The sequence below is a fragment of the Rhizobium sophorae genome (assembly GCF_013087515.1).
GTDB classification, from domain to species: domain Bacteria; phylum Pseudomonadota; class Alphaproteobacteria; order Rhizobiales; family Rhizobiaceae; genus Rhizobium; species Rhizobium sophorae.
On record NZ_JABFCN010000009.1, the window covers coordinates 282,428 to 371,000 of the forward strand.

At 61.2% G+C, this 88,573-nt stretch carries 85 protein-coding genes, 2 tRNA genes and 1 pseudogene (1 of these 88 only partly in view); 42 read left to right on the forward strand and 46 right to left on the reverse strand.

Going from position 1 to position 88,573, the window contains the following annotated elements; translation table 11 throughout:
- Positions 1-1,472 carry the 5' portion of a protein translocase subunit SecDF gene (secDF, locus tag G9X64_RS06090; protein WP_171376193.1) on the reverse strand. 1,069 nt of this gene lie to the left of the window's left edge, so 1,472 of the gene's 2,541 nt are visible here — the first part of the coding sequence; the start codon lies at positions 1,470-1,472; its stop codon lies off the left edge, out of view.
- A 45-nt stretch (positions 1,473-1,517) separates the two neighbouring features.
- Entirely contained in the window at positions 1,518-1,865 is a 348-nt protein-coding gene (yajC, locus tag G9X64_RS06095; protein WP_003539006.1) for a preprotein translocase subunit YajC, read from the reverse strand.
- Between the two features lie 309 nt (positions 1,866-2,174).
- Between yajC and G9X64_RS06100 the strand changes: the two genes are divergently transcribed.
- Complete coding sequence (locus tag G9X64_RS06100; RefSeq protein WP_168308676.1) at positions 2,175-3,047, forward strand: ATP-binding protein; 873 nt, start codon at positions 2,175-2,177, stop codon at positions 3,045-3,047.
- 115 nt (positions 3,048-3,162) lie between these two features.
- Here the strand turns inward: G9X64_RS06100 and G9X64_RS06105 are convergent, their stop codons facing one another.
- The 13 genes from G9X64_RS06105 to G9X64_RS06165 form a co-directional block, all read right to left on the reverse strand.
- The gene (locus G9X64_RS06105) at positions 3,163-4,764 is read right to left on the reverse strand and encodes a M23 family metallopeptidase (protein ID WP_168308675.1); all 1,602 of its coding nucleotides are present in this window, start codon (positions 4,762-4,764) and stop codon (positions 3,163-3,165) included.
- Positions 4,765-5,005: 241 nt separating this feature from the next.
- The gene (locus G9X64_RS06110; protein ID WP_027684913.1) at positions 5,006-5,659 is read right to left on the reverse strand and encodes a protein-L-isoaspartate(D-aspartate) O-methyltransferase; all 654 of its coding nucleotides are present in this window, start codon (positions 5,657-5,659) and stop codon (positions 5,006-5,008) included.
- Entirely contained in the window at positions 5,656-6,429 is a 774-nt protein-coding gene (gene surE, locus G9X64_RS06115; RefSeq protein ID WP_128402539.1) for a 5'/3'-nucleotidase SurE, read from the reverse strand. The genes G9X64_RS06110 and surE overlap by 4 nt, the downstream gene beginning before the upstream one ends.
- A 4-nt stretch (positions 6,430-6,433) precedes the next feature.
- A complete protein-coding gene (gene serS / locus G9X64_RS06120) occupies positions 6,434-7,717 on the reverse strand; it encodes a serine--tRNA ligase (protein WP_168308674.1) in 1,284 nt (427 codons plus the stop codon).
- A gap of 201 nt (positions 7,718-7,918) precedes the next feature.
- Positions 7,919-8,746, reverse strand: coding sequence for a twin-arginine translocase subunit TatC (gene tatC / locus G9X64_RS06125; protein ID WP_168308673.1), 828 nt, complete (start codon positions 8,744-8,746; stop codon positions 7,919-7,921).
- Positions 8,743-9,354: a Sec-independent protein translocase protein TatB gene (gene tatB / locus G9X64_RS06130; RefSeq protein ID WP_168308672.1), complete on the reverse strand. Its 612-nt coding sequence runs from the start codon at positions 9,352-9,354 to the stop codon at positions 8,743-8,745. Before tatB ends, tatC begins: the two co-directional genes overlap by 4 nt.
- Positions 9,355-9,405: 51 nt before the next feature.
- Entirely contained in the window at positions 9,406-9,597 is a 192-nt protein-coding gene (locus G9X64_RS06135; protein ID WP_003538990.1) for a twin-arginine translocase TatA/TatE family subunit, read from the reverse strand.
- A 183-nt stretch (positions 9,598-9,780) separates the two neighbouring features.
- Complete coding sequence (scpB, locus tag G9X64_RS06140) at positions 9,781-10,497, reverse strand: SMC-Scp complex subunit ScpB (protein ID WP_168308671.1); 717 nt, start codon at positions 10,495-10,497, stop codon at positions 9,781-9,783.
- The gene (locus tag G9X64_RS06145; protein ID WP_168308670.1) at positions 10,494-11,351 is read right to left on the reverse strand and encodes a segregation and condensation protein A; all 858 of its coding nucleotides are present in this window, start codon (positions 11,349-11,351) and stop codon (positions 10,494-10,496) included. Before G9X64_RS06145 ends, scpB begins: the two co-directional genes overlap by 4 nt.
- Before the next feature lie 18 nt (positions 11,352-11,369).
- Positions 11,370-12,383 (reverse strand): beta-N-acetylhexosaminidase, encoded by a 1,014-nt coding sequence (nagZ, locus tag G9X64_RS06150; RefSeq protein ID WP_168308669.1) that lies wholly within the window; start codon positions 12,381-12,383, stop codon positions 11,370-11,372.
- Positions 12,384-12,493: 110 nt separating this feature from the next.
- Entirely contained in the window at positions 12,494-15,697 is a 3,204-nt protein-coding gene (locus tag G9X64_RS06155; protein ID WP_171376194.1) for an SPOR domain-containing protein, read from the reverse strand.
- Positions 15,698-15,759: 62 nt separating this feature from the next.
- The gene (gene argS, locus G9X64_RS06160) at positions 15,760-17,517 is read right to left on the reverse strand and encodes an arginine--tRNA ligase (protein WP_168308667.1); all 1,758 of its coding nucleotides are present in this window, start codon (positions 17,515-17,517) and stop codon (positions 15,760-15,762) included.
- Positions 17,518-17,582: 65 nt separating this feature from the next.
- The gene (locus G9X64_RS06165) at positions 17,583-18,800 is read right to left on the reverse strand and encodes a deoxyguanosinetriphosphate triphosphohydrolase (RefSeq protein ID WP_168316608.1); all 1,218 of its coding nucleotides are present in this window, start codon (positions 18,798-18,800) and stop codon (positions 17,583-17,585) included.
- A gap of 222 nt (positions 18,801-19,022) precedes the next feature.
- On the opposite strand from G9X64_RS06165, the gene erpA reads away from it, so the two are divergent.
- Together erpA and xth are read left to right on the forward strand one after the other, a co-directional pair.
- Complete coding sequence (gene erpA / locus G9X64_RS06170; RefSeq protein WP_003538958.1) at positions 19,023-19,355, forward strand: iron-sulfur cluster insertion protein ErpA; 333 nt, start codon at positions 19,023-19,025, stop codon at positions 19,353-19,355.
- Between the two features lie 155 nt (positions 19,356-19,510).
- Positions 19,511-20,302: an exodeoxyribonuclease III gene (xth, locus tag G9X64_RS06175; protein ID WP_168308665.1), complete on the forward strand. Its 792-nt coding sequence runs from the start codon at positions 19,511-19,513 to the stop codon at positions 20,300-20,302.
- A 44-nt stretch (positions 20,303-20,346) separates the two neighbouring features.
- Here xth and exoR read toward each other — a convergent pair whose 3' ends face one another.
- The 6 genes from exoR to G9X64_RS06205 all read right to left on the reverse strand — a co-directional run bounded on the left by exoR (position 20,347) and on the right by G9X64_RS06205 (position 28,301).
- A complete protein-coding gene (exoR, locus tag G9X64_RS06180) occupies positions 20,347-21,150 on the reverse strand; it encodes an exopolysaccharide production regulator ExoR (RefSeq protein ID WP_168308664.1) in 804 nt (267 codons plus the stop codon).
- A gap of 19 nt (positions 21,151-21,169) precedes the next feature.
- Positions 21,170-21,781 carry a hypothetical protein gene (locus G9X64_RS06185; RefSeq protein WP_246270906.1) on the reverse strand — a complete coding sequence of 204 codons (612 nt, stop codon included), beginning with the start codon at positions 21,779-21,781 and terminating at the stop codon, positions 21,170-21,172.
- A gap of 89 nt (positions 21,782-21,870) precedes the next feature.
- Positions 21,871-23,151: an OmpP1/FadL family transporter gene (locus G9X64_RS06190; protein ID WP_168308662.1), complete on the reverse strand. Its 1,281-nt coding sequence runs from the start codon at positions 23,149-23,151 to the stop codon at positions 21,871-21,873.
- A gap of 398 nt (positions 23,152-23,549) precedes the next feature.
- Positions 23,550-26,393: a valine--tRNA ligase gene (locus G9X64_RS06195; protein ID WP_168308661.1), complete on the reverse strand. Its 2,844-nt coding sequence runs from the start codon at positions 26,391-26,393 to the stop codon at positions 23,550-23,552.
- A 115-nt stretch (positions 26,394-26,508) separates the two neighbouring features.
- Positions 26,509-27,381: a PopZ family protein gene (locus G9X64_RS06200; protein WP_171376195.1), complete on the reverse strand. Its 873-nt coding sequence runs from the start codon at positions 27,379-27,381 to the stop codon at positions 26,509-26,511.
- A 254-nt stretch (positions 27,382-27,635) separates the two neighbouring features.
- Complete coding sequence (locus G9X64_RS06205) at positions 27,636-28,301, reverse strand: protein-L-isoaspartate O-methyltransferase family protein (protein ID WP_171376196.1); 666 nt, start codon at positions 28,299-28,301, stop codon at positions 27,636-27,638.
- A gap of 465 nt (positions 28,302-28,766) precedes the next feature.
- Here G9X64_RS06205 and G9X64_RS06210 point away from each other — a divergent pair.
- Positions 28,767-29,065, forward strand: a pseudogene (locus G9X64_RS06210) (hypothetical protein).
- Positions 29,066-29,135: 70 nt separating this feature from the next.
- Here the strand turns inward: G9X64_RS06210 and G9X64_RS06215 are convergent.
- Positions 29,136-29,209: transfer RNA gene (locus G9X64_RS06215), tRNA-Cys, on the reverse strand.
- Between the two features lie 262 nt (positions 29,210-29,471).
- On the opposite strand from G9X64_RS06215, the gene G9X64_RS06220 reads away from it, so the two are divergent.
- The gene (locus G9X64_RS06220) at positions 29,472-29,810 is read left to right on the forward strand and encodes a KTSC domain-containing protein (RefSeq protein ID WP_168316602.1); all 339 of its coding nucleotides are present in this window, start codon (positions 29,472-29,474) and stop codon (positions 29,808-29,810) included.
- Here the strand turns inward: G9X64_RS06220 and G9X64_RS06225 are convergent.
- Entirely contained in the window at positions 29,807-30,145 is a 339-nt protein-coding gene (locus G9X64_RS06225) for a hypothetical protein (RefSeq protein ID WP_168308859.1), read from the reverse strand. The genes G9X64_RS06220 and G9X64_RS06225 overlap by 4 nt on opposite strands.
- Before the next feature lie 96 nt (positions 30,146-30,241).
- A complete protein-coding gene (locus G9X64_RS06230; protein ID WP_168308658.1) occupies positions 30,242-30,559 on the reverse strand; it encodes a hypothetical protein in 318 nt (105 codons plus the stop codon).
- 117 nt (positions 30,560-30,676) lie between these two features.
- On the opposite strand from G9X64_RS06230, the gene G9X64_RS06235 reads away from it, so the two are divergent.
- Positions 30,677-30,751, forward strand: a tRNA-Asn gene (locus G9X64_RS06235).
- A 4-nt stretch (positions 30,752-30,755) separates the two neighbouring features.
- Here G9X64_RS06235 and G9X64_RS36175 read toward each other — a convergent pair.
- A complete protein-coding gene (locus G9X64_RS36175) occupies positions 30,756-30,935 on the reverse strand; it encodes a hypothetical protein (RefSeq protein ID WP_210259625.1) in 180 nt (59 codons plus the stop codon).
- Here G9X64_RS36175 and G9X64_RS06240 point away from each other — a divergent pair.
- Together G9X64_RS06240 and G9X64_RS36975 are read left to right on the forward strand one after the other, a co-directional pair.
- Positions 30,934-31,188 carry a hypothetical protein gene (locus tag G9X64_RS06240; RefSeq protein WP_168310208.1) on the forward strand — a complete coding sequence of 85 codons (255 nt, stop codon included), beginning with the start codon at positions 30,934-30,936 and terminating at the stop codon, positions 31,186-31,188. The two genes, G9X64_RS36175 and G9X64_RS06240, sit on opposite strands and share 2 nt — an antisense overlap.
- A 170-nt stretch (positions 31,189-31,358) precedes the next feature.
- Positions 31,359-31,481, forward strand: a complete 123-nt coding sequence (locus G9X64_RS36975; protein WP_281360121.1) for a hypothetical protein — start codon at positions 31,359-31,361, stop codon at positions 31,479-31,481.
- Between the two features lie 70 nt (positions 31,482-31,551).
- Here G9X64_RS36975 and G9X64_RS36410 read toward each other — a convergent pair whose 3' ends face one another.
- On the reverse strand, positions 31,552-31,734 hold the full coding sequence (locus G9X64_RS36410; protein WP_168310207.1) for a hypothetical protein: 183 nt from the start codon (positions 31,732-31,734) through the stop codon (positions 31,552-31,554).
- Between the two features lie 331 nt (positions 31,735-32,065).
- Between G9X64_RS36410 and G9X64_RS06245 the strand changes: the two genes are divergently transcribed.
- From G9X64_RS06245 to G9X64_RS06255, 3 genes are all read left to right on the forward strand, one after another.
- Positions 32,066-32,962, forward strand: coding sequence for a hypothetical protein (locus tag G9X64_RS06245; RefSeq protein WP_168310219.1), 897 nt, complete (start codon positions 32,066-32,068; stop codon positions 32,960-32,962).
- A 185-nt stretch (positions 32,963-33,147) separates the two neighbouring features.
- The gene (gene katE / locus G9X64_RS06250; RefSeq protein WP_168316599.1) at positions 33,148-35,265 is read left to right on the forward strand and encodes a catalase; all 2,118 of its coding nucleotides are present in this window, start codon (positions 33,148-33,150) and stop codon (positions 35,263-35,265) included.
- Positions 35,266-35,416: 151 nt separating this feature from the next.
- Positions 35,417-35,776 carry a low affinity iron permease family protein gene (locus G9X64_RS06255; RefSeq protein WP_171376197.1) on the forward strand — a complete coding sequence of 120 codons (360 nt, stop codon included), beginning with the start codon at positions 35,417-35,419 and terminating at the stop codon, positions 35,774-35,776.
- On the opposite strand, the gene G9X64_RS06260 is transcribed toward G9X64_RS06255, so the two are convergent.
- Positions 35,773-36,180 (reverse strand): low affinity iron permease family protein, encoded by a 408-nt coding sequence (locus tag G9X64_RS06260; protein WP_168310204.1) that lies wholly within the window; start codon positions 36,178-36,180, stop codon positions 35,773-35,775. The genes G9X64_RS06255 and G9X64_RS06260 overlap by 4 nt on opposite strands.
- 212 nt (positions 36,181-36,392) lie before the next feature.
- On the opposite strand from G9X64_RS06260, the gene G9X64_RS06265 reads away from it, so the two are divergent.
- From G9X64_RS06265 to G9X64_RS06295, 7 genes are read left to right on the forward strand one after another with little or no spacing between them, the layout of a single operon-like run.
- A complete protein-coding gene (locus G9X64_RS06265; protein ID WP_168310203.1) occupies positions 36,393-37,484 on the forward strand; it encodes an extracellular catalytic domain type 1 short-chain-length polyhydroxyalkanoate depolymerase in 1,092 nt (363 codons plus the stop codon).
- Between the two features lie 56 nt (positions 37,485-37,540).
- Complete coding sequence (locus G9X64_RS06270) at positions 37,541-38,674, forward strand: ABC transporter substrate-binding protein (protein ID WP_171376198.1); 1,134 nt, start codon at positions 37,541-37,543, stop codon at positions 38,672-38,674.
- 4 nt (positions 38,675-38,678) lie between these two features.
- Positions 38,679-39,743 (forward strand): FecCD family ABC transporter permease, encoded by a 1,065-nt coding sequence (locus G9X64_RS06275; protein WP_168310201.1) that lies wholly within the window; start codon positions 38,679-38,681, stop codon positions 39,741-39,743.
- Entirely contained in the window at positions 39,740-40,498 is a 759-nt protein-coding gene (locus G9X64_RS06280; protein WP_168310200.1) for an ABC transporter ATP-binding protein, read from the forward strand. The genes G9X64_RS06275 and G9X64_RS06280 overlap by 4 nt, the downstream gene beginning before the upstream one ends.
- Positions 40,495-41,112, forward strand: coding sequence for a hypothetical protein (locus tag G9X64_RS06285; protein ID WP_168310199.1), 618 nt, complete (start codon positions 40,495-40,497; stop codon positions 41,110-41,112). Before G9X64_RS06280 ends, G9X64_RS06285 begins: the two co-directional genes overlap by 4 nt.
- On the forward strand, positions 41,109-41,729 hold the full coding sequence (locus tag G9X64_RS06290; RefSeq protein ID WP_168310198.1) for a hypothetical protein: 621 nt from the start codon (positions 41,109-41,111) through the stop codon (positions 41,727-41,729). The genes G9X64_RS06285 and G9X64_RS06290 overlap by 4 nt, the downstream gene beginning before the upstream one ends.
- Complete coding sequence (locus tag G9X64_RS06295) at positions 41,726-42,232, forward strand: hypothetical protein (RefSeq protein WP_168310197.1); 507 nt, start codon at positions 41,726-41,728, stop codon at positions 42,230-42,232. The genes G9X64_RS06290 and G9X64_RS06295 overlap by 4 nt, the downstream gene beginning before the upstream one ends.
- A gap of 41 nt (positions 42,233-42,273) precedes the next feature.
- Here G9X64_RS06295 and G9X64_RS06300 read toward each other — a convergent pair whose 3' ends face one another.
- Both G9X64_RS06300 and G9X64_RS06305 read right to left on the reverse strand, forming a co-directional pair.
- Positions 42,274-42,573 (reverse strand): DUF6074 family protein, encoded by a 300-nt coding sequence (locus tag G9X64_RS06300; protein ID WP_020049661.1) that lies wholly within the window; start codon positions 42,571-42,573, stop codon positions 42,274-42,276.
- Positions 42,574-42,681: 108 nt separating this feature from the next.
- Positions 42,682-44,607: an adenine deaminase gene (locus G9X64_RS06305; protein ID WP_168310196.1), complete on the reverse strand. Its 1,926-nt coding sequence runs from the start codon at positions 44,605-44,607 to the stop codon at positions 42,682-42,684.
- A gap of 224 nt (positions 44,608-44,831) precedes the next feature.
- Here G9X64_RS06305 and G9X64_RS06310 point away from each other — a divergent pair, with 224 nt between their 5' ends.
- From G9X64_RS06310 to G9X64_RS06335, 6 genes are all read left to right on the forward strand, one after another.
- Positions 44,832-45,872: an ABC transporter substrate-binding protein gene (locus tag G9X64_RS06310; RefSeq protein WP_168310195.1), complete on the forward strand. Its 1,041-nt coding sequence runs from the start codon at positions 44,832-44,834 to the stop codon at positions 45,870-45,872.
- Positions 45,873-45,975: 103 nt separating this feature from the next.
- Positions 45,976-46,800, forward strand: a complete 825-nt coding sequence (locus G9X64_RS06315; protein ID WP_168310194.1) for an ABC transporter permease — start codon at positions 45,976-45,978, stop codon at positions 46,798-46,800.
- Positions 46,797-47,588: an ABC transporter permease gene (locus tag G9X64_RS06320; protein WP_017964016.1), complete on the forward strand. Its 792-nt coding sequence runs from the start codon at positions 46,797-46,799 to the stop codon at positions 47,586-47,588. The genes G9X64_RS06315 and G9X64_RS06320 overlap by 4 nt, the downstream gene beginning before the upstream one ends.
- A 7-nt stretch (positions 47,589-47,595) precedes the next feature.
- Positions 47,596-48,654 carry an ABC transporter ATP-binding protein gene (locus G9X64_RS06325; protein ID WP_168310193.1) on the forward strand — a complete coding sequence of 353 codons (1,059 nt, stop codon included), beginning with the start codon at positions 47,596-47,598 and terminating at the stop codon, positions 48,652-48,654.
- 17 nt (positions 48,655-48,671) lie between these two features.
- Entirely contained in the window at positions 48,672-50,069 is a 1,398-nt protein-coding gene (locus G9X64_RS06330; protein WP_171376199.1) for a dipeptidase, read from the forward strand.
- Between the two features lie 165 nt (positions 50,070-50,234).
- Entirely contained in the window at positions 50,235-51,500 is a 1,266-nt protein-coding gene (locus tag G9X64_RS06335; RefSeq protein ID WP_168310191.1) for a glycerate kinase type-2 family protein, read from the forward strand.
- A 20-nt stretch (positions 51,501-51,520) separates the two neighbouring features.
- Here the strand turns inward: G9X64_RS06335 and G9X64_RS06340 are convergent, their stop codons facing one another.
- Both G9X64_RS06340 and G9X64_RS06345 read right to left on the reverse strand, forming a co-directional pair.
- On the reverse strand, positions 51,521-52,477 hold the full coding sequence (locus G9X64_RS06340) for an NAD-dependent epimerase/dehydratase family protein (protein WP_171376200.1): 957 nt from the start codon (positions 52,475-52,477) through the stop codon (positions 51,521-51,523).
- A 93-nt stretch (positions 52,478-52,570) separates the two neighbouring features.
- Positions 52,571-53,527, reverse strand: coding sequence for a lytic transglycosylase domain-containing protein (locus G9X64_RS06345; RefSeq protein ID WP_168310190.1), 957 nt, complete (start codon positions 53,525-53,527; stop codon positions 52,571-52,573).
- Positions 53,528-53,747: 220 nt separating this feature from the next.
- Here G9X64_RS06345 and G9X64_RS06350 point away from each other — a divergent pair, with 220 nt between their 5' ends.
- Complete coding sequence (locus G9X64_RS06350) at positions 53,748-54,470, forward strand: glutathione binding-like protein (RefSeq protein WP_168310189.1); 723 nt, start codon at positions 53,748-53,750, stop codon at positions 54,468-54,470.
- A gap of 155 nt (positions 54,471-54,625) precedes the next feature.
- On the opposite strand, the gene G9X64_RS06355 is transcribed toward G9X64_RS06350, so the two are convergent.
- The 7 genes from G9X64_RS06355 to G9X64_RS06385 form a co-directional block, all read right to left on the reverse strand.
- On the reverse strand, positions 54,626-55,285 hold the full coding sequence (locus G9X64_RS06355; RefSeq protein WP_138329881.1) for a peroxiredoxin: 660 nt from the start codon (positions 55,283-55,285) through the stop codon (positions 54,626-54,628).
- A 293-nt stretch (positions 55,286-55,578) separates the two neighbouring features.
- On the reverse strand, positions 55,579-56,577 hold the full coding sequence (locus G9X64_RS06360) for a TRAP transporter substrate-binding protein (RefSeq protein WP_171376201.1): 999 nt from the start codon (positions 56,575-56,577) through the stop codon (positions 55,579-55,581).
- A gap of 13 nt (positions 56,578-56,590) precedes the next feature.
- Positions 56,591-58,423 carry a TRAP transporter large permease gene (locus tag G9X64_RS06365; protein WP_168310187.1) on the reverse strand — a complete coding sequence of 611 codons (1,833 nt, stop codon included), beginning with the start codon at positions 58,421-58,423 and terminating at the stop codon, positions 56,591-56,593.
- 117 nt (positions 58,424-58,540) lie between these two features.
- Positions 58,541-59,524: an ABC transporter permease gene (locus G9X64_RS06370; RefSeq protein WP_072638700.1), complete on the reverse strand. Its 984-nt coding sequence runs from the start codon at positions 59,522-59,524 to the stop codon at positions 58,541-58,543.
- On the reverse strand, positions 59,521-60,516 hold the full coding sequence (locus G9X64_RS06375) for an ABC transporter permease (protein WP_171376202.1): 996 nt from the start codon (positions 60,514-60,516) through the stop codon (positions 59,521-59,523). The genes G9X64_RS06370 and G9X64_RS06375 overlap by 4 nt, the downstream gene beginning before the upstream one ends.
- A complete protein-coding gene (locus G9X64_RS06380; RefSeq protein WP_168310185.1) occupies positions 60,513-62,051 on the reverse strand; it encodes a sugar ABC transporter ATP-binding protein in 1,539 nt (512 codons plus the stop codon). The genes G9X64_RS06375 and G9X64_RS06380 overlap by 4 nt, the downstream gene beginning before the upstream one ends.
- A 77-nt stretch (positions 62,052-62,128) precedes the next feature.
- Entirely contained in the window at positions 62,129-63,268 is a 1,140-nt protein-coding gene (locus tag G9X64_RS06385; RefSeq protein WP_168310184.1) for a sugar ABC transporter substrate-binding protein, read from the reverse strand.
- Positions 63,269-63,496: 228 nt separating this feature from the next.
- Here G9X64_RS06385 and G9X64_RS06390 point away from each other — a divergent pair, with 228 nt between their 5' ends.
- The 7 genes from G9X64_RS06390 (at position 63,497) to G9X64_RS06420 (ending at position 73,705) form a co-directional block, all read left to right on the forward strand.
- Positions 63,497-64,501: a LacI family DNA-binding transcriptional regulator gene (locus tag G9X64_RS06390; protein WP_168310183.1), complete on the forward strand. Its 1,005-nt coding sequence runs from the start codon at positions 63,497-63,499 to the stop codon at positions 64,499-64,501.
- Positions 64,502-64,586: 85 nt separating this feature from the next.
- On the forward strand, positions 64,587-65,174 hold the full coding sequence (locus tag G9X64_RS06395; RefSeq protein ID WP_168310182.1) for an ANTAR domain-containing response regulator: 588 nt from the start codon (positions 64,587-64,589) through the stop codon (positions 65,172-65,174).
- A gap of 34 nt (positions 65,175-65,208) precedes the next feature.
- Entirely contained in the window at positions 65,209-66,489 is a 1,281-nt protein-coding gene (locus tag G9X64_RS06400; protein ID WP_171376203.1) for a CmpA/NrtA family ABC transporter substrate-binding protein, read from the forward strand.
- Between the two features lie 481 nt (positions 66,490-66,970).
- Entirely contained in the window at positions 66,971-68,239 is a 1,269-nt protein-coding gene (locus tag G9X64_RS06405) for an MFS transporter (RefSeq protein ID WP_168310181.1), read from the forward strand.
- 17 nt (positions 68,240-68,256) lie between these two features.
- Complete coding sequence (gene nirB, locus G9X64_RS06410; protein ID WP_168310180.1) at positions 68,257-70,707, forward strand: nitrite reductase large subunit NirB; 2,451 nt, start codon at positions 68,257-68,259, stop codon at positions 70,705-70,707.
- A gap of 4 nt (positions 70,708-70,711) precedes the next feature.
- Positions 70,712-71,047, forward strand: coding sequence for a nitrite reductase small subunit NirD (nirD, locus tag G9X64_RS06415; RefSeq protein ID WP_017960132.1), 336 nt, complete (start codon positions 70,712-70,714; stop codon positions 71,045-71,047).
- Complete coding sequence (locus G9X64_RS06420) at positions 71,048-73,705, forward strand: nitrate reductase (protein WP_168310179.1); 2,658 nt, start codon at positions 71,048-71,050, stop codon at positions 73,703-73,705.
- Between the two features lie 36 nt (positions 73,706-73,741).
- Here the strand turns inward: G9X64_RS06420 and G9X64_RS06425 are convergent, their stop codons facing one another.
- The gene (locus G9X64_RS06425) at positions 73,742-74,419 is read right to left on the reverse strand and encodes an HAD family hydrolase (protein ID WP_168310178.1); all 678 of its coding nucleotides are present in this window, start codon (positions 74,417-74,419) and stop codon (positions 73,742-73,744) included.
- A gap of 115 nt (positions 74,420-74,534) precedes the next feature.
- Entirely contained in the window at positions 74,535-74,852 is a 318-nt protein-coding gene (locus G9X64_RS06430) for a hypothetical protein (protein WP_168310177.1), read from the reverse strand.
- 212 nt (positions 74,853-75,064) lie between these two features.
- Here G9X64_RS06430 and G9X64_RS06435 point away from each other — a divergent pair, with 212 nt between their 5' ends.
- From G9X64_RS06435 to G9X64_RS06455, 5 genes are all read left to right on the forward strand, one after another.
- Positions 75,065-75,391 (forward strand): hypothetical protein, encoded by a 327-nt coding sequence (locus tag G9X64_RS06435; RefSeq protein WP_168310176.1) that lies wholly within the window; start codon positions 75,065-75,067, stop codon positions 75,389-75,391.
- A 156-nt stretch (positions 75,392-75,547) separates the two neighbouring features.
- A complete protein-coding gene (locus G9X64_RS06440; protein ID WP_171376204.1) occupies positions 75,548-76,993 on the forward strand; it encodes a cryptochrome/photolyase family protein in 1,446 nt (481 codons plus the stop codon).
- Positions 76,990-78,324 carry an NAD(P)/FAD-dependent oxidoreductase gene (locus tag G9X64_RS06445; RefSeq protein ID WP_168310174.1) on the forward strand — a complete coding sequence of 445 codons (1,335 nt, stop codon included), beginning with the start codon at positions 76,990-76,992 and terminating at the stop codon, positions 78,322-78,324. The genes G9X64_RS06440 and G9X64_RS06445 overlap by 4 nt, the downstream gene beginning before the upstream one ends.
- Complete coding sequence (locus G9X64_RS06450) at positions 78,321-79,172, forward strand: DUF1365 domain-containing protein (RefSeq protein ID WP_168310173.1); 852 nt, start codon at positions 78,321-78,323, stop codon at positions 79,170-79,172. Before G9X64_RS06445 ends, G9X64_RS06450 begins: the two co-directional genes overlap by 4 nt.
- Positions 79,173-79,371: 199 nt before the next feature.
- Positions 79,372-80,631, forward strand: coding sequence for an SAM-dependent methyltransferase (locus G9X64_RS06455; RefSeq protein ID WP_168310172.1), 1,260 nt, complete (start codon positions 79,372-79,374; stop codon positions 80,629-80,631).
- Here G9X64_RS06455 and G9X64_RS06460 read toward each other — a convergent pair whose 3' ends face one another.
- Both G9X64_RS06460 and G9X64_RS06465 read right to left on the reverse strand, forming a co-directional pair.
- Entirely contained in the window at positions 80,632-81,465 is an 834-nt protein-coding gene (locus G9X64_RS06460; protein WP_168310171.1) for an SDR family NAD(P)-dependent oxidoreductase, read from the reverse strand.
- A gap of 99 nt (positions 81,466-81,564) precedes the next feature.
- A complete protein-coding gene (locus tag G9X64_RS06465) occupies positions 81,565-82,224 on the reverse strand; it encodes a ChrR family anti-sigma-E factor (protein ID WP_171376205.1) in 660 nt (219 codons plus the stop codon).
- 226 nt (positions 82,225-82,450) lie between these two features.
- On the opposite strand from G9X64_RS06465, the gene G9X64_RS06470 reads away from it, so the two are divergent.
- The 4 genes from G9X64_RS06470 to G9X64_RS06485 are packed head-to-tail and all read left to right on the forward strand — an operon-like array spanning position 82,451 to position 85,686.
- The gene (locus tag G9X64_RS06470; RefSeq protein ID WP_168310170.1) at positions 82,451-83,488 is read left to right on the forward strand and encodes a cysteine synthase A; all 1,038 of its coding nucleotides are present in this window, start codon (positions 82,451-82,453) and stop codon (positions 83,486-83,488) included.
- Between the two features lie 6 nt (positions 83,489-83,494).
- Positions 83,495-84,232: an alanyl-tRNA editing protein gene (locus tag G9X64_RS06475; protein ID WP_168310169.1), complete on the forward strand. Its 738-nt coding sequence runs from the start codon at positions 83,495-83,497 to the stop codon at positions 84,230-84,232.
- Positions 84,233-84,250: 18 nt separating this feature from the next.
- On the forward strand, positions 84,251-85,120 hold the full coding sequence (sseA, locus tag G9X64_RS06480; RefSeq protein WP_168310168.1) for a 3-mercaptopyruvate sulfurtransferase: 870 nt from the start codon (positions 84,251-84,253) through the stop codon (positions 85,118-85,120).
- A gap of 5 nt (positions 85,121-85,125) precedes the next feature.
- Complete coding sequence (locus tag G9X64_RS06485; RefSeq protein WP_168310167.1) at positions 85,126-85,686, forward strand: GNAT family N-acetyltransferase; 561 nt, start codon at positions 85,126-85,128, stop codon at positions 85,684-85,686.
- Positions 85,687-85,716: 30 nt separating this feature from the next.
- Here G9X64_RS06485 and G9X64_RS06490 read toward each other — a convergent pair whose 3' ends face one another.
- Positions 85,717-85,953, reverse strand: a complete 237-nt coding sequence (locus G9X64_RS06490) for a hypothetical protein (protein ID WP_050565063.1) — start codon at positions 85,951-85,953, stop codon at positions 85,717-85,719.
- Positions 85,954-86,031: 78 nt separating this feature from the next.
- Between G9X64_RS06490 and G9X64_RS06495 the strand changes: the two genes are divergently transcribed.
- Positions 86,032-86,535 (forward strand): DUF1203 domain-containing protein, encoded by a 504-nt coding sequence (locus tag G9X64_RS06495; RefSeq protein WP_115156898.1) that lies wholly within the window; start codon positions 86,032-86,034, stop codon positions 86,533-86,535.
- Between the two features lie 126 nt (positions 86,536-86,661).
- On the opposite strand, the gene G9X64_RS06500 is transcribed toward G9X64_RS06495, so the two are convergent.
- The 3 genes from G9X64_RS06500 to G9X64_RS06510 all read right to left on the reverse strand — a co-directional run bounded on the left by G9X64_RS06500 (position 86,662) and on the right by G9X64_RS06510 (position 88,372).
- Entirely contained in the window at positions 86,662-86,946 is a 285-nt protein-coding gene (locus G9X64_RS06500) for a DUF1330 domain-containing protein (RefSeq protein WP_028757378.1), read from the reverse strand.
- A gap of 60 nt (positions 86,947-87,006) precedes the next feature.
- Positions 87,007-87,555: a flavin reductase family protein gene (locus tag G9X64_RS06505; protein WP_168310165.1), complete on the reverse strand. Its 549-nt coding sequence runs from the start codon at positions 87,553-87,555 to the stop codon at positions 87,007-87,009.
- 67 nt (positions 87,556-87,622) lie between these two features.
- Positions 87,623-88,372, reverse strand: coding sequence for an SDR family oxidoreductase (locus G9X64_RS06510; RefSeq protein WP_168310164.1), 750 nt, complete (start codon positions 88,370-88,372; stop codon positions 87,623-87,625).
- Positions 88,373-88,573 lie beyond the last annotated feature (201 nt).

Sequence of the window (88,573 nt, forward strand, 5' to 3'; positions counted from 1 at the left end):
CCGCGGATGGATTCGCTGCCGAGGAAGAAGAGGATGATGGCGGCAATGAAGATCGTCACATTGGCATCGACGATCGTGGCGAATGCGCGCGAGAAACCGCGACCGGCGGCCTCTGCAAAGGAATGGGTGGTTTTTTCCTCTTCGCGGATACGCTCATAGATCAGAACGTTCGAGTCGACCGCCATGCCGACGATCAGCACGATGCCGGCAATCCCCGGCAAGGTCAGCGTCGCGCCGGCAAGGCTGAGCACCGCGACGATAAGGATCAGATTGAGGAAGAGCGATGCGACGGCGATGAGGCCGAGGATGCGATAGAGTGCGATCATCAATGCCGCGACCAATACGACGGCGACGAGGCCGGCAACAAGACCGTTGAAGATGGAATCGGCGCCGAATCTCGGGCTGACGCTGCGTTCCTCAACGCTGGTCAGCGTCGCCGGCAAGGCGCCGGCGCGCAGCATGATCGCAAGGTCGCGGACGCCATCCTCGGAGAAGTTTGCAGAAATCCTGCCCTGGCCGCCGGTGATTGCCGCATCGATGATCGGTGACGACATCACCTGGTCGTCGAAGACGATGGCAAGGTGCTTGCCGATATTCTGCCCCGTCGCCTGCGCCAGCCGCTGCGTGCCTTCCGCATCGAGACGATAGGCAATCGAGGTATCCTGCGTCTGTTGATCGACGACAGGCTCGATATCGACCATGTTGCTGCCGGTGATGAAAGCCGTGCGGTCGACGAGGTACGGCACCGGCGGATCGTCGAGCGAATAGAGCACCTGCGATGTCGCCGGCCAGCGGCCGTTCAACGCCTCCTGCCCCGACATGCTTTCGTCGATCAGATGAAAGGAAAGCTTGGCCGGCTGGTTGAGGATGTTCTTCAGCCGCTCAGCATCGACCGATCCCAGCACCTGTACGACGATCCGGTCGGCGCCATCGGGGCGAACGAGGAAATTATCATAGCCGAATCCGGCGATGCGGCGGCCAACGATATCGAGCGAGCGGGTCCGGGCGGAAGCGACATCAGCGGTAATGCCGGCGTCGGAAATCTGCAGCGAGAGCTGCCCCTGGTCGCCTTGTTGCAGCGTGACCTCAGGTCCTGAATGTCCGCCGGCCGTCGTCAAAGGCTTCAGGAGATCGACCGCCGCCTGTGTCTGGGCCGCATCGGTGATCCGGACGGTGACGGTCTGGTCATTGCCGGTCAGCCCGGTATAGCGGATGCCGGCGCCGCGCAGCGCGTTTCGTACATTCGCGACCACCTCTTCCAGGCGGTCCCTGACGACATCGGAACGCTCGACCTTCAGAACGATATGCGAGCCGCCCTGCAGGTCGAGACCAAGCACCACGCGGTCGTGCCGCAGCCAATCCGGCAGGGAGGATCGCTGCGCCTCAGTCAGCAGATTGGGCGCAGCCATGACGATGGCCGCAAACGCAACCAGCCAAATCAGAAGTGTTTTCCAACGGGAAAAATGCAACATTCTCTCGACGATCTTCCGATCCGGCGGTCCTGCCGTTATCGCTTGTTACGCCGCGTCGGCCTTGACCGGTTCACCCTTGACGCGAATTTCGGAGATGCCGCTGCGGACGATGCGCACGCGCACGCCGTCAGCGATCTCGACTTCGACTTCCTTTTCGTCGATCACCTTGGTGACCTTGCCGACGAGACCGCCGCCGGTGACGACCTGGTCGCCGCGACGGATCGCCTTCAGGGTTTCCTCACGCTTTTTTGCCTGTGCGCGCTGCGGACGGATCAGCAGGAAGTACCAGACGACCATCAGCGGCACGAACAGGATGATCATTTCGAAACCGGAGCCGCCGAATCCCGTTGCGGTATCGGTCGCGCTCTGGGCGAATGCCGGGGTGATGAACATGCTAAACTCCTCAGGCTTGGGCGGCGGAACTCCGCCTCTCTTTTCAGGTTGCCGGACTATAGTTACCGCTTCGATGAATGCAACAGAAACAGCCGGAAACAGTACCGATTCCGCTGCCTCATAACCTTTCCGCCGTCAAAACGCCATGCTAAAGCGCGTCGCATCGAACTTGATTGATGTGACGCGCTTTAGCTCTTTTGTTTTCAAGCATGTCGTTATCCCGGAACCGCTCCACACTTCCGGGCGAATGCATTAGCGACATCGAAAGATCAAAGCGGATTGCCGCAGCGAGAAATCAGGAGGCCACCGATGACCGAGGAAATCAACACAGCCCTGCTTGCCGAGCTGAAACGGCTCGCAGACGCCGTCGAGCGTCTCGCCGGACCGGCACCCGCCCTCAACGACTGGGATGCTGCCGACTGTTTCGTCTGGGCGCCATTGCGCCAGCATCTGCAGCCGGTCAAGAGGCCGAACCGGGTGGCGTTGACGCTCATCCGCGGCGTCGATCACGTGCGCGACATCCTGCATGAGAATACGGTGCGTTTTGCCGAGGGGTATGCCGCCAACAATGTGCTGCTCTGGGGCGCGCGCGGCATGGGCAAATCCTCACTGGTCAAGGCCGTGCACGAGGATGTCAGGCGCGAAAACAGCGCCTCGCTGAAACTGGTCGAAGTCCATCGTGAGGATATCGCCAGCCTTCCCAATCTGCTCGACCTCTTGAAGGACACGCCGTACCGCGTGATCGTCTTCTGCGACGATCTCTCCTTTGATCACGACGATACCGCCTACAAGTCGCTGAAGGCGGCACTCGACGGCGGCGTCGAAGGGCGGCCGGACAATGTGCTCTTCTACGCCACCTCCAACCGGCGCCATCTCCTGCCGCGCCACATGATGGAAAACGAGCAGTCGACGGCGATCAATCCGTCGGAGGCGGTCGAGGAGAAGGTTTCACTTTCCGACCGCTTCGGCCTCTGGCTCGGCTTCCACAAATGCAGCCAGGAGGACTATCTCGGCATGATCGACGGCTATGCCGATCACTTCAAGCTCGGGCTCGAACGCGACAAGATGCATGCCGAAGCGCTGGAATGGGCAACGACGCGCGGCGCACGCTCCGGCCGCGTCGCCTGGCAGTATATTCAGGACCTGGCCGGACGCATGCGGGTTCACATCGACCGGGCCTAGTCTTTGATTTATGCATGTCGTTATCCCAAAACCGCTGCACACTTTTGGGCGACATGCATTAAATGACAAAAGCCCGGCTGGTGGCCGGGCTTTTGCGTTTCCTGGCACGCTGTACCTATTCCAGGAAAGTCATCGGGTTGACTGGGGACGCATCCTTGCGCACTTCGAAATGGACCTGCGGCTGCTTGACGTCGCCGCTCATGCCGGAGACGGCGACGGTCTGGCCACGCTGGATCTTCTGGCCGCGGGTGACGCTCAGCGTGTCGGCATTGCCGTAGACGGTAACGGTGCCGTCGTCGTGACGGACGAGAACCGTGTTGCCGAGTTCCTTCAGGCCGTTGCCGGCATAGATGACGACGCCGTTTTCGGCAGCCTTGATCGGCGTGCCCTGCGGTACCGAGATGTCGATGCCGTCATTGCGGTTGCCGTTGACGTTGGCGCCGTATGAAGCAATGACCTGGCCGCGCACCGGCCAGCGGTATTTGCCGATGCCGGTCGATTCCGGCGCGTCGGAGCTGACGTCCGACTTCTTCTCGACATCGTCGACGGTCTGAGTGGCGGCCGGTGCCTTATAAGGCGCGGGCTGAGCGGAAGCCGTCTGCTGGGCAGCCGCCGGCTGGGTCGGCTTCGGATCGACCTTCTCGGCCGGGATCGAGGCGGTCTTAATATTGTCGGCGGTGCCGTTCGGGATCTTCAGAGCCTGACCGATGCGGAGCGAGCTGGCCGAAAGATTGTTGGCGGCCTTGAGGTCGTCGACATTGCTACCGGTCGCCTTGGCAATCTTCGCCAGGGAATCGCCTTGCTTGACGACATAGGTGCCAGCAGGCGCCTTCGGATCCTTGCCGGCGCCGGCGGGAAGTTTGCCGGTGACATCGCCACTCGCCAGCGTCTTGTCGCGAGCGGAATTGGCGCCCGGAACGACGGCGACGTTCTGCTCAGGCGCCTTCGGCGCCGGCATCTTGCCGGGCTTGGAAAGGTCAGCCGCCTGCGATGCCGCCTTGGCGGCATTGCCGCCGTTGAATGTCGGGATCAGGATCGCCTGGCCGGGCTGGGCGGCAGATGCCGTCTTCAGAGCATTGACGCGCAGGATTTCCTTTTCCGGTACGCCGAAACGCCTGGAGAGCGTGGCGATGCTTTCACCCGGACGCAGCGTCACCGACGGAGCGTTGGTCGCGGACCAGCCTGAAACCTTCGGCGTCGTGCCTGTCGTCAGCGTATCAGGCGTCACCTTCGGCGCAGTTGGCGCCACCAATCGAGGCCTTTCGGCCTGCGGCGCAGCTGGGAAGGGCTGGGCGAGCGCAACTTCCTTTTCCCGCTGCCGGGACGGTGCCGCCGCCGTCGGCGCGGCCAGTTCGGAACGCTGCACCGAAACCGGCGCGGAAGCGAGACGTGCGCTCGAGCTCGACGTCCGGGTCGGATCGTAACCCTGACGGGCGGGATAAGGCTGGTTCAGCGCGTCATTGCCGCCACCGTAGCCGGACTGGCTGGCAACGGCCGAACTGCTAAGATCGGCGCGGGGCACCGGATCGCCCTGAGAACCGTTCATATTCCTGCGCGGAATGGAACTTGTGGTGATCTGGTCCTGCCCGGAGGAGGAAAACAAGCCGCCAAACCGTGTCACATCGGAACTGCAGCCCGTTGCGGCACTTGCCAGCAGGCCAACAACCAGAAGATTACCGGCCGACTTTCCGAACTTTGGCGAAAGACTGAAACGCATGACTCGACCCACTGAGAACGCAACCATTTGTGAGTCTATTAAAACGCGTTAGTATTACCACGCGGTTAAGATGCTGGAATCAGTGCAATATTTTTGAGAAGTTGATAACCATAGCTTTACGGGTGAAAAATCGCAGTGTGCCGCGCAGGATGCCAAAAGAGCCTGAGCGGCTTTCCGCACGACTTCATGCTCTTTTTCTGATTGTCAGATATCAGGCCGATCGGCCCGACACTATCCACGTCTAAAGCAGCGAGGCAAGGCGCGGAACGATCGGCAGATAGGGAGCTTCGAACAGTTCCTCGCGTTCGAAACGGCTGCCGGTTTTTGTCAGCCGCACCATGCGACACTCGTTCTCCGAAATCATGAGCGGCGCGATCATCGAGCCGCCGGAAACGAGCTGGTCGGTATAAAAGCGCGGCATCGCGTTGAAGGCCGCCGTCACCAGGATGCGGTCGAAGGTGCCCTCACCCTGCATGCCGGCACTGCCGTCGGCATGGCGAATGATGACGCTGCGCAGACCAAGCGATTCCATGCGCCGCTGCGCGGCTGATGTCAGCGTCTTGTAGCGGTCGATGGACAGCACACGCTCGGCCATGCGGCCCATGACGGCGGCGGTAAAGCCGCTTCCGGTGCCGATCTCCAGGACGCGCTGGCCGGGCTTGAGCTTCAGGTGATGCAGGATGCGGACGGCAAAATCGATGCCTTCGAGAAAGGAACCGCATTCGATCGGTATCGTCCGGCTCGAATAGGCGTCGTCGGCAAATTGCGGCGGCACAAACAGGGAGCGCTGCGTCTGCTCGACCGCCGTCAGCAGATCGAGGTCGGAGATGCCTTCGGCACGCAATCTGAGGACGAGCGCAGCAAAGCCCTCCTTCTCCGCCAGTCTTGCCGTCAAACTTGTGCTCCGTATCCCAAGGCCCGCGCCACGCGGTCCGTCACGGAATAATCGGTCAGATCCAGTTTCAAAGGCGTTACCGAAATCTTGTTATGCTTCAGGGCGTGAATATCGGTGCCTTCGACGAAGGCGCCGGCGCGTTCGCCAAACTTCAGCCAGTAGTAGGGAAAGCCCCGGCCGTCGGAGCGGGCGTCGACCTGCAGATTGAAGGCGAGCTTGCCCTGCATCGTCACCTCGGCGCCATTGACTTCGTCGGGACGGCAGTTCGGGAAGTTGAGATTGAGGAACGTACCCTCCGGCAGGTCCAGGACCATCAGCTTTTCCAGAAGAGCCGGCGCATGCGTCTCGCAGACCTCCCAGGGCACGATGCGCGCGCCGTCCTCATAGAGATAGGCCTGGCTCAGCGCAAACGAGCGCACGCCCTGCATCGTGCCTTCGATGGCGCCGGCGATCGTGCCGGAATAGGTCACGTCGTCGGCAACGTTCGAGCCTGAATTGACGCCGGACAGGACCAGATCCGGCTTGATGTCCATCACCTGCCTGATGCCCATGATGACGCAATCGGTCGGCGTGCCGCGCAGGGCGAAATGCTTTTCGGAAATCTTGCGCAGCCGCAGAGGTTCGGAGAGGCTCAGCGAATGGGCAAGGCCGCTCTGGTCGGTCTCGGGCGCGACGATCCAGACATCGTCAGACAGCGTGCGCGCGATCCGCTCCAGCGCGGCAAGGCCTTCGGCGTGAATGCCGTCGTCATTCGTAAGCAGGATGCGCATCGCCTCAGGCCGCCCGTTCGATCTTGGTCAATCCGCCCATATAAGGCAGCAAAACGTCCGGAATCGTGACGGAACCGTCCTCGTTCAGATAATTTTCAAGGACAGCAATCAGGCAGCGGCCGACGGCCGTGCCAGAACCGTTCAGCGTATGGACGAACCTGTTGCTCTTATCGTCCTTGCCGCGGTAGCGCGCATTCATTCGCCGGCCCTGAAAATCGCCGCAGACCGAGCAGGAAGAGATTTCACGGAAGGCATTCTGTCCCGGCAGCCAGACTTCGAGATCGTAAGTTTTGCGCGAGCCGAAGCCCATGTCGCCGGTGCAAAGCGTTATGGTGCGGAAATACAGGCCGAGGCGCTTCAGCACTTCCTCGGCGCAGGCGGTCATGCGTTCATGCTCGGCAACGGCGCTCTCGGCATCGGTGATCGAGACAAGCTCGCATTTCCAGAACTGATGCTGGCGCAGCATGCCGCGCGTATCGCGGCCGGCGGAGCCTGCTTCCGAACGGAAGGACGGCGTCAGCGCGGTAAAGCGGAGCGGCAGCTTTTCCTGATCGAGGATTTCCTCGCGCACCAGATTGGTCAGCGTCACTTCGGCCGTCGGGATCAACCAGCGGCCGTCCGTCGTCCTGAAGAGATCCTCGGCGAATTTCGGCAGCTGGGCGGTGCCATAGACGGCCTCGTCGCGCACCATCAGCGGCGAGCTGACTTCGGTATAGCCGTGCTCACTGGTGTGGAGATCGATCATGAACTGGCCGAGCGCGCGCTCGAGCTTGGCGAGCGGACCGGTCAGAACCGTGAAGCGCGAGCCGGAGAGCTTGGCGGCGCGCTCGAAATCCATATAGCCGAGCGCTTCGCCGATTTCGAAGTGCTCCTTCGGTGCGTGGTTCCAGCGCGGCTTTTCGCCGACGGTGCGGGTGACGACATTGTCATGCTCGTCCTTGCCGACCGGGACGTCGTCGAAGGGGATGTTCGGGATGCGCGAAAGCGCGTCGTTGAGTTCGGCAGTCAGTTGCCGGTCCTCTTCCTCGATCGCCGGCAGCAGGGTCTTGAGTTCAGAGACCTCCGCCTTCAGCTTCTCGGCCAGCTCGCTATTCTTCTGGGCCATCGCCGCGCCAATCTCCTTTGAGGCGAGGTTACGACGGGACAGCATGTCCTGCGCCTTCTGCACGGCGGAGCGGCGCTTTTCATCGAGGGCAACGAGACTTTGGGCAAGAGGCTCGGCACCGCGCTTGGCTAGGGCGGCATCGAGCGCTTCGGGATTCTCACGGATCCATTTGATATCGAGCATCGTCGTTCCAGGTCTTTGCAACAGAGGTGGCCCGGCCAAAGCCTGATCGGGCCTCGACCGGATGTTACAGCGCCGCCCTGTCCTTTCAGACGCGCAAAGGACACCGCAACACTTTGAATTTCTGCCTAATTCCTTAAACCGATTCCGATTTAAGGATTACGCAGTCGACGGCGTTCATGAAGGGATTTCCGGGATCGCCGCTCAGACGCTATCCGTCTTGGCAACGTCTGCGGATCCGGTTTCCTTTTCGACCGCCTGCCGGGCACGCTGGCGCTCCACGAGTCGCGCCGCATAGATGGAAATCTCGTAGAGAAGGATCGTCGGTATCGCAAGGCCGATCTGGGACATCGGGTCCGGCGGCGTCAGCACGGCGGCGACGACGAAGGCGAGGACGATGGCAAACTTGCGCTTTTCGGCGAGCCATTGCGACGTCAGAAGACCGACACGGGCGAGCAGCGTGGTAATGACAGGCAGCTGGAAGACGAGGCCGAAGGAGAAGACCAGCGTCATGATCAGGCTCAGATATTCCGAGACCTTCGGCATCAGCGAGATTGCTATCTCGTCATGACCCGGCGCCTGCTGCATCGACAGGAAGAACCACATGACCATCGGCGTGAAGAAGAAATAGACGAGCGCGCCGCCCATCAGGAACAGAACCGGAGAGGCGACCAGGAACGGCAGGAAAGCCTGACGCTCGTTCTTGTAGAGGCCGGGCGCCACGAACTTGTAGACCTGGGCGGCGATGATCGGGAACGCGACCACAAGGCCGCCGAACATCGCCACCTTGACCTGGGTGAAGAAGAATTCCTGCGGCGCGGTGTAGATGAGCTGGGCCTTCTCGACGTCGAGATGCGCCCACACGACCGCTGTCTTGTATGGGATGACCAGATAATTGAAGAGATCCTTGGCGAAAAAGAAGCATGCGATGAAGGCGACGAAAAACGCGCCGATCGACCACATCAGCCGCGTACGCAGCTCCATCAGGTGCTCGATCAACGGCTGCGGCTTGTCTTCGATGTCACCGCTCATGCCTCGTCCTTCTTTGTCTGCGCAGTCTTCGTCGGCGTTGCAGGTTTCCTGACTGCCGTCATACGTTTCGGTTTTTCCACAGACACGGCAACGGCGGCCGCAGCATCGACCTTGTCGGCAGGCTTGGCGCGCGGCTTGCGCACGACCTTCGGCTTGGCGGCAACCGTATCGGCCTGCGCAATCGCAGCTGCGACGGGCTCCGACGGTGCCGGTGTCGCTACCAATGGCGGCGTTTCCGGCAGGCTCATCGATGGCGTCGGGGCTGCGACAGCATCGGCCGGCACCTCGGTCTTGTTCTCCGTGACCGTGGTCGCCTTCTGCAGGTCCGCCTTGATCTCGTTGCCCATCTGGCGGAGCGGGTTCATCGCCTCGCGCAGGCTGTTGACCGGGTTGAGCTTCTGGGCGTCGCTGATCGTCTGGCGGACATCGTCAAGCTCGGCTTCGCGTAATGCTTCATCGAACTGCGCACGAAATTCACCCGCCACCTTGCGGGCGCGCTGCGTCATCTTGCCGAAAGCGCGCAGCATCGGCGGCAAATCCTTGGGACCGACGACCACGATCAGTACGACCGCGATGACCAAAAGCTCGGTCCAGCCAATATCGAACATGCAAGGCTCCTGGACGGGAAGCGCGGGGGCGGCGCTTTTTCCCGGACTTGGTTACTTCGTTTCGTCGGCCTTGTGATCGACGGTCTTTGCCGTATCCGGCGCGTCTTCGTCCGTCATGCCCTTCTTGAAGCTCTTGATGCCCTTGGCAACGTCGCCCATCAGTTCCGGGATCTTGCCGCGACCGAACAACAACAGCACGATGACCAGAACGATCAACCAGTGCCACATGCTAAAAGAACCCATTACGCTAACTCCCTGTTTCTATGTTCCCACGATGTAAGGATTTCCGACACCGTTTCCAACATCAAGCCCTTTGAACTGCGCTTAATGTCACGGTATCGCCCTTTGTGACAAGTCATTGACCCATCGAAAAGTGGTGGCCACCATTGTTTTCGCCATGCATGGCAAAAGCAAGACGCAAGCCCGTCAATCTTCGGGGGTGCCGCGCGGCGCCAACAACCCCAGTTCCTCGAGGTCCATCTGGGTGATCGGGTCTTCGTCCTCGGTCAGTTCGTCGTTCATCAACGGCGAGGGAATGTTGAAATTCGCCGGAATGCGGCCCGACAGCAAGCCCGCTCCCTTCAACTCTTCGAGACCGGGCAGGTCACGCAGCTCTTCGAGACCGAAATGGTCGAGGAAATCGCGCGTCGTGCCCAATGTCACCGGCCGGCCCGGCGTGCGCCGGCGGCCGCGAAACCGCACCCAGCCAGCTTCCATCAGCACGTCGAGCGTGCCACGCGAGGTCTGGACGCCGCGGATATCTTCGATTTCGGCTCGTGTCACCGGCTGGTGATAGGCAATGATCGCCAGCACTTCCAGCGCGGCGCGCGAGAGCTTCTTCACCTCATTGTCATCACGGCGAATGACGAAGGACAGGTCGGCGGCGGTGCGGAAGGCCCAGGCACCTTCGACCTGCACGAGATTGACGCCGCGCGGCGCATAGTTCTCCTTCAGCCGCAGCATGATGGCACGCACGTCGGTCTTCTCAGGCAGGCGCTCGGCGAGGAAGCCTTCGGAGACCGGCTGCGACGAGGCGAAGACCAGCGCCTCAGCGATGCGCTCGGCCTCGATCTCGGCCTGCAGGTCGCGGCTCCTGTCTTCGAAATTGCCTTCGAAATCCTCTTCGCCCTTGAGATCGATCAAACCGGCCGCTCCTGTTCGACCACCTGCAGCGTGGCATGCTTCGGACCGCGGCGCATGTAGATCGGCTGAAAGGCGCCGTCCTGGCGGATTTCGAGCTTGCCTTCGCGCACCAGCTCCAGCGAGGCGGCAAAGGCGCTGGCGATTGCCGTGACGCGCTCTTCGGGCGCGGCGAGATAACGCAGCAGATAATGTTCCATCGCCGTCCAGTCAGCGATCTCGCCGATCATCTGGGTCAGCAGCTCACGGGCATCCGTTAGCGACCAGACCGTGCGCCGCTCGATCGTCACCTGGGTGACGGCATGGCGCTGGCGTAGCGCGGCATAGGCGGTCAGGAGATCGTAGAGGCTCGCCGCATAAGCGGATTGCTGGCGATCGGGGATATGCTCCGGAGCGCCGCGCACGAAGATATCGCGGCCAAGGCGATTGCGATTGACGAGGCCGTCTGCAGCCTGCCGCATGGCTTCGAGACGTTTCAGGCGGAAGGCGAGTGTTGCCGCCAGCTCCTCGCCGGAAGGGCCGTCATCCTTGACCTGCTGGGGAATGAGCAGCTTCGACTTGAGATAGGCAAGCCAGGCTGCCATGACGAGATAATCGGCGGCAAGCTCGATGCGGATACGCCGGGCGCTTTCGATGAACAGCAGATATTGCTCGGCGAGCGCCAGCACCGAAATGCGCGACAGGTCGACCTTCTGGTTGCGGGCGAGATAGAGCAGCAGGTCGAGCGGGCCTTCGAAGCCGGCGACGTCAATTACTAGCGCCGGCTCGTGGCTGGCGCGCTCGGCACCGTTATCCTGCCACAGCTTGTCCATCGGCGTCGCCGCCTGCGGACGTTCCGTGCCCTTGACCGTGTTCACCTAGCTGCCCCCTTACGATCAGATCGTCGCAAACATCGCCTCGAATTCCGCCCTCAATTCCGCCTCATCTGCAGTATGCGGCGCCGGGAAGCCTGCTTCCACCGCTTTTGCGCGGGCAAGCGATATGCCGGCGAGCGGCGGAACATTTGCCACGACATCTAGCATCTCGTCCATATTGCCGTTGCAATGCAGCACGATATCGCATCCGCCTGCAATGATATTCGCCGCGCGTTCACCGATCGTGCCGGAAAGAGCGTTCATCGAGCTGTCGTCGGAGAGCAGCAGACCGTTAAAGCCGATGTGTTCGCGGATGATGCCGTCGATCACCTTGCGCGAGGTCGTCGCCGGATTGTCCGGGTCGATGGCGGCGAAAACGACGTGACAGGTCATGGCCATCAACTCGTCCTTCATCGCCACAAAGGGCGGGAAATCATGGAGTTCCAGCTCATCGCGCGAGACGGTGACGACAGGCAGCTCCAGATGTGAATCGGCAAAGCCGCGGCCGTGGCCGGGCATATGCTTCATCACAGGCAACAGGCCGCCAGCCTTCAGCCCTGCGGCAGCCGCTCTTCCCATCGCGATGACGGTTTCGGGATCGCCGCCATAGGCGCGGTCACCGATGACGTTGCTGCTGCCCTCGACGGGCACATCGAGCACCGGCAGGCAATCGACATCGATGCCGAGGCTCGAAAGGTCGAAGGCGTGCAGCCGCGACATCAGCCAGGCGGCGCGCAGGCCGAGCGCGCGATCGCGGCGATAGAGATCGCCGAGCGCCTGGCCGGAAGGATAACGCGCCAGAACGGGTGGGCGGATGCGCTGGACGCGGCCGCCCTCCTGGTCGATCAGCACCGGCGCATGCCAGCCGACGCTATCGCGCAGTTCGGCGACGAGATCGGCGATCTGCCGTGCTTCGGAGATGTTGCGCCCGAAGAGGATGAAGCCCCAGGGCCGCTCGTCCCGGTAAAAGGCTTTCTCTTCGGATGTGAGGGAAAGGCCGCTGCAGCCAAGGATCATCGCTTTTGATTCGGTCATATTCGAATCATAGACGGCCGCCGGCCAAATGCGAGCAAGGTCGGGCGCGATGCACAAAAAAGAGCGGCGGACCGATCCGGCCCGCCGCTCTTATATTCAAAGACGCAATCCTACCTGGAGATCAGGCAGCTTCCACCGGCCGCGCGATACTGTTCGCAGAGTGCTGCGGCCTCGTCCTTGGAACCGGCCGGAATGCGAACACGGTAGAAAGTGCCCTTGCCGGCGATATCGGCTCGGCGGATCTCATGGCTGCGGCCGCCAAGCACGCTGGCGAATTTCTTCGACAGATTGGCATAGGATTTGGTCGCCTCATCTTCCGAAGGGAGCGAGGCGATCTGGATGCCGTAGCCGCCGGTGGATGCGGCCTGCTGCGGCTTTGCGGCGGCTGGTGCTGCGGCCGCGACCTCCGTCGTCTTCGGCTGCTGGTCAGGCGGGCGGACATTGCCCTTCTCGGTGACGGTGCCGACGACGTTGACGGGCTGGTCGGCCGGACGGGCGGTCGGAATGGGAGCGGTATCGGCAATCGCCGAGGTCTTGACCGGGCGGACCGGCGAAGCGACCGGAGCCGGGTTTGCAGCCTGCGCGTCGGCACTGCCGGCGAGCGGCGGCTGTACCGGCGCGGTTTCGACAGGGGCTGCAGAACGCGCATTGGCGGAAGCAACCTCGGCGCTTGCCGGGAAGCTTGCGGCCGTTCCACCGACTGGCGGCACCGGCGCGGTCGATGGCGTCGTTTGGGCCGTCAACGGCGGCAGAGCCGGCGGCGTCGCCTGGGCAGACTGTGTCGCCTGGGCAGACGGCGTCGGCTCGTCGGCAGGCGCCGGTTCTTCGCGGGCAACCAACGTACCGTCAGGCTTGACGATCATCGTGCGAACCTTGCGCGGCGAAACGGACGGCGTCTTGTCAGTATCGGTTGCCGAAGCGTTGTCGGCGTTGTCCTGGGTTGGCAGCAGACGCGGATCCTCCGTCTCACCGACCGCAGTCGGCGTGACCTGATCGTCGACGCTGGCGTTCTCGTCATCCTCGGGGAGCGCTTCCGGTGTCAGCGTGCGCTGGACCACATCGACCGGCGCCTCATCGGAAGAAACGAGCGCTTTCTGCTTCGGCTCTTCGGCAGAACCCGCAACGCGGTCGTAGACAGCCTTATCCTGGTTCGGCACGGTCTTACCGCCAGGATTTTCCGGAACGACCTTGACCGGCTCCTTGTCGGCCACGATCACGCGCGGCTCGCCGGATGCGACAATGCCGAGCCCCTCGCCGTTCCAGACGGAGGAATAGACGCCATAACCGACGCCGGCGAAGACCACGAGCACGACGGCCCCGGCAAGCAGCCGGCGCATCGACCGGGCGCGGCTGAAATCGGCGGCCTGGCTCGCCGATTCGATGCGGACCTCGGAGGTCTCGCGGCGCTCGACGGGCTCGCGCACGCTGCGGCGGAAATCTTCCTCCAGCGCCCGTTCGAAATCATCGAGACCATCGGCGATGGTGGGCTTGACCGGCTTTGCAGCAGCGGCGGCCGTATCCCGGACCGGCGTCGGGGTTTGCCGCGGTTTGGCCGGTTCAAAGAAGCTGGCGATCTCGGCGTCGAGATCGAAATCGAAATCCGCAGATTTCGCGACCGGCGCGGGCTGCTCGACGGGCGGCAGCGCCGGCACGTGCATGTCGTCGACGGTCTCGGGACGATCCTCCGGATCGGAGATCATCGCCGGATCGAACGGCAGGTCTTCGGTCGAGTCTGAAACAGGCGTCCGGTTGAAAGCCGGAGCTTGAGCCTGCGGCTCGGGAACGAAGGCCGGTGCGGTCCGTGCAGGAGCGGCAGCAGCCTGCTCAAAAGCAGGAGCCGGCGGCTCAGGAGCAAAAACCGGACCGGGCCGAGGAGCGACGGCAGCGGCGTGCTGGGGAGCAGCGGCTGGCGGCTCAGGCTGCGGTGCAGGCTCGGATGGCTCGGAGAAATCGAGATCGGTGAGTTCCAACTCGATGCCGGCAAGATCCAGCTCGAAATCATGGCCGTCGAAGGGGTCGTCGGCTTCCGGTGCCGGCTGCGGCGTCGGCGAATATGCCGTTGCGGCAGGCTGAGGCGTAACGACCTCGGCAAGCTGCGGCGCTTCCGGTCTTGCGGCTTCGGCAGCATAGACCGGGGCCGGCTCGACCGGAGCAGACCGGACGAGTACTGCGGCGAGCGGTGCGGGCGCAATCACCTCGGGTTGGGCAGGCGCGGCGGCCAAGGGGGCAGCCGGAACGGGCGCCTCGATCGTTGCGGGTTGCGGCGAGACGGGAGTCGGATTGGCACGTTGCGGCACCGGATAACGCGAGACGTCGGCGAGCAGATCATCGAGATCGAATGTACCGGCGGTGTGCGGAACATCCGGCACAACCTCGGTCAGCGCGGCATCGGCCTGGATCTCGCCTTCGACGGCGGCGGCGAGATCGAAACCGGCGTCGGACCCGAAATCCTCCAACTCTTCCTCGACTTCGACGAATTCTTCGGCCTCGGCGGTCTCTTCCGGCGCAATCACCTCATCATGGCGATCGAGCTCGGCGGGAAAGCCAAGTGACGGAGAAGCGGATTCGAATTCCTCGGAAGGCTCGACAGCGGCGACAAGCGCCGGCGGCTCGATGACAGGTTGAGGCTCGACCACAGGAAGATCGGCGGATGGCGCTTCAGCAACCGGTGCGGCGACAGCTTCGGCCACAGGCTCCGGCAAAACAACCGGTTCCTCGCGCTTCGGTGCATGGAAATTGGCAAGCGGCAGCCTGATGCTGGCAGCCGACCATTGCGGCGCCTTGGTGGGCTGCGCCAATGAAGAGACCGGTGCTGCGCCGATCGACAGTTCAAGCTCCTCGATCAGGTCGCGCGCACCGCCGAAGGCCGATTGCACCGATGCTTCGGGCTCGGGAGAAAGCTGCTCCGCCCAGTCGGCGGCAGATGCGTCCCCATTCCCTGCGGCGGGCAAAGCTGCTGCTTCAGCCTCAATGGTGGCGCCGGAAACCGAAACCGGCTCCGGAACTTCCGCAGGTTCGTCAGCAGGAGAAGCGTCGAGAACAGGCTCGACGTAATCTTCAGGCATGCCATCAGAGATCGGCTCGGCGGGCCGGTCGAGCTCTGCAAGCGGACGTGGCGAATCGTAGCGGTCGAACTCGCGCCCAAGCTCATCCTCGAGATCGAGGGCTGGCTCGCGGCGTGCGGTCTCCGTCACCGTATTCGCAGCAACACGCGGCTCGAAGCCGACGATACGGGCCAGTTCAGCCAACGGATCGTCGTCTGCAAACAGATCGTCTTTTCCGCGCGTATCATACGCAAGTTGTTTATCAGCCATGCCTATTCCCACTCGCAAACGCCAACGCTCAAATGCCAGCGCATTGTGGGGAAATGGTGACGTTATCGCATTTCGTCCGGTGCGGCAGTGCCTGTAATGGCAAGTCCCGACTTCAAAACCGACGCGACGGCGTACACCAGCCCAAGTCTGGCAATACTTGATTCTCGGTTTTTATCATTAACAAATCGTAATTCCGGCTGATCTTTACCTTTGTTCCAATGCGCGTGGAAGGAACTGGCGAGGTCATAGAGGTAAAAAGCGATACGATGCGGCTCCTGCGACTGGGCCGCCGCCTCGACGATACGCGGGAATTCAGCGAGCTTGGCGACAAGCAGCAATTCGGCCGGATCGCCAATGCCTGCAACGGTTTTCGCAAGTTTCTCGTCGGAGACATCCAGGTCGGGAAAAGCCTCCCTCGCCTGCCGGAAGACCGACATGCAGCGAGCATGCGCATACTGCACGTAAAAAACAGGATTATCTTTCGACTGTTCCGTCACTTTGGCGAAATCGAAGTCGAGCGGCTCGGAATTCTTGCGGTAAAGCATCATGAACCGGACCGAATCACGGCCGACTTCCTCGACGACATCCCGAAGCGTGACGAAATCGCCCGAGCGCTTCGACATCTTCACCGGCTCGCCGTTGCGATACAGCTTGACGAGCTGGCAGAGCAGCACCGTCAGCTTCGCCTTACCGTCCGAAACACCGCGTGCAACCGCTTCCAGGCGCTTGACGTAGCCGCCATGATCGGCGCCGAGCACATAGATCATCTCATTAAAGCCGCGATCGAACTTGTTCTTGAAGTATGCGACGTCAGCGGCGAAATAGGTGTAGGAGCCGTCCGACTTGATCAGCGGCCGGTCCATATCGTCGCCCACTTCGGTCGAGCGGAACAGCGTCTGTTCGCGATCCTCCCAGTCCTCGGCAAGCTGGCCCTTCGGCGGCGGCAGCGTGCCCTTGTAGACAAAGCCCTTGAAGGTCAGGTCGTTGATCGCCGTGCGGATCGCGGCCGCGCCATTGGCATGCAGGGTGCGTTCGGAGAAGAAGACGTCATGATGGACGTTCAGCGCCGCGAGATCTTCGCGGATCATCACCATCATCGCGTCGATGGTGCGGTCCTTGACGATCGGCATCCACTGCTCTTCCGGCATGTTGTGCAGCCGCACGCCGTAATCGGCGGCAAGCGACTGGCCAACGGGCACTAGATAGTCGCCTGGGTAGAGACCCGAGGGGATTTCGCCGATCTTTTCGCCGAGCGCTTCGCGATAGCGCAGAAAGACGGACCGGGCGAGCACATCGATCTGCGAGCCGGCATCGTTGATGTAATATTCCTTCTCGACGCCGTAACCGGCAAAAGCGAGCAGGTTGGCAAGCGCGTCGCCGACGACGGCGCCACGGCAATGGCCGACATGCATCGGGCCGGTCGGATTGGCCGAGACGTATTCAACGTTGACCTTCTTGCCCTCGCCGAGCGTCGAGCGGCCGTAATCGGTGCCGGCGCCGATCATCGAGGCGAGCAGCCGCTGCCAGTAGCCGACGGCGAGACGGATGTTGATGAAGCCGGGACCGGCGACCGAGACATCGGCGACGTCGGCATCCTCCTTGAGCTTGGCGATGATGACGTCGGCCAGCGCGCGCGGATTTGTCCCGAGCGGTTTTGCCAGCACCATTGCGGCATTGGTGGCGACATCGCCATGGCTCGCGTCACGCGGCGGCTCGACGGCGATGCGGCCGAAATCGAGCTCGGATCGCTTTTCCCTGACCAGATCGATCTGTTCAAGGGCGGTTTTGATCCTGGCTTCGAAGTCGGTAAAAAGGTTCATCGCACTCTTCCATGCATAGGCTGTGCCAAAGGCTCAAATCGGCCCTCGGCGTGGGCGACCGCTGCCTATCGCAAATCCGGAGTGTGGTCAAACAACCGCCTGTGGGCGCTGATCGCATAGGTGTCGGTCATGCCGGCGAGATAATCGCCGACATGACGGGCCTTCGGCGCATCGGACAGGCCGGCGATATGATCGACCCAGTAATGGCTCTGCATCTCCTTGGGACTGGCCATGTAGGCGGCAAACAGATCTGTGACGATCTGGGCAGCACCGGCGCGGATGCGCATGATATCGGGATTGCGGTAGATGCGTTTGAAGAGCATGGCCTTGATCTGCCTGTCGGTCTCGGCCATTCCCTCGGAAAAGGTGGCAATAACCTGGTCGGCAGCGCGGATGTCGGCCGCACTCTCAGGGCGGAGGAGCGACAGGCGCTGCTGTGCCACGCCAATCACGTCTTCGACCATGCGGGTAATCTGGCGGCGCATGATCTCATGGGTGAAGCGGCTCGGCTCCAGATGCGGGTAGCGCCCCCTCACCTCGGCCATCAGCCCGGCAAGAAACGGGATATCCTCCAGCATGTCGAAAGTCAGGTAGCCGGAGCGCAGGCCATCGTCGATATCGTGGGTGTTATAGGCGATGTCGTCGGCGATCGCCGCGACCTGGGCCTCCAGGCTGGCATAGGTTGCAAGCTCGAGATCGTGCAGTTCGCAATAATCGAGGATCGGCTGCGGAACCGGGCCGCGAGTGCCCACGCCATCAGGTGTCAGCAGCGGACCATTATGCTTGACGAGACCCTCGAGGCTTTCCCATGTCAGGTTGATGCCGTCGAATTCGGCATAACGCCGCTCCAGCTTGGTCACGATGCGGAGCGATTGTGCATTGTGATCAAAGCCGCCATAGGGCAGCAGCACCTCGTGCAGCGCGTCCTCGCCGGTATGACCGAACGGCGTGTGGCCGAAATCGTGGACAAGCGCCACCCCCTCGGCCAGATCCTCGTCGAGCTTCAGGGCGCGGGCAAGAGCGCGGGCGATCTGCGCCACCTCGATCGTATGCGTCAGCCGGGTGCGGTAATGATCGCCGTCCTGGGCGATGAAGACCTGGGTCTTGTGCTTCAACCGGCGGAAGGCGGTGGTGTGGACGATGCGGTCGCGGTCGCGCTGGAAATCGGAGCGCGTCGGGCTTCCGTCCTCCTGATAGAGCCGCCCGCGCGTCGTCCAGGGGTCGGCCGCATAGACCGCCCTCTCACTGCTGCCGAAACCCAAAGCACGCGTATCGATCGTCATTATTCACCGTCATCCTGCATGTTGCCGCATCTGCCCATTGACGCCGCTTAACGCTCTTCATACCTATAGCCCGATGAAACGGCAAAGAGGCACTTTCCTAATCGCTTCGGCGCATCATCGCCTTTTCGCGAATATCATGGTAAGTTTCTTTGATATCAGGCATTTGAACATTCAAGTGCCAAAACCCATTCTCTCCGGATCTTGACCCCGGCAGGAGGAAACATGACGGATACAAGTGTAACCCTTTCAGATGCCGCAGCAAAGCGTATCGCTGCGATCGTCGGCGCCGAAGCCGGCAAGAGCGCCTTGCGCGTTTCCGTCGAAGGCGGCGGCTGTTCGGGCTTTTCCTACAAGTTCGATCTTGCCGACAGCGCTGACGACGACGACATCATCGTCGAAAAGAACGATGCCAAGGTGCTGATCGACAGCCTTTCCCTTGTCTATATGGCGGGCTCGGAGATCGACTTCGTCGACAATCTGCTTGGCCAGTCCTTCCAGATCAAGAACCCGAATGCGGTGGCAAGCTGCGGCTGCGGCACCAGTTTCTCGATCTGAACATCCAGGCGCACCGCATTTCCCCATCGAACCGGCCGAAGAATTGTTCTCGGCCGGTTTATCGTCTTGTCGGCCGGTAAAAGACCGCGATAAAAGAAGCGCGTCGCGCTTCGAAACACGTCCGGGCGAGATGCAATAATGGGAACGGGAGAGCCATGAAGATCGCGACCTGGAACATCAATGGCGTCAAGGCGCGCATCGACAATCTCACGCAGTGGCTGAAAGATTCCGATCCGGATATCGTCTGCCTGCAGGAGATCAAGACCGTCGACGAAGGTTTCCCGCGGCTGGAGATCGAGGCGCTCGGCTATCATGTCGAGACGCACGGGCAGAAGGGCTTCAATGGCGTCGCGATCCTCTCCAAGAGTTCACCTTTCGAAGTGAACCGCGGCCTGCCCGGCGATCCGCTGGACGAACAAGCGCGTTTCCTCGAAGCGACGTTCACCCTGCCCGACACGCGAATCCTGCGCGTGTGCTGCATCTACCTGCCGAACGGCAATCCTGTCGAAACGGAAAAATATCCCTACAAGCTCGCCTGGATGGAGCGTCTGCGGACGTTCGCGGCCGAACGGCTGGCCTATGAGGAGATGCTGGTTCTTGCCGGCGATTACAATGTCATTCCGGAACCGCACGACTGCTTCGATCCCAAGGTCTGGGAAAGTGATGCACTGTTTCTGCCGCAGACGCGGGAGGCGTTTCGCAGGCTCGAAAATCTCGGCCTGACGGATGCGGTGCGCGCGACGACGGATGCGACGCAGTTCTATTCCTTCTGGGATTATCAGGCCGGCGCCTGGCCGAAGAACAACGGCATCCGCATCGACCATCTGCTGCTGTCGCCGGAAGCTGCCGACCGGATGACGTCGGCTGCGATCGAAAAACATGTGCGGGCCTGGGAAAAGCCGTCCGACCATGTGCCTGTCATCGCCTACTTCGATTTCGCGGGCTGAGGCTTTCCGCCTGCAACTTCACGCCTCCGATTAGACGTGGCCGCTTAATCGTCGGAACCGCTCGCGATGGTGTGCGACAGCGATACCGCCGTGCGGCGGTCGGCCTCGTTGGCAACCGAGAAGGCCTGTTCCTGCAGCGCTTCCATCCAGCCGCAGTCCTTGGGCTTGCAGCGGTCGAGTGCTGCCGTCATCAGCGCCAGACCCCGGGCCGTCTGGCCTTCGTCGAACAGAATATTGCCGAACACCGCCATGGCACCGGGATGGCCACTTTTGCGGGCCTGGTTCAGCCATTTCTTCGCCTGCTGCGGGCTGGCATTGCCGCCCTCGCCGGCCAGCATCATCTGCGCCAGCTGGAACTGCGCCTCGGGAACGCCAAAGGTGGAGGCCACCTGAAAATAAAGCTGGCGTGCCTGGCTGAGGTCGATCCTGACCGGACTACCGGCAATGCCGTGCCTGTAGTAACTGGCGAGCGAGAGCAGCGCGTTGACGAAGAAGCCCGTATCTTCCGAACCGGGCTCAACGCCCTGCTGGGCGATCTCGCTATAGATCTTGAAGGCTTCGAAATCATCCTGCGTGACACCGTCGCCATCGGCATACATGTTGGCGAGCGCCCAGCGCGAGCCGGTGTGCCCTTTTTCGGCGGCGTATTTATAGGCTTCGACCGCCTCTTCCTTCTGGCCGTTCTTATAGGCCTTGAAGCCGAACTTGAAGAGGTCGAAAGGTCCGGATTCCTTGCTGACGCCACCCTTGATGTCGAATGCGCGGCATGGACCGGACAGCGCCAGCGCTACGGCTATCGACATGCCCATCAACATGAATTTGAACAGTTTGAACTCGGACGTCACCATTTCAACCGATTTCTTTCATTCATCCCAGGCAGGCGGCAACGGCGCTCATACCGTGCATCCCGCGGATGTATTCCTTCGAGGCGAGCGATCCCGCGGCGAGCTCCATGGCTCCTTTGCCCGCGTCGCATCCAGCCCACTGGCCTTTTCTCAAAGGCGGTATTCTCAGCACATCCTTCAGAACCACCCGGCTCCCGGCATGGCCCGACTGCAATCTCCGTGGCACTCTTTCGGCAGGTGCGGCATCCGCCTTCCCGCCTCTATCGTATTCGTAAACAGCAAATGTGACGAAACCGGTATCGACAGCTCCGGCAAAACCGGGCTGCTCATCCGAGCGGGTCGAAAACAGCAACAATGAACGGATCGGCGACTTCATCGCGAGACCGGATCGGCGGCCGGAACAGCCTTGTTCGGAAAGCGAAACGACCGCAATCAAACGATTGTCGCCAATCGCGCCGTACGACCTGATGTACCCGGAAAAAAATCGACCCATGCTACTATTTACACGCACCGTATGCCTGCCATCACCTCGCCCGCAAATATCGCTGCGCCCTCTTTGTGGCGGGAAATGGACAAATTCGCCCCGCCACCACCATACGCCAAACGTCGTAAAAATGTGTTGCTGAATCGTCACAAAACGGGATCGGGAAATGGTATGATTAACGGGCGTGAATAAAGAAGAGCCCGGCAGTGCCGGGCTCCTCAATTCTTCAAATGGGAGAATTAGAACTTGACCTTTAGGCTCGTCGACAGCGCGGCGACCATATCGTTGCCAAAGGAATAGGAGACATCATCTCCAAACGTGACGCCGTTCTGGGTCACGACGCCGGACGAACCGCTCGTCAACACGCCCACGGCACCGGCGAAGCGCCATTCGATATGTTCGGTCGGCGTGAAGGCTGCACCGAGTCCCAGCGTCCAGCTATCGGTCTGCGCGCCATAACCCTGGCTGGTGCCGCGGTCCCAGGTGAGGCTGACCGCACCTGCCCACTGTTCGTTAAACTTGTGGCCGACACCACCGGTGATGGTCCAACCGTCCTGATAAAGAAGGTCGAGCGAGGTCAGTTCCGTCGCGCCGCCGGAGGTACAGGCGACTAAGCCCTTGGTCGACTTCGGGCAGAAAGGCACGGACTGCAGGACACTCCAATTCGTCCACTTGACCGACCCGAAGGCCAGCCAATCCGGAGCGATACCGCTTTGCAACTTAAGCTCAAGCGAATCCGGCGCTTCGGCAGAGCCGAAGACATCCGTGACCCTTCCATAAGGAGCGCCATTCAGCGGTGCGAATGGTGCGGTCACCTGCGTCAGATCCACCGTACCGGTCAGATTGTCGTATTTTACGCGGCTGTTATAGACGAGGCTCGCTCGCATTGCATATTCCGGAATCTCGTAGGCGAGACCGGCGCGCCAGCCCCAGCCACTATCTTCGAGATCGAGGCGGCCGACGCCGTTGCCGGTACCGACCAGAAGCGGAACGGTTGAAACCAGACGTTCCTTGAAGCCTTCGACTTCCTGATAGAAAGCGCCGCCGATGAAGCGAAGCTGCCCAGGACCGACATCAAAACGATAGGAGCAGGTGCCGCCATAGTTGCGGGTTTTGATCTCTGTCTCAATGTTATTGTTGGCGCCGGCCCAGTTCAGACCGGGGTCGGTATGCCCGCCGAAGGGCTCTGAATAGTCGACCAGACAGTCAATTGCATCGCCAAAACCAGCCTTAAAGCCAATATAGGGGATGGTGTAATTTGAGGTATCGTCAGCGGTATTTGGACGGCTGTTCAGATTGCCACCGCCTGGAGATGTCGACGTATCCGTGTCACGGACATCCTTCAGCTTGCGCTGCGGCGTGACGTAGGTAACGCCCGACTGAAATGAGAAAGGCGACGTATCGAACAGCTGATCGATGTTATAGCCGCCACGCTCCAGGCCGCCGGCGAAGGACGGCGATGCAAGCGACGAAAAGAGAACGAGCGACGTTACGCCCTTGGAAAACCTACGCGATGCCATTGTGTCTCCCCCACTCCAGCAATTGATGTCACGCCACTCTAGTAAGTGTTTGCTCGACATGGCAACGCGCCCCACGGTAGCGCTCCCAGCCATTGCAGCGGCTAACTTACGTAAAGAAATTGACGGACACGTCAAAAAACCTGGTTAATAGAATTTTATTCCAGAGTTGTCGGGTTTCGGATGGGCTTTTGGGTTTTCATTCCAAACATTGCGGAAGCTGTATCAATCCGACAACAGTCGCGGTTTTCGCCAACTGGCTGCCCGCACAGCCACAATCCACAGGTTCAGCGCCTGAAACCGCCGCTTTCAGGACCGAATCGCTTGCGCCCAGAACGATAAAAAGACGCGCCGGCAGAGGGCGCGTCTTTGAAATAACTTACCAAATGGGTCGGTGAAACTTATCCGGCTTCGCTCACCCTGGAAAGAGCGATCCTCAGGCTTGCAATCTGACCCTTCAGCTCCTCGAGACGGTCGCGCTCGGCCTCGACCACTTCGGGATTGGCGTTGGCGACGAACTTCTCGTTGGAGAGCTTGCCGTCGATGCGGGAGATCTCGCCCTCCATCTTGGCAATCGCTTTTTCCAAACGAGCCTTTTCGGCCGAAAGGTCGATGAGATTGCCGAGCGGCAGGCAGATGGTGGCCTCGGCGATGACGATCTGAGCGGCACCCTTGGGGGCATCGTCAGCCAGCGAGATCGCCTCAACGCGCGCAAGGCGCTTGATGGCGGCGTCGTGGCGGAACAGCCGTTCACGCGTCAGGTTGTTGGCCTTTACGACGACGAGCGGAGCTGTCGCCGATGGCGGCACATTCATTTCAGCGCGCACCGAGCGGATGCCGGAAACCAGGTCGATCAGCCAGTTGATCTCGTCGGCGGCCCCATCATCGGCGTAGGACGGCGCCGGCCAATCGGCGTGGCAGACCAATGTGTCGCGCTCTTTGCCTTCGCCTGCCGTATGGGCCCAAAGCTCTTCGGTCATGAAGGGCATGAAGGGATGCAGCAGCTTGTAGATCTCTTCGAGAATATAAGCGCTGCAGGCCTGGGCTTCGGCCTTGGCGCCCTCGTCCTCACCATTGAAGACTGGCTTCAACAGTTCGAGATACCAGTCGCAGACCTCGTTCCAGACGAAGCGGTAGAGCGCGCCGGCAGCATCGTTGAAGCGGAAGGCTTCGAGGGCTTCCGTAACGTCACGTTCCGTACGGGCAAGTTCCGTCAGGATCCAACGGTTGATAGTGAGCTCGGCGGCCTCCGGCACGAAATGCGGATCGCTCTTCGCGCCGTTCATCTCGGCGAAGCGTGTGGCGTTCCAGAGCTTGGTGCCGAAATTGCGGTAGCCGGCGATGCGGGCAGGATCGAGCTTCACGTCGCGGCCCTGCGCCGCCATGATCGCCAGGGTGAACCGCAGCGCGTCGGCGCCGTATTCGTCGATCAGTTCCAAGGGATCGATGACGTTGCCCTTTGACTTCGACATCTTCTGCCCATTCTTGTCGCGCACCAGCGCGTGGACATAGACGGTCTGGAAGGGCTCGACCGGTACGCCGTCCTCGTCCTTCATGAAGTGCAGGCCCATCATCATCATGCGGGCAACCCAGAAGAAGATGATATCGAAGCCGGTGACCAGAACGTTGGTCGGGTAATAACGCGCCAGTTCCGGTGTCTGCTCCGGCCAGCCGAGCGTCGAGAAGGGCCAAAGTGCTGAGGAGAACCAGGTGTCGAGCACGTCCTCGTCACGCGTCAGGATCTCGCCCGGCTTGAAGTTTTCAAGCAGGTCCTCGACATAGGCCTTCATCGGCCCCTCGTGCGAAAGGTAATGCTGGATCGCCGCCTGCAGCGCCTCTTCCTCGGTCTTTTCGACGAAGACCTGGCCGTCCGGGCCGTACCAGGCGGGGATCTGGTGACCCCACCAGAGCTGACGGGAGATACACCAGGGCTGGATGTTTTCCATCCATTCGTAATAGGTCTTGTCCCAGCTCTTCGGCACCATCCTGGTGCGACCTTCGCGGACCGAGGCGATCGCCGGTTCGGCGAGCGTCTTCGCATCCACATACCACTGTTCGGTCAGCCGCGGTTCGATCGGCACGCCGCCGCGGTCGCCGTGCGGGACCATGTGCTTGTGCGGCTCGATCTTGTCGACGAGGCCCGCCTCTTCGAAAATCTCGACGATGACCTTGCGCGCATAGAAGCGGTCCTGGCCTTCCAGGCGGTCCCAGGCGCCGTGCAGCGCCGCCGGATTGTCGAGACCTTCAAGAAAGTCCTCATTGTCCTTGATGGTGATCGTGCCGTCGCCGTTCATAATATTGATGACGCGAAGACCTGCGCGCTTGCCGACGTCGAAGTCGTTGAAATCGTGCGCGGGCGTTATCTTCACCGCGCCGGTGCCGGCAGCCGGATCGGCATAATCGTCAGCAACGATCGGAATTCTGCGGCCGACGATCGGCAGAATGACATGCTTGCCGACAATGCCCTGATAGCGTTCGTCCTTCGGATTGACGGCAACACCGGTATCGCCCAGCATGGTCTCCGGTCGTGTCGTTGCGACGACCACATAATCGCGCGTCTCGAATTCGGTCGGCTTGCCTTCCTCATCGAATGCGATCGGGTATTGGTAGGTTACGCCCTTTTCCAGCGGATAGCGCAGGTGCCAGAGATTGCCCTTGACCTCGTGCTGCTCGACTTCGATATCGGAAATCGCCGTCAGCAACTTCGGATCCCAATTGACCAGACGCTTGTCCTTGTAGATCAGCCCTTCCTTGTAGAGCGTGACGAAAACCTCGAGCACGGCCTTTGAGAGGCCTTCGTCCATGGTGAAACGTTCACGCGACCAGTCGCATGACGCCCCCAGGCGCTTCAGCTGGTTGAAGATCAGGCCGCCTGATTCAGCCTTCCATTCCCAGACCTTGTCGATAAAGGCTTCGCGGCCCATGTCGCGGCGGCCCGGCAGCTGCTGTTCCATCAGCTTGCGCTCGACGACCATCTGCGTAGCTATGCCGGCGTGGTCCATGCCCGGCTGCCAGAGCACGTCCTTGCCGCGCATGCGCTCGAAGCGGACCAGGATGTCCTGCAGCGTATTGTTCAGCGCGTGGCCCATGTGCAGCGAACCCGTGACATTCGGCGGCGGGATCACGATGGTGAAGGTCTCGGCTCCGGGCCTGGCGTTCGCGCCGGCGCGGAAAGCGTCCGCCTCATCCCATATCGCGGCGATTTTCGGTTCGACGGCAGCGGAATCATAGGTCTTGTCGAGCATTTTCTGACCAATTTCGAGGTTCGAGGGTGGCGTTTGTAAATAGGATGGTCACGGCCAAGTCAATAAAAAAGCCGCCCCGGAGACCGGAGCGGCTTTTCAGGAAAAAGCAATCCGATCAGCGGCGCGGGCCGCGCGCCACGCGCTCGATTTCCTCGCGCACCAACCGCTCGACCAGTGTCGGCAGATTATCATCAAGCCATTCGCGCAGCATCGGGCGAAGCATGTCCTCTGCGATCTCGTCGAGCGAGCGGCGCTCGGCACCGTCGATCGCGGCTGCGAGCTCCTCGAAGGAGCGGCTGATCTGCAGGCCGGCATCCTCCGAAAGCAGCGTCGGCTGGACCTCGTCCATAACGCTCGGCAAGAAACGCTCGGTCGAGGACTGAGCGGGTTCAAAAGCCGGCGGCGCCGTTTCGATAGGCGCCGGCTCGGCGACCACCTCGGCCGTTTCCATAAGGACCGGCTCGGCCGGCTGCTGGATTGCAACATGCTGAACGGGTGTTGCGGCTGGGAAAACGGGCTGTGCCTGATGTGCTTGCGGCTGCGGCTGCGGTGCCGCGGCGCGCGGCGGCTCCGGCATCACGGCCGGCTGCGGTTCGGGCTGACGGAAGCCGCTCGGAATTTCACGCAGTGCCTGACCGGCCTGCACGGCGCTGCGCTCGGAGGCGGCGCGCACGCGGGCGGCAACATCGGCAAGCGACAGAGCGCGGGCCGGAACTTCTGCTTCGGGAGCTGTGCCGGCCGAATTGGCGGCGACGAAGCGAGGATCGGAGGAGCGCATGACCGGTTCGGGGAATTCCACGCCGGCATAGGTATCGTCGACCGTCAGATGAATTTCGGAGCCGTTGTCATCCTCGTCGGCGCCGTAGATCGGCGGCAGGGATGCGGAAATCGCCTTGCCGGCGCCTGGCTCATTGCTTTCGATGATCTGGCGGATGGAGGCCAGAATTTCTTCCATGGACGGTTCACGCGCTACGCTTGGCTGAGCCATTTCTATCCCCGTTATCCCAAAACAACGACCGGATGGTGTGGAGCATTCACCCGAATCACCACGACCTTAGAATACCCCAAGCGGGAAAAAAATCATCGCGAATCAAATGAATGCGGCCATGCACAGTTTTGTTACCCGATGTTTGCGACGTGGCGGCGTCAGGATAATTCATATTTGTGAAGGCTCTCCTGCGGCCCTCAAAAAAAACGGGCGCCGATGGCGCCCGTCGCTGAATTTCGTCGACGAGAACGATCTCAGAAAACGAATTCGCGCGCCTTGGCGAAACCCGGCAGCGGCTTGACCGAAGCATTGAAGAAGACATTTTCCGAAACAGCGCCGCGCTCGGCGACAAAGACCTTGGCGCGGGCGGCATTGCCGTAACCTTCGACAGTGATCAGACGACCACCATCGCGCAATTGACCAAGAAGGGACGCCGGAACCTCTTCGACTGCGCCGTTGATGAAGATCAGATCATAGGGAGCGCCGGCAGCGTAGCCCTGTTCGAGCGGGCCGGTCACGACCTCAACCTTGGCGTAGCCGGCAAGCTGCGCCTTCGCCTCAGCGGCCAGCGCCTCGTCGCATTCGAGCGCAATGACGGAACCGGCAATGATCGACAGCAGCGCCGAGGTGTAACCCGTACCGCAGCCGACCTCGAGCACGAAGTCGTCTTTGGTGATCGCGGCCAACTGGAGCAGCTTGGCGAGGGGCGACGCTTCCATCAGGAAGCGGGCCGGCTTTCCCGGTGCGGCTGCGGAGATCTCGACGTCGTTGTCGATGTAAGCCAGCAGCTTCACCTTCTCCGGCACGAAAGCCTCACGCGGCACCGTGAGAAACGCCGTCAGCACGGAATGCGAGGTAACGTCCGTCGTGCGAACCTGGGTATCGACCATCTTTACGCGCGCTGCTTCGAAATCCATCATGTCCTCTCGCTCTTGAAAAGCGGTTCCTGTCCCTCGTCTCTTAATCCCCGCCACGGATGCTTTCAAGGCTTGGCAAGCGCCGGCGAAAAGAATCCAGCAGGCGCCTCTTCCGCGCCACAGGGCAGGATGGACGCTGCAACTCCAGCGTGGAATCTTCTGCCCCTTCATGTTATGATCTGCAGTGGAGGAAATAGGAGGAGCAGGCCATGTCTGCGATTTTCGAGTATTTCACGCTGTTCGATTTCTTCATCGTCGCAGCGCTCGTCGGCATATTCTGCTGCGGGCTGCTGGACGGCGAAACGACTTGGAAGCGATAAAGCGCCGAAACGCGCTCGGTGCATGGCGTTTGCGGCAATCATGCCGGCGCTGGCTGACATGCGTTGGTTTCTTTTGAAATCCAGTCCTCGACAACCATACGCGCATTAACGTTACGTCAACCATTGTTGCGGAGCCTCACCTTCCGCTATGGGTGTGCGCATGCAAACCTTCTTGATCCGATCGCGCGACATAGAAGCGCTTCATTACAACCCCGATGCCCGACTGCTGCTGATCAATACATCAGCGGCGACATTCGCAGCTTCACCCGCATTTCACCGCAAGGCATGCGGCGGCTGCTCGGCGCCGGTCCCGGCATCGACAACGGGCATGATTGAGCGATCCGCAATATCAGGCGAAATCCGCAAAGGCGGCCTGAAGGCGCTCTACCGCCTCACGGAATCAATCCGTTACAGTTCGATTTTTCGCCCAGCCTGCGGGTCTGGTAGCATCGCAAACGCCAATGCCGCACCGCTGAGCCAGCAGCTTTTCACATAGATTGCGTCATGTGGAAGATGTTGGAGGCCTCGCCCGGAATTGAACCGGGGTACAAGGATTTGCAGTCCTCTGCGTCACCACTCCGCCACGAGGCCTCACGCGCTCGTTATCTGAGCCGTGGCGAGCGTTTAGAATGATCGTAAGGAAATCGCAAGAGGGCATTTCGGAAAAACGCTATTCCGCAGCTGCCGAAACGACCATTTTTCCATCCCGAAACTGGGCGGGCGCGGGCTGGAATTTCCAGGGCCGTGACGATGATCCATTTCCTGCCAATGATGGCATTCGAAACAAATTCTTGACTTGACTTCGATCACCGTCCGGGACTCAATTGCTCTCGGGAGGGTATAGGAGCTTGCGATGGATTGGGCTGCCCTCAAATCGAAGCGCGTGCGTGCAGCATACGACGCCGAAACCCGGGATCTCCATGTAAAATTCCCCGGTTCTCCGCCGGTGAAACATGCGGATATTCCGCCGCACGTCCACCAGAACCTGCTGGAAACGGATGATCCATACTTCTATTACCAGTACTACATAGCGCCGTCTCGCGTATCACCGGGCCATCCACAACCGGTCTCCATGGCGTCTTACGCAGCGAAGCTCATCCTCCTCCTTGCCGCCTGCAGCCTGTTGATGGCGACCAGCCTCGATCCGGATCATGGCGGGGTTTTCGAGGAAAGCGAACTCAGAGCCAATTAAACTTGAATTCGCACAAGCGGCACGCCCAACTCCATCACAGGGCCTGCGGCAATGCGACTGGCTCTCGGATCGAAATTGTCGCTTCTGTTCTGAGAACGATAACGGCGATCGTTCCGGTCGCGGTCATTGTCCCTATTGCGCTCGTTGCGGCCATTGAAATTGCGATAGTTACGAGGTTCGCTATAACCGCCTTGGCCATGATCGACCACGCAGCCTTCGGGCCGGCGGCAGATGCCACGGGCGTCGAAACCGCCGCTGTCGACACCCTGGGCCTCGGCGGGCGCGCCGGAGAGGATGCTCGCCGCTGACAGGACAACCACAAAAAATAGCTTCATTTCCTCACCTGAGCCATTGTGGGGCAGTTGCAGTTCATAAACCACGAATGCAAAAAGCGCTCCACTGTTCCACGGGCCCCTTCACTGGGGCGACCATCAACCAGCCGGTTTTCGCCGCCTGTGCCACCAGACCGCCAGCCGGCGCCGAAGCCGGCGCGCGAACGGCAGATCGTGCGAGAGCACGAGGAAGCCGAGCGGCAGCATCCAGAAGCCGAGGATGGGCAGGAAACCCAACAAGCCGCAGAAAATGAGGGCCATGCCGAGCCCCATCCGTGCGATGCGCGAGCGCGGCATGCCGATGCTGAAAGAGCCGAGCACAAGCCTGCCGCTTGCATGATCGATGCCAAAGCGCACTGCCCGTGCCTTGCGCTTCCCGCCGCCTCTCGTCTCCTCACGATCATTCACATTTGTCATTCCCCAGAGATGGGCGCAGGCATCCCAAATACAAGTTCATTTCATTTTTTTGAAAAAACCGCTTGGCAAATCGGGAAAGCATTTGTATTAGCCCACTCACACCGCGCCAAGCAGTGATCCCTGGTAGCTCAGCGGTAGAGCATTCGACTGTTAATCGACAGGTCGCCGGTTCGAATCCGGCCCGGGGAGCCATTTTTCAAGTCAAGCGCCCGTTTCGTTGATAATTCCGAAAGCAGGCGCTTACTTCCCACTTTCCATCTTCGCTTTTGAATGCTCCCAAAGGTTTTTCGCGTTGAGCATCGCGGACAACGCGCTTTTTACGACCGGTAGGCAAGCGCTGGCCAAAAAACTGCCGGCGGTGTACAGCAAACGTCATGGCGCTAGATCCCGAAAAGGCATTTTTAGATTACAGTGCGGCGGACTGCAGTGTGCAGTTCTGGACCGCCAACGCGCCGGCTGTGCCATTCACCTCTTTGGAAGCCGCCGTCAGGTTCGCAAAAGACCATGGCGGCAGGTGGGAAGAGATTGAGATAACAGTCCATCTGCCGCGCGAGGACATCGCATTCGCCACCGGAAAAGTGCATCAACTCATTGACGCTCTGCCGGGTGACCTCCGGAAAAAACGGTAATGAGGGTGGGTTGACAGTCAATAGAACCGGCCGGCGCGCCTGGGAACGACACTCCTCCCGGCGCGGTCGGTTGGAGATATGGACAAGGTGAGCCAGAGCTACCGTCGATTGCAATCGTAACACATCTATCGCCACAGCACCCAGCTAGGGTCACGGCTATGGCTCTCAGTATGGCGATAGGAATCGGAATAGGCGGCGCAGTCGGCCCGATGCTGTTCGATGACACCGCGATCGGCATCACGTTCGATGTCACGATCGGCGCTGCCGTCGGGGCTGTCATCAAACGGAAATGACCGCTTATGGAGCGCTCGCCCGACGCTCCTCACGATCCCGCTTCTTGTACGGGCAAAGAGACGGCCAGCTTTAATAGCTGCACGAGCGGCCATCGCCGGGTCGGAAGCCATCGGCGCAGGCCGGGTTCATTGAATCTCCCGGTTGATATCCCGATGCCGAGCCATATGAATTCGGCGGCGTCGAGCATGCCGAGGTCATGGCGGCTGCAAGACTGATTGCTCCGGCTGCTACAAATGCCCGAAATCTGTTCATCAATGCTTCTCCAGTTTACGCTGGGAGTGATGAGAGCCTCTGCTCTCTCCTCCCTGATCACCCTTCAACCTCAAGATATAGGCGCGCTCCCCGCTGGCGTTAGCTCCGAGCGCGCAGGATTTTCGTCGATCTTTATAAACTCCGCATGAAGATCGTCGATGACCACGCCGGCGGGAACAAAGATCGTGGAGCAAAGTTGAGTGGCATCAACCACGTAACGTCAGTTTCTGACAGGAGGTCTTTCATGGGTCGCGGTATTCTGCTTTGGCTGCTTGGTGTTCCACTGCCGATCATCATCCTTCTCGCTCTCTTTATGCGATAGGAAGAGATGATGTCGGTTTCAATGACAGGTTCCGGAGAGATTGCTACTCCGGTCGAATCCTCCAAATCCGCCATGACATGGGGGCCCATCTTCGGAGGCGCCGCTGCTGCCATCGGAGTGACCCTCATTCTTTTGCTGCTTGGATCCGGGGTTGGGTTGACGATGGTGTCGCCCTGGTCGGGGCAAAGCAGTTCGCTCGGCACGGTCGGAGTGACGGCAGCGATCTGGCTGGTTGTCGTGCAATGGCTCTCCTCCGGGCTCGGCGGCTATATCACCGGCCGGCTGCGCGCGAAGTGGGCGGCCGTCCACACTGATGAGGTGTTCTTCCGCGACACCGCGCATGGCTTCATCAGCTGGGCGCTGGCGACGATCTTCGTCGCCGGATTTCTCGCCTCGTCGCTGACCTCGCTTGCCGGTGCTGGCGCACAAGCCGTGGGTTCGGCGGCCACCGCCGCAGGTACGGCGGCGTCATCGGCGGCATCGACCGCGGATCTGCCTACCGCCTATTTTACCGACGCTTTGCTGCGTCCTGAACGGGCCCGTACAGGGGCAACATCCGATGATGCTACTGCAACGGCCGAGATCTCCCGCATCCTCCTCAACGGTGCCGCCGCCGGCCAGATCCCGGATGACGACAAGGCTTATCTTGCCACCATCGTCTCTGCTCGCACCGGTCTTTCCGAGGCCGATGCCCGCACCCGCGTTGATACGGTGCTAAAGCGCATAGAAGACGCCAAGGTCGCCGCCCAGAAAGCCACCGATGAGGCACGCAAGGCGGCCTCGACGACGGCCTTGCTTGGCTCGTTGTCACTTCTGATCGGGGCCTTCATCGCTGCTGCGGCCGCAGCTTTTGGCGGATCGCAACGCGACGAAGAGGAAGATCTCATCGTTACCTCTAGAACCTGAGGACGGATGAAACGGGGACGCGGTGTCGAAAGGCCCGCGTCCCATTTTTATATGGGGTCCCGGCCGCGTATCGTATCGGCCGCCGTGAAGCGGCTTCTTCCTCAGCGGTGGTTTATTTCGCATCGAGCGGAACATGTGGCCGTTGTGGAGCTTCGGTTAGGTCAAACCCTTTCCGGAGAATATAGATGGCCAAGAACACATCCAAAACCTCGCCCTCCGACAATGCAACGATCCATGATCAGAAGCTGCACCGCGGAGCAGGTGGTGAGCTTCATCAGTTCGCCGAAGACGGGATGCCGGTGCTGACTACAGCGCAAGGCGGCCCCGTTTCCGACGATCAGAATACGCTTCGCATCGGCGCGCGCGGCCCCGCCCTCATCGATGACTTCCATTTCCGCGAGAAAATCTTTCATTTCGATCACGAGCGCATCCCGGAGCGGGTCGTGCATGCGCGCGGTTACGGCGCCCATGGCTACTTCGAAACATATGAATCGATGGCCGCCTATACCCGGGCCGATCTTTTCCAGCGGCCCGGCGAAAAGACGCCGGCCTTCGTGCGGTTCTCGACAGTTGCCGGCAGCAAGGGTTCCTTCGATCTGGCGCGCGACGTGCGTGGTTTCGCAGTGAAGATCTACACCCAGCAGGGCAATTGGGACCTGGTCGGCAATAACATCCCGGTTTTCTTCATTCAGGACGCGATCAAGTTTCCCGACGTCATCCATTCCGTCAAGCCGGAGCCCGACAGGCAATTTCCGCAGGCCCAGTCGGCGCATGACAATTTCTGGGACTTCATCACCCTGACGCCCGAAAGCATGCACATGATCATGTGGGTGATGTCGGACCGCGCCATTCCGCGATCGTTCCGTTTCATGGAGGGTTTCGGCGTTCATACCTTCCGCTTCGTCAACGCAGCGGATGAATCGACCTTCGTCAAATTTCACTGGAAGCCGAAACTCGGCCTGCAATCGGTCGCCTGGAACGAGGCGGTCAAGATCAATGGTGCCGATCCGGATTTCCATCGCCGCGATCTCTGGCAGGCGATCCAGTCGGGAAACTTTCCGGAATGGGAACTTTGCGTGCAGCTTTTCGACCAGGACTTCGCCGACACGTTCGACTTCGACATCCTCGATCCGACGAAGATCATTCCAGAGGAGATCCTTCCGGTCAAACCGATCGGCCGTCTCGTGCTCGACCGAATGCCCGAAAACTTTTTCGCAGAGACAGAGCAGGTCGCCTTCATGACGCAGAACGTGCCCCCCGGCATCGACTTCAGCAACGACCCGCTGCTGCAGGGACGGAACTTCTCCTATCTCGACACGCAGCTGAAACGTCTGGGCGGCCCGAATTTCACGCATCTGCCGATCAACGCACCGAAGTGTCCCTTCCACAATTTCCAGCAGGATGGCCATATGGCGATGCGTAATCCCGTCGGGCGCGTCAATTACCAGCCGAACTCCTGGAATCAAGGGCCACGGGAATCGCCGGTTCAGGGCTATCGCCACTTCCCGGCCGAAGAACAGGGGCCGAAGGTCCGGCTGCGGCCGGAGAGCTTTGCCGATCATTACAGCCAGGCTCGACAATTCTTCATCAGCCAGACTCCGCCGGAGCAACGCCATATCGCCGCGGCGCTGATCTTCGAACTGAGCAAAGTCGAAACGCCGGTCATTCGCGAGCGGATGGTCTCGCATCTGATGAACATCGATGAGACGCTGGCCAGCAAGGTTGGCCACGCCCTAGGCTTTAAATCGATGCCGAAGCCTGCCGATGCCGCTATGCCGACGCGGCAAGATCTCGAGCCGTCGCCGGCGCTCAGCATCATAGAGCGCGGTCCGAAACGGTTCGAAGGACGCAAACTCGGCATTCTTGTCAGCGACGGCACCGATGCCGCGATCTTCAAGGCGCTGCTTGCCGAGATCACCGAGCAGAAGGCAGCGTTTGAAGTGATCGCGCCAAAGATCGGCGGTGTGACGCTCTCGGACGGCAATTGGATCGAGGCGCATCAGATGATCGACGGTGGGCCTTCGGTGCTTTACGACGCCGTCGCCCTCCTCCCTTCGGCCGAGGGAACCGGCGATCTGCTGAAGGAGGCAACGGCCCGCGATTTCGTGGCGGATGCCTTCGTGCACTGCAAGTTCATCGGCTATGTGGAAACAGCGCTGCCGCTGATGCAGAAGGCCGGAATTGCCGATTCCCTGGATGAGGGCGTGATTGCGCTCGGAGCGGCGAAAGATGTCAGCGCCTTCGTCAAGGCGCTTGGCAAACTGCGGGTCTGGGGTCGGGAGCCATCGGTCAAATTGAATTGACCGCCTCGTCGTCATCTCCGCACGAAAATGGCTAGTCGTCAGAATAAGACCCGCGGAAGCGCGGGTTTTATGTCGTTTGCGGCGCCCTATTTATTAAACCCAGGTGATGGAAGCCGCTCCATCCTCGTTTTTACGCGCTGTGGAGAGCCGTATGCGCTGGCGCTTTCGACAGATCTCTGAGTTGGCCGTCTTATGGGCAGGCCATCGTGTGGTCCCTGTCACGCTGATCGCGTTCGCAGCCATTTGGGCGGCAGTGGGTCTTAGCTTTTCCTTCCCACGGCAGTGGTTTCTGCTGACCAATATGGTCGGGACACTTATTATATTTTTTATTTTGCTGCTGGTGCAGCACTCCCAAAATCGGGACATGCTGGCACTTCATACCAAGCTCGATGAATTGATCCGATCAAGCAAGGCAGGAAACCACTGGATTGCGGCTGAGAAGAAAGACGCCGACGCAATCGAGGGAATGCGCCAGCAACACCACGGCCAAATCTCGGAGGGTGCGAATTAGGCGGATGCTGCCTCTGCGGCGGATTTCTCATCCGCTTTTTCCTCGACGCACTCAGCCTTTTCGGCAAGGGCTTTGCTCATTTCCCTGAGTTCGCCCTCCTCCAGCTTTTCGATACCAACAAATTTGTTGGCTGCCTGGCTCGTCAGGATGAGTTCGTCAAGCTTGGCTTGCAGAGCCTTTCCGTCTCGGTTCTGGCTGTTCTGCAACACAAACACCATCAGAAAGGTGATGATGGTCGTAGTGGTATTGATCACGAGCTGCCAAGTTTCAGAATAGCCGAAAAACGGGCCGGAAACCGCCCAGACAAGCACGAGCGCCAAGGCCGCCACGAAGGTGAACGGCTTTCCGGAGAGGTCGGCGACGGCGGTTGCAAAGGAAGAGAAGAAGTTGGATTTGTTCGACATCTAAATGCCTCGTTGGGTCGCAGCGCCAATGCTGTCTATCGACAACGTCAACTCCAGATCCGGGCCGAAGTTCCTCGCGCCAAGGTCACGAGAAGGATCGCGCGGGCGTTCGCGGCGCTAAAAGATATTGTGCAGTGCAGCAACTTTTCGTAGGCTGAGACGTTTGGTTAAGCATCACCGCCATCCCGGCTGCTGATTGGCGGAGACTTTTCATGAGATCTATGTCAGACACCCTTGCACGCCTTGCTGCGCTGCGAGGAACGCTTCGCCCCCAACCCAGGCAGGACAACCCCGATCTCGTCGCATTGGACGCGTTCGGCTCAAACCCGGGCGCCTTGGGGGGCTACGCCTATTTGCCGTCAAAGCGCGGGAAAAACATGGCCCTGGTCGTCGTCCTGCACGGCTGCACCCAGACAGCCGCCGGGTATGATATCGGATCCGGGTGGTCGCGATTGGCCGAGGACTACGGCTTCGCGCTGCTGCTTCCCGAACAACGACGGGCAAACAATCCAAACCTCTGCTTCAATTGGTTTAACCCGGAAGACATAAGCCGGGATCACGGCGAGGTCTTTTCTATTCGCCAGATGATCGCAGAGGTCGTTGCGGAACATGATATCGACGGCAGGCGCGTGTTCGTGACCGGGCTTTCGGCGGGCGGCGCCATGGCCGCCGCCATGCTCGCCACTTATCCCGAGGTTTTTGCGGGCGGCGCGATCATCGCGGGCCTGCCATATGCAAGTGCCGCGACCATTCCCGAGGCGTTCGACCGAATGCGCGGTCACGGCGGCCCGACCGGCAAAGAGCTTGAACTCCGGTTGAGAAACGCTTCAGGGCACAAAGGCCCGTGGCCGACATTATCACTCTGGCAGGGAACGGCAGACAGAACCGTCGTGCCATCCAATGCGAACGCGATCGTGGAGCAATGGAAAAATATCCACGGCGTCGACGCATCGCCGGGGCGCGTCGAAGATATCGGGCGACATCAGCGAAAGGTCTGGACCGATGCTCACGGTGTCGAAGTCATCGAGCTCTATACAATTGCCGGGATGGATCACGGCACGCCCCTCGATATCGGCACCGGCTACGGGGCAAGCGGCCCCTTCATGCTAGACGTCGGAATTTCATCGACCGTCGAAACTGCCAGGTCCTGGGGTCTGGTCCCCTCATTTGAAATGCGGCGCGACGCAAAACCCTCTCCTGCGCAACAGGAAAACGCCGCAGACCCATTCGGCGCAGGCCGCGACCGAGGCGGCATTCAGAAGGTCATTGAAGATGCCCTCCGGTCCGCTGGGCTGATGAAGTAGTCATGTCGCTAATTAAAGTGGAGATTTGTAGACAAGAATAATTACGCGGAATAGGAATGGCGCTCATCGTCATACGGGGAGACACCATGGTTCCGCTTTCGCTTTTTATCACAACTGCTTTGCGCCGCCGCATGGCGGCTGCACTTGCCGCCGTGCTGTTTGCGTCGGCAGCTTTTGCCGAAGAGATCGTCTTCAAGGATCAGGGGAACCGCGAGGTGCGGCTGGCAAAGGCTGCCGAACGTGTCGTCTCGATCGTCATCCCGATGGCTTCCACCGTCATCGCGCTGGATGGCAGCACCCGGAAGCTCATTGGTATGAACCCGACGGCAAAGAGCGCCGTGGTTGAAGGGATTCTCGGAAAGATCTTCCCCGAGGCGAAGGATATTCCGTCGGACGTGACGGCGCCGAATTTCGTGCCGAATGTCGAGGCGCTCACCGCCTCCAATCCCGATCTCGTCATTCAGTGGGGTGATCGTGGCGCCGACATCGTCGCGCCCATCACCAATGCCGGGCTCACCACGATGCTGATCCTTTACGGCACGGAAGAGCTGACCCGCGATTATATGACCATGGCCGCGAAGGCGATCGGCAAGCCGGAGCGGATCGGCGAACTGGTGGAATGGCGCGATCGCGTCCAGAAGGATATCCAGGCCAAGGCGACAGCGATCCCCGACGACAAGAAGCCGAGCGTTCTCTACCTCGGCCGCGCGCTCTCCGATATCAGCGCCTCCGGCACCAAGGGCAATTACAATGCCTGGTCCATCCAGCTTGCGGGCGGCAGAAACGCCTCGGGCGAACTCAACGGCACGGTCTCGGTGAACAAGGAACAGATCGCAGCGTGGAACCCCGACGTCATCTTCCTCAATGCTTTCGAGGCGAAGCTGAACATCGACTGGGTCTATAATGATCCGATCCTGTCTCTCACCAATGCCGCCAAATCCAAGCGGGTCTACAAGATGCCGCTCGGCGGCTATCGCTGGGATCCGCCGAGCCAGGAATCGCCGTTGTCCTGGATGTGGACGGCCAACCTGCTCCATCCCGAGATCTTCAAATACGACCTGCGCACGGAAATGAAGACGGCCTACAAGACCCTTTACAACTACGACCTGGCAGATAGCGATATCGACAATATCCTTTGGCTGAAGGAACAGGGTGCTGCCGCCGACTACGCGCAGTTCGAGGCAAAGTGACGTCATGGCGACGATAACGCAGGAGGAGACGGCGCCGGCTGCCCGCCGGATTCACCTCGCCAGGCAGACACTGGTCTTCGCCTTGCTGCTGGCGCTGCTGGTGATCGCCTTCACCGTCAGCCTCTGCGTCGGACGGTTCTCCGTACCGGCTGGACGCGCGCTGGAACTGATCTGGCAAGGGATCAGCGACCCGTCGCGGGAGCTTGCCGGGATCGACGAACGCATCGTGCTGCTGGTGCGCGCACCGCGCGTCGTGCTTGCCGCACTTGCCGGTGCCGGGCTTGCCATCTCGGGCGCCGGCCTTCAGGGCGTGTTTCGAAATCCCCTGGTTTCGCCAGACATACTGGGCATTTCCCAGGGTGCCGCCTTCGGCGGCGCGCTGGCGATCATGCTCGGCATCTGGGGATTTCCGCTGATCGCCATGGTGTTCCTCTGCGGCATGGCGGCCGTCATCCTGGTGGGGTTGCTGTCGCGCATCAACGGCCGCTCCGAAACGGTAACGGTGATCCTGTCGGGGCTGGTCATCAGCTCGATGTTCTCGGCGGTCGTCTCGCTGCTGCAATTCATCGCCGATCCCAACACGTCCCTTCCCGCCATTGTCTACTGGTTGATGGGATCCTTTGCGACAGCCACATGGGAACGCACGCTGGTGGCAGCACCCGGCCTCATCCTCGGAAGCTGCTTCCTGTGGATGCTCCGCTTCCGGCTCAACATCCTGTCGCTTGACGAAGCCGAAGCCCGCAGCCTCGGCGCCAATACGATACGCGAGCGATGGCTCGTCTTCTGCCTCATCGCCGTCATCGTCGGCAGCCAGGTCGCGGTTTCGGGCATCATCGGCTGGATCGGCATTGTCATTCCCCACGCCGCCCGTCTGCTGGTCGGCCATGATCACCGCGCGCTGCTGCCGGCAGCCGCCGTGCTTGGCGCAGGATTCATGGTCTGCATCGACACCCTCGCCCGCACCGCGACGGCGGCGGAAATCCCGCTAGGCGTCATCACCGCCCTTGTCGGCGCGCCGATCTTTGCGGTTCTCCTGCGCCATCACTATCGCGAAAGGACCGGATCATGATCGGATTGACGGATGCGGTCGTCAGATTCGGGCCGCGCACCATCCTCGACCGCCTGAATTTCTTTGTTCCCGTCGGGCGTTCGCTCGCCATTCTCGGCCCCAACGGACGTGGTAAGACGACCACACTGAAAGCCATGCTCGGCTTTCAGCGGCTGGACGAAGGCAGCCGGGTGGCGCCCGCCATTGTCGGCTACGTCCCGCAGACTGGAAGCAGCAACCAGCGCTACCGCGCCATCGATGTCGCCGTCATGGGGCGGGCAGCGCATCTCGGCCTGTTCGGGCAACCGGGACCCTCCGATTTCGAGATTGCCCATTCAGCACTTGAGTGGGCGGGAGCAGCCCGTTTTGCCGATCATTTCTTCGACCGGCTTTCCGGCGGCGAACGGCAACTCGTGCTTCTGGCGCGAGCGCTCGCCACCGGGTCGGAAGCGATCGTCCTCGACGAGCCGGCGGCGGCACTCGACCTTCACAACCAGGAGCGGCTATTGAACCTGCTCAAAAGCCTGCGCGGACCGCGCGACAAGGCAATCGCCTTCACGACGCATGATCCGAACCATGCGCTGGCCGCCGCCGACGATGCGCTGCTGATGATGCCGGATGGTCAATCGCTGTTCGGTCCGGTCGCGGAGACGATCACGCCGGAACATCTGGAACGGCTTTACGGTGTCCCGATGCGGGTGGTCGAGCTTGTCGGCCCGACAGGCGACAGGCATCAGGCGGTTCTGCCCGCCTTTGCAGGAATTTGCGCCGCATGAGCATCCTTCTGATCCAGTCGCATTATCAAGACCCTTTCAGCATGAACCCGCCGGCTTTCGCCGAGGCGACCGCGCAGGGCAAACTGATCACCGTACGCGAGATGGAGCTGACCGAGGCGCATTTCGCCGCCGCAAGCGGCCTCATCACCACGACCCATCTCGATCAGATCGGCTTCCTCAGATACGCGCCGGCGGTGGCATCCTTCCTCGACCGAGGCGGCCGGTGGGTCTTCAGCGGCCACATGCTTCGGCCGATTCTGCCGGAGCTCGGCACCTATATACCCATGCCGCAGCCGAAAAGAGCCGACTTCGCGCAGGTCAGGCAATTCGACCATTCTGTTTTTGCGGGCATCGACCAGAGGATGCTGGAAACGAACCGCGGCGTCGCCGGTTTCTACGGCCGCGGACACAATCCAATGCCGCCTGGCGCCGTTGCGATCAATACATTCGGATCGGCTGCCGTTCCCGTCGACTGGATCTGGGCGCGGCCGGCGGGCGGAGAAATACTGTCGCATGCCGGAAACGAGTTCTGGGGCTGCGGAGACGATCCCGACATCAAAAAAAAGCTCGCCGGCCGTGTTATCGCCTGGCTGGCGGGGGAGCTGAACCGATGAGCGTGCTCGCGATCCATCCCGGCGCCTACTACCACATCGAGACGCTGGAAGCGCCGCGTTACCGGCATCATTTCGACAGGCTGGTGCGCCCGGAGGAGCTGCCCTCGGTCGAACTCAGCGAACACCAGGTGCTGTTCATTCCCTGCCGGACGCCGGCGGACCGGATGGCGCCGCATGCAGCACAGCTGCGCGCCCATCTCGACCAGGGCGGCACGATCGTTGCGACCGGCGAGACGGCATGGGAAGCGTTTCTGCCGGCGATCCATTTCACGCCGCAACCGACAAACTGGTGGTGGTGGCTGACCGAGGGCGCCGATCTCGGCGTCAGGATCGCGGCACCCGGCCATTCGCTGTTCGAACATCTCGGGCAGGACGACCTGACCTGGCACCTTCACGGTTGGTTCAACCCACCTGAGGGCGCCGAGGTTCTGGCGGTGAACGAGAAAGGCAAGCCGATCCTCTATGTTGACGAGGTCACGACGGCGGGCCGCATGGTGATCACCAGCCTCGACCCCTGCTTCCACCACGGATCGCATTTCATGCCGGCGACGACGCGTTTCCTGGATGGTTTCCTTCCGTGGATGCGCAAGGAACTGGACAAGGGAAAATCGGAATGAACGAAACGAAGATCGAAGTCCTCGAAGACGGCAAGCCGCTTGCCTACGGCTTCGCCGACATTATGCATTATCACGGCTATGGTTTCCCTGGTGGCGTCGCCCATGCCTTCAAGGTGATGGAGCGCGCCTTTCCGCTGCTCAGCACCGACGGACCGCCGGAGCGCCGCGAAATCTCGATCCGCACGGCCTTTCGCGGCCCGGGCGGGCGTGACGCCTTCGAAATGGTGACACGCGCATTGACGGAAGGACGCTATAGCGTCGATCCCTCGCTCGATCGGCCGGAGCGCGGCGATATCCTCGCCCGCTACGTCTTCGAGTTCAGCTATCGCGGCCGCACCGTCACCCTGCAACTGCGCGACGGCCATGTCCGCGAGGAATTCATCATCCTCGGCCGCAAGCCCGACCGAACACCCCAGGAAGAGGAGCGTCTCGCCTGGCTAAAGCAGGAGATGGCGGATCGCCTGCTGGCGCTGCCGCCGGAGGCGGTTTACGAAGAGGGATAGGACGACCACTCAGATTCGGCAGACCTCCCCGAAGATCGCCACTATCGGTTTTGAGACTTGGGCAGTGGTCCGTTTTGGTGGCTGAAGACCAGTTCGCTCTGGACATCTTGCTGAAACTGCAGCACCCGCTGACCGACTTCGCTCTCCGGCATCCCCGCCGCCAGAAGCTGATCGGCAAGCCTGCGGCATTCGGCCTTCCAGAATTCTATCGCATCTGCGCCATGCCGCCGGCCGAGTTCGCGCGCGCAGCGCTCGACATTGGCAGTTCCGGTTCCAGCGGGAAAGGCAATAATCTTGCCTTCATTGGCGCCGGCGGGCCGGCGGGTCATTTCAGTAGCCATCGAACACAGGTTCCTTTGATCCTGTTCGTTGTCTACGGGACTATGGTTAATGCTTTCTATTTGTTGCAGTAAAAGATCAATCAGGTGGAAATTTAGCGGGCCGCAATGTCACCAGACAATCGGATGGGTTTTGCCGGTGAGCACGTTCACGAACCCCTCCGGCGCCAGCTCCGATGGCGCGACCAGGACCCAGCGCCAGGGCGAACAGGTCAGCGTCGCAAACGAAAGACGCTCGGGAAAGCCCGGCCACCATCGAGGCGAAAAGGTCGGCTCATACATCCAGTCGATCTCGGCGCCGGCGGCATAAAGAGCCTGCATCTCCGCATCGAGCGCTTCGGCCGAACGCGCCGTCATCAGGCCGCCGACCTCGTAGCGGACGCGGGCGAGAATCTTGCCGGCGGAGACCAGCACCCAGCCGCCCTGCTGCTCGTTCAAGGCATTGACTGATATCGCCATCGCCTCGTCGGATGAGCCGACCGTCCAGATATTGTGCTTGTCGTGCCCGAGCGTGGAGGCGAGCGCCGTCTCCGGCGTGCGCGGTCCGGTGCCCAGCCAGAACATCCTGGAGACCTTGGCCTCTCCGGAAAACCGGTCGACAATCGAGAATTTGGTGACATTGCGCGCGGGATCCCGCTGCACGGCGCCATCTTCCACCGGCAATTCCATGGTGATGAAATCATCGTGCCAGTGAAACGGCCGCAAAAGTGCTGCGTTGACCGTGGTCCGGTTCGCCGGCGCCTCGATGCGGAAATCGTCAGCTGTGACCGTCCTGTCTATTTTCACGGTACGCGTCGCCCATTGCGGCCAGTCGATTTCAGGGCGCACGCCAATGAAGGTCGCACCCTCGGACACGGGACGCCCGTCCGCCCATACCTTTTCGATCGACAGGCTGGCGACGTCGCTAAGAAGAACGATATCGCCGAAACGGCCCGGCGCGATCGATCCGACCCAAGGCGTCAGCCGCATATGGCGCGCCGGATTGAGGGTGACGCACTGGATGGCGATCTCCGGCGCAAGGCCGTTTTCGATGGCGAGGCGGACGTTGTGGTCGGTCGCACCGATTTTCAGTGTGTCCGAGGCACTGCGGTCGTCGGTCACCAGAGCGATCTGCGACCAGTCCGTCAGTCCCTTGTCGATCAGCCCGCGGATGACCTCCGGCAGGGAATGTGGCCTGAGTTCGATGAAAAGACCGTGGAGGAGTTTCTGCCAGATTTCATCGAGAAACCAGCCTTCGTGATCGGAGGCGAGACCTGCCGCGGCAAAGGCATTGATCGAGGCCATGTCGCGCAGTCCGGCACCGTGGCCTTCGACCACGCCGCGCTGCTCGAAGGTCGCGCCGATCATGCCCCACAGCCGATCGTAGGAAGGATTGCCGGGATCGGATATGGACGGCCAGTCCATGACCTCGTCGAGCCCGGCGACCATCAGGCTTTCGGAAAGGAAGGCCTTCTGCTCATCGTAGCCGAACCAGCCGCCACCCCATTCATAGGCGGTCGGAGGGACGGCGGAGCCAGGCAGGGGAAAGATTTTCATCGGCGATCCGCGCCGGCGCGCTTCCAGCCAGAATTCCAGATTGCGGGCGCCGTTGACGTTGGAAAATTCGTGGCTCGCCTCGCATGTCCAGGTCACGCCATGCGGCATCACCAAAGCCGCCTCCCATTCCGGCGTCAGATGGGAGCTTTCGATATGTTTGTGTGCCTCGCCGAAGCCCGGCACGGCCGCAAGATCCGGCTCCGAGAACCGCTCGCTCACTTCGCCCGCGTAACTGCCGGCGGGGCCGACATAGGCGATGCGGCGCCCCTTGATGACGATCTCCTGATCGTCGAGCCACGTCCTCGAATGGACATCGAGCAACCTGCCCACGCGCAACAACCTGTCGGCGGGCCGGCGTCCGAGCGCCGTCAGCACGAGATCCTGCCGTGTCAGAACCTCGTCGGACGCGTTTATCAGCAGATCATCAGGAAGAACAGTGCGCGAAGTGGCCATGAATGGAATGCCCGTGAGAAGCTGGAACCGCCGGACCGTAGAGACCATGCTCGGATGTGTAAAGCGCTGATGAACCACACGTTTTGTGAGCGATGACCAGGCGTCATCAACCGAGAGTTAGCTGATCGGCCGACCCCGGAAAATTCCCGACACAAGAGCGCATTTGCCCAATTATTGAGCTTGCGGCCTGACAGATCAAAAAATAGTATCCCTCAAATCCTGGGGGTATAATCCCGATTGCCAACGCCGCTTTTCACAGAAGGACATTGCTCATGAAGGTCAGACGTTTTGCCCGAATCCTGTCTCTTGCGCTGCTTGCCGCCGTCGGCAGCACCGCTGCGGCCCATGCGCAATCGAAGACGCTGACCATCTCCTGGTGGGGCTATAACGGCGAGAAGATGAATGCGAACATCATTACGCCGTTCAAGAAGATCTGCGGCTGCGAGATCGTGTTCGAGACCGGCAACAATGCCGACCGGCTCAACAAGCTGAAACTGCGCGATGGCAAGGGCGTCGATGTCATCTATCTCACCGACAGCTTCTCGCAGCTCGGCATTGAACAGGGATTGTTCCAGGAGATCGATCCGTCGAAGATCCCCAACCTTGCTGACATTTACGAGCTGGGCAAGGCGCCTCAGGGCAAATACGGCCCCGCCTACACGATCGGTCGCGTCGGCATCGTCTATGATTCCGCCAAGGTCAACCCGCCGATCACTGCTTGGGGCGACCTGTGGCGCGAGGATCTTAAAAGCTCCGTCTCCCTGCCCGGCATTACCACCACGGCCGGCCCGCTGGTCGTTCTGGAAGCCGGCAAACATGGCGGCGCCGATGCCTACGAAGACACCGACAAGGCCTTCTCGGAAATCGAGGCACTCAAGCCCAATGTCGTCAAGAACTACAACACCGGCTCGGAGCTGGTGAACCTGATATCAACAGGCGAGGTGCGTGTTGCGCTGGCCCAGGACTTTACCCTGGCATCGATGCAGGCGGCTGTTCCGACGATGACATGGGCCAAGCTCAAGGACGGCGATATCGCCACGCTGAACACCGTGAACATCCCGAAGGGTTCGGAAAATGTCGAACTCGCCCATCAGTTCATCAACTTCATCCTGTCCAAAGAAGTCCAGCAGGCTGAAGCCGAACAAGGCGTCGATGCGCCGATCTCGACCAAGGTCAGCCTGACGCCGGACCAGGCGAAGATCTGGACCTATGGCCCGGATATGGTGGCAGGCCTCACCCGCATCGACTATGCCAAGATGAACGCTGCCAAGGCCGACTGGATCGATCGCTGGAACGAAGTCTTCGGTCAGTAAGCTGCGCGATATCCCGGCCGATTCGCCGCCAGACATTGAAGCGCCGCACATCTGGACCCAAGATGCGGCGCTCTGAACATTCGGACATGCGACGAGTTTCGAGATGAAGCCTTTTGCCAGATGGGTGTTGACGATGCCGGCGACGATTGCCGTCGTTGTGCTTCTCATCGTTCCCGTGGCCATCACCATCGCTGCGACGTTTGCCGAACCGAAGGGCGTGTTTGCGCCCTATGTGACATTCTTCAGCAGCGGTTTTCGGCGGGCGGTTCTTTATCGGACGCTGGAGGTCGCCCTGGTCACGACGGCGATCTCCCTCACCGTGGGTTTCATCACCGCCTATGTGATCGCGCAGATGCCCGGTCGCGCAAAGAGCATCATGATCGTCGCGGCGGTTTTTCCGTTGCTGACCGGTGTTGTCGTTCGCTCCTTCGCATGGCTTATCATTCTCGGGAAGAACGGCATCCTGAACGCCATGCTAATCTCGACCGGCATTATCGGGGAGCCGCTTTCGATGCTCTACACCGAAGGCTCGGTGATCGTCGCCATGGTCTATCTCTTCGTTCCCCTGATGATCCTGACGCTGGTCGGGGTGCTTGAAGGCATCCCGCGCGATCTGATCGACGCCTCCGCCTCGCTCGGCGCGAAACCGCTGATGACATTCTTTCAGGTGATCCTGCCGCTCGCGACACCTGGCCTCATCGTCGGCGCGGTCCTGGTCTTCACCGGCAGCTTCACTTCCTATGCGACACCGCAACTGCTCGGCGGAGAAAAGCAGATGATGATGGGGACCTTCCTCTACCAGCGCGCCATGGTGACTTTCGATTGGGTCGGCGCATCGACGATTGCCGCCATCATGGTGGTGCTGACGCTCGGCGTCGTCCTCATCATGAGCCGCATCGCACGCCGGCTCAATCCGATGGCGGTGTGATGGACAGGCGCGTTCACCCGATCCTCGCCGCCTTTGCGGCCTGCGTTTTCTTCTTCCTGCTCGCACCGCTCGTCATCATCATCGGTGCGGCCGTCAGCGACACGACCTATCTGACCTTCCCGCCGCAGGGCCTGACATTGCGCTGGTTCGTCAATATCTTCGAAATCGAGGCCTTCCGCACGACCGCGATCACCAGCCTGCAGGTCGCCTTTCTCGGCACGGCGCTCTCCTTGCTGATCGGCGTCCCGGCCGCCTATGCGATCAACCGCTACCGGGTGGAATTGCCGCGCTGGCTTTCCACCATTTTCGTGCTGCCGATCCTGGTGCCGGAGATCGTCTTCGGATTTTCGCTGATGAAATCGGTGACGATTGGCCTCGGGCTGCCGATCTTCATCAGCCTGCTGGTCGGTCACGCCCTGCTGATCCTGCCTTATTCGGTGCGTGTCGTCGGCGCCAGCCTGGCGGCCTTTGATTTTTCCGTCGAAGAGGCGGCGATCAGCCTCGGCTGCCCGCCATTGAAGACCTTCCTGACCGTGGTCCTGCCGAATATCCGCGCCGGGGTCATTGCCGCCTTCATCCTCGCCTTCATCACTTCGATCAACGACGTGTCGGTTTCGGTCTTCCTAACCGGGCCTGGCATCTCGACGCTGCCGATCCAGATCCTTGCGCATATGGAACAGTTCTTCGATCCGACGATCGCATCGGTCTCGGTGCTGCTGATGTTCGTGACAGTCGGCGTCATGGCCGTCGTCGAGGCCACGCTCGGCCTCACCTTCCTGACAAAGTAGAACGCTCTTGACCGTATCCCTCACCATCGATTCCATCTCCGCCCATTACGGCAGCACGCAGGTGCTCAAGGACCTGTCGATCTCAGTCATGGCCGGGGAGCTGGTCTCCCTGCTCGGTTCCAGCGGCTGCGGAAAGACGACGACATTGCGCCTCGTAGCCGGTTTTCTGCAGCCAAGCAGCGGCAGCATCAAGCTCGGCGAGCGCAACCTGACCGGCCTTCCCGCGCATGCGCGCGACATCGGCCTAGTCTTTCAGAACTACGCGCTTTTTCCTCATCTGAGCGTGCAGGACAATGTTGCCTTCGGCCTGAGGCAGCGTCGCATTCCCCAGCCGGAACGGGCGAAAAGAACGATGGCCATGCTGGACCGCGTCGGCCTTTCGGCCTTCGCCGACCGCCTGCCGTCGGCCCTGTCAGGCGGCCAGAAACAGCGCGTGGCTCTCGCCCGGGCGCTGGTCATCGAGCCGCCGCTTCTGATGTTCGACGAGCCGCTTTCCAATCTGGATGCAAAGCTCAGGATCGACATGCGCGTCGAAATCAGACAGCTCCAGCGCGCCAACGGCACGACCTCGCTTTACGTCACCCACGACCAGGAAGAGGCATTCTCGATCTCCGACAGGGTGGCGATCATGAATGCCGGGCGCATCATGCAGCTCGACGCGCCGGAGGTGCTGTATCGCCAGCCGGCCAACGCTTTCGTCGCCCGCTTCGTCGGATTCGAGAACCTGATCCGCATGAAGGTGACCGCGCGCAACGGCGCGCTTGTGACCACCGAAACAACGGGTGGAGCGCGGCTGCAGCTGTCCCAGGAAACATTCGGACCGATCAAGAACGACTTCGTCCTGGCCTGCCGTGCAGACGGTCTTGCCGTCAGCCGTGACGGTGATGGCATCGCGGCCGTGCTCGGCACGCGCACCTATCTCGGCCGGGCCTATCAGTACAAATGCACGACCGCCGCGGGAGAGATCACCGCCAATGGGGCGCTGTCTGATCCACTGGAAACAGGGGCGTCCGCCGTGCTGACGCCTGTAGCAGAGCAATGCTGCATTCTCGATCCGGAAGATTGAAACGCTGAGGAGAGACGATGACTAGTGCCATGGACCAAGATATCGATGCCGTTCTTGCCTATGTGGACCAAAGCCTCGATGGCAGCCTGGCGCGGCTTTTCGAGCTGATCCGCATTCCGAGCGTCTCGACCGACCCCGCCTATCGCGATCACTGCCGCGCCGCCGCAGAATGGCTGAGCCGGGACCTGGCTGCCATCGGCTTCGAAGCATCGGTGCGCAAAACGACCGGCCATCCGATGGTCGTCGCCCATGAAAAGGCGGCGTCCGGACCGCATCTGCTGTTTTACGGCCATTACGATGTCCAGCCGGTCGATCCGCTGGCGCTGTGGACGAGCGATCCGTTCGAGCCGCGCATGGAAGCCTTGCCGAACGGCGATACCGCGATCGTCGCCCGCGGCGCGTCCGACGACAAGGGGCAGTTGATGACCTTCGTCGAAGCCTGCCGCGCCTGGAAGAGCGTCACCGGGAAACTGCCGGTGCAGGTGAGCGTGCTGCTCGAAGGCGAGGAAGAGGCCGGCAGCCCGAGCCTCGCACCCTTTCTGGATGCCACGGCGGACGAGTTGAAGGCCGATGCGGTTTTCGTCTGCGACACGGATATGTGGGATCGCGAAACGCCTGCGGTCACGACGATGCTGCGCGGTATCTTCAGTACGGAAATCGAGGTCACCTGCGCCGATCAAGACCTGCATTCCGGCATGTTCGGAAATGCCGCGCGCAATCCGCTGCAAGTACTGTCAGACGTTGTTTCGAGCCTGCGGCGAGCCGATGGCGGCGTCGCGGTCGAGGGTTTTTATGATGGCGTGAAAGAGCTCCCCGACGCCATCAAGGCGCTGTGGAAAAGACTGCCCTTCGACGAGGAGGCCTTTCTCGGTGATATTGGCCTCAGAGATCCGGCCGGCGAGGCAGGCCGTTCCGTCCTCGAACAGATCTGGGCGCGGCCGAGCTGCGAGATCAATGGCATGAGCGGCGGCTATACCGGCGAAGGCTTCAAGACGGTCATTCCGGCGAAGGCAAGCGCCAAGATTTCGTTTCGCCTGGTGGAAGGACAGGATCCCCAGACGATCCGCGATGCCTTCCAGCGGCACGTGCGCGCACATATCCCCAGGGATTGTTCGGTGAGCTTCAGGGATTACGGGCTTTCGCCGGCAACCGTGATGCCGATTGACAGTCCGTTTCTCACCAGAACGCTTCAGGTGCTTTCGACGGAATGGCAATGCGAAGCGGCGCTTGCCGGCACCGGAGGCTCGATCCCCATCATCGGCGAATTCAAACGCCGACTCGGATGCGATGCCCTCCTGGTCGGCTTCGCCCGCTTCGACAACCGCGTCCACAGCCCGAACGAAAAATACGATCTCTCCAGCTTTCATAAAGGCATACGATCCTGGGTCCGCATCCTGGCGGCCCTCGCCAACTGACGCTGTAGCACTTTGAATTGCTGCATAATTTATCCTTCAATCGATTCCGATTTAAGGAATTATGCCGTAGGCTATGGCGCGGCCAGCCCACCCTGCTGATCCAGCAGGCCGAGAATAACGGACAATCCCACATCACCATCGACACCGAGGCAGCAGAGACCACCGATGACGATAACCGCTCCCCGCGACTTCCTGAAAAGCCTGTTCGACGCGGCGGTTCGCGCCGCCGATCCGCTGACCGGCATCAAGGCGCATCTGCCTGAAAGGCCGAAGGGAAGGACCGTGGTGATCGGCGCCGGCAAGGGCGCGGCGCAGATGGCGCGGGCGCTCGAAAGCGTCTGGGACGGAGCGCTCGAGGGCCTAGTGGTCACCCGCTATGGCTATGGCTGCGAAACACGCGGCATCGAGATTATCGAGGCCGCTCATCCGGTTCCGGATGCGGCTGGGCTTACCGCCGCAAAGCGGCTGATGGAGACGGTGAACGGGCTGACGGAAGACGATCTGGTGATCGCGCTGATCTGCGGCGGCGGCTCGGCGCTGCTGCCCGCCCCACCGGAGGGGCTGACCCTGGAAGACGAGATCGCGCTCAACAAAATGCTGCTTGCCTCGGGCGCGCCGATCTCGGCGATGAATGTCCTGCGCAAGCATCTCTCCACCATCAAGGGCGGAAGACTTGCGGCAGCGACCAAAGCGAGGGTCGTCAGTCTGATCGTCTCCGACATTCCCGGCGACAACCCGGCCCATGTCGCCTCCGGGCCGACAGTGGCTGATGGTTCGACGCGACACGATGCGCTCGAGATTGTCAGGCAATACGGATTGCAGCTGCCGCAGGCCGCGCTCGATCATCTGAACTCGCCGAAGGCCGACGCGCCGCGCCCGGACGATCCGGTCTTCTTAATGCACGCGCATCACATCATCGCCTCCGCCGGCGTCTCGCTGGAGGCGGCGGCCGGTCTGGCAAAATCGCAGGGGATCGAGCCGGCCATTCTTTCGGATGCGATCGAGGGGGAATCGCGCGACGTGGCGCTGGTGCATGCGGCCATCGCCCGCGAAGTGTCGGGCCGGAACAGGCCGTTTCCGAAGCCGGTCGTCATCCTTTCCGGCGGCGAGACGACGGTGACGCTGCGCGCCAAGGGCGGCAAGGGCGGACGCAACGGCGAATTCGCGCTCGCCATGGCGCTGGCGATCGACGGACAGGAGGGCATTCATGTCCTGGCGGCCGACACCGACGGGATCGACGGTTCGGAGGATAATGCCGGCGCCTTTGCTGATGGCGGCACGGCAAGGCGCCTTCGCGCCGCCGGGCTCGATCCGCGCCGGCTGCTCGACGGTAATGACAGCTATTCAGGCTTTGCGGCCACCAGTGATCTCTTCGAAACCGGCCCGACCGGAACCAATGTCAATGATTTCAGGGCCATCCTAATCAGTTAGGAAGCGGCGGAGATGGCGGATCAGGTCTTGATCCGCCCCTGCCCGACCAGCCAGTCGACCGATTCCTGCACCGCCTGCAGGGAAGTGTATCTCGGGGTGTATCCCAGCAGACGTTTGGCTTTGGCGATCGAGCAATTCGGGCTGCGGGCTATATGTTCCCAGGTCGCCTTCGCATCTTCGGCCGTCTGACTTTCGGCCCAGGCGTCGAATGGGGCGAAGCTGAGCTTCGGCTCGTGCCCGAACCAGCGAGACATGGATTCGGCATAACCGCGAAGGGTCAATGCCTGCTCAGAGACCGCGTGGAAACTTTCGCCGATCGAGGCATTCCGGTTGGCAATCGCGCCCATGAACATCGCCGCCACATCATCGGCATGGACGTGATGAACGGTCTCCAAGCCGAAATGGGGCAGCGCCAGGGTCTCTCCGCGGGCAAGGGTTGAAAAGACCTGCAGGTTGAAATTGCCGGCCGGATTGAGCGGCGTCCAGCCGGGACCGACAATGTGCCCGGGATGGATGATGGTTGCCGGAAATCCGCGAAGCCTTGCCTGCTGCAGCAGATAGGTTTCGATATCAGCCTTCTGCGTCCCATAGTCGCCGAAGGGAAATTTCGGCGTCTCCTCCAGCGTGGGTACGACCGTAGAATGGCCATGCGTCCAGATCGTGCCGGTATGCAGGAAGTGACCGACATGCCCCGACAGCGCCGTCACCAGGTGCTCGGCACTTTCCAGCGTGAAGCAGATCATGTCGATGACGATATCGGCTTTCACTCCACGCACGGCCGGGCCGAACTCACCCGTCCGCTCCATTGCTGCCCGGTCCATCTGACGCTGATCGACGGAAGCCCAGGCGTGGTTTGCCGTATAGGGCTTCGCCGTGCCGCGGCTGATCGTGACGACGTCGTGACCTGCCTCCACCAGACGGGGAACGAGATAGGTTCCGACATGGCCCGTTGCCCCAATTACCAAAACCCGCATCATCGTTCCTCCCTTTGCATTTCCGTGTCGAATATGCTGCGCTTAGGTGATCCCGCAAGCAGACTTTTCTTGATCACGTCGGCTCAACCAGGCTCGCTATCGATTCTTGAAAACAAGACAGGTGCCGCCATGCTTGCGGATCTGGTTGCAAAGGTCGTTGGCTTCCAAGCGTGTCTGCCGGCCGATGCGGGCAGCATAACGCGGGCGAAAACCGAAGCTGCGATCGCGCTGACGCAGGATCAGCGGCTGCTCGGCATTCAAGGGTGCCGGCAGATCCTGCACGGCATCGAGAAACATGCGCCGGGCCACCGTGACATTCGCATTCGCCGCAAGCTGGACGCCCCAAGGCGCCCATTCACCCTCTTGACGCCAGGGCGTGTCCTTCAACGTCCGTCTTTCCGCGAGCGCCACGCAGGCATCGAGGAAGGACTTGTCCTTGTCGAGCGGGGCGGCCGCATCTTCCGGCGGATTATCCTTCCATTCCTCGATCGTATGCGCGGTGATTGCCAGGACGTAGCCGCGTGTCTCGTAAGGTAATCTCCCTGACGCAAGGTAAGAGGAAAGTCCGTTTTCGCCGGCATTGTAGGCGGCGGCGGCAAGGCCGAGATTGCCGAAACGATTGCGCAATTCGTCGAGATATTGCGCCGATTTCCGCAGGGCTTCCAACACCTGGTAGCTGTCTTCAAGACCGCGCAGTTTCGCCGTTCCGGGCATGAATTGCGCAATCCCCTGCGCTCCCTTGAAGCTGACCGCATCGGGGCGAAAGGTGCTTTCCCGCCAGATGAGACGGGCGAAATAATCCGGCGGCAATTGATTGGCGCTGGCGAAATGCTCGATCGCGACGCAAAGGTCGCGGTTGAAACTATCTTTCCGGATGCAGAGCGTCTCACCCGAACCCGACGCCGAAGGACCTGAGTAGAGACATGCCGGCGCCCCAGTGCTTCCTTCCGGCTGGGCCATCATAGTGTCCGCTGGGGAAAACAGAAGACAGAGCGAAAGCATGGCCTTGGCCGATCTCTTCCCAATGTCGGACTGACGTTTTCGGCGTGTCATCGGATCTCATGAGGTTTGAACTTCCATCACGACGCTGGATTCTAGATATCATCGATCGAGGCACGACGCTTCCCCCATTTCCATATCTGCACCTGAGTTGCTGGCACGGACTGGTCACAGGTTTCTAATTTCGCCATCGATTTTGGAACAAACATATTCGACCTGCCATGGTCGTCGCGTCATCCTGTTTACCAGAAATCGAGCAAACGAGGATGCGCAGATGATTGATCTCCACTACTGGCCGACGCCGAACGGCAAGAAGGTTTCGATCTTCCTGGAGGAAACCGGCACTCCCTATCGGCTGGTGCCGGTCAATATCGGGCGGGGCGACCAATTCAAACCTGATTATCTCAAACTCAACCCCAATCACCGCATGCCTGCCATAGTCGATCACGAGCCTGCCGATGGCGGCAGTCCGTTGAGCGTGTTCGAATCCGGCGCGATCCTCTTCTACCTCGCCGAGAAGACCGGCAAATTCTGGCCGCAGGATCTGCGCGGCAAATACGAGGTCACGCAATGGGTGATCTGGCAGATGGCGAACCAGGGGCCGAAGCTCGGCGAAGCCGGTCACTTCCGTCGCCTTGGCGATCGCGAAGGAGATCAGTCCTATGCGGTGCGGCGCTTCACCGACGAAGCCAACCGCCTCTACGGCGTTCTCAACATGCGGCTTCGCGACCGGCGTTATCTCGCCGGCGACGAATTCACCATCGCCGACATCGTCAGCTATCCCTGGACCGTCAACTGGCAGGCCCAGGGTCAGGACATCAACGAATTCACGCATTTCAAACGATGGTTCGAGGAGGTCGGCGCACGGCCCGGCGTTCAGCGCGGCCTTGCGGTCGGGGCCGATCTTAGCACCGACAACAGCAAGCTCTCCGAAGAGGAACAGGCACGCATCCGCAAGATCCTCTACAACCAGCGCGCCCTTCCCGTTCCGGATTGAGCCCAAGCAATTGCAGCAAAAGGGCGTAGCGGTTTTGCGTCCGAAATTGCCCAACAACAAGGCGCAACGGAGCGAGATTCTTCCAGAATGCCTGCACAAAAAAGCCGCCGGGCCATATGGCCGCGGCGGTCTGGAGAATGGTTTGAAAGCAGCAATCAGGCCGTCGGCTGCTTGGTCTTCCTGAGATAGGGCAGAACCGTATCGAAGGAGCCGAAACGCGTGATCGCGTCTTCGTTGGAAACCGCGGCGGTGATGATGACATCCTCGCCCTGGTTCCAGTTCGCCGGTGTCGCCACCTGGTGCTTAGCCGTCAGCTGGATGGAGTCGATGGCACGCAGGATCTCGTTGAAGTTGCGGCCCGTCGTCATCGGATAGGTCAGGATCAGTTTAATCTTCTTATCGGGACCGATGATGAAGACCGAACGCACCGTCGCATTGTCGGCAGGCGTACGACCTTCCGAGCTCTCGCCGGCGCCGGCCGGCAGCATGTCGTAGAGCTTGGCGACCTTGAGGTCCTTGTCACCGATCAGCGGATATTCAACGTCGAAACCGGTGGCGGTCTTGATGTCGTTCTTCCACTTGGCATGGCTTTCGACCGGATCGACGGAGATGCCGATGATCTTGGCGCCACGCTTGGTAAACTCCCCTGCGAGGCCGGCCATGGCGCCGAGCTCGGTCGTGCAAACCGGCGTGAAATTCTTCGGATGCGAGAACAGGACGGCCCAGCCGCTGCCGATCCACTCATGGAAGCTGATCGGTCCCTGGGTGGTGTCGGCGGTAAAATCGGGGGCAATATCGTTGATACGTAAGCTCATGGTCGGCCCTCCAAAGCCTTGTGTTCAATGTTGTTTATCTCAAATCGAGGCCATGGGATCCGTCCGCCGGAAGCGGTCGCGAGATTGCGGTCAACAGGATCGCACCGGCCGAAGGTAAAAACTTCCCATTCCAGGATTTTAAGTAAGTCATATACCACGATCGCCGAAGGCATGCTCTTTCGATTTCCGGCCTGCTCCGGCATTATTTTTCCGGTAAGTGCGCGCGATGAAGAGACCGATGGTTTTTCCGTCGGTCCCGTCAAAAGCTGCAGGATAACCGCCCTGCCCCTCACTCAGGCTGCCTGGACCGACTTGATCCTGTCGATGCCGCCGACAACAGGTGCGAAATCGTCCCACACACCCTGGGCGCCTTTCTGCCATTCGTCGAAGGCTTCCGGCTTCAAGAGCTTTCCGCCGTTGGCAAGTGCAGTCTCGACGGATTTGGATTCGTCGTCGACGATCAACTGGTTGAAATAGGCAGCCCCTTCGCTGGAAGCCTGCTGGAACACCGCCTTCTGCTCGTCGTTGAGGCCGGCCCAGAAGGTCGAGGCATAATAGACGACGCCGGATGCCCAGATGTGGCCAGTCTCGGTCATATCGGGCACGACCTCATAGAGCTTGAAGCCGGCATAGGCCGATTTGGTCAGATCCATCGCGTCGGCGACGCCGGTTGCGAGCGCATTATAGGTCTCGGTGATCGGAATGCCGATCGGCGTGGTGCCGAATGCGCTCCAGAGCTTGGTATGCAGCGGGCTCTGGATGACACGGATGCGCTTGCCCTTTAGCTGCTCGGGCCGCGTCACCGGTTCCTTGGTAAGGAGATGGCGGGCGCCGTAATTGATGAAATCGCCGACGACGAAATTCTGCGCCTGCAGTTTTTGCTTGAGGTCGGCGCCGACATCGCCGGCGACGGTCCTGCGAACATGGTCGGCATCGCGGAAAAGGAAGGGCAGATCGAGGATCTGCAGTTCCGGCGCCCAGCCGGAGAGCGACGAGACCGTCGACAGGCTGGCCTGGATGGAGCCGAGGCGCACGCCTTCGGCCACTTCCTTCTCGCCGCCGAGCGCACCGTTTCTGACGATATTGAACTTGAACTGGCCGGGAAGCTTCGCTTCGACCAGTTCGCCGATCTTCACCCAGATCTTCGTTTCCGGCTTGTCGTCGCCGAGCAGCGAAGCGATGGTGATCGTCGTCGTGCGGGCGGCGGCGGTGTGGACGAAGGCGGGCGCCGCCAGCGCCGCACCAGTGAGCGCTGCGGTCTTCAGGAAATTGCGGCGGTTGAAATTGTCCATGGGGTTGTCCTGTTTACGAGAAGATGATGGCCCAGGCGCAGAGGATTGCGAGCGAGACCAGGAGAGCGAGCAGATAGGGAACGACCGCCCGAAAGAGCTCTGAGGCTGGAATGCGCGTAACGCCGCTGACAACGAAGATCAGCATGCCGAGCGGCGGCGTCAGTCCGTGGATCATCAGGTTGACGACGATGATCACCCCGAACTGAATGGGATCGATGCCGGCGGCGACCGCTGCCGGCAGCAGGATCGGGCCGAAGAGCAGGATCGCGGCGCCGATATCGAGAACGAGGCCGACGACCAGCAGGATGACGTTCGACAGCAGGATGACCGCAAGCGCGCTGCCGCCGAGCACCGTCGTCAGATGCGAGATCAGCCCCGACACGTCGTCGACCGCCAGCAAAAAGGCAAAGGGGCCGGCCGTGCCGATGAGAAGGCCGATCGCCGCCGCTTCGACTGCTGCCTGGCGAAAAGCGGCATAGAGCGAGAGAATGCCGAGGCGCGCACCGATGCCGAGCAACAGCGTGTAGAAAGCAGCAAGAGCGGCGGCTTCCGTGGTCGTGACGATGCCGATGCGGATGCCGACGACGACGATGATGCCGAGCCCGAAAGCCGGGATCGCCTGGACCGCCGATTGCCAACGCTGTTTCGCATTTGCGCGCGGCATCGGCACCTGTTCGCTGACCGTCAGATGGATGGCGACCGCCAGGCATATGGCCATCAGGCTACCGGCGAAGAAGCCCCCGACGAGCAGCGAGCCGACGGAAAGATTGGTCGCCGTCGCAAGGATGAGAAATGCGATCGAAGGCGGGATGACATTGTCGAGAACCGATGTCGAGGCGATGATTGCCGCCGCCTGCGCTGGCCGATAGCCGTGTTTGACCAGCTCGGGCTGGAAGGTCGATGCGCCGAAAGCGGCATTTGCGACCGACGAGCCGGAGGCGCCGGAAAAGAGAACGCTGGTCAACAGCGTCGTCTGCGCCAGCCCCGCCCGGCGATGACCGACCATGGCGGCAGCGAAGCGCACGAGCTGGTTGGCGACGCCGGAGGCCGTCAACAGGCCGCCGGCGAGCAGGAAGAAGGGAATGGCGAGCAACAGGAATTTCGAGACGCCGGTGACGGTGGCGGAAACGATCGCCGGCTCAGGCAGGCTGCTGCCGAAGGCGATGACGACATAGGCTGCGGCAAGAAAGGCGTGTGGCAGCGGCGCGGCAAGCACGAGGCCGACCGCGGCGATCAGTCCGAGAAAAACGCTCGGCGGCCAGTCGAGATCGAGCGAGACATGCGGGATGCCGGCATAGAGCGCGACACCGACGGCAAGCGAGATCAAGACCGGCAGGATCTTGCCTTCGGCGATGCGCTGCAGAAGCAGCACGATGAGGATCAGCGCGCCGCCGGCGCCGAGGAAGCCGAAGCGGATCCATTCCGGAACGCCGAGCGTCGGGGAGACGCCGCCAAGCATCGTCATGATCTCGCTGCCACCGACGCTCAGGATCAGCGCCGAAAGCACGGTGAAGACATCCGCGCCGATCCGCGTGACCTTCTGCAGGCCTTCCGGCAGCATTTTGACGAAGACGTCGAGGCGCATGGCAAGCGCGCTGTTGAGGCTGAGCGGCGCGCCGAGCGCGATCAGACCCACATGCAGCCAGATACCGAGATCCTCGGCGCCGATGAAGCCGGCGCTAAAGAAATAACGCAGGCAAACTGTGACGAGCACCATCAAGAGCAGCACGGCAAGAACGAGTGCCGCGGCAATGCCGAGAACCGCTTCGATCGCCTTCAAGGCGCGCGCAACAAGTCCATCATCCAGAGCGGTCCGTTCGATCGAATGAAATTCGCTGGTGACCACAAAACGTACCTTCTGACTTCCCTGCTGACATCGAACCGCGGCAGCTTCTTTTCGCCGAAACGATAGGTTTCCTCAAGCAGCGGATGCTGGAAAAGATGAAAGTATCGACAGCGCCGATCAGGCCGGCTTCTGGCGGCCGTAGAGCAGGAGCATGCCGATGATGACGGCGCCGTAGATGAGCTGGCGGCCGGCTTCCTCGATCTGCATCACCGAGAGGATGGATTGCAGCAGGGTGATCAGGATTACGCCCGCCACCGTTCCGAGGTAGGAACCTTTGCCGCCGAGCACATGCGTGCCGCCGAGAACGACGGCCGCGATCGACGGCAGCAGATAGGCGTCGCCCATGGATTGCGACGCCTTTGACGCGTAACCCGCCAGCAGAACGCCGCCGAGCGCGCTGAGCCCTCCCGAAATAACAAAAGCCAGAAGCGTAATGCGACGAGTATTGATGCCGGACATGTAGGCGGCGCGCTCCCGGTTTCCGATGGCGTAGAGCGACCGGCCGAAGGTCGTCCGCGTCAGCATGAAAACCGCGGCCAAACCCACGCATAGCCAGACGAGAACCCCGTTAGGGAGTCCCGGGATTGTGTAGCCGGTTGCCAGGAACCGCATGGCCGGCGTGGCCGAATCCTGCGGGGAGAAGCCGCCGGTGTAGACGACCATCAGCCCTTGCGCGACGGCATTGGTCGCCAGCGTGATGATCATCGAGGGAATGCGGAGATAGGCGACCGCCAGGCCGTTGACGAGACCGATCGCAGCGCCGCAGAAAATGCCGAAGGGGATCGCCAGAACCGAGCCGGTCGTACCATAAGCCGTCGCGGCGCAGGCCATCATCGCACCTGTCGTCACGACCCATGGCACCGAAAGGTCGATCTGGCCGAGCAGGATGACCGCCATCATGCCGGTGGCGATGACGCCGAGGAACGAGGCCACCTTCAGCTGCTGCAGTAGATAATCCGGCGACAAGAAATTCGGCGAATAGATCGATCCGGCGAGCAGAAGCAGGATGATGCATCCGAAGGCGGTTGCCACCGCCGGATCGATACCGCGCAGGCGTGTGGGCACTCGAAGCTGCCGCATGAGGGACGCTTCCTCGCTCATTGAAACCACTCCAGCCGATTGCGGACCCTGGCAAGCCCGATGCAGCCGATACTGATCGCCAGCATCAACACCACGCCCTGGAACAGCGGCTGCCAAAGCGGATCGAAATCGAAGACGAAGAGCAGGTCGCCGATCGTGCGAAAGGCCAGGGCTCCGAAGACAGCGCCGACGGCGCTTCCCTTGCCTCCTGCAAGGGAAACGCCGCCGAGCACCACCGCCGCGATCGAATAGAGCGTGTAGGCGTTGCCGCTCGCAAACGCCGCTTCGCCGGTATAGGAGAAAAAGGTGAGATAGAGCCCGCCGATCGCCGAAAGCAGTCCCGCCAATGCATAGGCGGTGAATTTCGCCCGCTTGACCGGCATTGCCGACATATAGGCGGCGTTCTCGGCCGAACCCACCGCATAGGCCGCCCTGCCGATCGCCGAGCGGCTGAACGGAACCCAGATGACGACAATGACGGCGAGGAGAACCACGAGGCTTGCCGGAACGATCCCAAAGAGCTTCGAGGTGAAGGCATCGGCCAAATCCTCGTTGATCGAGCCGCCGGGCGTCGGTCGCAGCAACAGCGCCAGCCCATAGAAGATCGCGCTGGTCGCGATCGTCGCCACGATCGGCTGCAGCCGGCCGAAGATGATGATGAGCCCGTTCAGCATGCCGCAGCCCAGCCCGGCGAGCAGCACCACGGCGATGCCAGTTCCCGTCTGCAGCGGCGTGCCGACGACCAGCCAGGAGGCGAGGCAATTGCAGAGGACCAGAACCATGCCGGCCGAGAGATCGATGCCGGCGGTGATGACGACCAGGCATTGCGCCATGGCGACGAAGGCGAGCAGCGTCGCCTTGTTCGAAGCCGTCTGCACGACGTTGGGCGTGAAGCCCGCCGGGTGGTTCGAGACGTAGAGGGCGAACATGGCGACGAAGAGGAGTGCGGCAAACAGCGTTCCCTTCTGCTGCGCATACCAGAACCGCCGGTCGCCGGAAGCATGCTTGTTCATGGGGCAATCCTTTGCGCCACGTGGTCGCCGGCGATGTTGAGAGCTGCGCCGATCAGTTCGTGCTCGTTGATCTCGGCGCCTTCGAGCTCGCGGATGATGCGGCCGTCATACATGACGAGCACGCGGTCGCAGCAGCCGATCAGTTCATCATAGTCGGTGGAGTAGAAGATGATCGCCGCGCCCGCATCGGCAAGCTTGTGCAGCAGCAGATAGATTTCCTGCTTGGTGCCGACGTCAATGCCGCGCGTCGGATCGTTGAGCAGGATGATACGCGGCCTGTTCATCAGCCATTTGGCGATAACCACCTTCTGCTGGTTACCGCCGGATAGCGCGGCAACGGGCATGTCGATCGTCGCGGCCTTGATCGCCAACAGCTTGAACAGATCGTCGATCTCGCGTCGTTCGGCCGCCCGATCGATGACGCCGTTGCGCGAGACGCGGTCGAGGGCTGCAATCGACAGGTTCTCGCGCACGGTCATCGGCAGCATCAGCCCTTCGGTCTTCCGATCCTCGGGGATCAGCGCCATGGATATGCCGCCGGACTTGGCATCACGCGGGCTTTTCAGCGTCACCGGCCTGCCGTCGATTACGACTTCACCCTTCACATCGCGCAGCACGCCGAAGAGGGCCAGCAGCAATTCGCGCTGTCCCTGCCCGTCCAGGCCGCCGACGCCGATGATCTCGCCGGGCTTGATATCGAAGGTGATGCCGGAAAGCCTATCGCCCCAGGAAAGGTCGCGGCAGGAAAGGACCGGCTTTACCTCTCCGCGATGCGCCGGTTTCGGCGGAAAGACATTGCTGTATTCGCGGCCAATCATCAGCTCCACCACCTGCTGGTCGGTCTTCGTGCCGGCCGGATAGGATTCGATGCTGCGGCCGTTGCGGAAGACCGTGCACTCATCCGCCAGCTGGGCGATCTCGTGCATGCGGTGGGAGATATAGATTAGCGCCATTCCCTCGGCGCGCAGGCGCTTCAGCACGGCAAAGACCTTTTCGACATCCGACTGCGTCAGCGCCGAGGTCGCCTCGTCGAGGATCATCAGCCGCGGCTTGCGGGCAAGCGCCTTGGCGATCTCGACCATTTGCCGCCGGGACAGAGGGAGGTCCTTGACCAAGGCGGACGGATGAATGTCGGAGGCGCCGGCGCGCGCCAACGCTTCCTCGGCGATCCGCCGCTGCCTGCGCCGGTCTATCATGCCGAATTTCAGCGGTGGATTGCTGATGACGATGTTGTCGGCGACCGAGAGGTCGGGGATCAGCGAAAGCTCCTGGAAAACGCAGACGATGCCCGCCGCATTGGCGGCGGCCGGCGAGGCGAAGGCGATCTCCTTACCGTCGAGCAGCATGCGTCCTTCATCAGGCGCCACGACGCCCGCCATGATCTTGATCAGCGTTGATTTGCCGGCGCCGTTCTCGCCGAGGACGGCATGGATCGCGCCCGGCCGGATGGCGATATCGGCATCCTTAAGCGCGACGGCACCGCCATAGCGTTTCGATATGCCTTCCATGCGGAAAAGCGGTTCGGGCAAGGTCATGCATCCAGCCTCCATTCGGTCTATCACCTTCGAGATTGCGGGTGCGAACACCCGCAATCAGATCCGGAGGACGGCTGCTATTGGTTCTCTTTGGACTGCCCCATGATTTCCTGAGCGCTGAAATTAATGCCGCAGGTGGGGAAGGAATTGCCGACGAAGAAGTTGTCGGACTGGGTGGGATAATAATCCTCGCCTTCCTTGAAATCAGGATCCGAAACAATCGCGGTCGGCAGCTTGACGGCCTGCGGCACGACCTGACCCTCAAGGGCTGCAATCGCCGTCTTGATGGCGACGGCGACCTGGGCCGGGCCGGTGCCGGCGGACGAGCACTTCAGGCCGTCGGCGGCATGGGCAGCGCAGAATTTGCGGAAGCCATTTTCCGTCTCACCGCCGAAGGGCACGAAGGGATGTTTGGCATCGATCATCGCCTGCACGACGCCGGTATCGCCGCCCTGGGCAGTGATGCCGTCGAACGGGCCGTTGGTGGCGATCGCGTCAGCGGTTGCCTTCTGGGCAACGCCGTCATCCCATTTTCCGACGACCTCGGTTACCGTGAACTTCTTGCCCGAGGCGTCCAGGGTTTCGTGGATGCCGTTGTGGCGATCCGTATCGACCGAGGTGCCGGCGACGCCACGCACTTCCAGCACCTTGCCGCCGTTCGGCAGATGCTTCACCAGCCAGTCGGCCCAGAGGACACCGAGCCCCTTCTGGTCGACGTTGACATTGATAGCGTCCTTGGTGTCCAGGATATTGTCGAAAGCGACAAGGACGACCCCGGCCTCCTTGGCGCGCTTGATCACCGGCCCGAAGGCGGTCGGGTTCTGCGCGTTGACGACGATGGCATCATAACCGGCATCGATGAAGTTGTTGATGGCGGAAATCTGCGCCGGCACATCCTCGCCTGTGGAAACGACCTTGAACTCCTTCAGCTTGGCCGCGACATCGGGCTGGGCGGCGTAGGCCTTGGCCGTCTGCACCATCTGGATACGCCAGGTGTTGGCGATATAGCCGTTGGCGAGCGCGATGCGATAGGGGCCGTCCTTCTTCGGATATTGCAGGAACTGTGTGTCGGCTGCCCACGGCACCATGCAGCCGGGCTCGGCGGCCGGACCGGACACGACCTTCGGTTCCGCACTGGCCGCGCCGCAGAGCAGGGCAAGCGCGGATACGGAAAACGCGGCAATGCGAGCCAAATTGGCTTCTTTCACCTTAAACATGAATGTTCTCCTCCTCAGGCGGACCGAGCCGCCTCTCCTATGCTTTGATTTGCATACTTGGTCCCGGAAGGCTCCACCCCGTCCCTTTCCGGTACAATTTTAGGTTAACATAGTTGACAGCGCTGTCAAATCGTATCTGCTAGCGCTGTCAACTACAACAATGAGCGAATATTCTCTATTTTTAAAGAATATGAGAATCAATATTATGGGACGAATGGCGGGACTTGCATGCGGCGGATAACACTTGATGACGTGGCAAATCTTGCCGGCGTCAGCCCGATCACGGTTTCGAGGGTGCTGCGCAAGCCCGATGCCGTCTCGCCACGCCTGCGGCTGCGCGTCGATGCCGCCGTCAAGGAACTCGGCTATGTGCCGAATATTGCCGCGAGCCGCCTCGCCTCCTCGCGCACGCATGCGATCGGCGTCATCGTTCCGACCCTCTACAACGTTATCTTCGCGGAATATCTGTTTGCGCTTCACGAGGTGCTGGTCGCCGCCGGCTTCCAGGTGATCGTCGTCAACAGCCGCTATTCCGAGATCGAGGAGGAAAACGCCATCAAGGCATTACTCGGGCAAAGGGTGGAGGCGATCATCATCGCCGGCACTCATCATACGCCGCTCTCGCGTCAGCTTCTCGCCCAGGCTCGTCTGCCCGTTGTCGAGACCTTCGAGCTTTCTCCAAACCCGATCGACCTCAACATCGGCATGTCGCAGGAGCATGCCGGGCAGACGGCGACGCAGCACCTGATCGAACGGGGTTTCCGCCGGATCGCCTTCCTGACCGGCAATCTCGACCACCGCGCCCAGTCGCGTTTCGACGGCTACCGGCTGGCGATGCAGGAGGCGGGGCTGCCGAATCTGGAGATCATCGCCGAGAGGCCACGCCATAGCTCCGTGGCACTCGGCTCCGACCTCTTCACCATGACGCATGAACGTGGCGACGTGCCCGAGGCGATCTTCTGCACTGACGACAATCTGGCGCTCGGCGCCATGCAGGAATGCCGCAAACGCGGCATCCGTGTGCCCGATGACATCTCGATCATCGGATTTCACGACCTGGAATTCGCCGCCTGCGCCGCACCCTCCCTCTCCTCGATCGCGACTCGGCGTTTCGAAACCGGAAAACTCGCGGCCGAAAGGGTGCTTGCCGCGTTGAATTCCTCCGTGGTATCGAGGGCCGAGCAGATCGACCTCGCCTTTGCCTTGGTTCCGCGCGAAAGCACGGCAATCTGATCATATATTGTGCATACTTAATTTTTGCACACTTTTCAGGCTGACGCGCTTGCCAAATTTGCTGCACTGCCTCATGAATATAGCCATGACGCATCTCGATCTGACAATTCTGGTGATCGACGAAAATGCCATTCGCGCCTCCATCATCGAAGAAGGCCTGCGCGAGGCAGGGCATACGCGCGTCACCGTCGTGCATGAGGTCAACGGCATCGCGCGAATCATCGAAACGCTGATGCCCGATGTGATCATCATCGATATCGAAAATCCCAACCGCGACATGATGGAGCATCTGTTCCAGCTGACGCGCACCGTCAGCCGCCCGATCGCCATGTTCGTCGACCGGTCCGACACGGCCTCGATCGAGGCTGCCGTCGATGCCGGCGTCTCGGCCTATATCGTCGATGGATTGAAGAAGGAACGCGTCAAACCGATCCTCGACATGGCCGTGAGCCGCTTCAATGCCTTCAACCGGCTGCGGCGGGAACTTGCCGATGCCCGCTCCGCGCTGGAGGAACGCAAGCTGGTCGAGCGCGCCAAGGGCATATTGATGAAGATGCGCGGCCTCTCCGAGGAAGAGGCTTTCGCCCTGCTGCGCCAGACAGCGATGAACGAAAAGAAGAAGATGTCGGACATTGCCCAGAGCGTCGTCACTGCCGCGGGGCTGTTGATGTAATGGCCGACCTGATGAATTTCCGGAGGAAACCGGAGTGGATATGATGACGAAGACCTCCAACTCCGGCGGCGACATGCCCTCGCCCGGGCGGGTGAACAACGAAGGACCGAAAGTACTGCGGGCGGGTTTCATTCCGCTCGTCGATGCATCGGTGCTGATTGCGGCCGCAGAATTCGGCTTCGCGCGGAAGGAAGGCCTGACGCTCGATCTCGTCAAGGACGTCTCCTGGGCGAATGTGCGTGACCGCCTGGCATTCCGCCAGTTCGACATCGCCCACATGCTGTCGCCGATGCCCGTCGCCTCCATGCTCGGCCTCGGCTCCAATCCCTCACCGACGATCACGCCATTTTCGCTGGGGCGCGGCGGCAACGCGATCACGCTGTCGACGCGGTTCTTCGACAGGATGCGGAATGACGCGGGATTGCCCGAAACGGCAAGCGCGCTCGACAATGCCCGCGCCCTGGCAAAAACATTGGCGGCAATGAAGGCCCGCGGCGAGCCGCTGCCGACTTTCGGGGTCACCTATCCCTTCTCCTCGCACAATTACGAATTCCGCTACTGGCTGGCGGCCGGCGGCATCGATCCCGACAAGGACGTCAGGCTTGTTGTGGTGCCGCCGCCCATGACTTCGGATGCGCTGGCAGCCGGTGCGATCGACGGTTTCTGCGTCGGCGCGCCGTGGAACATGGTCGCTTCAGAGCGCGGCGTCGGCCGCATCGTTGCCGCCAAGCAGGATATCTGGCCGTCGGCACCGGAAAAGGTGATCGGCATGCGGCCGGACTGGGCGGAAAGCCATCCGGAAACCGTTTCTCGGCTGATCGTGGCCCTCGACGCGGCAGCCCAGTGGTGCGACCGGCCGGAAAATCACGACGCGCTGGCGGCCGCCCTTGCCGACCCGCGCTATATCGCTGCCCCCGTCGAGATTATTCGCCGTGTGCTCGCCGGCGAATTCAGCCTCGACGCAAAGGGTAACCGCCGCATCATTGCCGATTATTTCATGTTCCATTCCGGCTTCGCCAATTATCCCCGGCCGAGCCAGGCGCTGTGGATTTACAGCCAGATGATCCGCTGGGGACAGGCCGAGATCAGCCTCAACATGGCAAGGGCGGCCGCGTCCGCCTACCGCCCGGATCTCTATCGCACGGCTCTCGGTGACGACAGCGCACCAGAAGATGCCGATATCCGCATCGAAGGCAGTGACGAGGGCGACCGTTTCATGGACGGCCACGTCTTCGACCCGGCGAGGCTGCCGGACTATGTCGCAGGTTTTGCCGTCAAAAGCGCCCTCCCCTTCGTTTCCGACGACGAGGTCTAACCGATGCCGGCCTGCACAAAACGCCAGCAAGCATCTGCCCGCCTCACGACAAGCGCACAAAATATTTGCATGAGCGGGTGGCGGCCCGAAAAACAAGCAGGCGGCGCGTTTCGTAAAATATCATTTGTATTCAGCGGATTGAACGTAGGTCACAAAACTGGCACGCAGTTTGCATGGCCTTTGTAGCACCGGTCAATGACGATCAGCGCAGAGTGAGCGCGCGATAGACGCTCACGGAAGACACAGAGATTACTCTTCGGATTGAAGAGGTAGGTTTTAGCTTGAGCAATCTGGCCAACGGATTGCGTCCAGGCAAATGGGCCAGAAGGCCCAAGAATTCGGCGTCCAACGGCGGGCGCCACCAGCAAAGCCGCTGATCAGGATATTTTGCGCGCCTCGGGTATGCGCGTCCTGACCAGCGGCTTTTTGTTTTAACCCTCAGCGATGGATCGGCACGACCTTGTCGGGCCTCGGAGAAGTTATGTCTGTCATCGAGAAATCACAGTCCATGTCCGCCGGCGAACCAGCCAAGGCATTGTGGATCTCCACTATAGCCTTCACGCTCTGTTTTGCCGTCTGGACGATCTTCGCGATCATCGGCATTCGCATCAAGCAGGATCTTGGCCTGAACGAGGCCGAGTTCGGATTGCTGGTCGGCACCCCCGTGCTCACCGGTTCGCTGGTGCGCATCGTCCTTGGCATCTGGACGGGGCGTTACGGCGGCCGTCTCGTTTACACGCTCACCATGCTGGCCGCCGCACTGGCGACCTTTCTGCTCTCTTACGCCCAGACCTATACGCAGATGCTGATCGCCGGCCTCGGCGTCGGCCTCGCTGGCGGCTCCTTCGCAGTCGGTGTCGCCTATGTCTCGCCTTTCTTCCCGGCGGAGAAGCAGGGAACCGCGCTCGGCATCTTCGGCGCCGGCAATGTTGGCGCGGCTGTGACCAAATTCGCCGCCCCTTTCGTGCTGCTCGCATGGGGCTGGCAGGCGGTTGCGGAGATCTGGGCCGTCGGCCTGGCACTGATGGCAATCGTCTTCTGGTTCACCACGACCGATGATCCGGCCTTCCGTCTCCGCCGCGAACGCGGCGCTACCTCCAAGAGTTTTGCCCAGGAATTCGCGCCGCTGCAGAACGTTCAGGTCTGGCGCTTCTCGCTCTATTATTTTTTCGCCTTCGGAGGCTTCGTCGCCCTGTCGCTGTGGCTGCCGCGCTATCTGGTCGGCGTCTACGGCTTCAACCTGGAAACCGCCGGCATGGTCGCGGCCGCCTATTCCATCCCGGGCAGCATTTTCCGCGCCTTCGGCGGCGTGCTGTCGGACAAGAAGGGCGCGCGTAGCGTGATGTATACGATGCTTGCCGTGTCGGCCGTGGCCACCCTCATCCTTTCGCTGCCGGCTGCTTCCAGTGGCGGGACGGGTCCGGCGTTCGGCATCACCCCCGTCATCTTCATCGTCGTCATCTTCGTGCTCGGCTTCTTCATGAGCCTCGGCAAGGCTGCCGTTTACAAGCACATTCCAGCCTATTACCCCGAAAACGTCGGCGCAGTCGGCGGCGTCGTCGGGATGATGGGCGGCCTTGGCGGCTTCATCCTTCCGATTGCCTTTGGCCTCCTCAAGGACATGACCGGCCTTTGGTCCAGCTGTTTCCTGCTGCTCTTTGCGATCGTCGTGATCTCTCTCATCTGGATGCACCTGTCCGTAAAGCAACTGTCGCGCCAAGGGCACTCGGCGCCCGTGGCTGCAACCTGATCTAAGGACCTGGAAATATGACCGAAAAACTTGTCATCATCGGCAATGGCATGGCGCCCGGGCGCATGCTGGAGCACCTCTTCGAACAGGCGCCCGGACGCTATGAAGTTACGATCTTCAATGCCGAGCCGCGCGTCAATTACGACCGCATCATGCTGTCGCCGGTTCTCTCCGGAGAAAAGGACTACGAGCAGATCATCATTCACGGTGACGGCTGGTATATCAAGCATGGCATCATGCTCTACAAGGGCCATAAGATCGTCAATATCGATCGCGCCGCCAAGACCGTCACCTCCGACCACGGCGTCACCGAAAGCTATGACAAGCTGGTGATCGCAACCGGTTCCGTGCCTTTCATCATCCCCGTTCCCGGCAAGGATCTGCCCGGCGTCATCACCTATCGCGATCTCGACGACGTGCAGGCGATGCTGCTTGCCGCTCAGTCGCGCGAAAAGGCTGTCGTCATCGGCGGCGGCCTGCTTGGTTTGGAAGCAGCGGCCGGTCTTGCCCAGCGCGGCATGGACGTCACCGTCCTGCACGTCATGCCGACGCTGATGGAGCGCCAGCTCGACCCCGCTGCCGGCTATCTGCTGCAGAAGGCGGTCGAGGAACGCGGCATCAAGGTCATCTGCAAGGCCAACACCAAGGCGATCGTCGGCAACGGCAAGGTCGAGGGCATCGAGCTTGACGACGGCCGCATCATCCCGGCAACGCTGGTTGTGATGGCCGTCGGCATTCGTCCGAGTGTAGGCCTGGCAAAGGACGCCGGCCTTGCGGTCAATCGCGGCATCGTCGTCGATGCCGGCATGCAGACCTCGGACGGCGATATTCTCGCGCTCGGCGAATGCGCCGAGGTGGGCGGCATGGTCTATGGCCTCGTTGCGCCGCTCTATGAAATGGCCCGTATCGCCGCCTCGCATCTCTCCGGCGATCGCTCGCCGGCCTTCGTTCATGCGGATACGCCGACCAAGCTCAAGGTCACCGGCATCGAGCTTTATTCACTCGGTGACTTCGCCGACGGCGACGACCGCGAGGAGATCGTGTTGCGCGATGCCAGCGCCGGCGTCTACAAGCGCTTGGTGCTGAAGGACAATAAGATCATCGGCACCGTGCTTTACGGCGAGACCGCCGATGGTGCCTGGTTCAATGACCTGAAGAAGAAGGCAACCGATATTTCGGAGATGCGCGAGACGCTGATCTTCGGACAGGCCTATCAGGGAGGGTCGCCGCTGGACCCTATGGCGGCCGTTGCAGCCTTGCCGGATGACGCGGAGATTTGTGGCTGCAACGGCGTATGCAAGGGTAAGATCACTTCGACGATTTCAGGCAAAGGGCTGACGTCGCTCGACGATGTGCGCGCCCACACGAAGGCATCCGCCTCGTGCGGCTCCTGCACCGGCCTTGTCGAACAACTCATGGCGCTGACGCTCGGCGACAGCTACAATCCGACTGCCGTCCAGCCGATGTGCACCTGCACCGAACTCGGCCATGACGACGTTCGCCGGCTGATCAAGGCGAAGGGGCTGAAAAGCATCCCTGCCGTCATGCAGGAGCTCGAGTGGAAGACCTCGTGCGGCTGCGCCAAATGTCGGCCGGCCCTCAACTATTACCTCGTCTGCGACTGGCCGGACGAATATGCCGATGACTACCAGTCGCGGTTCATCAATGAGCGCGTGCACGCCAACATCCAGAAGGACGGCACCTACTCCGTCGTTCCGCGCATGTGGGGCGGTGTCACCAATTCGAACGAGCTGCGCGCCATCGCCGATGTCGTCGACAAGTTCGAGATCCCGATGGTGAAGGTCACCGGCGGCCAGCGCATCGACCTGCTCGGCATCGAAAAGGAAGACCTGCCCGCCGTCTGGGCCGATCTCGGCAAGGCCGGTTTCGTCTCCGGCCAGGCTTATGCCAAGGGTCTGCGCACGGTGAAGACCTGCGTCGGCTCCGACTGGTGTCGTTTCGGCACGCAGGATTCCACCGGCCTCGGTATCCGGATCGAAAGGTTCATGTGGGGCTCCTGGACGCCGGCCAAGCTGAAGATGGCCGTCTCCGGCTGCCCGCGCAACTGCGCGGAAGCAACCTGCAAGGACATCGGTGTGATCTGCGTGGATTCCGGTTTCGAGATCCATTTCGCCGGTGCGGCCGGTCTCGACATCAAGGGCACGGAGGTCCTCGGGCTTGTCCGGACCGAGGACGAGGCGCTGGAGCATATCGTGGCCCTGACGCAGATGTATCGCGAGCAGGCCCGCTATCTCGAGCGCATCTACAAATGGGCAAAGCGCATCGGCCTGGAGGAAATCCGCCGCCAGATCATGGGTGATGCCGAAAAGCGCAAAGCCTATTACGAGCGCTTCGTCTTCAGCCAAAAATTTGCCCAGGTCGACCCCTGGTCGGAGCGTGTTTCCGGCAAGGACAAGCATGAGTTCAAGCCGATGGCGACGATCGGCTATCCGCAGGCTGCAGAATAAGGAGATGGACATGAACTGGATCGCAATCGGTGACATCTCCGACATCCCGCTGCGCGGCGCGCGCTGCGTGAAGACGCCGCAAGGCAAGATCGCCGTCTTCCGCACGGCCGAAAACGAGGTCTTTGCCATCGAGGATCACTGCCCGCACAAGGGCGGCCCGCTCTCCCAGGGCATCGTCCACGCCAAGTCAGTCACCTGCCCGCTGCACAACTGGGTTATCTCGTTGGAAACAGGCAAGGCTCTCGGCGCCGATGAAGGCGAGGTTCGGACGATCCAGGTGCTGAACGAAGACGGCAGGCTGTTCATCGCTCTGGAAAGCCTGATGATGGCGGCGGAATAGATGGCGGCGGAGGTCAAGACCACCTGTCCCTATTGCGGTGTCGGCTGCGGCGTAATCGCCACGGTCGACGCGGCCGGCGCAGTCAGCGTCAAAGGAGATCCCGAGCATCCGTCGAATTTCGGCCGGCTCTGCTCGAAGGGTTCAGCCCTTGCCGAAACCATCGATCTCGATGGCCGGCTTCTCCATCCCGAGATCGAAGGCCAACAGAGCGGCTGGGACGAGGCGCTTGCTCTGGTCGCCCGCCGCTTTTCTGAAACGATAGCCGAACACGGGCCTGCCGCCGTTGCCTTCTACGTCTCGGGCCAGTTGCTGACCGAGGATTACTATGTCGCCAACAAGCTGATGAAGGGCTTCATCGGCTCCGGCAATATCGACACCAATTCAAGGCTTTGCATGTCCTCTTCCGTGGCGGGGCATCGCCGCGCCTTCGGCGCCGATACGGTGCCCGGGACCTATGAGGATATCGAACTTGCGGATCTGGTGATCCTGACCGGCTCCAACCTTGCCTGGTGTCATCCCGTCATCTACCAGCGGCTTGCCGCCGCAAAGACGGCGCGGCCAAACATGCGGATCGTCGTCATCGATCCGCGCCGGACGATGACATGCGACATCGCCGACCTGCATCTCGCCATCCGTCCTGATGGCGACGTTGCGCTGTTCATGGGACTGCTTGCCCATCTCGCGACCAGCCCGGCAATCGACCAGAATTATATCGGCGCCCATACAGAAGGTTTCGGAGACGCTTTTGCGACGGCCGCCGCGCTCGACATCAACGAACTCCTGGAACGGACCGGCCTGCCTGCCATGCAGATCAGGGAGTTCTTCCGCCTGTTCGAGACGACGCCGAAGGTCGTGACCTGCTACAGCCAGGGCGTCAACCAATCCTCCTCCGGCACCGACAAGGTCAATGCCATCCTCAACTGTCACCTGGCGACCGGCCGCATCGGCCGCCCCGGCATGGGACCGTTTTCGCTGACCGGCCAGCCGAACGCCATGGGCGGACGCGAGGTTGGCGGTCTCGCCAATATGCTTGCCGCCCATATGGCGATCGAGAATGCCGAGGACCGAGACCGTGTACAACGCTTCTGGAACTCGCCGGTCATCGCCGCGAAACCCGGCCTGAAGGCGGTCGACATGTTCCAAGCCGTGGCCGACGGACGCATCAAGGCGCTGTGGATCATGGCAACCAATCCCGTCGTCTCGATGCCGGATGCCGACAGCGTCGAAAGCGCGATCGCCGCCTGTCCCTTCGTCGTTGTATCCGACATCCTGAAAGAGACGGATACGACCCGGCACGCAAATGTGCTTTTGCCCTCGCTCGGCTGGGGCGAGAAGGATGGCACCGTCACCAATTCCGAACGGCGCATTTCAAGGCAGCGGCCGTTTCTCGACGTCCCCGGCGATGCAAGGGCAGACTGGTGGCAGCTTGCGGAGGTCGGGCGCCGCATGGGATTTGCCGCCGCCTTCGATTTTGATGCGCCGGCGGCAATCTTCGACGAGCACGCAGCGCTTTCCGCCTTCGAAAATAACGGCCGCCGCGACTTCGACATCGGCGCGCGCGCCGGCATGAGCGGCGGGGCTTACGACGAACTGTCGCCCTTCCAGTGGCCGCAGGCGGCAGGGACAGAACCGAGCATCACCCGCTTCTTCGCCGAGGGCGGTTTCTTCCATCCCGATCGCAAGGCGCGCTTCGTCGCGGTCAAACCGCCCGCAACCGATCGCACCGATGCCGAGTATCCCTTCACGCTGAATACCGGGCGCATCCGCGACCAGTGGCACACGATGACGCGAACCGGAAAGAGCGCGGGGCTTTCCGCCCATATCGCCGAACCCTTTGCCGAGATCCATCCGCGCGACGCGATCGAGACCGGCATATCAAGTGCCAGCCTGGTCGAGATCGACAGCCCGCACGGCAAGGCAATCGTCAGGGCGCTGGTGACCGATCGCCAAGCCCGTGGCGGCATCTTTGCGCCGATGCACTGGAACGACCAATTCGCCGCAAGAGCACGGATCGACGCCGTGGTCGCGCCGATAACCGATCCCATTTCCGGTCAGCCGGCGTCGAAGAACGTGGCCGTCGCCGTCCGGCCCTTCCGCGCCGCCCATTACGGCTTCGCCGTCTCCGCCACGAAACCCGCCACGCCCGACGCGGCCTATTGGGCGCTGGCGAAAGCCGCCGGCGGCTGGCGGCTGGAGCTTGCCTTCGGCGAAAACGTCGAAGACTGGACGGCCTGGTGCCGGGCTGTTTTCGCCATTCCGGCCGAGATCGAACCTCTTGGTTATGCCGACCGGCAATCGGGCGACCTCAGGCTCGCCTTCTTCGACGGCGACGTCCTGCTTGCCGCGCTGTTTCTGGCACGCGAGCCCGTCGCTGTCGCGCGCAACTGGGCGATCTCGCAGCTCTCCGCCTCGCATGGCGACCTCAGGAAACGCTTTGCGCTCGTTGCGGGTCGTCCCGGCGCAGGCAGGCCGGATCCGGGCGCCACCGTCTGCTCTTGCTTCAGTGTCGGGGTCAACCAGATCGCTGCTGTCGTGCGCGGCGGATGTCACAGCGTCGAGGCGGTCGGCAAGGAAACCAGCGCTGGAACCAATTGCGGCTCCTGCCGCAGCGAAATCGGTAGCATCATCGATCGCTGTCTTGCCGCAGCAGCGGAGTGATCCGCGCAGAAGCAAGCAGGACGCAGCCGAGCACCGTCAGGCCGCGTTCGGGACGATAAGCATCTTGTGATCGGAGGAGATGCGGACCGAGATCTCATCATAGGATGAAAGCGTCGGGTGCGGCGTCTCCATCTTTTGGTGATGCGTTGCCGTGATGACCATGACATCGGCACCCGCCGCCTCGCCCGCGGTAATGCCGGCTGCGACATCCTCGAACACCAGGCAATCCTGCGTGCTGACGCCGAGGCGCTCGGCGCCCAGGATATAACATTGCGGGTCGGGTTTTCCGACCTTCACGTCCTCCGCCGTCACCATGAATTTCGGCACCGGCAAGCCTGCTGCCTCCAGCCGTCGGTGAGCAAGGCGCAACGGCGAGGAGGTGACGATCGCCCAGCGATCCGGCGGCAGTGAACTCAGAAAGGTCGCGGCGCCGGGAATGGCCACGACGTCGCTGACATCGGCGATTTCGGCCTCGGTCACCAGCTTCGATTCATGTTCGGGATCGACTCCCGGCAGGTTCAGCCGTGTGATCGTGTCAATGCCGCGCGATCCATGCATCTTCGGTAAAAAGGTGGCGACATCGAGCCCGTGACGCCTTGCCCAGTCGCTCCATACACGCTCGGCCGCACGGATCGAATTGAGGATGGTGCCGTCCATATCGAACAGGAAGGCGGCATAGGGCTTCTCGAAGCCGCGGGGCATCGGCATAGACAAAAGGCTGATCCTTCAGGGAAAGAGTCGGACGGTGGTCGCTATCGCGATGAAACGGCAAATCATTGGGTTTTGCAAGCTTTCGGGAATGGCGGTGACGCCTCCCGACCGCCTTCACCTAAAAAGCCCCCGTGCCGGAGGTGACGATCAAGTCGCAGGAAAGCCGGAGGCCGATCGGGTCGTGGCAGAGGTCGTCGGCACCATCGGCGAGTTCCAGTGCGGCCGAAGCATCGGCGCGCAGGTAGGCTTGCGTGGCCGGATCGACGCGCATCGGAGCTGCGGTCCAGAGTGAGGGACGGCTGACGTCGATCGCTGAAATTTTAGCCTTGTCATTCCTGACGGCGTAGGAGGCGACCGCCATGCCACTCATCGTCAAGGTGAGTGCAAGTACGATCTGAAGACCGAGATCTGCGGCTTCGCGAAAGGAGATGAACATAGCGGCCTCATGCCACGGTTTTTTAGTATCTCCGCATGCAAGTAAGACATGCGCCGGCGCCGATCCAGCGACATCGCCCGTTAAGGTTTACGCATAACCATGCCGGGTACGCAGCGAGGCTTGAAGGCAGGTTTTCTGCAAATTTCGGAACAATGATTCAATCAGGCAGTGACCCAGGGTCATCCCAGATGAAAATCCAAGGAGGATATTCCATGTCTAGATCCCTTATTGCCGCTTCGCTACTCGCGATCGGCATGGCGTCGTCGGCTTTTGCCCAGTCTAACCCGAGTCCGATCGGGCCAACGAATGGCGGCTCGACCGATCCCGGTTCGGGTAGCTATTCATCCGATTACACCAACGATGACAACGGCATTCGTCCGGTACCCGTCTCGCCGGCCGATCCGACGACGACACAGAGCATCGGCCGACCGCAGACGATGGAATGCCCCGGCTTGCCGCAACAGATGTCCGGCGTCGACACGCGCGGCGGCCAGAGTGGCGCATCGATCAGCGATGCCTGCCGCGAATACGACAACTAAGCGACAGACTGCCGCTCTCAGAAAAGGCCGGTTCACGCCGGCCTTTTTCATGTCGCCGACAGCCGTGAAAACTTTTTCCGCCGGATGAAACTTTTGATCCGGGCGTTCCGTACATCCGTAGCGGGTTGAAAACAACACAGGCGGGGAACGGCTTTATTGGCAAAGGACGCGGCAAAACCGGTCATCCTCTGGTTTCGCAAGGATCTGCGCCTTGACGACAATCAGGCACTCACCGCCGCCCATCGCTCCGGGCGGCCGATTATCCCGCTTTATATTAGAGAACCGGAGGCAGCAGGCACGGGTCCGCTGGGTGCTGCGCAGGCCTGGTGGCTGCATCACTCACTCGAAGCGCTGGACAGGTCGCTGCGCAAGCGGCAGGGACGGCTTGTGCTTGCAAGCGGCGAGGCGCTCGAAGTGCTCTGCGCCTTTATCAAGGAAAGCGGTACCGAAGCCGTCTTCTGGAACCGGCGCTACGATCCATCAGGAACGTCGGTCGACATCTCTATCAAGCACCAATTGGAAAAGCAGGCGATCGAGGTGAGAAGCTTCGGCGGCCAGTTGCTGCACGAACCTTCCCGTCTGATGACCGGCAATGGCACGCCCTATCGCGTCTACACGCCATTCTGGCGCGCAGTGGAGGGCGCCGGCGAACCGGAGCCACCACTGGACGCGCCGGCGAAACTGCGGCTGACATCGCAACTTCCGGAAACGTTGGAGAGCTGGAAGCTGCTCCCGACGAAACCGGACTGGGCCGGCGATTTCACCGATCTGTGGACACCCGGCGAAGATGGCGCGCACGAAAAGCTACGTGCCTTCGTCGAAGATGCGCTCGACGGCTACAAGGAAAACCGAGACTATCCAGCAAGGCCGGCGACGTCGATGCTGTCGCCGCATCTGGCGCTGGGCGAGATATCCCCTGCCCGCATCTGGGATGCCACACGCGGCCTGTCGCAACGCGTGCCGGCGGCCGACATCGTGCATTTTCGCAAGGAGATCGCCTGGCGCGAATTCTCCTATCACCTGCTTTTCCATTTTCCGCGTCTTGCCTCGGCCAACTGGAACGATCGTTTCGACGGCTTCGAATGGCGCAACGACAGCGGAGATTTCGAGGCCTGGCGCCGCGGCATGACCGGACATCCGATCGTCGATGCCGGCATGCGCCAGCTTTGGCGCCATGGCTGGATGCACAATCGCGTGCGCATGATCGTTGCCTCCTTCCTCATCAAGGATCTGATGGTGGATTGGCGCCGGGGCGAAGCCTGGTTCCGGGATACACTTGTCGATGCCGATCCCGCCAACAATGCCGCAAGCTGGCAATGGGTGGCGGGCTCGGGAGCCGATGCATCGCCATTTTTCCGCATCTTCAATCCGGCGCTGCAGGGCGAAAAATTCGATCCCGACGGCGACTATGTCAGGACCTATGTGCCGGAGCTTCGAGAGCTCGGGGCAAAATACATCCACCGGCCGTTCGAGGCGCCGAAGAGCATTCTCGACGAGGCTGGCATCACGCTTGGCCAAACCTATCCGAAACCGATCGTCGATCACGCAAGCGCTCGCAATCGCGCGCTCGCCGCTTACCACGCAACAAGGGATGCAGCATGAACGCGCACTTCCGTCCCGCTCCACGCCGGCTGAGGATCGCCGTCATCGGCTCCGGCATCTCGGGCGCCTCCGCAGCCTGGGCGCTGTGTCAGGTGCATGACGTTACGCTGTATGAAAGCCAGGCGCGGGCCGGAGGCCATACGGCGACGGTCGACGTAGATTACGACGGGGTACAAATTGCGGTCGATACCGGCTTCATCGTCTATAACGAGCAGAATTATCCCAATCTGACGGCGCTGTTTGCCGAGCTCGGCATCGCGACGCATGCAAGCGATATGAGCTTTTCGCTCTCGCTCGACCGCGGCAGACTGGAATGGAGCGGCGGCGGACTGTCCTCGATCTTCGCGCAGAAGCGCAACCTGCTGCGGCCCTCGTTCTTGTGGATGATCCGCGAGATTCTCCGCTTCAACCGCACCTGCCTCGAAGATCGCAGCGCCGGTCATCTCGCCTCGCGCTCGATCGGCGATTATCTCGACTGGCGCGGCTTCTCGCCCGGTTTCACCAACAACTATCTCGTGCCGATGGCGGCGGCGATCTGGTCGACACCATCAGCCCGCATGCTGCAGTTTCCCGCTGAGCAGTTCGTCAATTTCTTCGACAATCACCGGCTGATCTATCGCCGGCAGCACCCGTGGCGCACGGTGACCGGCGGCAGCCGCACCTATCTCGACCAGCTGCTTAGGCCGCTCGGCGAACGCCTGAAACTCTCCTGCGGCGTGCGCAGCGTCATCCGCTCCGAGCGCGGCGTCACGATCATCGACGAGGCGGGGATCGAACACCCGTTCGACAAGCTGATCTTCGCCTGCCACAGCGATCAGACAGCCCGCCTGCTCGCCGATGCCACCGATCGGGAAAGCAGGCTGCTTGCCGCTATCCCCTACCAGCCGAACCGCGTCGTCCTGCATCGCGACCAATCGCTGATGCCGAAGCGGCGCAAGGTTTGGGCCTCATGGAATTATCTGCGCTCCAGCCGTGAAGACGGAAACGCGGACGTGGCCGTGACTTACTGGATGAACCGGCTGCAGGGCATCGACGAGAAACTCCCGCTGTTCGTGACCCTCAATCCCGACCGCGAGCCGGACCCCCATAAGGTGTTTGCCGAATTCACCTATGAACATCCGCAATTTTCGGCGGAAGCCATAAGCGCTCAACAGGCGCTCACGACCATTCAAGGACAGAATAGTTGCCATTTTGCGGGTGCCTGGACGGGGTACGGATTCCATGAGGATGGTCTCGTTTCCGGTCTGGCGGCGGCGGAGGCCTTGGGCGGGATCATACCCTGGCGGACTATCCGAACCTCCCGGCACCCCCAACCGGATGCGGCGACATGACAGGGCGCGGCGAAAAACGTGGCATGAACGCAGCAGCCAACGGCGCCCCACCGGATGCCGCCGCAGCGCTCTATGTCGGCGAGATCATGCACCAACGCATGAAACCGTTCGGACATCGCTTCCGCTACCGTGTCTTCTCGCTGCTTGTCGATCTCGACAGGCTGGACGAGGCTGGCCGGTTATCGATGCTGTTTTCCGTCAACAGACGCAATCTCGTCTCGTTTCACGAGAAGGACCATGCAAGACCCGGGGACACGTCGCTGCGCGCCTACGCCGACCGGCTGCTCGCCGAGGCGGGGCTCGACCGCGCAGACAGGATTCTGCTCGTCTGCTATCCCCGAATTCTCGGCTATGTCTTCAACCCGCTTTCCGTCTATCACGCCTATGATGCCGGTGGCGCAGTCGTCGCGATGATCTACGAAGTGCGCAATACTTTCGGCGAGCGGCACAGCTATGTCTGTCCGGTCGACCATGGGGAGATGTCGGAAAGCGGGCTTCGCCAGAGCTGCGACAAGCTCTTCCATGTCTCGCCCTTCATCGGTATGGCGGCGCGTTATCATTTCCGCATGCTGCCGCCCGGTGACGAAATCCGCTGGCGCATCCTGGAAAACGACAGCGAAGGCCCGCTTCTCTCGGCGACATTTTCCGGACGGCAGGTGCCGTTGACGAGCGCCTCGCTGCTGGGGTTGACGGCGCGCATCCCCTTCCTCACCTTGAAGATCATCGCCGGCATCCATTGGGAAGCGCTGAAATTGTGGCTGAAGGGCGCGCGCTACGTGAGGCGTCCGGCGCCTCCGCCTGAAGTCAGCATCCGACCGGCCCGCCCGCTTGCGGACGCGGCGGAATGACATTACCGCGCCGCGCGTCTTTTCAGACGCGCAAAGGACGCTGTAACGCTTTGAACTGCTGCTTAATTTTATCCGCAAATCAGTTCCGATTTGCGGAATTATGCAGTAGCCTTCAATGCAATGGCCGGGGGCCGGTCGAGCGTATCGTCACGGATGTATCGCCGTCCCTAACCGGCAAAAAAATGCTGGAGGAGGAGAGATGAGCAAGGCCCAGGACTGGAATCTGCTGGCCCGTGACGCGGTGACGCTGACGGGGGAGAACATATCTCGTCTGGTAAAGGGGCTGCCCTTCAAGGCGAAACTGGCGCTGCGCGGACTTCTGCGTATGCAGCACGGGTCGCTTGCCGTCACCCTTCCCGACGGCCGCAGACTGCTGATCGAGGGCAAGCAGCCCGGGCCGAAGGCGGCGCTCAGCCTCAACAATTGGAACCTTGCCTATCGGGCGCTGACGAGCGGCACGATCGGGGTAGCCGAAACCTATATGGACGGCGATTGGGACAGCCCCGACATCACCGCCTTCCTTGAACTCTTCCTCGTCAACGGCGAGGCCGCGCACAGCTATGCGCACGGTAAGGGCGGCGTCGGCCGCCTCTTCGAGCGCGTCCGCCATTGGATGAACGCCAATACCAAAACGGGCTCGAAGCGCAACATCTCCGCCCATTACGATCTTGGCAACGATTTCTACAGGGAATGGCTCGATCCGAGCATGACCTATTCTTCTGCACTCTATTCGACCGGCGCCAACGATCTGCAATCGGCCCAGAATGCCAAATACCGGGCGCTTGCCGAGGCAACCGGCATCGGGCCTGGCGATCACGTGCTGGAGATCGGCTGCGGCTGGGGCGGTTTTGCCGAATTTGCCGCAAGTGAGCTGAACTGCAAGGTGACGGGGCTGACGATCAGCCGTGAGCAGCTTGCATTTGCCGAGGAGCGCATCCGCAAGGCCGGCCTCGACGACCGCGTGGAATTCCGCTTCCAGGATTACCGCGATGAAGCAGGGCTCTACGACCGGATCGTCTCGATCGAGATGTTCGAAGCGGTCGGCGAGAAATACTGGCCGTCCTATTTCTCGAAGCTCAGGCAATGTCTGAAGCCGGGCGGCAAGGCCGGCCTGCAGATCATCACGATCAAGGACGAGTCCTTCGACCAGTATCGCAGCAACCCTGACTTCATCCAGAAATATGTCTTTCCCGGCGGCATGCTGCCGACGCGCAACCATCTGGCCGAACTTGCCGGCAAGGTCGATCTGTCGCTGGTCAAGGATTTCGGCTTCGGGCTCGACTACGCCCGTACGCTCGCCGAATGGCGCGAGCGTTTCTGGTCGGTCTGGGAACGCATCCGCCCGATGGGCTTCGACGAGCGTTTCAAGCGGCTCTGGGAATTCTATCTGTTCTATTGCGAGGCCGGCTTCCGCGCCCGCAATATCGATGTGCGCCAGGTCGTGTTCTCGCGCCGTTGATCATTCCGCCGCATGCGGTGTCACCGGGTGGCGACCAGCCGATGGCGGCCGCTCCCGCCAGCCGGTCACGCGGTTCACCAGCGTGAAATAAACGCTATAGGGGAGCAGGCGCGCGAGCTTCAGCATGGTGGTGAAGCGCTTCGGAAACGTGATCTCGAAGGCCTGCGATTTCAATCCGGCGGCAATCTCCCGGGCGGCCTCCTCGACCGACACCAGCGACGGCATCGGAAAGGCATTCTTCCTCGTTGCCGGCGTATCGACGAAGCCCGGGCAGACGAGCTGGATGCGGATGCCCATCTTGTCGAGATCGAATTTCAGGCTTTCGGCCATATTGATCAGTGCCGCCTTGGTAGCGCCATAGGCAGCCCCCGTCGGCAGGCCGCCATAGCCGGTGACGGAGGAAACGATGGCGATCTGTCCCTGCCCCTTCGCCTTCATATGGCGGATCGCCGGCAGCAAACAGTTGACGACGCCGGAAAGATTGACGGCAAAGCTCTTCTCGAAATCGGTGCGGTTCAGATCCTCGGCATGGACGGGCAGGTAGACGCCGGCATTGAGGATCGCCATGGCGAGCGTGCCGTGCTCATATTCGATGGAGGCCATGACATGCTCCATGTCCTCGGCATTGGTGACGTCGCCGTCGAGCACAATGATACTGCCCGAGAGGCCATTGGCTTCGGCTTGCAGCTCGACCAGCTTTTCGTGGCTTCTGGCCGTGACGGCGACCTTGTATCCTTCGCCGACGAGCCTCAGTGCAAGCGCCCGGCCGATGCCTGAACTCGCACCTGAAATCCAGACGATTCCATGTTCGGGATGGGCAATGAAATCACGCATGACATGTTCCTCCGGGCTGCCTGATCAAATGCGAAAACAGGTCCGGAAGTTCCTCAACCCCTCCGGATTTACGGCTCTATCACACTATTGTGGCTGCTTTCAGCCGATCAGGTCGCCGATCATCTGGCGGAAGGATCCGGTGAGCTTGACCGGTCCGTCCGAGACGGCAAAGGCGATGCAAGGCCTGTCCTTTTCGGCGACCGGCCGGTGGTCGACCGTCTCGTCGGCAATGGAGATGTCGCCGGGGCCGAAACGGCCGCGTTCATCATTGAAGGCGCCGTCGAGAATGAGGATCAGTTCCATGCCTTTATGGGTGTGCGCCGGCAAGGCGCGGCCCGGCCGGATCCACATCAGACTGACCTCGCAGCCATCCATGTCGAGCGAATATTCCTTGAAACCGGGCAACCGCCGGCGCCAGGGCACATCCTCGGCTTCGAAGCCCAAGAGGGCGCGCAACGCTTGCGGAAACAGCGCGTTTTCCGGGCGCGCGACCGTCCGCGGCGCGGTGACGGGAGACGCAGAGGAAAAGATCGCCGCAAGCCGCCCGTCGCGATCGGCAATGGCGGCTTCGGGCGCGTTTTCCAGAGCTTCGCCTGCCAGCAGCTCGAGGCTATTCACCAGGCTGCGATTATCCGGTTTCATTTCAAGATGAGACTGCACCAGCACACGCGCCGGCTCGGGCAAGGAGCCGGCAACATAATGCGCCATCAATGCATCGATCGTGTCGATCTGCTCGTGAACCATGTCGGTTTCGGTCACGCCCTGTTGCCGCGCTCCGTTTTCGCTTTGTCGTCATCCGTACGGGGAAAGTCAATCTTCGGATCACCCCTCTCACGGCGGGATTGCGGGCCATGCGTCATTTCGGAGGAGGAAAGCCAAATTTTATCGCGGCCGACAGAGGTGTGGAATAGCTTTTCTTGCCAACTCAGCCTTGTGAAGGGAAAAGACCGTTCCTAAAGTAAGAGTTCGAATAGAGGCAGATTCCATGACCTTCCACCCCTCCGTCCTTGAAGCCATCGGCAACACGCCCCTGATCAAACTCAAGGGTGCCTCAGAGGCGACCGGCTGCACCATTCTCGGCAAGGCGGAGTTCCTGAACCCCGGCCAGTCGGTCAAGGATCGCGCCGCGCTCTACATCATCCGCGACGCAGAGCGGAAGGGATTGCTTCGTCCGGGCGGCGTCATCGTCGAGGGAACGGCCGGCAATACCGGCATCGGGCTGACGCTGGTCGCCAAGGCGCTCGGTTATCGCACCGTCATCGTCATCCCGGAAACGCAGAGCCAGGAAAAGAAGGACGCCCTGAAGCTGCTCGGCGCCGAACTCGTCGAAGTTCCCGCCGTTCCCTACAAGAACCCGAACAACTACGTGAAGGTATCAGGGCGGCTGGCAGAGCAGCTGGCGAAGACCGAGCCGAACGGGGCGATCTGGGCAAACCAGTTCGACAACGTCGCCAACCGCCAGGCGCATGTCGAAACGACGGCAAAAGAAATCTGGAAAGACACCGACGGCAAGGTCGACGGCTTTATCTGCTCCGTCGGCTCCGGCGGCACGCTGGCAGGTGTCGCCGCCGGCCTCAAGGCTTTCAAGCCAGACGTCAAGATCGGCATCGCCGATCCCGATGGCGCCGCACTCTATGAATTCTACCAGAACGGCGCGCTGAAATCCGAGGGATCCTCGATCACCGAGGGCATCGGCCAGGGCCGCATCACCGCCAATCTCGAGGGCTTCACGCCTGACTATGCCTATCGGATCCCCGATGCCGAAGCGCTTCCCTATCTCTTCGACCTCGTCGAGAACGAGGGCCTCTGCCTCGGCGGCTCGACAGCGATCAACATTGCCGGCGCGGTCAACCTCGCCCGGGATCTCGGACCTGGTCACACGGTGGTGACGATCCTCTGCGATTACGGCAACCGCTATCAGTCAAAACTTTTCAACCCGGATTTCCTGACGTCGAAGGGACTGCCCGTTCCGGGCTGGATGGCCAAGTCGCCCGATATCCACGTTCCCTACGAGCCGGTGTGAGACGCCATGCCTGTCAATGCCCTTTATCGTGACGACTTCTATCTCTCGACGTGCGAGGCGGTCGTCACCGCCGTTCACGAAGACGGGGGCATCGAACTTGACCAGACCTGCTTCTACGCGACATCAGGCGGCCAGCCCGGCGACACCGGAGAGTTCGAGCGCGCTGACGGCAGCAAGATCGCGCTCGGCCAGACGAAACATGGTCCGAGCAAGGATGTCATCATCCACGTGCCGCTCGAAGGTGCGCCGCGGCCCGTGGTCGGCGAGACGCTGGTGCTGCATGTCGACTGGCCGCGCCGCTACAGGTTGATGCGCATGCACACGGCCTGCCACCTGCTTTCCGTCGTCTGCTCCTATCCGATCACCGGGGCTGCCGTCGGCGAGGAAGAAAGCCGCGTCGACTTCGACATGATCGAGACGATCGACAAGGACGAGGTGACGGCCAAGCTGATGGAACTGGTCGAGCAGAACCATCCTGTCACTCTGCAATGGATCACCGACGAGGAGCTTACGGCCAATCCCGATATCGTCAAATCGAAGAACGTCCGCCCGCCGATGGGGCTCGGGCGCGTCAGCCTCGTCTGCATCGGCGAGAACTCCTCGATTGACAGCCAACCCTGCGGCGGCACACATGTCTCCGAGACTCAGGAAGTCGGCCGGATCCATATCGCCAAAATCGAGAAGAAGGGCAAAGAGAACCGGCGCTTCCGCATCCGCTTCGGCACGCCCGGCGACGAAGCCTGACCATCAAGGGAGACCATCATGAGTGAGACCAAGAGCCGTTTCGTCGTTTCGGCCGACTGGCTGCAGTCCGAGCTCGGGAAAGCTGACCTGCGGGTGCTGGACGCCTCCTTCTATCTGCCGGCGCAGAAGCGCGATGCTGATGCCGAATATGCGGCCGGCCATATTCCAGGCGCCATCCGTTTCGACCAGGACAAGATCGCCGACCATTCGACATCGCTGCCGCACACGATTCCATCGCCCGATTATTTCGCCGCCGAAGTCGGCCGGCTCGGCATCAGCGAGAATGATCGGATCGTCGTCTATGACGGCATCGGCCTGTTCGCCTCGCCGCGCGTCTGGTGGCTGTTCCGGGTGATGGGCGCGAAAAATGTCTTCGTGCTCGATGGCGGTCTCGACGGCTGGAAGGCCGAGGGCCGTCCGCTTGAAACCGAAGCGCCCAATCCTGCGCCGGCGACCTTCACGCCGAATTTCGACGACAGCCGCGTGGTGACGCTCGAGACGATGCGCGACATCGTCTCCAGCAGTGCGATGCAGATTGCCGATGCCCGCAGCGCCGGCCGCTTTGCCGCCGTCGAGCCCGAGCCGCGCGCCGGCATGCGTTCCGGCCATATGCCGGGCGCCCGCAGCCTGCCTTCCGGCGTCTTTGCCAGCCAGGGCCGTTTCAAGTCGCTGCCCGAACTCAGGCAGACGATCGTGGATGCCGGCATTGATCTTTCAAAGCCTGTCGTCACCTCCTGCGGCTCGGGAATCACCGCCGCGATCATCACGCTGGCGCTGGAATCGCTCGGTCATCACGACAACAAGCTTTATGACGGCTCTTGGAGCGAATGGGGCAGCCGTGACGATACACCCATCGTCACCGGTCCGCCGACGCCGGTCAAAGTCTGATCGCCATGGGAAAGGCACCCGCTTCGCTGAAAGCTCACATCACTCGGCTCGAAATGACGGCGCCGCCAAAGGCAAGCATGCCGGTGCCTGTCAATATCCAGACGGCGATCATGCGCGCTCCCGAGATCCCATTGCCCTTCTACCGTTATCTCTACCGGCAGGTGGGTGCGCGCTGGCAATGGGTGGATCGGTTGCGCATGAGTGACGAGCAGCTTGCCGAGACGCTAAACGACAAGCGCAACAATATCAGCGTTCTCTACGTGAACGGCGCGCCCGCCGGCTTCTACGAATATTTCTGCCAAGACGAGGATATGATCGAGCTCAGCCATTTTGGCCTGATCGAACATGCGCTCGGTCTCGGCATCGGCAAATGGTTCCTGCTGCAAGCGCTCTATGCCATCTGGTCGCTCAATCCGAAGCGGGTCACCACCACCACCAACAATCTCGACCATCCGCGTGCGCTGCAGCTCTACCAGATGTACGGCTTCTCCCCCGTTTCGACCGGCACCGGCATCGTCCGGCCGCTCAGCGACAAGGAGCTTCTGGAGATTGCGCGGAAAAGCTGACGGCTTCTTTCCCGACGTGAGCGGAGGTGGCTAACGCTGCGTCAGGCTGTTCGGGCGGCGCGGGTCGTTTCGGCGTTCGAAATCGAGCGTGCGGCCCGACTGTTCCTTCAGTTCCGCCACTTCCCGCCGCAGAGCCCTGAGCTCTTCCAGTATTTCTGCATTCTGTTGCGCCAGCAGCGCCAGATCGATGTCGGCCAAGGCCTTCTCCTTTCGCCTTACAACGTACGCCCAGAAGATACTCCGCTTTTCACTCTCCGGCGATCTCATATGCAGACGCAGGCAAGAATCGGGTGGCTTGCCCGCTCGTCCAGGTGCATTTCATGGCAATCACAAAGGAGATCTGCCATGACCGCCATTCGTTTTGTTGCCATGCCGACGACCGACGCCGAACGCCTCTGGAACGGCGGCCGCGACGCCTATGACAGGCTGCCCGAGACGATCGTCTCCGATGGTCCCGGCCATCCCTGCCGCCATTGCCTTCAGAATATCGATGCGGGCCAGGCGTTGCTGGTCTTTGCCTACCGGCCCTTCCCCGAGCTGCAGCCCTATGCCGAAACCGGCCCTGTCTTCCTGCACAAGCAGCCTTGCGCACGCTATGCCGCCGAAGAGATCATGCCGCCGATGCTGACGACGAGCCGTGACTTCATCGTCCGCGGCTACAGCGAGAACGACCGCATCGTCTACGGTACCGGCGCGGTGACTGAGATCGGCGATATTCCGGCCTATGGCAAAGAGCTGCTGGGACGATCTGATATCGCCTATGTGCATGTGCGTTCCGCGCGCAACAACTGCTTCCAATGCCGGATCGATAAGGTAAAGGCGCCGGCCCTGGCGGAGACCGGCGCCTGATAGGCGGAGGGCGAAGCGCGACAGGAAGTCGTCAACTCGCCCGCACGCTCCTTCTGCAGTGATCGGCGAGGCGGTTTCGGTTTCCCCCTGACCAATGCTGTCGGGATCGCGCGCCCTCGAATCCTATTAAACGCCACGCAAGGCAATGATCCGCGAACCTGCGGCAGCCTGCCGTTGGTGTGCGAGCGGCGCATATTCGGGCGATGCAAAGAGACCACGGATGGCATCCATATCGAGAAACTCGATGATCAGCATATTCGTCGCCTGCCAGCCTTCGAGTTCGAGCGGCGCGTCATCGAGAGCAATGAGGCGGCCGCCGGCCTTTGCTACCAGAGGCAGGGCCTTGGAGCGGTAATCGGCAATGGCTTCGGGGTCGTGGATATCGAGATCGACAACGAGATAGGCGGACATGTTCATATCCTTTCAATCAATGTGAAGTTAGGGATGTTTTTTTGCGTGCAGCGGCGCGCTTTATGGCAAGTGCCGCCACTTGACCATGCGCTTCCGGAGATCGAGTGTGCCGCCATCCACGGTGAAGCTGCCGTCACCGCGATGATGCATGGTCCGTCGTTCCTTGCGGCTCTCGTCAATCCAGATCCTCTGTGCTTCGAGGATGAAGAGATTGTATCGATCGACGAAGCTCGGATCGGCAACACGGCATTCGATATTGGCAAGGCAGTCCACCAGCAAGGGTGCTGCGACATCCTTTGCTGGACGAGTCCTCAAGCTGAACCGCTCGAACTTGTCCACCGCCTCACCGGAGCAGTTGCCGATGTCCACCACGGTTTCGGCAAGGTCGACAGCTGGAATCGCAATCACGCATTCGCCGGTCTTTTTCAGGGTGTGGTGGCTGAAGTCCCAGGGGCCGATGACGCAACCGATCAGCGGCGGCGCATGCTGGATCATCATGTGAAAACCCATCGTCATCACATTTTGCGTGCCCTCAAGGCTCGTCGTCACAAGAACGATCGGGCCGGGTTCGAGCAGGCGATAGGCCTGGGAAGCGGAAATCTCTTTCATCGTGCGGCTCCTTCGCGAGTCTCTTCCCCGCATGTATGCGGGGAAGCTGAAAGACGTTCTGGCGTGGTTACCAGCCCTGTTCGACCGGCAGAACGAAGAGTTCCGCGACATTCACATGCGCGGGCGCCTGCGCCGCGAAGACGATGGTGTCGCCGATGTCCGCGCCCTGCAGGAATGTCATCTGCTTGGCAAGGTCGTCCATCTGCTTGATATAGCCAGGCTCCGTGATGTGATCGTAGAGCTCGGTTGCCACGGCGCCCGGCTGGATGCAGGTCACCCGAATATTGTGCTTCTGGCCCACTTCCATGCGCAGGCCGTCGGAGAATGCGGCGACGGCATGCTTGGTGGCGCAATAGACCGACAGGCCCTTGAAGACCTTGCGGCCAGCAATCGACGACATGTTGAAGATGTGGCCCGAATGCTGGTTGATCATCTGCGGCAGAACGGCAGCCGTGGTGTTCAGCAGGCCTTTCACATTGACGTCGACCATCCGGTGCCATTCGTCGACTTTGAAATGATCGACATCCGAAAGCGGCATCAGGCCAGCATTGTTGACGAGAATGTCGATCGAACCATAGGCACCCACCAGCCTTTTGACGCCGGCGTCGACGGAGGCTGGATCGACCACGTCCATTTCGATCACGAGGGCTTCACCACCCTTCGAGACGATCTCCTTTTTGAGGTTTTCAAGCTTGTCGGTGCGACGGGCGGCGATACCCACCTTTGCGCCGGCCTCGGCGAGCTTCAATGCGGTTGCCGCGCCGATGCCACTCGAGGCGCCGGTGACCAGCGCGACTTTTCCATTGATATTCGTCATGGTTTATCTCCTTGTCCTTGGCGCCCTTCCAACTGAAAGGGCGGTCGTGTTCGACAAGGAGGAAGATAAGGAGGAGGGCCTGATCCCTCTCTCGGGAGCTTGCGAGACCTGTCGGGATCTTGCTCAAATCAGCAACTTTAATGCATGTCGCGCAAAAGTGTGCAGCGGTTGTCTAATCGCATTGCCTTGGTCAAGGTTATT

Excerpts from the sequence above, each read along its gene's own strand:
- G9X64_RS06455 (WP_168310172.1), top strand. The coding sequence starts at position 79,372 with ATGAGCAAGGCCCAGGACTGGAATCTGCTGGCCCGTGACGCGGTGACG.
- G9X64_RS06390 (WP_168310183.1), top strand. The coding sequence starts at position 63,497 with ATGCGGCGGATAACACTTGATGACGTGGCAAATCTTGCCGGCGTCAGC.
- G9X64_RS06295 (WP_168310197.1), top strand. The coding sequence starts at position 41,726 with ATGAACGAAACGAAGATCGAAGTCCTCGAAGACGGCAAGCCGCTTGCC.
- G9X64_RS06510 (WP_168310164.1), bottom strand. The coding sequence starts at position 88,372 with ATGACGAATATCAATGGAAAAGTCGCGCTGGTCACCGGCGCCTCGAGT.
- G9X64_RS06190 (WP_168308662.1), bottom strand. The coding sequence starts at position 23,151 with ATGGCATCGCGTAGGTTTTCCAAGGGCGTAACGTCGCTCGTTCTCTTT.
- G9X64_RS06420 (WP_168310179.1), top strand. The coding sequence starts at position 71,048 with ATGGCGGCGGAGGTCAAGACCACCTGTCCCTATTGCGGTGTCGGCTGC.
- G9X64_RS06105 (WP_168308675.1), bottom strand. The coding sequence starts at position 4,764 with ATGCGTTTCAGTCTTTCGCCAAAGTTCGGAAAGTCGGCCGGTAATCTT.
- G9X64_RS06350 (WP_168310189.1), top strand. The coding sequence starts at position 53,748 with ATGATTGATCTCCACTACTGGCCGACGCCGAACGGCAAGAAGGTTTCG.
- tatC (WP_168308673.1), bottom strand. The coding sequence starts at position 8,746 with ATGAGCGGTGACATCGAAGACAAGCCGCAGCCGTTGATCGAGCACCTG.
- G9X64_RS06490 (WP_050565063.1), bottom strand. The coding sequence starts at position 85,953 with ATGAGATCGCCGGAGAGTGAAAAGCGGAGTATCTTCTGGGCGTACGTT.
- G9X64_RS06290 (WP_168310198.1), top strand. The coding sequence starts at position 41,109 with ATGAGCGTGCTCGCGATCCATCCCGGCGCCTACTACCACATCGAGACG.
- G9X64_RS06500 (WP_028757378.1), bottom strand. The coding sequence starts at position 86,946 with ATGTCCGCCTATCTCGTTGTCGATCTCGATATCCACGACCCCGAAGCC.
- G9X64_RS06470 (WP_168310170.1), top strand. The coding sequence starts at position 82,451 with ATGACCTTCCACCCCTCCGTCCTTGAAGCCATCGGCAACACGCCCCTG.
- G9X64_RS06430 (WP_168310177.1), bottom strand. The coding sequence starts at position 74,852 with ATGTTCATCTCCTTTCGCGAAGCCGCAGATCTCGGTCTTCAGATCGTA.
- G9X64_RS06245 (WP_168310219.1), top strand. The coding sequence starts at position 32,066 with ATGTCGGTTTCAATGACAGGTTCCGGAGAGATTGCTACTCCGGTCGAA.
- G9X64_RS06375 (WP_171376202.1), bottom strand. The coding sequence starts at position 60,516 with ATGAACAAGCATGCTTCCGGCGACCGGCGGTTCTGGTATGCGCAGCAG.
- G9X64_RS06335 (WP_168310191.1), top strand. The coding sequence starts at position 50,235 with ATGACGATAACCGCTCCCCGCGACTTCCTGAAAAGCCTGTTCGACGCG.
- G9X64_RS06330 (WP_171376199.1), top strand. The coding sequence starts at position 48,672 with ATGACTAGTGCCATGGACCAAGATATCGATGCCGTTCTTGCCTATGTG.
- G9X64_RS06435 (WP_168310176.1), top strand. The coding sequence starts at position 75,065 with ATGTCTAGATCCCTTATTGCCGCTTCGCTACTCGCGATCGGCATGGCG.
- G9X64_RS06405 (WP_168310181.1), top strand. The coding sequence starts at position 66,971 with ATGTCTGTCATCGAGAAATCACAGTCCATGTCCGCCGGCGAACCAGCC.
- G9X64_RS06505 (WP_168310165.1), bottom strand. The coding sequence starts at position 87,555 with ATGAAAGAGATTTCCGCTTCCCAGGCCTATCGCCTGCTCGAACCCGGC.
- G9X64_RS36410 (WP_168310207.1), bottom strand. The coding sequence starts at position 31,734 with ATGAACAGATTTCGGGCATTTGTAGCAGCCGGAGCAATCAGTCTTGCA.
- G9X64_RS06255 (WP_171376197.1), top strand. The coding sequence starts at position 35,417 with ATGCGCTGGCGCTTTCGACAGATCTCTGAGTTGGCCGTCTTATGGGCA.
- G9X64_RS06275 (WP_168310201.1), top strand. The coding sequence starts at position 38,679 with ATGGCGACGATAACGCAGGAGGAGACGGCGCCGGCTGCCCGCCGGATT.
- katE (WP_168316599.1), top strand. The coding sequence starts at position 33,148 with ATGGCCAAGAACACATCCAAAACCTCGCCCTCCGACAATGCAACGATC.
- nagZ (WP_168308669.1), bottom strand. The coding sequence starts at position 12,383 with ATGACCGAATCAAAAGCGATGATCCTTGGCTGCAGCGGCCTTTCCCTC.
- G9X64_RS06225 (WP_168308859.1), bottom strand. The coding sequence starts at position 30,145 with ATGAAGCTATTTTTTGTGGTTGTCCTGTCAGCGGCGAGCATCCTCTCC.
- G9X64_RS36975 (WP_281360121.1), top strand. The coding sequence starts at position 31,359 with ATGGCGATAGGAATCGGAATAGGCGGCGCAGTCGGCCCGATGCTGTTC.
- G9X64_RS36175 (WP_210259625.1), bottom strand. The coding sequence starts at position 30,935 with ATGACGTTTGCTGTACACCGCCGGCAGTTTTTTGGCCAGCGCTTGCCT.
- G9X64_RS06270 (WP_171376198.1), top strand. The coding sequence starts at position 37,541 with ATGGCGCTCATCGTCATACGGGGAGACACCATGGTTCCGCTTTCGCTT.
- tatB (WP_168308672.1), bottom strand. The coding sequence starts at position 9,354 with ATGTTCGATATTGGCTGGACCGAGCTTTTGGTCATCGCGGTCGTACTG.
- G9X64_RS06305 (WP_168310196.1), bottom strand. The coding sequence starts at position 44,607 with ATGGTCTCTACGGTCCGGCGGTTCCAGCTTCTCACGGGCATTCCATTC.
- G9X64_RS06240 (WP_168310208.1), top strand. The coding sequence starts at position 30,934 with ATGGCGCTAGATCCCGAAAAGGCATTTTTAGATTACAGTGCGGCGGAC.
- G9X64_RS06195 (WP_168308661.1), bottom strand. The coding sequence starts at position 26,393 with ATGCTCGACAAGACCTATGATTCCGCTGCCGTCGAACCGAAAATCGCC.
- G9X64_RS06385 (WP_168310184.1), bottom strand. The coding sequence starts at position 63,268 with ATGTTTAAGGTGAAAGAAGCCAATTTGGCTCGCATTGCCGCGTTTTCC.
- G9X64_RS06300 (WP_020049661.1), bottom strand. The coding sequence starts at position 42,573 with ATGGCTACTGAAATGACCCGCCGGCCCGCCGGCGCCAATGAAGGCAAG.
- G9X64_RS06395 (WP_168310182.1), top strand. The coding sequence starts at position 64,587 with ATGACGCATCTCGATCTGACAATTCTGGTGATCGACGAAAATGCCATT.
- G9X64_RS06220 (WP_168316602.1), top strand. The coding sequence starts at position 29,472 with ATGGATTGGGCTGCCCTCAAATCGAAGCGCGTGCGTGCAGCATACGAC.
- erpA (WP_003538958.1), top strand. The coding sequence starts at position 19,023 with ATGACGGATACAAGTGTAACCCTTTCAGATGCCGCAGCAAAGCGTATC.
- G9X64_RS06345 (WP_168310190.1), bottom strand. The coding sequence starts at position 53,527 with ATGACACGCCGAAAACGTCAGTCCGACATTGGGAAGAGATCGGCCAAG.
- nirB (WP_168310180.1), top strand. The coding sequence starts at position 68,257 with ATGACCGAAAAACTTGTCATCATCGGCAATGGCATGGCGCCCGGGCGC.
- G9X64_RS06475 (WP_168310169.1), top strand. The coding sequence starts at position 83,495 with ATGCCTGTCAATGCCCTTTATCGTGACGACTTCTATCTCTCGACGTGC.
- yajC (WP_003539006.1), bottom strand. The coding sequence starts at position 1,865 with ATGTTCATCACCCCGGCATTCGCCCAGAGCGCGACCGATACCGCAACG.
- serS (WP_168308674.1), bottom strand. The coding sequence starts at position 7,717 with ATGCTCGATATCAAATGGATCCGTGAGAATCCCGAAGCGCTCGATGCC.
- nirD (WP_017960132.1), top strand. The coding sequence starts at position 70,712 with ATGGACATGAACTGGATCGCAATCGGTGACATCTCCGACATCCCGCTG.
- G9X64_RS06355 (WP_138329881.1), bottom strand. The coding sequence starts at position 55,285 with ATGAGCTTACGTATCAACGATATTGCCCCCGATTTTACCGCCGACACC.
- G9X64_RS06495 (WP_115156898.1), top strand. The coding sequence starts at position 86,032 with ATGACCGCCATTCGTTTTGTTGCCATGCCGACGACCGACGCCGAACGC.
- G9X64_RS06285 (WP_168310199.1), top strand. The coding sequence starts at position 40,495 with ATGAGCATCCTTCTGATCCAGTCGCATTATCAAGACCCTTTCAGCATG.
- G9X64_RS06280 (WP_168310200.1), top strand. The coding sequence starts at position 39,740 with ATGATCGGATTGACGGATGCGGTCGTCAGATTCGGGCCGCGCACCATC.
- G9X64_RS06165 (WP_168316608.1), bottom strand. The coding sequence starts at position 18,800 with ATGACGATCGATACGCGTGCTTTGGGTTTCGGCAGCAGTGAGAGGGCG.
- G9X64_RS06485 (WP_168310167.1), top strand. The coding sequence starts at position 85,126 with ATGGGAAAGGCACCCGCTTCGCTGAAAGCTCACATCACTCGGCTCGAA.
- G9X64_RS06460 (WP_168310171.1), bottom strand. The coding sequence starts at position 81,465 with ATGCGTGATTTCATTGCCCATCCCGAACATGGAATCGTCTGGATTTCA.
- argS (WP_168308667.1), bottom strand. The coding sequence starts at position 17,517 with ATGAACCTTTTTACCGACTTCGAAGCCAGGATCAAAACCGCCCTTGAA.
- G9X64_RS06200 (WP_171376195.1), bottom strand. The coding sequence starts at position 27,381 with ATGGCTCAGCCAAGCGTAGCGCGTGAACCGTCCATGGAAGAAATTCTG.
- xth (WP_168308665.1), top strand. The coding sequence starts at position 19,511 with ATGAAGATCGCGACCTGGAACATCAATGGCGTCAAGGCGCGCATCGAC.
- G9X64_RS06310 (WP_168310195.1), top strand. The coding sequence starts at position 44,832 with ATGAAGGTCAGACGTTTTGCCCGAATCCTGTCTCTTGCGCTGCTTGCC.
- G9X64_RS06340 (WP_171376200.1), bottom strand. The coding sequence starts at position 52,477 with ATGATGCGGGTTTTGGTAATTGGGGCAACGGGCCATGTCGGAACCTAT.
- G9X64_RS06100 (WP_168308676.1), top strand. The coding sequence starts at position 2,175 with ATGACCGAGGAAATCAACACAGCCCTGCTTGCCGAGCTGAAACGGCTC.
- G9X64_RS06265 (WP_168310203.1), top strand. The coding sequence starts at position 36,393 with ATGAGATCTATGTCAGACACCCTTGCACGCCTTGCTGCGCTGCGAGGA.
- G9X64_RS06450 (WP_168310173.1), top strand. The coding sequence starts at position 78,321 with ATGACAGGGCGCGGCGAAAAACGTGGCATGAACGCAGCAGCCAACGGC.
- G9X64_RS06445 (WP_168310174.1), top strand. The coding sequence starts at position 76,990 with ATGAACGCGCACTTCCGTCCCGCTCCACGCCGGCTGAGGATCGCCGTC.
- surE (WP_128402539.1), bottom strand. The coding sequence starts at position 6,429 with ATGCGCATCCTGCTTACGAATGACGACGGCATTCACGCCGAAGGCCTT.
- exoR (WP_168308664.1), bottom strand. The coding sequence starts at position 21,150 with ATGGTGACGTCCGAGTTCAAACTGTTCAAATTCATGTTGATGGGCATG.
- sseA (WP_168310168.1), top strand. The coding sequence starts at position 84,251 with ATGAGTGAGACCAAGAGCCGTTTCGTCGTTTCGGCCGACTGGCTGCAG.
- G9X64_RS06230 (WP_168308658.1), bottom strand. The coding sequence starts at position 30,559 with ATGACAAATGTGAATGATCGTGAGGAGACGAGAGGCGGCGGGAAGCGC.
- G9X64_RS06370 (WP_072638700.1), bottom strand. The coding sequence starts at position 59,524 with ATGAGCGAGGAAGCGTCCCTCATGCGGCAGCTTCGAGTGCCCACACGC.
- G9X64_RS06135 (WP_003538990.1), bottom strand. The coding sequence starts at position 9,597 with ATGGGTTCTTTTAGCATGTGGCACTGGTTGATCGTTCTGGTCATCGTG.
- G9X64_RS06360 (WP_171376201.1), bottom strand. The coding sequence starts at position 56,577 with ATGGACAATTTCAACCGCCGCAATTTCCTGAAGACCGCAGCGCTCACT.
- G9X64_RS06155 (WP_171376194.1), bottom strand. The coding sequence starts at position 15,697 with ATGGCTGATAAACAACTTGCGTATGATACGCGCGGAAAAGACGATCTG.
- G9X64_RS06380 (WP_168310185.1), bottom strand. The coding sequence starts at position 62,051 with ATGACCTTGCCCGAACCGCTTTTCCGCATGGAAGGCATATCGAAACGC.
- G9X64_RS06315 (WP_168310194.1), top strand. The coding sequence starts at position 45,976 with ATGAAGCCTTTTGCCAGATGGGTGTTGACGATGCCGGCGACGATTGCC.
- G9X64_RS06205 (WP_171376196.1), bottom strand. The coding sequence starts at position 28,301 with ATGATGGATTTCGAAGCAGCGCGCGTAAAGATGGTCGATACCCAGGTT.
- G9X64_RS06260 (WP_168310204.1), bottom strand. The coding sequence starts at position 36,180 with ATGTCGAACAAATCCAACTTCTTCTCTTCCTTTGCAACCGCCGTCGCC.